Annotated in this window: 106 protein-coding genes, 1 tRNA gene and 1 pseudogene (2 of these 108 running past the window's edge); 53 read left to right on the top strand and 55 right to left on the bottom strand. The window is 58.8% G+C overall.

Translation table 11 applies throughout. From position 1 onward, the window contains the following. From P2081_RS07010 to P2081_RS06970, 9 genes are all read left to right on the top strand, one after another. Positions 1-1,155 carry the 3' portion of a COG4223 family protein gene (locus tag P2081_RS07010; RefSeq protein ID WP_278922160.1) on the top strand. 201 nt of this gene lie to the left of the window's left edge, so the window shows 1,155 of its 1,356 coding nt (coding positions 202-1,356); its start codon lies off the left edge, out of view; its stop codon occupies positions 1,153-1,155. A 10-nt stretch (positions 1,156-1,165) separates the two neighbouring features. Continuing rightward, complete coding sequence (locus P2081_RS07005) at positions 1,166-2,683, top strand: heme biosynthesis protein HemY (protein ID WP_278922159.1); 1,518 nt, start codon at positions 1,166-1,168, stop codon at positions 2,681-2,683. 128 nt (positions 2,684-2,811) lie between these two features. Continuing rightward, positions 2,812-4,440 (top strand): GMC family oxidoreductase, encoded by a 1,629-nt coding sequence (locus tag P2081_RS07000; RefSeq protein WP_278922158.1) that lies wholly within the window; start codon positions 2,812-2,814, stop codon positions 4,438-4,440. 13 nt (positions 4,441-4,453) lie between these two features. Then, positions 4,454-6,073: a long-chain-fatty-acid--CoA ligase gene (locus tag P2081_RS06995; RefSeq protein WP_278922157.1), complete on the top strand. Its 1,620-nt coding sequence runs from the start codon at positions 4,454-4,456 to the stop codon at positions 6,071-6,073. A gap of 162 nt (positions 6,074-6,235) precedes the next feature. Continuing rightward, positions 6,236-7,069 (top strand): flagellar motor protein MotB, encoded by an 834-nt coding sequence (locus P2081_RS06990; RefSeq protein ID WP_278922156.1) that lies wholly within the window; start codon positions 6,236-6,238, stop codon positions 7,067-7,069. Positions 7,070-7,198: 129 nt separating this feature from the next. Next, complete coding sequence (locus P2081_RS06985) at positions 7,199-8,500, top strand: flagellar hook protein FlgE (protein WP_278922155.1); 1,302 nt, start codon at positions 7,199-7,201, stop codon at positions 8,498-8,500. A gap of 44 nt (positions 8,501-8,544) precedes the next feature. Further along, positions 8,545-9,990 carry a flagellar hook-associated protein FlgK gene (flgK, locus tag P2081_RS06980; RefSeq protein ID WP_278922154.1) on the top strand — a complete coding sequence of 482 codons (1,446 nt, stop codon included), beginning with the start codon at positions 8,545-8,547 and terminating at the stop codon, positions 9,988-9,990. Between the two features lie 3 nt (positions 9,991-9,993). Continuing rightward, the gene (locus tag P2081_RS06975) at positions 9,994-10,998 is read left to right on the top strand and encodes a flagellin (RefSeq protein ID WP_278922153.1); all 1,005 of its coding nucleotides are present in this window, start codon (positions 9,994-9,996) and stop codon (positions 10,996-10,998) included. After that, positions 10,998-12,101, top strand: coding sequence for a flagellar basal body P-ring protein FlgI (locus P2081_RS06970; protein ID WP_278922152.1), 1,104 nt, complete (start codon positions 10,998-11,000; stop codon positions 12,099-12,101). Before P2081_RS06975 ends, P2081_RS06970 begins: the two co-directional genes overlap by 1 nt. Positions 12,102-12,244: 143 nt before the next feature. Here P2081_RS06970 and P2081_RS06965 read toward each other — a convergent pair whose 3' ends face one another. From P2081_RS06965 to fliF, 5 genes are all read right to left on the bottom strand, one after another. Continuing rightward, positions 12,245-13,456, bottom strand: coding sequence for a GTP-binding protein (locus P2081_RS06965; RefSeq protein WP_278922151.1), 1,212 nt, complete (start codon positions 13,454-13,456; stop codon positions 12,245-12,247). Between the two features lie 223 nt (positions 13,457-13,679). Further along, positions 13,680-14,426 (bottom strand): flagellar type III secretion system pore protein FliP, encoded by a 747-nt coding sequence (fliP, locus tag P2081_RS06960; RefSeq protein WP_278922150.1) that lies wholly within the window; start codon positions 14,424-14,426, stop codon positions 13,680-13,682. Further along, positions 14,423-14,719 (bottom strand): FliM/FliN family flagellar motor switch protein, encoded by a 297-nt coding sequence (locus P2081_RS06955; protein ID WP_278922149.1) that lies wholly within the window; start codon positions 14,717-14,719, stop codon positions 14,423-14,425. The genes fliP and P2081_RS06955 overlap by 4 nt, the downstream gene beginning before the upstream one ends. Next, positions 14,712-15,311: an ABC transporter ATP-binding protein gene (locus tag P2081_RS06950; RefSeq protein ID WP_278922148.1), complete on the bottom strand. Its 600-nt coding sequence runs from the start codon at positions 15,309-15,311 to the stop codon at positions 14,712-14,714. The genes P2081_RS06955 and P2081_RS06950 overlap by 8 nt, the downstream gene beginning before the upstream one ends. Continuing rightward, on the bottom strand, positions 15,311-16,966 hold the full coding sequence (gene fliF, locus P2081_RS06945) for a flagellar basal-body MS-ring/collar protein FliF (RefSeq protein WP_278922147.1): 1,656 nt from the start codon (positions 16,964-16,966) through the stop codon (positions 15,311-15,313). The genes P2081_RS06950 and fliF overlap by 1 nt, the downstream gene beginning before the upstream one ends. A 119-nt stretch (positions 16,967-17,085) precedes the next feature. Between fliF and P2081_RS06940 the strand changes: the two genes are divergently transcribed. The 9 genes from P2081_RS06940 to P2081_RS06900 all read left to right on the top strand — a co-directional run bounded on the left by P2081_RS06940 (position 17,086) and on the right by P2081_RS06900 (position 26,999). Then, positions 17,086-17,610 carry a flagellar basal body-associated FliL family protein gene (locus tag P2081_RS06940; RefSeq protein ID WP_278922146.1) on the top strand — a complete coding sequence of 175 codons (525 nt, stop codon included), beginning with the start codon at positions 17,086-17,088 and terminating at the stop codon, positions 17,608-17,610. A 10-nt stretch (positions 17,611-17,620) separates the two neighbouring features. Beyond that, the gene (locus P2081_RS06935) at positions 17,621-18,097 is read left to right on the top strand and encodes a hypothetical protein (protein ID WP_278922145.1); all 477 of its coding nucleotides are present in this window, start codon (positions 17,621-17,623) and stop codon (positions 18,095-18,097) included. Beyond that, positions 18,094-18,717, top strand: coding sequence for a MotE family protein (locus P2081_RS06930; protein ID WP_278922144.1), 624 nt, complete (start codon positions 18,094-18,096; stop codon positions 18,715-18,717). Before P2081_RS06935 ends, P2081_RS06930 begins: the two co-directional genes overlap by 4 nt. A gap of 76 nt (positions 18,718-18,793) precedes the next feature. Continuing rightward, on the top strand, positions 18,794-19,663 hold the full coding sequence (gene motA, locus P2081_RS06925) for a flagellar motor stator protein MotA (RefSeq protein WP_278922143.1): 870 nt from the start codon (positions 18,794-18,796) through the stop codon (positions 19,661-19,663). After that, positions 19,660-22,224 (top strand): hypothetical protein, encoded by a 2,565-nt coding sequence (locus P2081_RS06920; protein WP_278922142.1) that lies wholly within the window; start codon positions 19,660-19,662, stop codon positions 22,222-22,224. Before motA ends, P2081_RS06920 begins: the two co-directional genes overlap by 4 nt. Before the next feature lie 482 nt (positions 22,225-22,706). Continuing rightward, positions 22,707-24,740: a flagellar biosynthesis protein FlhA gene (gene flhA, locus P2081_RS06915; protein ID WP_417700338.1), complete on the top strand. Its 2,034-nt coding sequence runs from the start codon at positions 22,707-22,709 to the stop codon at positions 24,738-24,740. Continuing rightward, a complete protein-coding gene (locus P2081_RS06910) occupies positions 24,737-25,516 on the top strand; it encodes a flagellar biosynthetic protein FliR (protein WP_278922140.1) in 780 nt (259 codons plus the stop codon). The genes flhA and P2081_RS06910 overlap by 4 nt, the downstream gene beginning before the upstream one ends. Then, positions 25,513-26,595, top strand: coding sequence for a flagellar type III secretion system protein FlhB (gene flhB / locus P2081_RS06905; RefSeq protein WP_278922139.1), 1,083 nt, complete (start codon positions 25,513-25,515; stop codon positions 26,593-26,595). Before P2081_RS06910 ends, flhB begins: the two co-directional genes overlap by 4 nt. Then, positions 26,595-26,999: a hypothetical protein gene (locus P2081_RS06900; RefSeq protein ID WP_278922138.1), complete on the top strand. Its 405-nt coding sequence runs from the start codon at positions 26,595-26,597 to the stop codon at positions 26,997-26,999. Before flhB ends, P2081_RS06900 begins: the two co-directional genes overlap by 1 nt. Before the next feature lie 143 nt (positions 27,000-27,142). On the opposite strand, the gene P2081_RS06895 is transcribed toward P2081_RS06900, so the two are convergent. From P2081_RS06895 to P2081_RS06850, 10 genes are all read right to left on the bottom strand, one after another. Continuing rightward, positions 27,143-27,883, bottom strand: coding sequence for a ZIP family metal transporter (locus tag P2081_RS06895; protein WP_278922137.1), 741 nt, complete (start codon positions 27,881-27,883; stop codon positions 27,143-27,145). A gap of 330 nt (positions 27,884-28,213) precedes the next feature. Next, entirely contained in the window at positions 28,214-28,744 is a 531-nt protein-coding gene (locus P2081_RS06890) for a flagellar basal body-associated FliL family protein (protein ID WP_278922136.1), read from the bottom strand. A gap of 8 nt (positions 28,745-28,752) precedes the next feature. After that, positions 28,753-29,493 (bottom strand): flagellar basal body L-ring protein FlgH, encoded by a 741-nt coding sequence (gene flgH / locus P2081_RS06885; protein ID WP_278922135.1) that lies wholly within the window; start codon positions 29,491-29,493, stop codon positions 28,753-28,755. After that, positions 29,493-29,909: a flagellar basal body P-ring formation chaperone FlgA gene (gene flgA / locus P2081_RS06880; RefSeq protein WP_278922134.1), complete on the bottom strand. Its 417-nt coding sequence runs from the start codon at positions 29,907-29,909 to the stop codon at positions 29,493-29,495. Before flgA ends, flgH begins: the two co-directional genes overlap by 1 nt. Then, positions 29,909-30,694 (bottom strand): flagellar basal-body rod protein FlgG, encoded by a 786-nt coding sequence (gene flgG, locus P2081_RS06875; RefSeq protein WP_278922133.1) that lies wholly within the window; start codon positions 30,692-30,694, stop codon positions 29,909-29,911. Before flgG ends, flgA begins: the two co-directional genes overlap by 1 nt. A 10-nt stretch (positions 30,695-30,704) precedes the next feature. Beyond that, complete coding sequence (locus P2081_RS06870; protein ID WP_278922132.1) at positions 30,705-31,421, bottom strand: flagellar hook-basal body complex protein; 717 nt, start codon at positions 31,419-31,421, stop codon at positions 30,705-30,707. Positions 31,422-31,423: 2 nt separating this feature from the next. Beyond that, positions 31,424-31,693 carry a flagellar biosynthetic protein FliQ gene (locus P2081_RS06865; protein WP_278922131.1) on the bottom strand — a complete coding sequence of 90 codons (270 nt, stop codon included), beginning with the start codon at positions 31,691-31,693 and terminating at the stop codon, positions 31,424-31,426. A 4-nt stretch (positions 31,694-31,697) separates the two neighbouring features. Further along, positions 31,698-31,997 carry a flagellar hook-basal body complex protein FliE gene (gene fliE / locus P2081_RS06860; protein WP_278922130.1) on the bottom strand — a complete coding sequence of 100 codons (300 nt, stop codon included), beginning with the start codon at positions 31,995-31,997 and terminating at the stop codon, positions 31,698-31,700. A 21-nt stretch (positions 31,998-32,018) separates the two neighbouring features. Further along, entirely contained in the window at positions 32,019-32,411 is a 393-nt protein-coding gene (gene flgC, locus P2081_RS06855) for a flagellar basal body rod protein FlgC (RefSeq protein ID WP_232401474.1), read from the bottom strand. Between the two features lie 13 nt (positions 32,412-32,424). Next, a complete protein-coding gene (locus P2081_RS06850; RefSeq protein WP_278922129.1) occupies positions 32,425-32,814 on the bottom strand; it encodes a FlgB family protein in 390 nt (129 codons plus the stop codon). Between the two features lie 88 nt (positions 32,815-32,902). On the opposite strand from P2081_RS06850, the gene P2081_RS06845 reads away from it, so the two are divergent. Next, a complete protein-coding gene (locus tag P2081_RS06845) occupies positions 32,903-34,231 on the top strand; it encodes a FliI/YscN family ATPase (RefSeq protein ID WP_278922128.1) in 1,329 nt (442 codons plus the stop codon). Positions 34,232-34,395: 164 nt separating this feature from the next. Here the strand turns inward: P2081_RS06845 and P2081_RS06840 are convergent, their stop codons facing one another. From P2081_RS06840 to P2081_RS06815, 6 genes are all read right to left on the bottom strand, one after another. Next, positions 34,396-35,205: a DUF1217 domain-containing protein gene (locus tag P2081_RS06840; RefSeq protein WP_278922127.1), complete on the bottom strand. Its 810-nt coding sequence runs from the start codon at positions 35,203-35,205 to the stop codon at positions 34,396-34,398. Beyond that, complete coding sequence (gene flbT, locus P2081_RS06835; RefSeq protein ID WP_278922126.1) at positions 35,202-35,606, bottom strand: flagellar biosynthesis repressor FlbT; 405 nt, start codon at positions 35,604-35,606, stop codon at positions 35,202-35,204. The genes P2081_RS06840 and flbT overlap by 4 nt, the downstream gene beginning before the upstream one ends. 2 nt (positions 35,607-35,608) lie before the next feature. Beyond that, the gene (gene flaF, locus P2081_RS06830; RefSeq protein WP_278922125.1) at positions 35,609-35,980 is read right to left on the bottom strand and encodes a flagellar biosynthesis regulator FlaF; all 372 of its coding nucleotides are present in this window, start codon (positions 35,978-35,980) and stop codon (positions 35,609-35,611) included. An 82-nt stretch (positions 35,981-36,062) separates the two neighbouring features. Then, positions 36,063-36,908, bottom strand: a complete 846-nt coding sequence (locus P2081_RS06825) for a flagellin N-terminal helical domain-containing protein (protein WP_278922124.1) — start codon at positions 36,906-36,908, stop codon at positions 36,063-36,065. Between the two features lie 213 nt (positions 36,909-37,121). Next, entirely contained in the window at positions 37,122-37,481 is a 360-nt protein-coding gene (locus P2081_RS06820) for a flagellar biosynthesis protein FlgN (RefSeq protein WP_278922123.1), read from the bottom strand. Continuing rightward, the gene (locus tag P2081_RS06815) at positions 37,474-37,770 is read right to left on the bottom strand and encodes a rod-binding protein (RefSeq protein WP_278922122.1); all 297 of its coding nucleotides are present in this window, start codon (positions 37,768-37,770) and stop codon (positions 37,474-37,476) included. Before P2081_RS06815 ends, P2081_RS06820 begins: the two co-directional genes overlap by 8 nt. Positions 37,771-37,898: 128 nt before the next feature. Here P2081_RS06815 and fliK point away from each other — a divergent pair, with 128 nt between their 5' ends. From fliK to P2081_RS06800, 3 genes are all read left to right on the top strand, one after another. After that, positions 37,899-39,692 (top strand): flagellar hook-length control protein FliK, encoded by a 1,794-nt coding sequence (gene fliK / locus P2081_RS06810; protein WP_278922121.1) that lies wholly within the window; start codon positions 37,899-37,901, stop codon positions 39,690-39,692. A 3-nt stretch (positions 39,693-39,695) separates the two neighbouring features. Then, positions 39,696-40,385: a flagellar hook capping FlgD N-terminal domain-containing protein gene (locus P2081_RS06805; protein WP_278922120.1), complete on the top strand. Its 690-nt coding sequence runs from the start codon at positions 39,696-39,698 to the stop codon at positions 40,383-40,385. 149 nt (positions 40,386-40,534) lie between these two features. Further along, complete coding sequence (locus tag P2081_RS06800; RefSeq protein WP_278922119.1) at positions 40,535-41,329, top strand: phosphotransferase family protein; 795 nt, start codon at positions 40,535-40,537, stop codon at positions 41,327-41,329. Here the strand turns inward: P2081_RS06800 and P2081_RS06795 are convergent. The 5 genes from P2081_RS06795 to P2081_RS06775 form a co-directional block, all read right to left on the bottom strand. Further along, positions 41,302-42,621 (bottom strand): NAD(P)/FAD-dependent oxidoreductase, encoded by a 1,320-nt coding sequence (locus P2081_RS06795; protein WP_278922118.1) that lies wholly within the window; start codon positions 42,619-42,621, stop codon positions 41,302-41,304. The two genes, P2081_RS06800 and P2081_RS06795, sit on opposite strands and share 28 nt — an antisense overlap. Beyond that, positions 42,621-43,436: an ABC transporter permease gene (locus P2081_RS06790; RefSeq protein ID WP_278922117.1), complete on the bottom strand. Its 816-nt coding sequence runs from the start codon at positions 43,434-43,436 to the stop codon at positions 42,621-42,623. Before P2081_RS06790 ends, P2081_RS06795 begins: the two co-directional genes overlap by 1 nt. Next, positions 43,433-44,314 carry an ABC transporter permease subunit gene (locus P2081_RS06785; RefSeq protein ID WP_278922116.1) on the bottom strand — a complete coding sequence of 294 codons (882 nt, stop codon included), beginning with the start codon at positions 44,312-44,314 and terminating at the stop codon, positions 43,433-43,435. The genes P2081_RS06790 and P2081_RS06785 overlap by 4 nt, the downstream gene beginning before the upstream one ends. Next, positions 44,314-45,441: an ABC transporter ATP-binding protein gene (locus P2081_RS06780; RefSeq protein ID WP_278922115.1), complete on the bottom strand. Its 1,128-nt coding sequence runs from the start codon at positions 45,439-45,441 to the stop codon at positions 44,314-44,316. The genes P2081_RS06785 and P2081_RS06780 overlap by 1 nt, the downstream gene beginning before the upstream one ends. Before the next feature lie 122 nt (positions 45,442-45,563). Beyond that, positions 45,564-46,649 carry a polyamine ABC transporter substrate-binding protein gene (locus P2081_RS06775; RefSeq protein WP_278922114.1) on the bottom strand — a complete coding sequence of 362 codons (1,086 nt, stop codon included), beginning with the start codon at positions 46,647-46,649 and terminating at the stop codon, positions 45,564-45,566. Between the two features lie 139 nt (positions 46,650-46,788). Between P2081_RS06775 and P2081_RS06770 the strand changes: the two genes are divergently transcribed. The 6 genes and pseudogenes from P2081_RS06770 to P2081_RS06745 all read left to right on the top strand — a co-directional run. Next, the gene (locus P2081_RS06770) at positions 46,789-47,484 is read left to right on the top strand and encodes a GntR family transcriptional regulator (protein ID WP_417700187.1); all 696 of its coding nucleotides are present in this window, start codon (positions 46,789-46,791) and stop codon (positions 47,482-47,484) included. 65 nt (positions 47,485-47,549) lie between these two features. Further along, entirely contained in the window at positions 47,550-48,944 is a 1,395-nt protein-coding gene (locus P2081_RS06765) for an aspartate aminotransferase family protein (RefSeq protein WP_278922113.1), read from the top strand. A 366-nt stretch (positions 48,945-49,310) separates the two neighbouring features. Next, positions 49,311-50,411 (top strand): ABC transporter ATP-binding protein, encoded by a 1,101-nt coding sequence (locus P2081_RS06760; protein WP_278922112.1) that lies wholly within the window; start codon positions 49,311-49,313, stop codon positions 50,409-50,411. 75 nt (positions 50,412-50,486) lie between these two features. Beyond that, the gene (locus P2081_RS06755) at positions 50,487-51,593 is read left to right on the top strand and encodes an extracellular solute-binding protein (RefSeq protein ID WP_278922111.1); all 1,107 of its coding nucleotides are present in this window, start codon (positions 50,487-50,489) and stop codon (positions 51,591-51,593) included. An 89-nt stretch (positions 51,594-51,682) separates the two neighbouring features. Next, positions 51,683-52,954, top strand: a complete 1,272-nt coding sequence (locus tag P2081_RS06750) for an ABC transporter permease (RefSeq protein ID WP_278922110.1) — start codon at positions 51,683-51,685, stop codon at positions 52,952-52,954. A 15-nt stretch (positions 52,955-52,969) separates the two neighbouring features. Beyond that, a pseudogene (locus P2081_RS06745) lies at positions 52,970-53,815 on the top strand (ABC transporter permease); the annotation flags it as partial. A gap of 100 nt (positions 53,816-53,915) precedes the next feature. On the opposite strand, the gene rnr reads toward P2081_RS06745, so the two are convergent. From rnr to dapE, 4 genes are all read right to left on the bottom strand, one after another. Next, a complete protein-coding gene (gene rnr / locus P2081_RS06740; RefSeq protein WP_278922108.1) occupies positions 53,916-56,198 on the bottom strand; it encodes a ribonuclease R in 2,283 nt (760 codons plus the stop codon). Positions 56,199-56,263: 65 nt separating this feature from the next. Beyond that, positions 56,264-56,854 (bottom strand): TIGR04282 family arsenosugar biosynthesis glycosyltransferase, encoded by a 591-nt coding sequence (locus P2081_RS06735; protein WP_278922107.1) that lies wholly within the window; start codon positions 56,852-56,854, stop codon positions 56,264-56,266. Continuing rightward, complete coding sequence (locus P2081_RS06730) at positions 56,851-57,276, bottom strand: GNAT family N-acetyltransferase (RefSeq protein WP_278922106.1); 426 nt, start codon at positions 57,274-57,276, stop codon at positions 56,851-56,853. The genes P2081_RS06735 and P2081_RS06730 overlap by 4 nt, the downstream gene beginning before the upstream one ends. After that, positions 57,273-58,418: a succinyl-diaminopimelate desuccinylase gene (gene dapE, locus P2081_RS06725; RefSeq protein ID WP_278922105.1), complete on the bottom strand. Its 1,146-nt coding sequence runs from the start codon at positions 58,416-58,418 to the stop codon at positions 57,273-57,275. Before dapE ends, P2081_RS06730 begins: the two co-directional genes overlap by 4 nt. 261 nt (positions 58,419-58,679) lie before the next feature. Between dapE and P2081_RS06720 the strand changes: the two genes are divergently transcribed. Further along, positions 58,680-59,717 (top strand): transporter substrate-binding domain-containing protein, encoded by a 1,038-nt coding sequence (locus tag P2081_RS06720; RefSeq protein WP_278922104.1) that lies wholly within the window; start codon positions 58,680-58,682, stop codon positions 59,715-59,717. Between the two features lie 65 nt (positions 59,718-59,782). On the opposite strand, the gene P2081_RS06715 is transcribed toward P2081_RS06720, so the two are convergent. After that, on the bottom strand, positions 59,783-60,130 hold the full coding sequence (locus P2081_RS06715) for a DUF8846 family protein (protein ID WP_278922346.1): 348 nt from the start codon (positions 60,128-60,130) through the stop codon (positions 59,783-59,785). 211 nt (positions 60,131-60,341) lie between these two features. Here P2081_RS06715 and P2081_RS06710 point away from each other — a divergent pair, with 211 nt between their 5' ends. Next, a complete protein-coding gene (locus P2081_RS06710; protein WP_278922103.1) occupies positions 60,342-60,890 on the top strand; it encodes a HutD/Ves family protein in 549 nt (182 codons plus the stop codon). A 166-nt stretch (positions 60,891-61,056) separates the two neighbouring features. Here the strand turns inward: P2081_RS06710 and dapD are convergent, their stop codons facing one another. From dapD to P2081_RS06695, 3 genes are all read right to left on the bottom strand, one after another. Further along, the gene (gene dapD, locus P2081_RS06705; RefSeq protein ID WP_278922102.1) at positions 61,057-61,884 is read right to left on the bottom strand and encodes a 2,3,4,5-tetrahydropyridine-2,6-dicarboxylate N-succinyltransferase; all 828 of its coding nucleotides are present in this window, start codon (positions 61,882-61,884) and stop codon (positions 61,057-61,059) included. A 119-nt stretch (positions 61,885-62,003) separates the two neighbouring features. Next, positions 62,004-62,603, bottom strand: a complete 600-nt coding sequence (locus P2081_RS06700) for a GntR family transcriptional regulator (RefSeq protein ID WP_278922101.1) — start codon at positions 62,601-62,603, stop codon at positions 62,004-62,006. 38 nt (positions 62,604-62,641) lie between these two features. Continuing rightward, a complete protein-coding gene (locus P2081_RS06695; protein WP_278922100.1) occupies positions 62,642-63,574 on the bottom strand; it encodes a threonine/serine dehydratase in 933 nt (310 codons plus the stop codon). Positions 63,575-63,719: 145 nt separating this feature from the next. Here P2081_RS06695 and P2081_RS06690 point away from each other — a divergent pair, with 145 nt between their 5' ends. Beyond that, the gene (locus tag P2081_RS06690; protein ID WP_278922099.1) at positions 63,720-64,568 is read left to right on the top strand and encodes an LOG family protein; all 849 of its coding nucleotides are present in this window, start codon (positions 63,720-63,722) and stop codon (positions 64,566-64,568) included. A 78-nt stretch (positions 64,569-64,646) separates the two neighbouring features. On the opposite strand, the gene P2081_RS06685 is transcribed toward P2081_RS06690, so the two are convergent. The 3 genes from P2081_RS06685 to P2081_RS06675 all read right to left on the bottom strand — a co-directional run bounded on the left by P2081_RS06685 (position 64,647) and on the right by P2081_RS06675 (position 66,981). Then, complete coding sequence (locus P2081_RS06685; protein ID WP_278922098.1) at positions 64,647-64,850, bottom strand: hypothetical protein; 204 nt, start codon at positions 64,848-64,850, stop codon at positions 64,647-64,649. Between the two features lie 191 nt (positions 64,851-65,041). Then, complete coding sequence (gene rlmN / locus P2081_RS06680; RefSeq protein WP_278922097.1) at positions 65,042-66,229, bottom strand: dual-specificity RNA methyltransferase RlmN; 1,188 nt, start codon at positions 66,227-66,229, stop codon at positions 65,042-65,044. Between the two features lie 218 nt (positions 66,230-66,447). Next, positions 66,448-66,981, bottom strand: a complete 534-nt coding sequence (locus tag P2081_RS06675; RefSeq protein ID WP_278922096.1) for an invasion associated locus B family protein — start codon at positions 66,979-66,981, stop codon at positions 66,448-66,450. Positions 66,982-67,152: 171 nt separating this feature from the next. Here P2081_RS06675 and P2081_RS06670 point away from each other — a divergent pair, with 171 nt between their 5' ends. Then, a complete protein-coding gene (locus tag P2081_RS06670; RefSeq protein ID WP_278922095.1) occupies positions 67,153-68,151 on the top strand; it encodes an asparaginase in 999 nt (332 codons plus the stop codon). An 89-nt stretch (positions 68,152-68,240) separates the two neighbouring features. Here P2081_RS06670 and P2081_RS06665 read toward each other — a convergent pair whose 3' ends face one another. The 4 genes from P2081_RS06665 to P2081_RS06650 form a co-directional block, all read right to left on the bottom strand. After that, on the bottom strand, positions 68,241-68,555 hold the full coding sequence (locus tag P2081_RS06665) for a YciI family protein (RefSeq protein ID WP_278922094.1): 315 nt from the start codon (positions 68,553-68,555) through the stop codon (positions 68,241-68,243). Positions 68,556-68,769: 214 nt separating this feature from the next. Beyond that, a complete protein-coding gene (locus tag P2081_RS06660; RefSeq protein ID WP_278922093.1) occupies positions 68,770-69,528 on the bottom strand; it encodes a TSUP family transporter in 759 nt (252 codons plus the stop codon). 5 nt (positions 69,529-69,533) lie between these two features. After that, positions 69,534-70,409: a phosphoserine phosphatase SerB gene (gene serB, locus P2081_RS06655; protein WP_278922092.1), complete on the bottom strand. Its 876-nt coding sequence runs from the start codon at positions 70,407-70,409 to the stop codon at positions 69,534-69,536. Positions 70,410-70,501: 92 nt separating this feature from the next. Continuing rightward, the gene (locus P2081_RS06650) at positions 70,502-71,545 is read right to left on the bottom strand and encodes an AI-2E family transporter (protein ID WP_278922091.1); all 1,044 of its coding nucleotides are present in this window, start codon (positions 71,543-71,545) and stop codon (positions 70,502-70,504) included. Positions 71,546-71,800: 255 nt separating this feature from the next. On the opposite strand from P2081_RS06650, the gene P2081_RS06645 reads away from it, so the two are divergent. Then, entirely contained in the window at positions 71,801-72,946 is a 1,146-nt protein-coding gene (locus P2081_RS06645) for a phosphoserine transaminase (RefSeq protein WP_278922090.1), read from the top strand. Positions 72,947-73,102: 156 nt separating this feature from the next. After that, entirely contained in the window at positions 73,103-74,698 is a 1,596-nt protein-coding gene (gene serA, locus P2081_RS06640; RefSeq protein ID WP_278922089.1) for a phosphoglycerate dehydrogenase, read from the top strand. Between the two features lie 65 nt (positions 74,699-74,763). Here the strand turns inward: serA and P2081_RS06635 are convergent, their stop codons facing one another. Then, positions 74,764-76,512, bottom strand: a complete 1,749-nt coding sequence (locus P2081_RS06635; RefSeq protein WP_278922088.1) for a hypothetical protein — start codon at positions 76,510-76,512, stop codon at positions 74,764-74,766. A 156-nt stretch (positions 76,513-76,668) separates the two neighbouring features. Between P2081_RS06635 and P2081_RS06630 the strand changes: the two genes are divergently transcribed. Then, complete coding sequence (locus P2081_RS06630) at positions 76,669-77,400, top strand: metallophosphoesterase family protein (RefSeq protein ID WP_278922087.1); 732 nt, start codon at positions 76,669-76,671, stop codon at positions 77,398-77,400. A 312-nt stretch (positions 77,401-77,712) separates the two neighbouring features. Here the strand turns inward: P2081_RS06630 and tdh are convergent, their stop codons facing one another. The 3 genes from tdh to P2081_RS06615 all read right to left on the bottom strand — a co-directional run bounded on the left by tdh (position 77,713) and on the right by P2081_RS06615 (position 80,796). Then, entirely contained in the window at positions 77,713-78,738 is a 1,026-nt protein-coding gene (gene tdh, locus P2081_RS06625) for an L-threonine 3-dehydrogenase (RefSeq protein WP_278922345.1), read from the bottom strand. Between the two features lie 23 nt (positions 78,739-78,761). Then, entirely contained in the window at positions 78,762-79,949 is a 1,188-nt protein-coding gene (locus tag P2081_RS06620) for a glycine C-acetyltransferase (protein ID WP_278922086.1), read from the bottom strand. A 280-nt stretch (positions 79,950-80,229) separates the two neighbouring features. After that, the gene (locus tag P2081_RS06615) at positions 80,230-80,796 is read right to left on the bottom strand and encodes a helix-turn-helix domain-containing protein (RefSeq protein WP_278922085.1); all 567 of its coding nucleotides are present in this window, start codon (positions 80,794-80,796) and stop codon (positions 80,230-80,232) included. 124 nt (positions 80,797-80,920) lie between these two features. Between P2081_RS06615 and P2081_RS06610 the strand changes: the two genes are divergently transcribed. Next, positions 80,921-82,096, top strand: coding sequence for an acetyl-CoA C-acyltransferase family protein (locus P2081_RS06610; protein ID WP_278922084.1), 1,176 nt, complete (start codon positions 80,921-80,923; stop codon positions 82,094-82,096). 109 nt (positions 82,097-82,205) lie between these two features. Here the strand turns inward: P2081_RS06610 and ubiB are convergent, their stop codons facing one another. Further along, a complete protein-coding gene (ubiB, locus tag P2081_RS06605) occupies positions 82,206-83,735 on the bottom strand; it encodes a 2-polyprenylphenol 6-hydroxylase (RefSeq protein WP_278922083.1) in 1,530 nt (509 codons plus the stop codon). 3 nt (positions 83,736-83,738) lie between these two features. Further along, positions 83,739-84,491, bottom strand: a complete 753-nt coding sequence (gene ubiE, locus P2081_RS06600) for a bifunctional demethylmenaquinone methyltransferase/2-methoxy-6-polyprenyl-1,4-benzoquinol methylase UbiE (protein WP_278922082.1) — start codon at positions 84,489-84,491, stop codon at positions 83,739-83,741. 96 nt (positions 84,492-84,587) lie between these two features. Here ubiE and mutM point away from each other — a divergent pair, with 96 nt between their 5' ends. From mutM to gyrB, 8 genes are all read left to right on the top strand, one after another. Then, a complete protein-coding gene (mutM, locus tag P2081_RS06595; protein ID WP_278922081.1) occupies positions 84,588-85,439 on the top strand; it encodes a bifunctional DNA-formamidopyrimidine glycosylase/DNA-(apurinic or apyrimidinic site) lyase in 852 nt (283 codons plus the stop codon). A 63-nt stretch (positions 85,440-85,502) separates the two neighbouring features. After that, positions 85,503-86,279, top strand: coding sequence for an acryloyl-CoA hydratase (gene acuK / locus P2081_RS06590; protein WP_278922080.1), 777 nt, complete (start codon positions 85,503-85,505; stop codon positions 86,277-86,279). Between the two features lie 281 nt (positions 86,280-86,560). Then, on the top strand, positions 86,561-86,824 hold the full coding sequence (gene rpsT / locus P2081_RS06585; protein ID WP_232401537.1) for a 30S ribosomal protein S20: 264 nt from the start codon (positions 86,561-86,563) through the stop codon (positions 86,822-86,824). Between the two features lie 561 nt (positions 86,825-87,385). Continuing rightward, positions 87,386-88,837, top strand: coding sequence for a chromosomal replication initiator protein DnaA (dnaA, locus tag P2081_RS06580; protein WP_278922079.1), 1,452 nt, complete (start codon positions 87,386-87,388; stop codon positions 88,835-88,837). Between the two features lie 230 nt (positions 88,838-89,067). Next, positions 89,068-90,189, top strand: a complete 1,122-nt coding sequence (dnaN, locus tag P2081_RS06575; protein ID WP_278922078.1) for a DNA polymerase III subunit beta — start codon at positions 89,068-89,070, stop codon at positions 90,187-90,189. Positions 90,190-90,235: 46 nt separating this feature from the next. Further along, positions 90,236-91,333 carry a DNA replication/repair protein RecF gene (recF, locus tag P2081_RS06570; protein ID WP_278922077.1) on the top strand — a complete coding sequence of 366 codons (1,098 nt, stop codon included), beginning with the start codon at positions 90,236-90,238 and terminating at the stop codon, positions 91,331-91,333. Continuing rightward, entirely contained in the window at positions 91,330-91,950 is a 621-nt protein-coding gene (locus tag P2081_RS06565) for a LysE family translocator (RefSeq protein ID WP_278922076.1), read from the top strand. Before recF ends, P2081_RS06565 begins: the two co-directional genes overlap by 4 nt. Before the next feature lie 145 nt (positions 91,951-92,095). Next, positions 92,096-94,513 (top strand): DNA topoisomerase (ATP-hydrolyzing) subunit B, encoded by a 2,418-nt coding sequence (gene gyrB, locus P2081_RS06560; RefSeq protein WP_278922075.1) that lies wholly within the window; start codon positions 92,096-92,098, stop codon positions 94,511-94,513. A 510-nt stretch (positions 94,514-95,023) separates the two neighbouring features. On the opposite strand, the gene P2081_RS06555 is transcribed toward gyrB, so the two are convergent. Both P2081_RS06555 and P2081_RS06550 read right to left on the bottom strand, forming a co-directional pair. Further along, positions 95,024-95,110: transfer RNA gene (locus P2081_RS06555), tRNA-Leu, on the bottom strand. Positions 95,111-95,228: 118 nt separating this feature from the next. Then, the gene (locus P2081_RS06550) at positions 95,229-95,612 is read right to left on the bottom strand and encodes a globin (protein WP_278922074.1); all 384 of its coding nucleotides are present in this window, start codon (positions 95,610-95,612) and stop codon (positions 95,229-95,231) included. A gap of 286 nt (positions 95,613-95,898) precedes the next feature. On the opposite strand from P2081_RS06550, the gene P2081_RS06545 reads away from it, so the two are divergent. Continuing rightward, on the top strand, positions 95,899-96,888 hold the full coding sequence (locus P2081_RS06545) for a complex I NDUFA9 subunit family protein (protein ID WP_278922073.1): 990 nt from the start codon (positions 95,899-95,901) through the stop codon (positions 96,886-96,888). Between the two features lie 78 nt (positions 96,889-96,966). Here P2081_RS06545 and P2081_RS06540 read toward each other — a convergent pair whose 3' ends face one another. Then, positions 96,967-97,773: an undecaprenyl-diphosphate phosphatase gene (locus tag P2081_RS06540; RefSeq protein WP_278922072.1), complete on the bottom strand. Its 807-nt coding sequence runs from the start codon at positions 97,771-97,773 to the stop codon at positions 96,967-96,969. Positions 97,774-98,064: 291 nt separating this feature from the next. Here P2081_RS06540 and P2081_RS06535 point away from each other — a divergent pair, with 291 nt between their 5' ends. The 7 genes from P2081_RS06535 (at position 98,065) to P2081_RS06505 (ending at position 109,390) form a co-directional block, all read left to right on the top strand. Continuing rightward, on the top strand, positions 98,065-99,510 hold the full coding sequence (locus tag P2081_RS06535) for an NAD(P)-dependent oxidoreductase (protein ID WP_278922071.1): 1,446 nt from the start codon (positions 98,065-98,067) through the stop codon (positions 99,508-99,510). A gap of 32 nt (positions 99,511-99,542) precedes the next feature. Then, positions 99,543-99,980, top strand: coding sequence for a GFA family protein (locus P2081_RS06530; protein WP_278922070.1), 438 nt, complete (start codon positions 99,543-99,545; stop codon positions 99,978-99,980). Beyond that, on the top strand, positions 99,977-104,524 hold the full coding sequence (gene gltB / locus P2081_RS06525) for a glutamate synthase large subunit (protein ID WP_278922069.1): 4,548 nt from the start codon (positions 99,977-99,979) through the stop codon (positions 104,522-104,524). The genes P2081_RS06530 and gltB overlap by 4 nt, the downstream gene beginning before the upstream one ends. Positions 104,525-104,666: 142 nt before the next feature. Beyond that, entirely contained in the window at positions 104,667-105,410 is a 744-nt protein-coding gene (gene mtgA / locus P2081_RS06520; RefSeq protein WP_278922068.1) for a monofunctional biosynthetic peptidoglycan transglycosylase, read from the top strand. Positions 105,411-105,479: 69 nt separating this feature from the next. Continuing rightward, complete coding sequence (gene fzlA / locus P2081_RS06515) at positions 105,480-106,145, top strand: FtsZ-binding protein FzlA (RefSeq protein WP_278922067.1); 666 nt, start codon at positions 105,480-105,482, stop codon at positions 106,143-106,145. A gap of 81 nt (positions 106,146-106,226) precedes the next feature. Beyond that, a complete protein-coding gene (gene queG / locus P2081_RS06510; protein WP_278922066.1) occupies positions 106,227-107,279 on the top strand; it encodes a tRNA epoxyqueuosine(34) reductase QueG in 1,053 nt (350 codons plus the stop codon). A 68-nt stretch (positions 107,280-107,347) separates the two neighbouring features. Next, positions 107,348-109,390 carry a hydantoinase/oxoprolinase N-terminal domain-containing protein gene (locus tag P2081_RS06505; RefSeq protein WP_278922065.1) on the top strand — a complete coding sequence of 681 codons (2,043 nt, stop codon included), beginning with the start codon at positions 107,348-107,350 and terminating at the stop codon, positions 109,388-109,390. A gap of 81 nt (positions 109,391-109,471) precedes the next feature. Here P2081_RS06505 and msrA read toward each other — a convergent pair whose 3' ends face one another. Both msrA and msrB read right to left on the bottom strand, forming a co-directional pair. After that, positions 109,472-109,981 (bottom strand): peptide-methionine (S)-S-oxide reductase MsrA, encoded by a 510-nt coding sequence (msrA, locus tag P2081_RS06500; RefSeq protein ID WP_278922064.1) that lies wholly within the window; start codon positions 109,979-109,981, stop codon positions 109,472-109,474. Beyond that, positions 109,978-110,427: a peptide-methionine (R)-S-oxide reductase MsrB gene (msrB, locus tag P2081_RS06495; protein WP_278922063.1), complete on the bottom strand. Its 450-nt coding sequence runs from the start codon at positions 110,425-110,427 to the stop codon at positions 109,978-109,980. Before msrB ends, msrA begins: the two co-directional genes overlap by 4 nt. A gap of 308 nt (positions 110,428-110,735) precedes the next feature. Here msrB and P2081_RS06490 point away from each other — a divergent pair, with 308 nt between their 5' ends. Continuing rightward, positions 110,736-111,146 carry a GFA family protein gene (locus P2081_RS06490; RefSeq protein WP_278922062.1) on the top strand — a complete coding sequence of 137 codons (411 nt, stop codon included), beginning with the start codon at positions 110,736-110,738 and terminating at the stop codon, positions 111,144-111,146. A gap of 203 nt (positions 111,147-111,349) precedes the next feature. On the opposite strand, the gene P2081_RS06485 is transcribed toward P2081_RS06490, so the two are convergent. The 3 genes from P2081_RS06485 to P2081_RS06475 all read right to left on the bottom strand — a co-directional run. Next, the gene (locus P2081_RS06485; protein WP_278922061.1) at positions 111,350-112,264 is read right to left on the bottom strand and encodes a DMT family transporter; all 915 of its coding nucleotides are present in this window, start codon (positions 112,262-112,264) and stop codon (positions 111,350-111,352) included. A gap of 212 nt (positions 112,265-112,476) precedes the next feature. Further along, the gene (locus tag P2081_RS06480; protein WP_232401587.1) at positions 112,477-112,770 is read right to left on the bottom strand and encodes an HU family DNA-binding protein; all 294 of its coding nucleotides are present in this window, start codon (positions 112,768-112,770) and stop codon (positions 112,477-112,479) included. 142 nt (positions 112,771-112,912) lie between these two features. Continuing rightward, positions 112,913-113,748, bottom strand: partial view of an AMP nucleosidase gene (locus P2081_RS06475; protein ID WP_278922060.1) — the 3' portion only. Its footprint extends 649 nt past the window's final position; 836 of the gene's 1,485 nt are visible here — the last part of the coding sequence; its start codon lies off the right edge, out of view; it ends in the stop codon at positions 112,913-112,915.

Below are 113,748 nucleotides of genomic sequence, written 5' to 3'. Positions count from 1 at the left end.
ACCGAGACCGAGACCGAGACCGAGACCGAGACCGAGACCGAGACCGAGACCGAGACCGAGACCGAGACACCGGATGCGGTTGCATCTGCGGATGAGATACCCGTACCCGCGCCAGATCCGCAGCCAGCGCCTGCACAGATCATCGAAAAACGCGGAGGTTTTGGTGCCGCGCTGCTGGGCGGTGCGGTTGCCGCTGTTTTGGGGTTTGTTGTTGGCCAGGGCGGGCTTCTGAATGGGGTGCTGCCACCCAGCCTGCAGGGCGGCAGCGCCGCTGATGTAACGGCGATGCAGGCCGAACAGGCTAAGTTGCAAGACCAGATTGCCGCTCTTCAGGCAGAGCAAAGTGATCCAAACCAGCCCGATATCTCTGATGTGGCGCAGCGTCTGACGGAGGTTGAGGCCAGCCTTCGCACCGCCGAGGCCAAGATAGAGGCGGCGGGTTCCGGCGCGGTTTCCCAGGGTGATCTGGACGCGGCGCTTGCCAGCATGGCGGCCCGGATAGAGACTCTGGAGATGCGCCCGCTGTCTGATGCGGCCGCGCCCGAGGCGGTTGCCGCCTTTGAGGCCGAGCTGGGCAAATTGCAGGACAGTCTGGCGGCTCAGCGCTCTGAGGTCGAAGAGATGCTGGCTGAGGCCCGCATGAAGGAAGAAGCGGGGATAGAGGCCGCCCGAATAGCTGCGGCGCAGACCGCGCTGGCCCGGATAAGCGGCGCCTTGCAGGCCGGCACGGCCTATGGTGCGGCGGTGGCAGATCTGCAGGCGCAGCAGGTCGAGGTCCCGGCAGAGCTGCTGGCCAGTGCCGAAACGGGCGTGACGTCGCTTCAGGGATTGCAGGCCAGCTTTGCCCCGCTTGCCCGTGAGGCCCTGGCGCTGGCGCGGCAAGAAACCAAAGGCAACGGCGGCATGATGGCCTATATCAACCGCCACCTTGGCGCCCGTTCGGTCACCCCGCGTGATGGCGATGACGCGGATGCCATTCTGTCGCGCGCCGAAGCTGCGGTCCAGTCTGGCCAGATTGCGGCGGCACAAGAGGAGCTTGCAGCCCTGCCCGAAGCCGCCCAGGCCGCCTTTGATGATTGGCAGGCCGCGGCGCAAACCCGTCTGGCAGCCCTGGCTGCTGTAGATCAAATGGCCCAAAGCCTGAACGCCAAATAAGGAAGCCGACATGCTCTGGTCATTGTTGAAAATTCTCGTTTTTGTTGCCCTTGTCGCCTTGCTTGCCTTTGGCGCCGGGATCCTGATGGAAACCGCCGGCGGGGTGCAGATTACCGTCGCCGGGGTGGAATATACCCTTGGGGCGCTGCAATCTGTCATGGCGCTGGGTGTCTTGTTTGTCGGGGTCTGGCTGTTCCTGAAACTGCTGCGGCTGTTGATCGCGACGCTGAAGTTCCTCAACGGTGATGAAACGGCAATTTCGCGCTATTTCGACAAGAGCCGAGAAGAAAAGGGCTTTCAGGCGCTATCCGACGGTATGATGGCGCTGGCCTCTGGCGAGGGACGCCTGGCAATGACCAAGGCAGCAAAGGCCTCGCGCTATCTGCAGAAACCGGAACTCACCGATCTGCTAAGCGCCCAGGCGGCCGAGATGGCGGGCGAGACCAAGATCGCCGGCGAGGCCTACAAACGGTTGCTTGCCAATCAGTCCACCCGCTTTGTCGGGGTGCGTGGCATCATGAAACAAAAGCTGTCAGAAGGCGACAAGGACACCGCCCGGCAGCTGGCCGAAAAGGCGCTGGCGCTGCGTCCAAAACATGTCGAGGTGCAGGATATATTGCTGCAGTTGCAGGCACAGGCCGAAGACTGGGCCGGGGCACGCAAGACCCTGTCGACCAAGCTGAAAACCGGCACTCTGCCACGCGATGTCTTCAAGCGTCGCGATGCGGTGCTGGCGCTCTCGGCCTCGCGGGCGGTTGTGGATGAAACCGCCAGCCTGGAACAGCGCGAACAGGCGATCGAGGCAAACCGGCTCTCGCCGGATCTGGTGCCGGCCGCAGCCATGGCGGCGCGTGCCTATCTGGATCAGGGTAAAAAGCGCAATGCCATCAAGGTATTGAAAAAGGCCTGGGAGGCGCAGCCGCATCCCGACCTGGCCCATGTCTTTGCCCAGATCGAACCGGATGAAACTGCACAGCAGCGGGTGAAACGGTTTGAGCAGCTGGCGCGGATGAAACCACAGGATGATGAAACCCGGCTGGTAATGGCTGAATTGCATATCGTCGCCGAAGACTACCCCGAAGCCCGTCGGGTTCTGGGGGATCTGGTTGAACGCAGCCCCGATGCCCGTGCGCTGACCTTGATGGCAGCAATCGAAAAAGGCGAAGGCGCTGACAATGCGGTGACCCAGGCCTGGCTGGCACGGGCGCTGAATGCGCCACGTGGTCCGCAGTGGCTGTGCAGCAATTGCAACCACATCCATGCCGATTGGGCCCCTGTGTGCGAGCATTGCACCAGCTTTGATACCCTAAGCTGGCAGCGGCCGGAAACGCCGGAACTGGCCAGTGTCTCTGGGGCGCAGATGCTGCCGCTGATCACCGGCACTGCCGCCTCTGATGCGGTGGTGGTGCAGGATCTGGACCCGGTGGATGATATCGAAACACCTCGGGCAGAAGAAGATGCCGATCTTGCGGGCGATTCTGAACAGCTGCCTGCAGATGATGCAGAGACGCGGGCCGCCCTGCGCTAGGCTTCCCAAGCCAAGCCAAGCCAGGCCGTCTGGCGGTCTTCCCTCTGTGTGACGCGGTGTAAACCTGTACAGTTTCGGGCCTGCGGGCTTGTGTTGTGTAGACCAGCTAGCCAGAGGGAGGACAGGCCATGCAATTTGACTATGTCATCGTCGGAGGCGGATCCGCGGGATCGACCCTGGCGGCACGATTGAGCGAAGATACTGATATATCGGTTTGCCTGATCGAGGCCGGCGGCAAGGGCGATGGCCTTCTGGTGCGCGCTCCGGCAGCGGTGGTGGCGATGTTGCCGGGCAAGCCCAAAATCAACAACTGGGCCTTTGAAACCGTACCGCAACCGGGGCTGAACGGGCGCAGGGGCTATCAGCCGCGCGGCAAGGCCCTGGGCGGATCCAGCGCCATCAATGCCATGCTCTATGTGCGCGGCCACGCCAAGGACTATGACGAATGGGCCGATCTGGGCTGCCAGGGCTGGAACTGGAATGCGGTGCTGCCCTATTTCAAGCGCTCTGAAAACAATGCCCGTGGTGGCGATGCCATGCATGGCGAAGCGGGGCCGCTACAGGTCAGTGACCAGCGCTCTCCGCGGCCGATCACCCGCGCTTTTATTGCGGCGGGGCAGGCACGGCAAATCCGCGAGGTGGCGGATTTCAACACCGGCGACAATACCGGTATCGGCGAATATCAGGTCACCCAGTTTCACAGCGCGGATAAGGCGGGAGAGCGCTGCTCGGCGGCGGCGGCCTATCTGCACCCGGTGATGGATCGCAGCAATCTAACGGTGCTGACCAAGGCGCAGGCGACCAAGGTTCTGTTTGACGGCAAGCGCGCCACTGGCGTGGCCTACCGGCAGGGCGGGCAGGATAAACAGGTCACAGCGCGGCGCGAGGTTGTGCTGTGTGGTGGCGCGTTCAACTCGCCGCAGCTGTTGCAATTGTCGGGCGTGGGACGGCCAGAAGACATCGAACCGCATGGCATCAAACTGCTGCACGCGCTGCCCGGCGTCGGACAAAACCTGCAGGACCATCTTGATTTCACCCTGGCCTACAGATCCAAGGATCGCGACAATTTTGGCATCTCGCTTCCCGGTAGCCTGTCGCTGCTGAAACATATTGCCAACTGGCGCAAGACCGGGCGCGGGATGATTGCCACTCCCTTTGCCGAAGGCGCGGCCTTTCTGAAGACCAAAGCAGATCTGGAGCGGCCCGATATCCAGCTGCATTTTGTCATCTCAATTGTCGATGATCATGCGCGAAAACTTCATATGGGGCATGGCTTTAGCTGTCATGTCTGTGTGCTGCGGCCAAAATCACGCGGCGCGGTTGGGCTGACTTCGGGTGATCCGCTGGCACCGCCACGGATTGATCCGCAGTTCCTGTCGGATCCTGATGATCTGGCAACCCTGATCAAGGGGGTTCAGATGACCCGCGAGATCATGCAGACCCCGCCGCTGGCCGGTTACATCCACAAAGAGCTTTTTATCAAAGAAGAGCCGGATGACGCAGCGTTGGAGCAGCATATCCGGGCGCGCTCGGATACTATTTACCATCCGGTGGGGACCTGCAAAATGGGCCAGGACGACATGGCCGTGGTGGATCCGGAATTGAAGGTGCGCGGCATGGAGGGGCTGCGCGTGGTGGATGCTTCGGTCATGCCTCGGCTGATTGGCGGCAATACCAACGCGCCCACTATCATGATTGCGGAAAAGGCTGCGGATTTGATCCGTGGCAGCGCAGCACTGGCTGCAGGGAATATTTGAGGAGACAGGCGAGATGCTTGGCAAGATGATGCACAAACCGCTGACGATCAGTTCTTTGATTGAACATGCGGGCCGTTACCACAGCGATACCACGGTGACCTCGGTCGAGACCACGGGCGAGGTGGTGCATTCCAGCTGGAGAGAAGTGGAAAGCAATGCCCGCAAACTGGCGGCGGCGCTGGCGCGTCTGGGTGTGGCGCAGGGCGAACGTTGTGGCACCATTGCCTGGAACAACCGCCGCCATCTGGAAATCTATTTTGGCGTCTCCGGGGCAGGCATGATCTGCCACACGATCAACCCACGGCTCAAGCCAGAGCAGCTGATCTATATCATCAATCACGCGGATGATCAGGTCCTGTTCATTGATGCGACCTTTGTCGCGGCTGTTGGCCAGCTGAAAGAACATCTGACAACGCTGAAACATATCGTCCTGATGGGGCCGCGCGATGAAGCCGCTGCAAAGACCGTGCCGGGTATCCTGTTCTATGACGAACTGATTGCTGCTGAAGGGGATGATTACAGCTGGCCAGATCTGGATGAAAACATGCCGTCGAGCCTGTGCTATACATCTGGCACCACGGGCAATCCCAAGGGGGTGCAATATACCCACCGTACCACGGTGCTGCACTCGCTTGGGGGCAACCAACCCGATGGGCTGGCGATTTCCGCGCGCGATACCGTCATGGCGGTGGTGCCGATGTTCCACGTCAATGCCTGGGGCGTGCCCTATATCGCGGCAGCTGTTGGTGCCAAGCTGGTGCTGCCGGGGCAAAATCTGGATGGCGAAAGCCTGGTGCGGCTGATTGATGGCGAAAAGGTCACCCTGGCGCTGGGCGTGCCAACCATCTGGATGGGGCTTTTGCAGGCCTTGGAAAAAACCGGCAGCAAGGCCGAGAGCCTGACCCGGACCGTTGTTGGCGGATCAGCACTGCCAACCGTGATGATTCCGGCCTTCCGCGACAAATACGGGGTAGAGCTGATCCACGCCTGGGGCATGACCGAAACCAGCCCCTTGGGAACGCTGAATCACCTGCTGCAAAAACATCAGGATCTGTCCGAGACCGAAAAGGCCGCGATCCGCGAAGGTCAGGGCCGTCCGCCCTATGGGGTCGAACTGCGCCTTGTCGATGAGGCGGGCAACCTGCTGCCCACCGATGGGAAAACCCAGGGCGAGCTGCAGATTCGCGGCCATTGGATCGTCGACACCTACTTTGGCCAGGACAGCAGCGCCCTGACAATGGATGGCTGGTTTGACACCGGCGATGTCGCCACCATCGATTCGGATGGCTATATGATCATCCGCGACCGCTCTAAGGATATCATCAAATCCGGCGGCGAATGGATCTCGACCGTGGAACTGGAAGATATCGCCATGTCGCATCCCAAGGTGGTACAGGCCGCCGCAATTGCGGCCCAGCACCCCAAATGGGATGAACGTCCGGTGTTGGTGGCCATAAAGGCGGACGAGAGTCTGACCGAAGCCGAGCTGCTGGCCTATTACGAGGGTCGCGTCGCCAGCTGGCAAATCCCGGATCGGGTGGTCTTTGTCGGGGAGCTGCCGTTGGGCGGCACTGGCAAGGTGCTGAAAAACAAGCTGCGTGAAACCTATGGCACCCTGCTGCTTGACAGCTAAACGATCAGATTCGGTGCCTCTGCCTGTCAGGTAGGGGTGCCGGTCTCCTGGGGCTGCAACCTTCCATTGATAAAGCTTAACTGCCGGCAAGTTTAATTGTTAGGGACCAGTTAACGCTCCTGCTGCTATCCCAGTGATGGGTGAAAATTAGTGGTGGTGGATATGAGCGCAAAAGATGGAATGGCGCCTATTATCATCAAGAGGAAAAAAGTCAGCGGTGGCGGTGGCCACCATGGGGGCGCCTGGAAGGTGGCCTATGCCGACTTTGTGACAGCCATGATGGCGTTCTTCTTGTTGATGTGGCTATTGAACGCAACAACTGAAAAGCAACGCAAAGGGCTGGCGGATTACTTTTCGCCCTCTATCCCGCTAAGCCGAATTTCGGGTGGCGGCAATGGGGCCTTCCAGGGTGACAGTATGTTCACCGAAGACATCCAACCGCAGTCCGGCACAGGCGCGACAGACATCAATCCGATGGATGCGCAAAAGGCGCAGGGCGAAACCGGCGTCAATGATGCCGAAAAGGCCGAGGAAGACAGCAGGTTCCGCGCCATCGAAGAGCAGCTTCAGGGTCGCGGCGGCGAGAGCATGGTCTCGGTCGAGATGTCGCGCCACATTATCACGCAGGTCACCGATGAAGGCCTGATCATCGAGCTGTTTGAAACCGAAGACGTCCCACTTTTTGTTGGCGATGGGGCGGAACCGACGCCGCTGTTCAGGGATCTGGTGCGCATGGTCGCGCGGATCAGCGGCAGCGTGACCAATAATATCGCGATCAGTGGTCATGTGCAGTCGCATCCGGTTGTCCTGGCACAGAATCCGGTTTGGGAAATGTCCTATGCCCGCGCCAATGCCACCCGTGCGCTGCTTGATTCGGGGGGGCTGAAATCCAGCCGAATCCACCGCGTTACCGGCCATGCAGATCGTACGCTGGCGGTTAGAAATCCGATGTCGGTGCGCAATAACCGGGTGGAAATCATCCTTTTGCGCGACTGATACCCCAATAAACACTACCCTAGGGCGGCGGCGGATAAATTGCATTTTATCTGTTAGCCGCCCGTTAAGTGCTGATGCGCTAGCTGTTGCTGCAAGAACGATCGACTTATTGCAGCAGAAAGGCGCAACATGACCATTTCTTCCGCCCTGAACGCCGGTGTATCCGGCTTGAGCGCAAACGCGAGCTCCTTGGCCGCAATTTCGGACAATATCGCAAACTCTTCTACCAGTGGCTACAAACGGGTGCAGACCGATTTCCAATCCATGGTGATTGGTACCTCCGGTGGGCGCTATACTGCGGGTGGTGTTTCTTCCAGCAATATGCGTCTGATTGACCAGCGTGGCCCTCTGGTGGGGACCAATAACGCAACCGACCTGGCGGTCAGTGGTCGCGGCATGTTGCCAGTTGCCTCTTTGACAGAGGTGCAGGGCAACAACGGTTCGCCTACCATGATGATGACCACAACCGGGTCGTTCCGCACCAATGAGGAAGGCTACCTGACGACCAATTCAGGTCTGGTTCTTCTGGGTTGGCCGGCCAACCCCGATGGCACCGTCTCTGATGGACCGCGTGATACGGCCGAAGGCCTTGAGCCGGTGCAGTACAACATGAACCAACTGACAGGTGAGCCGACGACAGCCGTTGGCCTTGGCGTCAACCTGCCGGCAACCGACACCGAAGCTGGCAGCGCCGGGACCGTGCGGAACATGACGGTTGAATATTATGACAACCTTGGCAGCTCGCAGACCCTGGGGATTACCTATACCCCAACCGTGCCTGCCACGGGGTCGTCGAATGAATGGACCATGTCGATCACCGATAGTGCCTCTGGTGGTGCGGTGATCGGGGAATATACCGTGACTTTCAATGATAGCCGGACCGCAGGCGGTTCGCTTGCTTCGGTGACAGCGATCTCTGGCGGGGCCTATGACCCGGCCACGGGCAGCTTCGTGGTCAGCGTCGATGGCGGCCCGGTGGAAATCTCGGTTGGTATGATCGGTGAAAGCGAAGGTCTGACCCAGTTGTCCGATACTTTTGCCCCGGCGACAGTGACTAAGGACGGCTCTGAAGTGGGCACCATGGTTGGCGTCGAGGTCGATCCGCAGGGCTATGTACGCGCCAACTACGATTCCGGTGCCAGCCGCGTGATCTACAAGATTCCGCTGGTGGATGTGCCCAACCTGAACGGGCTGAAGTCGATGGACAACCAGACCTATCTGCCCTCGTCGGATAGCGGATCCTACTTCCTGTGGGATGCGGGGGATGGTCCAACCGGCGATATCGCATCCAATGCACGTGAAGAATCGGCAACCGATGTGGCCACCGAACTGACGGATATGATCAAGACGCAGCGGGCCTATTCGTCCAACGCCAAAGTGATCCAGACCGTCGATGAGATGCTTCAGGAAACCACCAACATCAAGCGGTAAACATCGCTGATATCTTGATCTCGACTTAGAAAGAGTGGCCGGAAATGTCTATCACAAGTGCGCTTAACTCCGCGATGACCGGGCTGACAGCCAATGCGCGGTTGTCCCAAGTGACCTCAGAGAACCTGGCAAATGCGCTGACGCCCGGCTACTCTTCTCAAAGACTGAACCTCTCCTCTGGGCAGTACGCACCAGGGGTGAGGATTGGCGATGTTCAGCGCAATATCGACCCCGCATTGCAATCCTCGACCCGCAAGGCCGAGGCTGAATTTGGCAGATCAGAGGTCTTTGCCAATTTTTATGCACGCATGTCAGACTATGTTGGCATCGTTGATGACGGCACCTCGATCGCCGCACAAATGTCGAATTTTGACGCCGCTCTGGTACAGGCAACGTCGCGACCAGATTCGGTGGAACGCCTGCATGACCTGTCGGTAAAGGCGGATCTGGTGATCCAGTCGATTACCACTGCCGCGCAGGGGTTGAACAAACAACGGGTTGCTGCCGAGACAGCCATTGATGTGCAGGTCGACAATCTCAACAATCAGTTGAAAGAGCTTGAAAAGCTGAACGCCCGCATTGTGGTCTCGCAGGCGGCGGGCGCGACAACCTCGGCCATGGAAGATCAGCGTGATCTGTTGATTGACAAGGTGAACCAGGCGATTCCCGTCAATGTGGTACAGCGGGGGCAGGGGCGGGTTGCGCTCTATTCTGTTGGCGGTGTTGCCCTGCTGGATGGCAAGGCAGCCGAGCTGAGCTTTGACGCCAAACGCAATATCGAACCGCATATGACCCAGGATAACGGGTTGCTGTCAGGGCTGGAAGTCAATGGCCGGGCGATGGATACCTCTGCCAGCGGAGAGCTGCGTGGCGGCACCTTGATTGCGCAGTTTGAAATTCGCGATACCGCCGCCGTTGAGGCCCAGAATGATCTGGACGCGGTGGCACGCGATTTGATCGAACGGTTTCAGGATCCGGCGCTGGATGCCACAATCGGCGTGACTGATGCGGGGATTTTCACGGATGGTGGTGGCGCCTTTGATGCCGCCGATACGGTTGGTATCTCGGCGCGGCTTGAATTGAATGATCTGGTGGCGATGGATGGCCAGGCAGAAACCTGGCGCTTCCGGGATGGCCTTTATGCGGCAACGCAGGGCGATCCGGGTGATGCCAGCCAGTTGATCGGATATTCTGATGCCCTGGCCGAAAACCGCACCATTTCTACCACCAAGCTGGGCAATATCTCGGCAGATATGAACACGCTTACCGCCTCTCTTATGTCGCGGTTTGCCCGTGATACCGACAGCGCCAACAACATCATGAGCTATGCCGCGACCAGCTATACCGAGATGGCCAAGGCCGAACTGGCCCTTGGGGTGGATTCGGATGCCGAACTGCAAAATATGATGCTTATCGAAAACGCCTATGCGGCGAACGCCAAGATGCTCTCGGCGATCGATGAGATGATGCAATCTCTTTTGAGGATCTAATTCATGATCTATAAATCTTATGGCGACCTGACCACACATAGCTTTCTGCGCAATCGTAACGCAGAGCTGAAGCTGGATCTTGCAACCCTGTCACGCGAGGTTTCGACGGGTAAGAAATCCAACCTGACCGCAGAGCTGGGTGGCGATTTTTCTTACTTGGCAGATATTGAAAACAACCTGAACCGGATCACCAGTCAGATGGTTGCGACGGGTGAAACCAAGCTGTTTGCGCTAAGCATCCAGGACAACCTGTCGCGGGTTCAGGAAAGCACTCAGAAAATGCGTGATGATGTCTTTTCGGTCTCGGCCACCATGACGGGTACCGATGCGGCCCGTTTTGCCCTGGAGGCAGAGCGGCAGTTGGACGTTGCGATCAGTTCCTTTAACGGCTGGGCTGGTGGGCGCAGCCTGTTTGCCGGGACAGCAACCGGGACCACGCCGCTCAACAGCAAAGATACATTGATGACGGAACTGGTGGGCGAAGTCGCCGGCCTGACCGATGCGGACGACATCATCCAGGCGGTGAAGGATTGGTTTGCTGATCCAGCCGGGTTTGACGCCGCCATGTACAATGGATCTACCACCTCTCTCTCTCCGGTAGAGGTGGGCGACGGAGAAAAGATCTCGCTTGACTTGCGCGCCGATGATCCTGATCTGAAAAGCGCCCTGCAGAGCTTTGCCATCATTGCCCTGTTGGATGAACCGGCGCTTGGCCTGTCTACCGGAACCCAAAAAGATCTGGCACGCAAAGGCGGGGCCGAGCTGTCCGACAGTACGGATCGCCTGATCAACGTGCAGGCTGATATTGGTTTCATGGAAGCGCAGCTAGAGCGGGTAAGTACCCGAAATCAAGCCAGCAAAACCGCGCTGAGCCTGGCCTTCAACGAGATCGTCCTGGTGGATCAATATGAGACCTCTGCCAAGTTGAAGTCGACAGAAACGCAGCTGGAAGTTCTTTATACTGTGACCGCGCGCAGTGCCCAGCTCAGCCTTGTGAAGCACATGTAATGATGAAATTCCTTCGCCTTTTGATCGCCTGCCTGCTGTTGCCGACCCTGGCCCAGGCCAATGCAATCCGCCTGAAGGACCTTGTCGAATTTGACGGGGTACGCGGCAATGACCTGGTGGGCTATGGCCTGGTGGTCGGTCTGAACGGCACTGGGGACGGGTTGCGGAATTCGCCCTTCACCGAGGAAATCATGACCAATATCCTGGAACGTCTTGGGGTCAATGTGACCGGCGAGCAGTTCCGGCCGAAGAATGTGGCGGCGGTCTTTGTCACCGCAACCCTGCCGCCGTTTGCGCGGGTGGGCGGTACCGTGGATGTTACGGTTTCCGCTATCGGCGATTCCAAGAGCCTGCTGGGCGGTACCCTGATCATGACGCCGCTGAATGCTGCGGACGGGCAGATCTATGCGGTGGCTCAGGGCAATATCCTGGCCGGCGGTGCCGTAGCCGAAGGTGATGGCGCGACCGTGACCCAGGGTGTGCCGACCTCGGGTGGTATTCCATCGGGTGCGCGGGTTGAACGCGAGATCGGCTTTGATCTGTCTTCGCTGTCCACCATGCGCCTGGCCCTGCGGGAACCCGACTTCACGACTGCCGAGCGGATCGAGAGGGTGGTGAACGATGAATTCGGGCGCGGCGTTGCCCTGATGCGCGATTCTGGCACGGTCGAAATTGACATCAAACGTACAAATGCGCGCTCTACTGCTCACGCGCTGGGTCGGCTGGAGAACCTGCTGGTGGAACCCCAGCGCAAGGCGCGCGTGGTGGTGGATCAACGCTCCGGTACCATTGTGATGGGTAGTGACGTGCGGATCTCGCGGGTGGCCGTGGCCCAGGGCAATCTGACCCTGCGGATCGAAGAAGCCCCCCTCGTGTCGCAGCCCAGCCCCTTCTCTGATGGCGAAACCGTTGTGGTACCGCGAACCAATGCTGCCATTGATGAAGAAGACGGCATCCAGCTGGCCGAGGTGCGCGAAACCACCTCGCTGTCGGAAGTGGTGGCTGGCCTCAATGCGCTGGGTGTCTCACCCCGTGACATGATTGATATCCTCAAGAGCCTGAAGGCAGCAGGTGCTCTACATGCCGAGTTTGTCGTGCGCTAAGCCTCTGTCGATTGCCTGTGTTACAGATCCCCCCAAACCGTTGCCGACGGTTTGGGGGGATTCGTTTCTGCGGGCTAAGGTGTCACTTTTCCCCGTTCAGGACAGACACGCGCGACCCAAACAACAAGACCGGATCGGTTGCGTCAGCGTTGTCCCCACTGCGGAAAGGGGTCTGCCATATCGGCCCAGGCGTCGGGCTGGTAATCATCCACATCAAGCAAGGCTTCATTCAGTCGCGCGCAGATGGTTTCACGTTCAAGTCCGGCACCAATGAAGACCAGCTCCTGACGCCGGTCGCCCCAGGGTTCTACCCAGTTGCGGGCAATTTCGGCCTGCGCCTGTGGATGATCGGGCAAGCGGTCCTGCGGTACCGAGGCCCACCACCGGCCTAACGGAGCCACTGAAGACAGCGCTCCGGCCAGGCTGAATTCGGCGGCCCAGTCGGGCCGGGTTGCGATCCAGAAATGCCCCTTGGCACGGATCACCCCCGGCAGCGTGCCATTCAATACGGTATGTAGTTTGTGCGGATCAAAAGGCGCGCGGGCGTGATAGGCGAAGGATTCGATACCGTATTCTTCATCTTCGGGGGTGTGGTTGGCAAAGCCATAAAGCTCTTTTGCCCACATCGGGTGTTCATGGGCGGTGTCAAAATTGAACAGGCCCGTGTCGAGGATGGTATCGGTTGCCACCTCGGAATGATCCGTTTCGATGATTTTGGCATCGCCATTCAGGGCCCGGATGATCTTGCGCGCGTTTTGGGTACGGGCCGCGCCTGCATCTGTCACCTTGTTGAGGATCACAACATCGGCAAATTCGATTTGTTCGGTCAGCAGGCTCACCAGACTGCGGTTGTCTTCTTCGCCAAGCGATTCTCCACGATCATTGAGAAAGTCATGGCTGGAAAAATCCTGTAAGAGATTCACCGCATCGACCACGGTGACCATGGTGTCGAGCCGTGCCACGTCAGACAGGCTCTGGCCTTGGTCGTCGCGAAAATCAAAGGTCGCCGCCACGGGAAGCGGTTCTGAAATTCCGGTCGATTCGATCAACAGATAGTCAAAGCGGCCTTCTTGCGACAGTTTGCGCACCTCTTTGAGCAGGTCATCACGCAGGGTGCAGCAGATACAGCCGTTGGACATTTCCACCAGCGTTTCCTCGGAACGCGAGAGTTCGGTGCCTTCTCGTATCAGGTCGGCGTCGATGTTTACCTCGGACATGTCGTTGACGATGACGGCGACACGCCGCCCGTCACGGTTGTTCAAGACACGGTTGAGCAATGTCGTTTTGCCAGCCCCAAGAAAGCCGGACAGAACGGTCACGGGGAGGCGGGTATCAGATAGGGCAGTGTCACGCATGGGGTGGTTCCTTGGCTTTTCTAGGCGGCGAACGATGACTGAGTTGGATATATAATGTTATATCATAACGTTCAGCAAGATAATTCTGCCTAATCCCAATCAGCCATGGGCCAAGACGGGCAGAAGGGCATGTGGACATACGACAACAGCCCCGGTGCAGAACCGGGGCTGTGAAAGCAGAATGCCACAGGCACCCTGCGGGATTTATGTCTTATTTTAGCGGCTAGGGATAATAGCTGCGCACCAAGGCGGTTGCGATCAAGCTCCAGCCGTCGGCGACGACAAAGAAGGCCAGCTTGAACGGTAGAGAGACCACCGCAGGCGGCACCATCATCATCCCCATCGACATCAGAACTGCGGCGACAACCAGGTCGATGACCAGGAAGGGCAGAAAGACCAAGAAGCCGATCTGAAAGGCGCGCGAGATCTCTGACAGCAGAAAGCTGGGCACCAATACCGAAAGCGGTGCCTCGGGGGTTGGGTCGATTTCTTCCAAGCCAGGGCGCAGATCGGCAATGGCGTAAAAGGTATCGGGATCAAGCCGATTGGCCATAAAGCCGCGAAAAGGCTCCAGGCTGCGCATCATGCCGGTTTCCACGTCGATCTGTTCTTCGATCAGCGGGCTGATGCCGGTTTGCCAGGCCTCGGTAAACACCGGTTCCATCACAAAATAGGTGAGAAACAGCGCCAGGCTGATCATCATCATGTTGGGTGGGGCCTGCTGCAGGCCAATGCCCTGACGCAGAATCGACAACACGGTGACGAGAAAGGGAAAACAGGTGATCATGATCAACAGGCCGGGGGCCAGGCTGAGCACGGTAATCAGCAGGATCAGCTGGATCGAGCGGGCCGATATCGACTGCCCGTCGCCCATCGACAGGTTCAGCTCCTGTGCCAGTGCCGCCTGCGGCAGCATCAGCGCTGCGCAGGCGATCAGGACAGTAAAGGCTATGGTGGCTGTGCGTGTCATCCCAGGCCGTTTTGCAAATCGGCAATCTCGGTCAGGCGCACGGCCAGTTGACCGGCTTGATCGCCTTCCATTTCTTCAAGCTGACCACGGGCGACCAGGCGGTCCCCAACATAGAGATCAACGGGATCATCAACGCGCTTGTCCAGCGCCAGAATTGCATTTTCGCCCAGGTTAACCAATTCACGCACCAAGGGACGGGCTTTGCCAACCGAGACAACCACCTCGACGGGAACCGACACAAAGGGGTTGGAGGCGTCGGTGGCTTTCTTCTTGAGATCGTCGGCGTCATCCATAATTTCTGTCCTCTTTAACGTGATAGGTGAAGGCGTCGATTGAATCCTTGATGGATTCAACCAGCCCTGAACTGTCTATTTCGCGTTCTGTACTACCAACCCGCAGATAGGCCTGACCCGGCGCGAGCTGTTCGTCTTCCTGAACCTGCACCGGTGTTGAAAAAGAATCGGGCAATAGGGCGCGCACTGCGGCGCCTTCGCCCGGTGAGGCAAAGATGCTCATCGGTTGGTCCGTGTGGAATTTTGCCATATCAACCATCTGATCGACGATATGGTGACCAAAGGTCGCCGCCATGGTGTCGGGCAGGACTGCGCTGGTCAGAACCTTGAACATCGGGTCCAGCGATTCGATTAGCTGCGATTGCGCCTCTTTGAAGGTGAAGTTCAGATCCTCTAGCGAGCTTGCCAAAGTGGCGGAAATCTTGGTGTTTTCCTTGTCTTTCGCGGTCACGGCGTCGTCCCAGCCGGCGCTATAGCCTTTTTCAAAAGACACCAACCGTTCCTCTTCGATTACCTCTTCCGAGACATCTTGAACGACTGGGGGAACGATGACTGCGGTACCAAAATCTTCTAGCAGGTGAGTAATGCCCATTATGCGCGCTCCTCATTTTCTTCAAGCCAGCCCCGAAGGATCTGGACAGTTTCTTCTTGGCGTTCGCCGATCATGTCGCGCAGGCGATCAACTGGGTTTTCGCCACCGCCGCCAAGCGCGGGCAGGCCACCCATATCGCCGATGCCGCCGAACTGGCCGTTGCCATCCTGAATTTCACCATCCAGGGCTATGTTGGACCCAAGATCCGGGTTCATCATGAAATCGCCCATGCCGGGTGCTGTGCCCATAGCTGGCAGATCCGGCAGCCCACCCATGTCGGGTGCATCCGGGGCGCCAAGAGCGGGCAAACCTTCGTTTTTGCCGGCCAGAATCGGGCGTACCACAAAGAGACCAAGCACCAGGGTAACAAGGGCAAGCGCCGCGATCTGGATGATTCCCATGGCATCGAAGTAGATATTGTCCATGAAGGAGGAGGTCGCTTCGGTGCCCTGCGGCTCTATGCTGGGCAGGTCCATGGATTTCAGGGTGATGACGTCACCGCGCGATTCGTCAAACCCGATAGCAGAGGAGATCAGCTCGCGCATGGCGCTCAGTTCTTCCTCGGGGCGGGGTTCAAAGATCGTTTCACCAGCTTCGTTGGTGCCGGTAGTGCCATTTATCAGCACAGCTACTGTCAGCCGTTTGATGGCACCAGGGCCGCGGATGATTTCTTTCTCGGTCTCCGAGATCTCGTAGTTCACCCGCTCGCGTGTGGCGGTGGTGTTGTTCTTGGAGCCCTGGCCAGAAGCCGCATCCCCATCGGGAATATTGGAGGCTACGGTGACTTCACCGGACTGGTTGCTTGAGACATCGGCGCGTTCTTCGACATCTGTGCTGATCGCGACGCGGCTAGCGGGATCCACCAGCTTTTCGCGGATCGATTCTGTGTCGGTGACGGTGTCGACGCTGACTTCGACCACGGCATTGCCATGTCCGACGCGGGCTTCAATCAGGCGCAGCACCCGTTCTCGAATCGACTGCGAGCGGTCATCCGTCCCAGCGCCGGCAGCTGCGGCGGCTTCGGGAGAACCGATGAGCGACCCATTGGCGTCGATCACGGCGACGTTATCTACCGCAAGACCGGTGACAGCAGAAGCAACCAGAAAGCGAATCGCATTGGCCTGGGCCGGTGTGATTGGCGATCCCAAAGGCACCACAGATACGGAGGCTGTTGGATCTACGGTGCGTTGAAAGGGATTGGCGCCTGTATTGGCAATATGAACGCGGGCCTGGCTAATGTGGGGGCTGGCAACGATGGTTCGGGCCAGCTCTCCTTCTTTGGCGCGCCAGTAGGCCGCGTCAAACATCTGCGATGTGGTGCCAAACCCGGTAAGCGAATCGAGCAGCTCATAGCCACGGCCGCCATTTGCGGGCAGACCTTCACTGGCGAGCGTCATGCGCAGTTCATCCCGGCGATCGGACGGCACATATATAGAGCCGCCGCGTACTTCATATGGTGTGCCAGTCTGTTCCAAAGACCGCACAACATCCCCTGCCGAGCCACTTTCCAGCCCAGCATAGAGCAATCTCATGGTGGGCTTGCTTGCCACATGGGACATAGCAAACACGCTTGCAATGACTGCTGCTGTGGCGCCTGCCACAATCAACCGCTTGCGCGTATCCAAACCAGTCCAGACATTCTTGATCTGCTGCAATGTAACCTCCGTCGCACCGGCATTCTGTCCGGCGTGACCCCTTTTTGACCGAGGGGCCTTAACATTCGGTTAGTCCCTCAGGGGTTATGAAGGCTTTGCACGACGTTTTAGGAAAAGCCATGACAGACGCTGTAGTGAATGCGGAAGAAGACGCAACAAAGCCCAAAAGCAAACTGCCCCTCATCATTGGGGTCGTCCTTGCAATTGCAGGTGGCGGTGGCGGTTTTTTTGCGGTCTCGTCAGGGCTTCTTCCTTTTGGTCGATCCGCGGAACACACTGAGGTTCCCGCGGCTGTAGCAGCGCCAGAAGGCGTAGATAGTGGTGAGTCGGCGGCAGATATTGCCCAGCTCGCCTTCATCGAGATGGAACCCATTGTGATTACGCTGCGCAAAGCAAGCGGCATTAAACACTTGCGGTTCAGCGCACAACTAGAGGTGGATAAGATCCACCAGGTCGAGGTCGAAAAAGTCCTCCCCCGTGTAGTCGATGTACTGAATAGCTATCTTCGCGCCTTGGAGCTTGAGGATCTGTCCGATCCGATGGCGCTGCCAAGACTGCGCGCACAGATGCTGCGGCGAATCAACATAGCCACCGGACAGGGGCGTGTGCGTGATTTGCTGATCATGGAATTCGTACTGAACTAGGAGTAACGGGATGGACCTTATTGCTGATATCCTGCTTGCAGCAGGGGCCCTTGGGGCTGGATTTTATTGTCTGGTGCTCTCGCGCCGACTCAAGCGGTTCAATGACCTGGAAAAAGGCGTCGGCGGTGCCGTTGCTGTTCTTTCCTCGCAAGTAGATGATTTGAATAAATCTTTCGCAACGGCCCGCAAGGTGACTGAGGGCTCTAGCCAGGCGCTGGATCAGTTGACCGGGCGCGCCGAACAGGTGGCGCAGCGGCTAGAGCTGATGATGGCCTCTATGCATGACATGCCCGAGGCGGCTGCCGCTGCCCCTCAGCGCACCCGCGAGATGGCTGTCGCAGAGGCGGAAGAGCGTGATGCCCTGGCCGTTGCCTATGAAACCAACCGGGCGGCTGAAGCTGCGCCAGAACCTGTGGCGGAAGAGACCGGCAAATCGGCAGGCGTGATGTTTGTGCGCCACAACCGTGACAAGAATCGGGTGGCATGATGAGCACAAAGAAAGCAAAGGCCAAGAAGCCGGGGCGCAGCCGCAGCAGTGCGCTGATGATGCTGTCCTTTCTGTTGATCGGCTCGGCGTTGGTTCGCCTGGGCATGGAAGCAGGCCCTGCGATCGCGCGGGAGGTTTCCAGCATGGATAAAGGTGGGGCCGAATCGCAGAATGATGGCGGTGCATTGCACCGCGACGGCATGCCGTCTTCGGCGGAATTGCAGGCGATGCTGGCAGCCTTTCAGGAACGCGAAGCCGTATTGGAAGCGCGAGAGGCAGAGATCGAAGATCGCCAGAAGGCCCTGGGAATCGCCGATGCCGCGATTGATCGCAAATTGGCAGCTCTGGAGCAGGCCGAGGAAGCGCTGCGCTCTACCCTGGCGCTGGCGGATGGCGCGACCGAGGCAGATGTCGGTCGACTGACCACCGTTTACGAACAGATGAAGCCCAAAGAATCGGCAGCCCTGTTTGAAGAGATGGATCCCAATTTCGCCGCCGGCTTCCTGGCCCGTATGCGACCCGAAGCAGCAGCTGGCATCATGGCCGGCCTGAGCCCGGAAGCTGCCTATACCATCAGTGTTGTGATGGCAGGCCGTCACAGCGGTGTTCCCAAGGAATAACTTGTCTCTAGCGCTCAGGCTTTCTTAATCAGACTCGCCTAGGCTTGGATAAAGCAATTAGATTTGGAGTGACCCTATGGTCGGAATTGTAGGTATCCTGATTATCTTTGTCATGGTGTTCGGCGGGTATCTGCTGGCGGGTGGCAAAATGGGGATTATTCTTAAATCGCTACCCTTTGAGTTGATGATGATTGGCGGTGCGGCAGTTGGGGCATTCCTGATCAGCAACGACATGAGCAGCGTCAAGCATACCCTAAAAGATCTGGGCAAGGTGTTCAAAGGGCCCAAATGGAAGTCGGATGACTACCGCGATCTGCTCTGCCTGTTGTTTTCGTTGATCCGTATTGCCCGTGCCAACCCGGTCGAGGTTGAACAGCACATCGAGGATCCGGAAAATTCATCCGTGTTCAACAAATACCCAAAAATCCTGGCCGATGGCGAGGCGGTGAACCTGATCTGCGATACCATGCGCTCCGCTTCGATGAACTACGACGATCCGCACCAGGTTGAAGAAGTGCTGGAAAAACGCATGGAGGCCAACCATCATCACGCGCTGCATTCCAGCCACGCATTGCAAACCATGGCAGATGGCCTGCCTGCTTTGGGGATTGTGGCTGCGGTTCTGGGCGTGATCAAGACGATGGCCGCGATCGACCAGCCGCCCGAGGTGCTGGGCAAGATGATTGGTGGCGCGCTTGTCGGGACATTCCTTGGGGTTTTTCTGGCCTACGGCCTGGTTGGTCCTTTTGCCGACAAGGTGAAAACCATCACCGAAGAGGACTCGCATTTTTACAAACTGATCCGCGAAGTTCTGGTTGCAAACCTGCATAACCACGCGGCTGCCATCTGTATCGAAGTTGGTCGCCAGAACACACCTTCGCATATCCGCCCCGGCTTCTCTGAACTGGAAGAGGCCCTTAGATCGGTGAAACAGGACGCAGCATGATTTGGCGCGCATTTGCGATAGCCGCCCTTGGCGTGGCGGCGGGCTCAGCCCAGGCACAGACCATTGTTACCCGTTCCGGGGAACATGATGGCTTCTCTCGTCTGGTCATGCGCCTGCCCGATGGTGCCACATGGTCCCTGGACCAGTCCGGGCGGTCGGCAAGCCTTAAACTGAATGCGCCTTCGGCCGTCTTTGATACGTCGCGGGTGTTTGATCTGATCCCGCGCAAGCGGCTGCAACAGATCAGCCAGAGCGGTGCGGGGCAACCGCTGAAGATGGCTTTGGGATGTGACTGTAAGATCCGATCGTACCTGCAAGGCAATGGGTATCTGGTTGTCGATATTGCTGACGGGGATGGCAATCCGGTGGGCAATCGGCAAGTGGCCAGAAACCTGGGCGCCGCCCCGGTGCCGTCGGTCTTTGGCACCCTCTCTCTTGGTGCGCCTGTGGATATGCCTTCACAACAGCCAATGAATTCTGCGCCAGCGACTTCGGGTTATCGTTTCAATCTGACACAGGGTGCGGTTGCCGATGCACGCATAGCCTTGAGCCAGAATTCAACCCTGCGCCCCGGTCTTGCCGGCGGTGCAACAGCGCAGCTGCGCGCGGCAGAAACAGAGACAGCACCAGCCAAAACCAGTGCAGAACTGGCCGCCGAATCTGCTCGTTTTGCCGAGCCTGCGCCGGTTGGATCGCGTGGGTCTGCGGTTCTGGCGGCTGGCCTGGATGCCGAACTGGGATTGAACCAGCCGCAGATTGCCGCACCAGAAGAACCTGCGCCAGAAGACAAGAACCGTGAATTGCCCGAGGTTAATCTATTGCTGAATATGGATGAAACCGCGCGGGCTGCCATCGTCAATGCATCCGAACACCGTCTGTTGCAACAGATTGGCCGGGCCGCGAACCAGGGCCTGCTGGATGTGGCTCAGGCCGCAACCGACGGCAACCGCCCGCTGGAAACGCTGGGCCGTTCAGATCGGCCGCTGAACCCGTTGGATAATGTTTCGGTGACCTCGGCGATTGACCGACAGACGGGGCTGTTTGCAACCCGTGATCCGGCGACGAAAGTGGATGACCATTGCATGCCAGATCGTCAGATCGCCGTGCATAGCTGGGGCAATGACAGTTCTTTTTCGGATCAGCTCGGCCCATTGCGGGGCGCCCTGGTGCGAGAGTTTGACGATATTAACCCGGCCAGCGTGCGGGCCTTGGCCAAGCTGTATCTCTATTTCGGCTTTGGGGCAGAGGCACGTTCTACGCTGGCAATGTTGCCACCCGAACGGGTCGATCCAGGGCATCAGGCTACACTTTTGGCGATGGCGGATCTGATGGACGGCCGGGATCTTGGTATCAACCATCCGTTTTCCGGCCAGCAGGGCTGCAACAGCGAAGCCGCGCTTTGGTCTGTTCTGGCGGATGGCAGCCTGCGCAAGACAGCCAATACCGATGCAATCCAGCAGGGGTTTGCCAGATTGCCGGTGCATCTGCGGGTGAACTTTGGCCCTCAGCTCAGCTCTTTGTTTGCCGAATCTGGAGAGCTTCACATTGCCGAGGCGATTCTTCGCTCGGTTGGTCGTACCGGTATGGACCATGTGCCCGAACTGAACCTGGCAGAGGCCGCGATTGCTGAGTTGGAAGGTGACACCGAGGTGGTCGCGGAAAAGCTGACCGACGAAGTGGCCGGACGGACCGAAAGCGCGCCAACGGCTTTGATCGACCTGATTACACTCAGCTATAAAGAGCGCAAGGCTTTGTCGCCGGATGTGCCAGAGTTGATCGCTTCCTACGAATTGGAAAGCCGGGAAACCGAACTGGGTGGGGCTTTGCGTCAGGCTGGCGTAATCGCGATGGCCTTGACCGGACAGTTCCCGCAGGCATTTGATGAACTGCAGAATGTGACCCACCGTGATGGGCCCGCCGCGCGGGTCGACGTGATCGAGCCATTGATGACGCTACTGACCGAACGGGCTGATGACGTGACCTTCCTGCAGTATGCCCTGGTCTTTGCCGGTCGGGCGACTGCCGCCGAAGCCGCGCCAGTGGCGGAAATCATGGCGCGCCGCCTGTTGGATCTCGGCTTTGCCGAGCAGGCGCAATCGCTGCTGCAAAAGCTGGCGCTTGAACCGGAAAACAAGGATCGCCGCTTGATGATGGCGGAAACCGCTTTGGCGCTGGGCAAACCACATAGCGCCCTGGTCGAGCTGATGGGGCTGGATGGCTCTGCTGCGAACCGGATGCGGGCCGAGGCCCTGTGGCGCAATGGTGAATATGCCCGCTCGGGTGAGTATATGCTGGCCGAAGAAGAAGTGAACGCTGCGGCGCGTGGGTTCTGGCATTCGGAAAATTCAGAAGGGCTTGAGACCCTGACCGCCGATGAGACTGCCCCCTTTGGTCAGGTCGCGACAGTAACGACCCAGATCTCCGAGACCAGCCAGGACCCGGAAGGCCTGTCGCCGCTGGCCCATGCCCGCGCGCTCGTCGATAGCAGTATCGGTACCCGCGATAATATTCTGGATCTGCTGAACCGGGTTGATGCTGCGAATAAACCGCCCGAGAGCTAGGCACTGGGAAAGCGAAGACCGTTAAAATCGTGAAAGGCCGTTCCGATGGGGCGGCCTTTCGTCATGGATGCTAACACTTTGTCAACGGTCTGAAACTAACTTGGATTTTAGAATAATCCCCGATTGGACAGGCAGAATGCCGTTAGCTTTACAAATCTCAGAACCGCTGAATGGCGGGGCAGGCGGGGCGTTTGCCCGCAGTGATGCCAGTTGTGATGCCTGCCGGGCGGTTCGCCGTCCGGCCTGGAACTGGCCCCAGACAGCAGCAGTAGCATGGCCTGTGAGATTGGGTTTTTCTGCTTTAAATCATTCAAAATCAGCATCTTCGTTACTCCCATCCGGCTTTGGTGGCGGGCTTTTGGCCCTGCACGGATCCGGTGATGAAATCAGCAATCTACCTGCTCCAGAACAAGAGAAACCTCGTGCCTAAGATAACTGCTCAACAGCTTTTTAGCCCGACCGTACTTTTGGCGCTGGCATTGATGGCGATCATCGTGATGATGATTCTGCCAATGCCGGCCTGGGTGCTGGACGTGGGTCTTGCCGCCTCTTTTGGGCTGGCAATCCTGATTTTCACCATCACCCTGTTTATCGAACGCCCGTTGGATTTCTCGTCTTTTCCGACGATCCTGCTGGCCTCTTTGATGCTGCGGCTGTCGCTGAACATTTCCTCGACCAAGCTGATCATTGGCCAGGGACATACCGGCACCGATGCGGCGGGCGACGTGATCCAGGGGTTCGCGCAGTTCGTCATGGGCGGCAGTGTGTTTCTGGGGTTGGTGACCTTTGGGGTTTTGCTGATCGTCAACTTCATGGTGATCAACAAGGGTGCGGCCCGGATGGCCGAAGTCGGGGCGCGGTTTGCCCTGGATGGGATGCCGGGCAAGCAGATGGCGATTGATGCTGATATGGCTGCTGGTGCCATTGACCATGCCACGGCCAAGGCGCGCCGGGAAAACGACCAGAAGGAAACCACTTTCTTTGGATCTCTGGATGGGGCCTCGAAATTTGTCAAAGGCGATGCGGTTGCAGGCCTGCTGATCACCCTATTGAACCTGGTCATGGGCTTGGTCATGGGGGTTCTGGTGCACGGAATGCCGGTCTCGGCCGCCTTTGAAACCTATGCAATTCTGACTGTTGGCGATGGTCTGGTATCGCAGATTCCATCTGTGATCATTTCGATTGCCGCCGCGCTGCTGCTGGCCCGTGGCGGTGCAACCGGCGCGACTGATATTGCGCTGGTGGATCAGTTCGGCAAACATCCGGCGGCGCTGGCCACGGTTTCTGTACTGATGATCATGTTTGCACTGGTGCCCGGCCTGCCTTTCCTGCCGTTTCTTATCGGTGGCGGGATTCTTGGCTTTGCGGCCTATCGTTTGCAGATGAAGGTTCAGGCCAGGGAAGAGGCCGAAATCGAAGAAGAAATGGAAGAAACCGCCAACCCAACACCAAGCAAGGCGCTGGGGGATATTCTGGATCTTGACGATCTGCACCTGGAGTTCGCCCCGGATCTGGTCAGCATGGTGCTTGATGCCGGCACCGGGCTGGATGCGCGCATTGCCAATATGCGGACCCATATCGCCACCAGCTTTGGTCTGATCCTGCCGGAAATCCGGCTGACCGATCAGGCCGATCTGGACCGTGGGACTTATGTGGTCAAGGTGCAGGGTGTGGAACAGGTGCGCGGGACGCTGCATCCCGATATGGTACTGGCGCTGATGCCCGACAACCACGATGCACTGCCCCCTGGAACCGATGTGACCGAACCCGTCTATGGTGCCCCCGCACGCTGGATCAAAGGGGTGCAACAGCAGGACGCGGTTCTTGCCGGGGCCACCGTGGTAACCCCGCCTGAAATTCTGGCGACCCACCTTCTGGAGGTGATCAAGCAGAACTTTGCCCGCCTGTTGACCTTCAAATCCCTGCGTCGTTTGCTGAATGAGATGAGCGAGCTGTCGGATCCCTTCCGGGCCGAAGCGAACCGCAAACTGCTAGAGGATCTGGTGCCTGACAAGGTGCCAATGGATACGCTGCATTCGGTGCTGCGCCTGCTGCTGGAAGAGCGGGTCTCAATCCGTAATATTCCGCTGATCCTGGAAGCCATCGCCGAAGCCCGCGTGCATGTGACCCAGCCAGAAGCCATCTGCGAACATGTGCGTCAGCGTCTGGGTTTCCAACTGGTGGCCGAAATGAAGCGCGCGGATGGAACCATCCCGCTGATTCAGCTGGCACCGGAATGGGAAGAAACATTCTCGACCTATCAGGTGGATGTCAGCGGCGGCAATCTCGATGTGGCGCTACCACCGGATATGTTCAACCGTCTCGCCGAAGGGCTGAGCGAACGTTTGACCACGGTGACAGATCAGGGTGTTTTTGCCGCTGTCGTGACCTCTACCCGGCGTCGCCGTTATCTGCGCACCATTCTGAAATCGCGTGGCATCACCAACCCGGTGCTCTCCTTCGAGGAAATCGGTCTTGAGGCCCGCCCGGCACTGGTGGGAATGGTCGCCGCATGACACCGCTGGACTTTCCTCCGGAATTACGGGCGTTTCTTGGGGCGAGTTTCTGGCATTTTGCCATTGTCTTTTTGCGCGTCGGAGCGATGACCTCTGTCTTGCCGGCCTTTGGCGAACAATATGTGCCAATGCGGGTCAAACTGGCGATTGCCGTTGCCTTTACCTTCGTCGTCGCGCCAGCGCTGGCGCGGTTCCCAGAACCGGAAACGCCCCTGCATTTTGCCAATCTGGTCGTGAGCGAAACAATTATTGGCCTAGGCATGGGCATTGCGGTCCGGCTGTTTGTGATGGGGCTGCAGATCGCTGGCACCATCGCAGCACAGAGCACCTCTTTGTCGCAGGTTCTGGGCAATATCGGTGCCGAGGCACTGCCCGCCATTGGGGGTGTCTTGCTGGTCTCGGGGCTTGCCCTGGCGGTGATGATGGGGCTGCATGTTCGGGTGGCCGAGTTCCTGATTTATTCCTATCAGATCTTTCCGGCAGGCGCCTATCCAGATCCGGCCGGTTTTTCGGAATGGGGCATCCACCGGATTGCCAAGGCCTTTTACATGGGCTTCACCCTTTCGGCGCCCTTCTTGATCACGGCGGTGATTTACAACCTGACACTAGGGGTGATCAACCGCGCCATGCCACAGTTGATGGTGGTCTTTATTGGCGCACCGGTGATCACCTTTGGCGGATTGTTCATTTTGATGGTGGCCAGCCCGATGATCCTTGATGTCTGGATCCGAGAGATGATGACCTTCTTCTCCGATCCCGGAGGTGGCCTGCCATGAGCGATGACGACGATTCAGAAAAGTCATTTGAGCCCACCGAAGAGAAACTGCGAAAGGCGCGGGAAAAAGGTGAAGTTGCCAAATCCACCGACCTATCGGTTGCGGCGGCCTATATGGGGCTGGTTGTTGCCTTTTATGCGTTTGGTTATGACATGGTCACCGGGCTTGGCACGGTGTTGATGTCGATAATTGACCAACCGGACCGGCTGGCAAAGCAACTGTTTTCGGGTAATGGCACCCCTCCGGTGGGCGGCATGATTGCTGCCATGGCCTGGCCGCTTATTCCGTTGTTTATGATTCCCTTTGTTCTGGTTCTCTTGTCGATCGTTGGTCAAAGAGCCATGGTTTTTGCCACCACCAAGCTCGAACCAAAAATGTCGCGGATCTCGGTGGTTTCCAACGCCAAGAACAAATTTGGCCGCGCTGGGCTGTTCGAGTTTGGCAAAAGCACGATCAAGCTGATGCTCTATTCGATCTGCTTGGGGGTCTATCTGAACTACCGAATGCCTGAAATGATCGCCTCGGCGGCAACCGGGCCTTTTTCGGTGATCAAGATGCTGGCCGAGCTGGGGATGGAATTCCTGGTGATCGCGCTGCTGATTTCGCTGATCATCGGCGTGGTTGATGCGATCTTCCAGCATGATGAACACCGCCGCAAGAACATGATGTCGCGCAAGGAAATCATGGACGAGCATAAAGACTCTGAAGGTGATCCGCATATGAAGAACAAGCGCCGCCAGAAAGCCCAGGAAATTGCTATGGGACAGATGATGGCCGCAGTGCCAGAGGCCAGCGTCGTCATCGTCAACCCGACCCACTATGCGGTGGCGCTGCAATGGGGCGGTGGTGCCGGGACTGCGCCGGTCTGCGTCGCCAAGGGCGTCGACGAGGTTGCCGCCACCATCCGGCGCATCGCCAATGAAAATGCCGTTCCAATCCACTCTGATCCGCCGACGGCACGGGCGCTCTATGCGACCATCGGCATCGGGGACGAGGTGGAAGAAGAATACTATGCACCAGTCGCCGCAGCGATCCGGTTCGCCGAAGAGATGCGCCAGCGGGCCAAAGGAGGAATCTAATGCAACAGAAGATGGCAATGCTGACCCAGATGGCCGCCGTGACCGAGGCGCAATATCTGAAGGAACACGCCAAGATCAAACCGATTCTCGACCATGAGGCACGCCTGCGTGGACAGATCAGCAAGCTCGACGCACAGGTGCAAGAGGCCCGCGAAGAGGCCAACAAGGACATGCCGATGAAAGCCCTGGGCGCAGATCTGTTGTGGCAGGGCTGGCACACCAATGCGCGGCGCAATCTCAACATGCAGTTGGCGCAGGTGACCGCCCGCAAGCTGATGGCAATGGATCGCCTGCGCAAAAGCTTTGGCCGCAAGACGGCGGTGGGGGATATGGTGAAGACCGAGAAAACCCGGATCAAGACCCTGCGTGCCAAGACGCTGGAAGAACAACTGCTGCAATTGTGAGGTTCAGCCCCTGATGCGCCCCGCAGGGGCCAAAAAAGGTAAGTCTGTGCCCCAGGCTACATTGTTCTTATCTTGGCAGAAATCTTGGCTAAACGGGTTTTGTGCCCGCCATTTTCATCACAAGGAAGCACTGCTTTTTCTGGTCACAGTGTTCGCAACAGAAGCTCGAATATCAGCATTCCGGCAATCGACATGGTCACAGCGCTGGCGATCATCGGGCTGGTTGCGTTCTCGAGAGCCTCTGGGATCAATTCGGACAGGGTCATCCAGATCATAGCGCCGGCAGCCAAGCCCAGCCCGACGGGTAGGAACGGCGTGAAGAACGTCACGAACATGAAGGCAGGTACCGCTAGAACCGGCTGAGGCAGGCTTGAGAAAACGCTCCAGCCCATTGCCTGCCAGATCTTGGTGCCCCTTGGAATCAAGACAAGCGCGATGGCAAGCCCTTCGGGAATGTTGTGTACGGCAATCGCTGCGGTAATAAATTCACCCAGATTGCCGTCACCGGCATAGGCAACACCAACGCCGACGCCCTCAGCCGCGGAATGCAATGTCATGATCCCGACAATCATCAGCATCTTGATGGCATCCGCCCCTTTGACTGCGCCAAAGCGGAAGTCGTCGTAGCGTTCAATGATGCTGTAGCTTAGCGCGATAAACATGAAACCGCCAAGCAGCCCCAGAATTGTGCGAATGGGGCTAAGCGCGCTTCCCTCCTTGAGCAGACTGAAGCTGGCCGCGAGCATCAACCCAGCAGCGATACCATTACAGATGGAGACGGCTTTAGGCGACATCTGGCGCCAGAATACAAACGGCAAAGGGCCAAGGCCAGTTGCCAGCGCCGTGACAAGTGCTGCAAGAAAAACAAGGATGACTGGGTCCATGATGGCCTCGATCTGGACAGAATTTCTAATGCAAAGGGGCTGCCGCATCAGTTAGTTTGGAATCATTCTAATATTATTTAGGTGAATTCCAGATCTCTGTGAAGCAAATTTCCACAGCCCCTGAAAACGGATTCCTAAGGGCTTGGCCGCCAAAGAAGGCGAAATAACCATTGTGGTGACCACTGCGAAGGTTCGCAAAACCGGCTACGCCGAAAGCCAGCCTGTGGCACCGCGCGTGTTCCTGGGCTCGATATGAAAACGCCGACGCCTGAAGGATACAGGCATCGGCGTTGCAGGTCTTGTCCGGGTCAGATCCGGGTGGCAGGTGCCTTAGACGTCCTGACGCGAAATTTCTACGATCAAAACGTCATAGACGCTTTTGCCCAGTTCCTTTTGTGCGGCTTCGCGCAGGGCGGTGCGCAGCGGGTTGAGCACATCAGAACGGGTAAAGGCCCCGCGAAAGCCGCCCATATTGGCGTGGTCAAACAGCACCTGCAGGAAGGCATCGCGCAGTTTGGGTTCCAGCATCCGAATTTTGTCGCTCATGCCAGGCTTTGCTTCCAGGCTAAGCGCAATCACCACCAGAGAGGAAAGATCGTCACGCTCGACCACGGGGATCACAAACTGGTTGTCGATCTTGACGTATTCGCGGTCCTTTTCAGGCGCAAGATGATCCGATCCAGTATCGTCCTCCGCGTGAGAGTCCGCAGCCTCGTCGGCATGATCAAGGTCGTCGCCCATGTTGTCGTCGGTGGCATGGGCCGTTGCGGGCTCTGGGGCGGGGGCCAGCATGATACCAGCCCCAATTCCAGCCCCGGTTCCAACCATCAGCAAGATAACAGGAAGTAATTTAGCGATCATGGGTCACCTCAGAATGGTAGGATCGCGTCCAGCACTTGCTGGCCGTATCGGGGTTGTTGCACATCGGTAATCTGTCCACGTCCACCATAAGAGATGCGCGCCGAGGCAATCTTGTCATAGGTGATTTCATTCTGGCGGCTGATGTCCTGTGGCCGGACGTAGCCGGACACAAGTAGCTCACGCAGTTCAAAATTCACCCGGACTTCCTGTTTGCCGCTGATGGCAAGTACACCATTTGGCAAGACATCGACCACGGTGGCGGCGACGCGCAGTTCCAGCTTTTCGCTGCGTTTGACGGATCCATTCCCCTTGGAGCTGCTTGACCCGGACAGATCAACCGCATCCGCCGAAGAGGCGCCATCGGGCAGGTGTTCGTCAAGCCGCTGTGGCAGGCCCAATAGCTGCGGCATGCCCAGGCTTTCGGCGCTGGAGCGCGAGCGGATGGTGCCGTTGGAGATTTCGGCCTCTTCGTCGATCTGGATCGCAACGGTAAGGATATCACCCTTGTTGATCGCCCGGCGATCCCCCAGCAGCGAATTCTGCGACCCGCTCCAGAGAGAGGAACCATCAACAGCGCGTTGGTTCTGGACCTCGTTGGGCAACCCCTGCCAGAGCATGGCAACATGTTCCGGGGATTCCGCAGCGGGGGACATGGTGGGTGGTTTGCCGATGTGATCCATGCGGGCGCAGGCCCCCATAAGGACCAGGCCGGCAAGTGCAATTTTGGTGGCAACTGTTTTCGTTTTCATTATCTTACCTCTACTGTCCCATCTGAGTTGACGCGCCCGGTCACGGTGCTGCGCGACGCCAGGTTCATGACTTTAATCCATTCGCCTTCGGCACCGCGCGCCAAGGCACGGCCTTCTGCCAGAATCGTTAGCGCGCCGCGGTGAAACGAGAGCATGACAAGATCGTTCCGGTCGACGATGGCGGCGGGGCCGATATCGCCGGGGCGCATGGGGCGCCCGGGATACAGCGGCACACGGGCTTCCATTCCCACCACTTCATTTGCATCGGACATAGCCCCTGCCACCTGGACCGGTTTAAAGGTCAGGTCGCTGGCACGAATGACTTCTTTGGCGCGGATGGTACGCAGGGGCACCAGAATATCCGCCCAGGCGGGCTGAACAGTCAGTGCAATGAGAAGGGCGAGAATGTGTTTCATTAGCGGATCTGTGTCGTTGCTGACATCATCTGGTCGACGGCAGAGATGACTTTGGAGTTCATTTCATAGCCGCGCTGGGCTTCGATCAGTTCGGTCACCTGGCGCACTGAATCAACAGAGCTGCCTTCCAGATAGCCCTGTCGCAGGGTGCCCAGGCCGTCTTCGCCGGCGGTGGATACATTTGGCGCGCCCGAGGCTTCGGTCTCTGCAAAGAGGTTGCTGCCGATCGCTTCCAGCCCCTTGGGGTTGGTAAAGCTGGCCAAGTTGAACTGACCCAGCAGCTGGCCCTCGGGTGTTTCGTCAAAATAGGCGTAGATTTCACCTTCGGCATTGATCGAAATGCTCAGCGCGTCATCCGGGATGGTCACGTCCGGGGCGACGGTATAGCCGTCCGAGGTGACGATCAGCCCCTCGGATGAGCGTTTCAAAGAACCATCCCGCGTATAGCCGCTTTGCCCAGATGGCAGAGTGACTTCGAGATAGCCTTTGCCTTCGATGGCGACATCCAGATCGCTATTGGTCTGTTCCAGCGCCCCCTGTTGCAGATGCACAGAGATGGCGGCAGGCCGCACACCGAGGCCGACCTGCACACCGGTTGGCAGGATCGTGCCATCAGATGCGTTGATCGTGCCGGCGCGGCTGACCTGCTGATAGTGTAGATCGGCAAATTCAGCCCGGCGCGGGTTGTAGGCTGTGGTGTTCATATTGGCGAGGTTGTTCGCAATGGTTTCAACACGCAGTTGCTGTGCGCTCATACCAGTTGCAGCGATTTTTAGGGCACGCATCGGTTGTCTCCTACGATTTGATCAGGTTTTTAATGGCGTTACGAATGCGCTGGTCTTCTGTTTCCAGGAAACTCTGGCCCATTTCATAGGCGCGCTGAATTTCAATCATGCGGGTCACCTGGGTGATCGCATTGACGTTGGAGCCTTCAAGATAGCCCTGCACCATCTTGGCGCCCTCCGCGTCGACGATTTCACCTTCGGCGCGGAACATCACACCGTCCTCACGCATCAGGATGGTGTCTTCGTCTGGCTGGAACAGACCAATCTGACCAACCGCATTGCCATCGGCGGTGATGGTGCCGTTGGCGCCCACCTGGATTGATCCTGCGGTGCCTGGCACAAAGACAGGCGCGCGGCCTGCATCCAGAACCCGGTGGCCATCCATGGTCACCAGATCGCCTTCGGCATTGGGTGAAAAAGCACCCGAGCGGGTCAGCCGTTCGCCCTGCGGGGTCTCGATCATGAAATAGGCATCGCCTTCGATGGCAAAATCAAAGGTGCCGCCCGTCTGGGTCAGCTGCCCCTGTTCCATCGAGGTGTTGAAAATATTGGCCCGCGCCATGGACAGCGATTCCTGCCCCTGAGAGGACTGTACAAATTCCGAAAAGATCAGTCCTTCGGAGCGGTAGCCCGTGGTCGCGGCGTTGGCGATGTTGTTTGCTACCACACGCATTTCACGCATGAGACCCGTCTGACGGGATAGGGTTGCATAGCCTGCGGATTCCATCACTAAACTCCTGCAATCAAAGGAATGACATGGCCATTGAAAAAGGCCACGAGCGTTTGGGTCATGAAGCCCATCGACATCCAGAATACGACGACAATGGCCGCCAGTTTGGGAACAAAGGTCAGGGTCATTTCCTGGACCGATGTCAGGGCCTGAAACAGGCCAATGGCAAGGCCAACAACCAGGGCCACCGCCAGGATCGGCAACGACATGGTCACCCCGGCCCAAAGCGCCTGTCGCAAAGTGTCGTAGAATTGGCCTTCGCTCATCATGGGCTTAGACCGGCATCCGAAGGATTTCTTGGTAGGCTTCGACAACCTTGTTGCGCACGGTGACGGCGGTTTCGACGGCCAGTTCGGTCTGTGCCAGGGCCTGTACCAGGGCATGTGGATCACCACTGCCTGTCATGGACTGCACGGCAGTCTGTTCGCCAACCTGCATGGTATTGTTAAAGCTGGCAAAGCTGTTGCGCAGTTGATCGGTGGCGCTGGTGCCATGGAATTCCGGGTCAACCTTGGTGGCGGGGCGGGCGGCGGCGTAGCCACCAGCGGCGGCAGTGATAGAGCGAATATCCATTCTGGATCTCCTCGAATGTGGTTAGCGTTTCAGCAGGTTCATCAGGGACGATGACATGCTGCGGGTTTGTTCAAACATTTTCAGGTTGGCGTCGTAGCTGCGCTGGGCTTCGCGGGCATCCGCGATTTCAATCATCAGATCCACGTTAGAGCCTTCATAGTGGCCGCTGGCATCCGATAGCGGATGCGAAGGATCATAGACGCTCTCCAGATCGCTGCGGTCCAGAGAGACGCGGCCGGTCTTGACGCGCTCGACGTCATTTTTGAGATCGCGCACGGCTTCAAAGGGAACGCTTTTGCGGCGATAGCCGGGGGTATCAGCGTTCGAGATATTTTCAGAGACGTGACGCAGCCGGGTGGCCTGTGCCTTCAGGCCGCTGGCGGTCACACTCAGGGAATTGGCGAATTCACTCATGGATCATGCTCCTCTAACCGCGACCCAGGCTGGATCGCAGTATGTTCATCGATGATTTGTAGATGGCGAGCGCACGGTCGTGCTGACGCTTGACCTCAACCCCGTTGAGGATTTCCTCTTCGATAGAAACCGTGTTGTCATTGGGGTCGGCACCATCTGACGACGTGGTTACAGCCCAATCCATATTGGAACCATTGATGCCATTCAGATGCGAGCCACGAGAGGCCACCATGTCACCAGGGCGCGGCCCGGCGGCATAGACCTCCTTAAAAGGTTTGATATCCTTGGCGTGATAGCCAGGGGTATCTGCATTGGCGATGTTCTGTGACACCAATGCCTGGCGCTTCCCTGCATGGGTGGCCATTGAGTATGCGATTTTAAAAACGTTCAGTTCAGTAAACACCGGGGCTTCTCCCTCGATCAATTTCAATCAAGGCTTAACCCTGATTCCTTTAGAAATTGTTTCAGGAACTAGATGGAGGCCTCAGGCCATGATCGCAGAGCTGAAAGCTTTGACTGAACAAATCGCCGGTCAGAAACTGGCAACCTCTATGGGGCGCGTCAGCGGTATCTCGGGTGGGGAAATTGAAATATCCGGCCTAGAGAGAGAGGCACGAATCGGTGATCGCCTGGTCCTTGTCCGTGGCCCAGGGGATGAGTTGCACGGCGAAGTCCTGAAGATTGATATAAACAAAATCAGCATGTTACCAGATCGTGCGCCAGATCGTGTGGCCATGGGCGACCGGGTGAGCCTACATCCGGCGCCGGAATTTGCACCGGGTGACAACTGGATTGGTCGGGTGATTGATCCCTTTGGTGTGCCGCTGGATGGCAAGCCGATGCTGCGCGGAGAGAAGGCCCGAGACCTGATGGCACCGCCGCCAAAAGCGGCGGGTCGGCGTCATATGGGGGCGCGTCTGGACACCGGGCTTGCGGTGTTCAATACGATTCTCCCCGTCGTTCAGGGCCAGCGTATCGGTCTTTTTGCGGGGTCGGGTGTTGGTAAATCGACATTGCTTGCAAAAATGGCGCAATTTATGGAGGCCGATGTCGTCGTCATGGCGCTGATTGGTGAACGTGGCCGCGAAGTGAATCACTTTGTTGAGGATGTTTTGGGCCCCGAAGGCATGAAGCGCGCGGTTGTGGTTGCCGCCACCTCGGATCAATCAGCGCTTGTGCGTCGTCGCAGCGCCTGGGCTGCCATGACCATCGCCGAACATTTCCGCGATCAGGGAAAGAATGTTCTGTTCATGGCCGATTCCGTGACCCGATTTGCCGAAGCCCACCGGGAGATCTCTGCCGCCTCGGGGGAGGCACCGGCGCTGCGGGGCTTCCCCCCATCGGTGACGCCACTTATCACGGGGCTGTGCGAACGTGCGGGGCCTGGGTCTGAGGGGCAGGGTGATATCACGGCGGTCTTTAGCGTCTTGGTTGCCGGCTCTGACATGGATGAACCAATCGCAGATATTCTGCGCGGGGTTCTGGATGGGCATATCGTGCTCAACCGTGAAATTGCTGAACGTGGCCGCTTTCCGGCCGTGGATGTGTCGCGCTCTGTCTCGCGGAGCCTGCCCGCGGCGGCCACCCCGGAAGAGAACGCTGCCATTCTGGAGGTGCGTAAGTTCCTTGGATCCTATGAGCAATCCGAAGTGATGATCCGCGCCGGTCTATATTCCGAAGGCAATGACGCGGTGCTGGATCAGGCCGTGAAGATCTGGCCCGAGCTGGACGCCTTCTTTGGCAAGGAAGACCCGCAGGGCGTAGAGAACAGCTTTAACCGGCTGCAATTGATGCTGCGCCGCGCCAGCAAGGGGCGCTAACAAAGGAAAACAGCGTTCCCCCCTGCGGGGCAGCGCTGGCCCGCGGCCCGGCAGCGGGTACAGACCTAGGCAATGCCAAAAGCAGAACATGAAAAGGCGCCGACCAGATAGTCTGGCGGCGCCTTTTTCAATGTGACGGTTCGTTTTGTCAGGTCGCCTGGATATCAGGCTTGCAAGAGTGAAAGAGCCGCCGAGCTTGACGAATAAGCGTTGCCAACGGCGGCAACCTCGGCGCGGGCCAGATAGGTGATCGCCAGCTTGTTCATGTCTTCTTCGCTGGACAAGGAGCTGAGATCATCGGTGCCCAGGAACCGCTGCGCCGCCTCTTGGTAGACGCGCACCTGCTGATCAACATCAATCAGGTTGATCGATTCCGGCAGGTTCAGGGTGACCTGCATCATCTTCGCCAGCTGCGGCTGGCCAATGATATTGTACCACTGGGCTTTGACGGACGGCCCGTCTTCTTCGGCGTCGTCGGGGAGGATGACCTCTTGCAACTCGCGCAGGGCATAAAGCGCGATCCGCATGGTTTCGTCCTGCTCTCCAACGGCAATCTCGAAGGATTGTGCCTCGTTGTCGGCCACGATGGCCGCCATGGCAACAGGGTCGGTATTGGTGCGGGTTTCCCCTCCACCAAAGCCAAAGGCCTTGGAGAAATCAACCCAGCGGCTGTCATCCAGCTTGGAGGCCAGGTTGCCATCGGCGGTTGTGCCCTCTTCCAGAACCTTTTGGATCATCGCCTTGTAATCAATCTGATCTTCCAGGCCAAAAGCCTTCAGGGCGACCCCCAGCAGGCGGCGATCCTTGACGAGATCCTCTGCCGAACTGATATTCCCGATGTTCTCGGTGAAATAGTCATTCTCGCGCTTCAGAACGGTGTCGTTCTTGAAGTTCTCGAATTGGTCATCATAGGTCGACTGCAAGAATGTCCAGCCAGTGATGCCAGTTGACAGAAGGATTGGCTCAAAGCTCATGAGGGGCGTATCGCCAGCAGGCGATCCTCTCTTGGCAACAGGCCACGCAGCGCCTTGAGGCAGCGATAGTGGTTGTTGCTCAGCAGGGCTTCGGTGGCCTCGGCCAGGCTGGCGCGGCTGTCCGAATCGTGGAAGACTTGGCTCAGCTCTTCGATGTGGCGCAGCATTGGCATACGGCCCTCTTCGGGGTCGGTATCACCGGTCAGCACCAGCTGTGCGGCATAACAGACCCGGCGCACAGGCGTTGTGGCCTCTTCCGGGTGAATTGCGTCACGCAGGCGCAGGATATTGGCGTCCGGGGTCACAATCGACAGACGGCTGCGGCGGTCCCCGTTTTCAATGACAGCGCCATTGACCAGAACGCGTTCTTTTGGGGCAAGTTTGAGAACTAGTCCACTCATTATTATGTTGCTCCGCTGCGAAGGCCACGCATGATGGCCGTGTTGATTTCTACCAGCGGCCGGATGTTCGCCTCGCGCGACATGACCTTGCTGGTGTGTTGTTTGGTGAATGCAGCAAGCGAGATGATGTGCTCTTTCAGTTCCATCGGCAGCCCATTGTCTTCGCTGGCGACGTCTGCGGCGAAAAGGATCCAAAGCCTGCGATTGGCGCTGACTGCGGCGATCATTTCCTTGAAGTCGTAAGGACGCGCCTTGGCAGCTGTAATCATTTGTCGTGTGATGCGGGCAACGGCATCGAATTCCAGATCTTTGACTGTTCGCGTAGGGGCTTTTGCCGCCGAATAGGCACTTGTCGCTTTCATAAGTGCATTCACGTGTTTTCCTAACGTTTTATTTCTTCAGATTCTCTGAGAAGAGGGAACCGGGGCGCGGTGAACGCGCCCCGGTTCAAGTCGTTTAGCGGAACAGCTGCTGCAGAGTTTCAGGCTGCTTGTTCGCAATGGTCAGCGACTGCACGGCCAGCTGCTGCTGAGTCTGAAGGGCCTTCAGACGGGCAGATGCTTCTTCCATGTTGGCGTCGGTCATTGCAGACACACCCAGTTTCATCGCATCGGTCAGTTTCGATACGAATTCACCCTGGTCCTTCAGACGCGAAGCGTCCGCACCCAGCTGAGCAGCGCCGGTGATGGCGGTGGACAGCATGGCTTCGATTTCACCCATTGCAGTTGCCGCAGTTGCGGCGTCTGTAATGGCTGTCATGCCGGCGATGTTGATGTTGGTCTGGAAGTCAACAGTGGCAACCGAGATCTCGACAGGTGTAGGTGTGCCGGAGGGACCAACGCGGTCCAGCGAGGCGAGAACGCCCAGAGATGTTGTGGTGTTGCCATCAACATCAGCGGCCAACAGGTTGGCGCCGTTGAACTGAGACGCGCTAATGATCGAAGTGATCTGTGCAGTCTTCTTTGCCATGTCGGCCTGAATGGTGGTGTGGTCAACGTTTTCGGATTGCGCCGAAACCGCCAGCTGTTTCATTTCCTTCAGAACGTCAACGATCTGTTCGGCGCCGGCAGAAGCAACGGCAACGGTGGCTTCACCAACGTCAAGGCTGTCCTGAATGGCTGTGAAACCAGAGATGTCAGATTCCATGGTCTTGGAAATCGCCCAAACAGCGGCGTTGTCTTTGGCGCTGCCGACCTTTTTACCAGTGGAGACTTCGGCCTGGGTACCTTCCAGATTGTCGTTCACCATCGACAGAGTCTGGAGTGCAACCATTGCGCCACTGTTTGTCAGAATGCTGGTCATAGTATAGTTCCTTTAGCGATCGAGACACTTTGGTCTCTAGTTTTTCCCAGCCCCGAAGGGCATTTTAGCGTCTTTCTGACAGTGCGTTCCGCCGATCGGCTTCCGCGCCACCCCAGTGATGAGATGCAAGATGACATTGCAGCGAAAGGTGCTAAGGGAGTGCTAATGTCCAAGGGGGCATTTCCTAGAATTTTACTCAACCGCGGCAGATCCTTAGCTACGCTTTTCCAACCGCTGACCCATTGCGGTGCCATAGCATGATTTGCGCCCGGCGCTGTCATACACATCAAGCCCTTTCTTGACCCGGCGCAGTTCAGACATACGGGCGGCCACGCTGCGGATGCCTTCCATTGCACTGTTTAGCAGCTCTTGATTGCGTGACACCTTTGTCTGCACTTTGCTGAGAGTGCTGCGCTCCAGGTTCTCAATCATGTTGAGTTGCGCGATGACCGCCTCTTTGCGGACCAGCATATCTTGGATCTGATCCAGCTCGCCGCGCACCAGGGCGCCGCGTTCTTGATCAAGGATGTTGTCCAGTTCTTCGATAAGGCTCTGTGGGGTAAGGTCAGTCATTAAAGGAATCCTTCATTGCGTGATAAAGTGATTCGGCGAGGCCGATGCCGCCGGATTCAGTGATTTGTTCCGCCTGCGCGCGCACGAGGAAGCTGGAGAACTGGTCTTCGCCAGCGCCGCCTCCGCCCAGGCCTTCGCGGCTTTTTCCAAGCCCGGCAGATTTCAACATTTCAGTTAGAAAAGAGGCTTCTAGCTTCTTGGCGGCGTCCCGAATCGCATCCTCTTGCGAGGGGCGTTGAAGCGCAGGTGAAGGGGGCGCCGCCTGATGAACTGTTGTCAGATTGGCCATTCCGCAGGTCTCTCCAGTTTAAATCCAGCTTTAGATGATTTTTCTGAGATTGCCCCAAGAGCGGTTAAAATTACCGTAACCGCTTTGCGCTAGTTAGGAGGGCATCGAGATAGAATGTCTGGAATCCTATGCTTACAAGTATACTCTTTGGTCAGGCGCGCCCCGGCGCTGCAGACCAGGCCGGCGCCAAGGCGACACAAAGCCCGACGCGACAGCAAAGCACGCGCAGCTTCTCTGATCATATGGATGATCGCGCCCGCCGCCGCGAAGCAAATTCCGTTTCCGACAAAGATCGCGCTGATCAACCTGAAAAACAGACTGAAAAAGCTGCAGACAGCAAGACTGTAGAGGCAGGGACGAAGCCCGCCGCACAAAAACCGGCAGTCGCAGGCCAGGCCGATGCAGGCCCGCAGGTCGATGACACAGCGGCGCTGTCCTTTGACGGCGAACTGACAGGGGCTGCCGACGACAGCGCAGAGTTCCCTGAAATATCGGCTGAGGCAGCAGAAGGTACCGACCTTCCCGCAGAAAACGCTGACTTTACCGCAGAGGATGCCGACCTTCCCGCAGAAGGCGCTGATCTTCTTGCGGAAGACGTGGTTAAACTTGGTCTGGTTGCACCGGGCGATACACAACAAAAGCCTGTGCGCTCCACATCAGGCGATTCGTCTGAGGCCGTCGCGCGTGTGCAAAACACCGCCGCTGCGCCAGCAGAAGACGGGGCAGAAATTGCACTGCAAGCTGCCGCAACCGCCAAGGTGGAGCCGCAGAGCGGCAAGCCACCAGCTACTGCCGTCGCCGGTCAGGTGCAGGGGGGCTCTCAGACGGTGGCTCAGCCGAGCGCGACAACAGCCGCAGCAGAGGTCACCGTTGCCGCCACTACTGATTCCCCCAAGGGCGGTGATGTTGATCTACCCGCATCCGAGCGCCAGGCCAGCGTAGGGGCACCTCAGACAGCACAGCGCGTGCAGGAGGGGGTAAACTGGCAGGTTCAGACCGGGGCAGGCGCGGCCAAATCTGCGGCACCCCTTGCCGTGGGTGCAGCCGGTAAGGAGGGCGTCGCTCAGCCTGTGCCTCTCCCCGCCGCAGATACAGATCCCGCAACACAGGCTGCTGCGGTGGATGCGAGCGGTAAATCCGCTGGCAGCAAATCACCGGGCCTTGCCGAAACCATGGCGGCTGTTGGGCAATCGCGCGCGGCGGCAGCCAGTGAACCGGGCCGTCGGGCGCAGGGCCGCGCACATGAATCGCGTGAGGCACAGGCCACCGTGTCGGGCAATGCCGTGTCGGGGGCCGCTGCGGCGGGCGTGAAATCCGCTGCGGCTGCGCAGATCAGCGCTGTTCAGCAGGCCTTTGCCGCCCAGGTTCTGGGCGCTGATGGCGGTGCAGCGGGTGGACGTGGTGCCGAGGCGCAGCTTTTGACGGGTGATCCCGCCGTTGATATGCCCGGCCTATCGCAGTTGCTGACCGAAGCGGTCCTTCAGCCGGGCACCGTTCATCGCCCAGAAACACCGCGCCTGATTGCAGCGCAACTGGCCCAAGCCATTGTGGCCAAGGGGGATCGCAACGTTGATGTTGCCCTGAACCCCGAAGAACTTGGCCGGGTCAAAATGCGGGTCAGCACCAGCGAAGCAGGGATTACAGTGGTGATTCAGACCGAACGCCCGGAAACCGGCGATCTGATGCGCCGCCATATCAACGAGCTGGCAGATGAATTCCGCAAGATGGGGTTCGAAAACATTTCTTTTGAATTCAACGGTGGTGGTGCGTCGGGGGGGCAGACCCAAGGCGACAGTGAAAGCCAGGCCGGTGTCGGCATATCCGGCACCGGACACAGCGATGATTTGACTGCGGCAGAGGTCGCAGAAACACAGGTACAACATCTCCGGCTTGGAAATGCCGGCGTGGACATGAGGGTTTAAGCGATGACAACTGAAGTATCTTCTGCCAGCGCGGGGGTCACACCCCGCCCGGCAAGCGCCGCCGCCAGAGGCGGTACCAACCTGACTTCTGATTTTGACACTTTCATCAAGCTGTTGACGGCCCAGGCAAAATACCAGGACCCGACAGAGCCAATGGACAATACCGAATATGCCTCGCAGCTGGCGGAATTCTCTATGGTTGAACAGCAGGTTCTGACCAATGACAACCTTGGTTTTGCGCTGGATCAGCTGGGTCTGGGCAATATGGCGGCCTTGACCGGCTGGGTCGGCATGGAAGTGCGTTCAGCCACGGCGGCGCATTTTGACGGCACCAATGCAGTCAATATTGCCCCCAACCCTGCGGCCTCGGCCGATGAGGTGACGATGATCGTACGCAATTCCGATGGCGATGAAGTCAATCGCATCGATCTTCCAGTTTCGGCGGATCCCTATGATTGGGACGGCACCGATTTTAGCGGCGATACCCTGCCCGCCGGTGCCTACAGCTTCGTCGTAGAAAGCAAGGTCGACGGTGAAGTGGTGCTTTCCGAGTTGGCCGAAGTTTATACTTCAGTGCGTGAAACCCGGATGCAGGGCAATGATGTTGTCTTGATCAATGACACTGGCGCTGCGATTCTGGCGACTTCTGTGACGGCGCTGCGTGATCCTGGTTCTGGCCAAGAAGAGGCTTGATCCAATCGGCGTTGCGCGGTCTAGAGAGAATGCGCTCTGGCTAAGGGGCGCAAGCACCGGAGAGCAACGCCCTGCAAGGCCTGACCACAGAATTTGACCAGCGATTCTTTCAATCGCTCAGGGGGCAGGGGGGGCACCTCCCTGCGCCCTTGCCGTTTCAGGGGGGGCGGTCCAATCGGGTGTGGCGCTGTGGCGATCAGGTTGTGAAACTCTACCTGCCGCAACAGGCGAATCCGCTCTTTGCCAATGATGCAAAACGCGAAGTGGCAGCGCTGACAGCGCTGGCAGGCACCGGCATGGCCCCCCGCCTGCGGCGCTGCGGCCGTTTTGAAGGCCAGGACTGGCTGATTTACGACCATATTACCGGCGCGCCATGGCAGCGGGATGCAGCGCATGTGGCGCAGCTTCTGGGTCGGTTGCACGATCAACCCGGCTTTTGCGCCTTGCCGCAGGGCCGCAATGGCAGCGCTGATTTAGAGGCCCAGGCCCTGGCGATTCTGGCGCATTGCGGTGATGTGGCAGTGGCGGCGCAGTTGATCGGGCAGCGCCCCATTGGTCAGGTGCCGCCGCTGCGGCAGCTGGGGGTGATCCATGGCGATCCGGTGCCAGGCAACCTGCTGGCGCACGATGGCACCCTGACGCTGATTGATTGGCAATGCCCGCAACAGGGCGACCCCAGCGAAGATCTGGCGCTGTTCCTGTCGCCGGCCATGCAGTTTATCTATCGCGGTGCGACGCTGTCCCAGGCAGAGGAAGACAGCTTTCTGAGCGCCTATCCCGATCCGGCAATTGTGGGGCGATATCTATCGTTAAAACCTTGGTTTCACTGGCGTATGGCGGCCTACTGTCTCTGGCGCAGCCACAGCGGAGAGCCGCGCGACAGGCAGGCGCTGCAGCTGGAGCTGACGGCGCTGGATCAGTCCAGCATCGCCAAGAGAGCATAGGCAGGCGGCATCACCACCCGGCGGGCCCGCCCAAAGGGAAAGCGGCCCATCTGCTGCATCAGTGCAGGATAGGGCAGACCGGGGCGCTTTCCCTGCGCCAGATCTGCCAGAATCCGGCCGGCATAGCTGCCCATGGCGACCCCGTTGCCGTGATAGCATAGCCCGGCAAATATCCCCGGCTGCTGCGGTACTGGCCCGACAAAGGGTACGAGATTGCGTGACAGGCAGACCATACCCGACCAGCTATGGGTGGTTTCAACGCCGTGCCAGGCCGGGAACAGCCGTTCAAAATCGCGGCGCAGTTTCTGCCGGATTCCGCGTTCGACTCTCGGTGATGACAGCAGACCGCCGCGCATGCCAAACAGGAAACGCCGATCTGGCATCAGACGGAAATAATGCAGCATGTTGCGGGTGTCATAGGCCATCTGGTCGCTGAACCAGCCCTGCGCCTGCAGATCTTGGTCTGTCATGGGCCGGGTCACCATTGCGGTGGACTGGGCTGGCATATACCGGGCTGACAGCCAGTCGGGCAGATCGTCTGAGGAATAGCCATTGGTGGCAATGATGACCTGATCGCTGCGCAAGCTGCCCCGTTTCGTGGTAACGATCTGCTGGCTGCCACTGGCCCTAATCTTCAGCGCCGGGCTGTGCTGAAACAGCTGCCCCCCGGCCTTGGTCGCGGCACGGGCCAGACCAAACAGATACTTGCGCGGGTTGAGGCCAAAACCGATCGGGGTGGTCAGCGCACCATGAAAGGTGCCGTTCAGCCCCTGTTGTGCCAGTTGCGCCTTGCTGAAAAGTTCTACCTTGCCACCGCTGCGGGTGATGTCGTCAGCCTGCTTTTGCAGCCTGGCCCAGGCGCGCGGGCTATGGGCCATCTGGGTTTCGCCCTTGGAATGGGTATCGGCTTTGATGCCGTGTTTCTCCAACACTCCGGCCACCAGGGCGACGGCCTCTTCTTCTGCCGCTTCATAGATCTGGGTTTCTTCCGTTCCATATCGGCGGCGCATGCTGGCACTGGAGAGTTTTGACCCGCCCACGCAGCAAAAGCCGCCATTGCGCCCCGAGGCCCCCCAACCGGGGGTCTCGGCCTCAAGCACGGCGACGCTGGCACCGGCCTCGGCCAGATGCAGCGCCGCAGACAGGCCGGTGAAACCACCGCCTATGACGGTGACATCAACCTGCGCGTCGCCGCTCTGCTCTGGCCAGCGTGGCGCGGCACAGGTTTCGTCCCACCAGCAATTGTTGCGGGGGCCGGGACCATAGGCATAGTCGGAATAAATGCGTCGCATCAGCTGCGCACCGCTGACTGTTCATCGCGTTGCTGGCGCACCATTTGCCGTTTGTTGGCCAGCGATGCGGTGATAACGCCGATGGTTACAATCGCAATCATGATGGTCGACAGGGCGTTGATTTCAGGCGAAACCCCCAGCCGCACTGCGGAATAGATCTTGATCGGCAGGGTGGTGGCCGCCGGCCCCGAGGTGAAGGAGGCAATCACAAGATCGTCCAGTGACAGGGTAAAGGCCAAGAGCCAGCCGGAGATCACTGCCGGGGCAATTATCGGGAGAGTGACAAGACGAAAGGCCTGCGCCGCAGAACAGCCCAGATCAAGCGCCGCCTCTTCCAACGACCGGTCAAAGGTCATCAGCCGTGAGGAGACCACGACCGAGACATAGCACATGGAAAAGGTGGTATGGGCCAGGATGATTGTCAGCACTCCGCGGTCAAGGCCAATGCCGATGAACAGCAACAAGAGCGACAGGCCAGTGATGACTTCGGGCATCACCAAGGGCGCGTAGATCATGCCTGAAAACAGCGTTCGCCCCATGAAACGTCCGCCGCGCACCAGTACATAGGCGGCCATGGTGCCCAGAACCGTGGCAATGGTGGAGGATGCTACCGCGACCTTGATGGTGACCCAGGCCGCGTCGAGAAAGGCCTCGTTTTGCATCAGCTCTCCATACCATCTGGTGGAAAACCCGGCCCAGACAGTGACCAGCTTGCCGTCATTAAAGCTGAAGATCACAAGAATCAGCATCGGCACATAAAGAAAGGCAAAGCCAAGCGTAAGGGATACGGTATTGAACCAGCTCATGCGTGTCATGTGTCGGCCTCCTCTTGCTTTTGCTGATTGCGCTGGAACAGCACGATGGGAATGATCAAGAGCAGCAAGAGCACCACCGCCACCGCAGAGGCCACGGGCCAATCCCGGTTGGAAAAGAACTCTTCCCAAAGGACCTTGCCAATCATCAGCGTGTCAGACCCGCCCAAGAGCGAGGGAATGACAAATTCACCAATGACCGGGATGAAAACAAGGAAGCAGCCGGCAATGATGCCGGTTTTCGACAGCGGAATGGTTATCAGCCAGAATGCAGTGAGACGCGAGCAGCCCAGATCCTCGGCGGCTTCGATCAGGGAATCGTCCAGCCGCTCCAACGCGGCATAGATCGGCAGAATCATAAAGGGGAGATAGGTGTAGACGATGCCGATATAGACGGCGGTATTGGTGTTGAGGATGGTCAGCGGCTCTGAAATCATCCCGGTCCAGAGTAAAAACTGGTTGAGGAACCCTTCGTTCGACAGAATCCCCATCCAGGCATAGACTCGGATCAGAAAGCTGGTCCAGAAGGGCAGAATCACCAGCATCATCAGGGTGGCGCGCCATTCCGCTGGGGCGCGGGCCATGGCATAGGCCATTGGATAACCCACCAGCAGCGTCATGAAGGTTGAGATCAGGGCAATTTTCAGCGAGCTGAGATAGGCCTTCCAGTAGAGATCATCCTCGGTCAGCCAGATGAAGTTTTCAAAATCCAGCTTTTCCAGAAAGGCGCCAATACCGGTGGCCCAGTCAAACTGTGGCGTGTAGGGCGGGATAGAGATCGCATAGTCCGACAGCGAGATTTTCAACACGATGGCAAAGGGCACCAGAAACAGGGCCAACAGCCAAAGATAGGGGGCGGCGATCAGGGCAAAGCGGCGCATCAGTTCGCCAACAGGACGCCAGCCGTGGCGGTCCAGGACAGCCAGACAGTGTCTTCCCAAGTAAAGGCCCGGCGCGAGATACGGCGGGTATTGGCGCTCTGCGCCTTGATCACAACGCCCGAGGGCAGTTCCACATGATAGGTCGAAATATTGCCCAGATAGGCAATGTCGAGGATCTTGCCCTGCACCACATTGTCGACGTCGGCGGGTTTCTCGGCGTTGATGGTCACTTTTTCGGGGCGGATGGCCAGATGGCAGCTCTGCCCGTCAGAAAAGGCGGTGGGGGAAATCACATTCAGCGGCGGCTGGCCATCTTTCCAGGCGACGGAATAACTGTCTGGCCCATTGGGAGTGACGGTGCCATCGATGATATTCACCTCGCCGATAAAGTCGGCGACATAGACTGAATTGGGGTTTTCGTAGATGCGATCCGGGGTCGAAACCTGGATGATCTTGCCATTGTCCATCACCGCAACGCGGCTGGCAACGGTCATCGCTTCTTCCTGGTCGTGGGTAACGATGACAAAGGTGGTGCCGGTCTTTTCCTGAATATCCATCAGTTCAAACTGGGTGTCCTGGCGCAGTTTTTTGTCCAGCGCGCCAAGCGGTTCGTCCAGCAGCAGCAATTTGGGGTGTTTGGCCAGTGATCGTGCCAGGGCCACCCGCTGGCGCTGACCGCCGGAAATCTGATGCGGCTTGCGGCGGGCAAATTTTTCCATCCGGGTGAGGCGCAGCATTTCGTCAACGCGGGCCTCGATATCAGGCTTGGGCATGCTTTCGCGCTTCAGGCCAAAGGCGATGTTGTCCCAAATCGAAAGATGCGGGAACAGCGCATAGGACTGAAACATCATATTGGTGGCGCGCTTGTTTGGCGGCACCGGCGCCATGTCTTGCCCTGCGAGAAAGATCGCCCCCTCGGTTGGGGTTTCAAATCCGGCGAGCATCCGCATCAGGGTGGTCTTGCCACAGCCCGAGGGGCCTAGCAGCGCAAAGAACTCTTTTTCATAAATGCCGATGGTCAGATCATCGATCGCCGTGAATGAACCAAAGCGTTTGGTAACATTCTGGAACTCGATCAGAGGTTTGGCCTCGGGATCGTTCCAGGGTTCGAATACAGGACTGGTCAAGCTGTTTCCCCCGCAGGTTCTGAATGCGCAGGGGCAAGTGGCGCGCCTGGCTGTCAGAAATGTGATGCAATTTGGCATGGGCAGGGCGCGCTGGGCGCCCCGCAGGATCAGTCACCCGAAGGTCAGGTGCCCGATTTGATTTTGGTCCAAAGGCGGGTCACGATACGCTGCACCTTGGGGGCATATGGCGTGGTTGTGAACAGGTTCGCCAGTGTTGCGTCATCTGGGTAGATCGCCGGATCGCCAATCACGTCTTCGACCAGGAATTCTTGTGATGCCTTGTTGCCGTTGGCGTAATAGACGTAGTTCGACGCAGCCGCCATGTTCTGTGGGTCCATGATGAAGTTCAGGAATACATGTGCTGAATCCGGGTTGGGCGCATCAACCGGGATGGCCATCTGGTCAAACCACATCTGCGCGCCCTCGACTGCGGCGTGATAAGCGATGGTGACGCCGTTCTCGGCCTCGGCGGCGCGGTCACGGGCCTGCAGGATGTCGCCAGACCAGCCAACTGCCACGCAGATGTCGCCGTTTGCCAAGGCGTTGATATACTCGGAAGAGTGGAATTTCTGGATATAGGGGCGAATTGCCATAAAGACGGATTCGGCCTTGGCGATCACGTCCGGGTCATGGCTATTGGGGTCTTCGCCGATGTATTTCAGCGCGGCGGGGATCATTTCGGCAGGCGCGTCCAGGAAATGTACACCACAGTCGCCCAGTTTTGCCATGTTGTCTGGGTTGAAAACCAGTTCAAGCGAGTTGATGGGAGCGTCCTCGCCCAAGAGCTCCTGAACCTTGCCGATATTCACACCGATGCCGGTGGTGCCCCACATGTAATTGATGGAATAGGCATTGTCCGGGTCGTATTGTTCGGTACGCTCTTCGACCACGTTCCACATGTTTTTGTGGTTGGGCAGTTTTGACATGTCCAGCTTCTGAAATGCGCCTGCTGTAACCTGGCGCTGCAGGAATGTGCCGCTGGGCACAACCACGTCATAGCCGGATCCACCGGCCAGCATTTTGGTCTCTAGCAATTCGTTGCTGTCGAATACGTCATAGATTAGTTCGATGCCGGTTTCGGTTTCGAATTTTTCCAGCAACGCTTCATCGATATAGTCAGACCAGTTGTAGACGCGCACCTGTTCAGCCATGGCGACAGATCCGAGCAAGGCAAAAGCTGCAGTGGTTGTCATCATTCTAAGTGTCATGATTTTCTCCCTGTGGGTACCGGTGTGAGCCCGGCTGACCTAGATTTGATCAAGTTTTGCTTCGTTCGGCAATACTGTTTATGTTTCCACCAGGCAAATCTTGGTGCAAACTGCCCAGAAATTAGAAGGAAAACCCCACGTGTCGGTGACCAATTCAGCCGTTGAAGCATCCCAGGCAAACCCCGTTGAGGGGGCCAAGCTGCCTGCCCATGAAATCGTCTATCAAAAGCTGCGGGAGCAGATCCTTTTTGGCGAATTGGCGCCGGGGCAGGCGGTCACAATTCAGGGGCTGACAGAGTCGCTGGGGGCGGGCATGACGCCCGTTCGAGAAGCGATCCGCCGCCTGACCTCGGATGGCGCGCTGGTGTTCCAGGGCAACCGGCGAGTGTCGGTTCCCATGTTGCGAACACAAGACATTGATGAGCTAGGTTTTGTAAGAAAAACAATAGAATGTGAGCTTGCTCGCCGCGCAGCACTGCGTATCAAACCGGTTCATATTGATCACCTGGAGGCCATTGATGTGGCGTTGGATCAGGCCATTTCCGCCGGCGATATCGCTGGCTACCTGGTGCAGAACTACAGCTTCCATGCCGCGCTTTACGCGCATGCCGATGCGCCGATCATGGCGGATCTTGCCGATCGTCTCTGGCTGCGCTTCGGCCCCTCACTGCGGGTGGTCTGCGGCCGCTTTGGCACCCAGAGCTTTCCCGACCGCCACAAGGACATCATTGATGCCATGCGTAAGGGCACGCCAGAAAAAGTGGCACAGGCGATGGAAAAAGACGTGGCACAGGGTATGGACCAGGTGAGTCAGGGCCTGGCAGAGGCAAAGTGATTCGATTGACAAAGTGAAATTTGATCATATTCTGAACTCAATCTCTTACAGATGGAGCGAGTCTGATGAACGTGATCACCAACCATATGCCCACTGCTGAATTGCAGGCGCTGGATGCAGCGCACCACATGCACCCCTTTACGGCCAATGGCGAGCTGGCCGAAAAGGGCAGCCGTATTATCACCCGCGCCACGGGCGTGACCCTGACCGACAGTGACGGCAACGAGATCCTTGATGCCATGGCCGGGCTGTGGTGTGTGAATATTGGCTATGGTCGTGATGAACTGGCGGATGTCGCCGCGCGTCAGATGCGTGAGCTGCCCTATTATAATACCTTCTTTCAAACCAGCCATGTGCCCGCCATCGCGCTGGCCGCCAAGATCGCAGAGCTGGCACCGGGTGATCTGAACCATGTGTTCTTTGCCGGGTCCGGATCAGAGGCGAATGATACCAATATTCGCATGGTGCGGCATTACTGGGCGCTGAAGGGCAAGCCGGAAAAATCCATCATTATCAGCCGCAAGAACGCCTATCACGGCTCCTCTGTTGGGAGTGGTTCCTTGGGCGGGATGAGCGCAATGCACGAGCAGGGCGGCCTGCCGATTCCCGATATTCACCATATCAATCAGCCACATTGGTGGGCTGAAGGCGGCGACACGCCCGAGGATGATTTTGGTCTGGCCTGTGCACAAGAGCTGGAAGCGGCGATTCTGGAGTTGGGCGAAGACCGTGTTGCCGCCTTTATCGCAGAGCCGGTGCAGGGGGCCGGGGGCGTCATCGTGCCGCCAGCCACCTACTGGCCTGAAATCCAGCGGATCTGCGACAAATACGAAATCCTGCTGATCGCGGATGAGGTCATCTGCGGCTTTGGCCGAACCGGCAATTGGTTTGGCTCGCAGACCGTGGGCATTCGCCCTGACATTATGACCATCGCCAAGGGGTTGTCCTCTGGCTATGCGCCGATTGGCGGCTCTATCGTGTCGGACGAGGTCGCCGCCGTGATTGGCAGCGGCGAATTCAACCACGGCTATACCTATTCAGGCCATCCCGTGGCTGCAGCGGTGGCGCTGGAAAACCTGCGCATACTGGAAGAGGAAGACGTTGTTGGCCATGTCCAGAACACAGCGGGCCCCTACCTGAAAGAGAAGTGGGAAGCGCTGGCGGATCACCCTCTGGTCGGAGAAGCCCGGATTGTTGGCATGATGGGGTCCATCGCGCTGACCCCCAACAAGGAAACCCGCGCTGCCTTTGCCGCTGATGGGGGAACGGTTGGCTATATCTGCCGCGAGCGCTGCTTTGCCAATAACCTCATCATGCGCCACGTCGGGGATCGGATGATCATTTCTCCGCCTCTGGTCATCACGACAGATGAAATCGATGTGCTTATAGAGCGGGCCCGCCGCTCTTTGGATGAATGCTATGCGATCCTGCAGGAAAAAGATTTGCTGCACAGCGCGTAAGGTATAGGTGAAACGCGGGTCCGGTCTCTTGGTCTTTGGGTGATTTGCCACTGATCAGGTTGGTCTAGTTTATTAACTTTGCCTGAAATTCCAGGCCCTGCATAGTATTTGTGCAGGGCCTTTTTGTCGTTTTGGGCTGGGCCGTATTTCGCACAAAAACGCCTGTGGGATAGGCCTGATACGCAAACTATGTCGCAAATTTTACACTAATTGCCGCAATGGGTTTAATTCCAGGGCAGTAAGAGCCTAAGCTAACGACAGTTTTGTAAATAAACGATACGGTTGCATACCCTGCCAAGGTTATGCTTACATCGCGACACAAGCGCAGAACCAATCTGCCGACTAATAAAAAACGGGGAGCCTGCTTTGGCTGATGCGTCTAATAATGACGCGTTCGTAGAGTTCGAACGCGTACAAAAGAGCTATGACGGTGAGAACCTTGTCGTAAAAGACTTGAACCTCTTTATGCCCAGGGGTGAGTTTCTTACCATGCTGGGCCCCTCGGGGTCGGGCAAAACAACTTGCCTCATGATGTTGGCTGGTTTTGAGACGGCAACCCATGGCGACATACGCCTTGGCGGCACCTCAATCAACAACATTCCGCCGCATAAACGCGGCATTGGCATGGTGTTTCAGAACTATGCGCTGTTCCCACACATGACCATCGCTGAAAACCTGGCGTTTCCACTGGAAGTCCGCAAAATCGGCAAGTCGGATCGTGAGGCCAAGGTCAAGCGTGCGCTGGACATGGTGGAAATGGGCGACTTCGGTGGCCGCCGCCCCTCGCAGCTTTCGGGTGGGCAACAGCAGCGGATCGCCCTGGCGCGTGCGCTGGTGTTTGAACCTGAACTGGTCTTGATGGATGAACCGCTTGGCGCCTTGGACAAGCAACTGCGGGAAAAGATGCAGTTTGAAATCACCCATCTGGCGCATCGTCTTGGGATCACTGTGGTCTATGTGACCCACGACCAGACCGAAGCCCTGACCATGTCGGACCGGGTGGCGGTGTTTGAAGATGGCCGCATTCAGCAGCTGGCGCCGCCAGACAAGCTCTATGAAGAGCCGCAGAATAGTTTCGTTGCGCAGTTCATCGGGGAAAACAACACCCTGGAAGGCACTGTCAAAGAAATCAGCAATGGCGTCGCGCTGGTGCAGCTGGACGGTGGAGAGCTGATCGACTGCAAGCCGATCAATGTCACCAAGCCAGGTGAACGCACCCGTGTGTCGATTCGCCCCGAGCGGGTTGAATACAACAAGGATCGCCTCGCCGAAGGCGTTCACACACTCAAAGCCGAAGTGCTTGAGTTCATTTACATGGGGGATATTTTCCGGACCCGCCTGCGGGTTGCTGGCAACGATGAGTTTATCATCAAGACCCGGAATGCCCCCGACCAAGTGCGTCTGAAACCGGGCCAGCAGATCGAAATTGGTTGGCTGCCCGAAGATTGCCGCGCTCTGGACGCCTAAGCGTCCAACCGCGCAAACCCCGGCATCAATGATCGGGGCTGTAAACCGACGAAAATCAACAAGGAGAGATCTCTTATGAAGATGACGAAACTGTCTGCACTGGCAATGACCACAGCGCTGATCGCGCCTGCGGCCTTTGCTGAAGACATGGCAAACGAATTGACCCTGGTATCCTGGGGCGGTGCCTATCAGGACAGCCAGAACAAAGCCTATGTCGAACCCTATCTGGCTGCAAACGAAGGCGTTAGCGCCGTTTGGGACGAAAGCTCGGCTGAAGCGGTTGCCAAGCTGCGCGCCATGAATGAAGCCGGCAATGTGACCTGGGATCTGGTCGACGTTGTGGCCTCGGATGCGATGCGTCTGTGTGACGAAGGTCTCGCCGCAGAGCTGGACCACGACGCAGATCTGGCCGCCGCCCCCGATGGCACCCCTGCCACGGAAGACTTTGGCGACCTGCTGGTTTCCGAATGCTTTGTGCCACAGATCGTTTACTCGACCACCTTTGGCTACCGCACCGATCTGGTTGGCGCCGAAGCTCCAACCTCTGTCTGCGACATCTTTGACCTGGCCAAATTCCCAGGCAAGCGTTCGTTGCAAAAGCGCCCAATCGATAACATGGAATGGGCTCTGTACTGCGATGGCGTTGCCAAGGAAGATCTCTATGACGTTCTGGGCACCGACGAAGGTGTGACACGGGCGCTGAACAAGCTCGACACCATCAAAGACAGCGTTGTCTGGTGGTCTGCTGGCGCGGAAACACCTCAGCTGCTGGCCGATGGCGAAGTCGTGATGGGTTCGACCTTCAACGGTCGTCTGTTCTCGGCGATTGCCGAGCAGAACCAGCCAATTGGTATGCTCTGGGACATGCAGTCCTTTGACCTTGACGGCTGGATCGTTCCTGCCGGTCTGCCTGCGGACCGCAAGGCCCGCGCGATGGACTTCCTGAGGTTCGCCACCGACACCCAGCGTCTGGCTGATCAGGCTGCTTACATTTCTTACGGTCCCGCACGTGCCTCCTCGGCACCGCTGGTTGGTAAGCACGCAGTGCTGGGCATCGAAATGGCGCCTCACATGCCAACAGATCCTGCCAACTCTGGCAATGTGCACACCTATGACTACGAATGGTGGGCAGACAACCGTGATGATCTGGATGCAAAATTCCAGGCCTGGTTGCTCCAGTAATCTGACCTCGTTGTGAGAACGGGAAAGGGCCCGGCATTGTCTGGGCCCTTTCTCCACCAATCAAAAAAGACCCGACGGGGATCCCCACCATGAGTGATACCACCCAAAATGGCCCTGTGCTGGCCGCTGATGGCACGCCGCTAAAGCGTAGCCTCGCGAAGGCACTGCGGCTGCAGAAGCTCAGGGCTTTGATGCTGATTGCACCGCTGCTCTTGTTTATTCTTGTGACCTTCATCCTGCCTGTGGGCGACATGCTGTTCCGCTCCGTGGACAATCGCATCGTTCAAGAGGTTCTGCCCAAAACCGTTGACGCATTGGAAAGTTGGGACCCGGACTCAAGCGAACTGCCAGATGAAGCCGTATTTGCGGCCCTGGCCGTGGATATGAAGGCGGCGGCCGAACTCAAGGTTCATACCCGTGTGGCCAAGCGTCTGAACTACGAAAACCCTGGTATGTCCTCGGTGTTTCGTAAATCTGGCCGCAAGATCGGAAAGTGGGATGTCGAAAACGACGGCCCCTATAAGGAACGCCTGATCGAACTGGACGATGGCTGGGCTGATCTTGAATTATGGCGCACCATCAAGACCTATTCCGGCACGCGGACGGCGGGGTATTTCCTCAACGCGGTCGATCTGAAGCTGGGCGCCGACGGGGTCGAAGTTCGCCCCGAGACAGAGCGCATTTATAATACCATGCTGATCCGCACCATGCGGATGTCGCTGATCATTACCTTCAGCTGCATCATGCTGGGCTATCCAGTGGCCTGGTTGCTGGCAAACCTGCCAACACGCAAAGCCAATCTCTTGATGATCCTGGTCTTGCTGCCCTTCTGGACATCCTTGCTGGTTCGAACGTCATCTTGGAAAATCCTTCTGCAACAACAGGGGGTTATCAATGATGTCCTCGTTTGGATTGGTCTTGTGGCTGATGACAACCGGCTTGTGCTGATCAACAATGAGCTGGGTACCATCATTGCGATGACCCATATCCTGCTGCCCTTTATGATCCTGCCGATGTATTCTGTGATGCAGACGATCCAGCCCACCTATCTGCGGGCGGCAAAATCGCTGGGTGCGACCAACTGGACGGCCTTTTGGCGGGTGTATTTCCCGCAGTCGGTGCCGGGCATTGGTGCTGGGTCGATCCTGGTCTTCATTCTGGCGGTTGGCTACTACATCACCCCGGCCCTGGTTGGCGGGACCAAAGGGACCTTTATTTCTAACCTGATTGCCTATCACATCTCGACATCGGGTAACTGGGGTCTGGGCGCTGCGCTTGGTTCGATCCTGCTTGCAGTGGTGCTGCTGCTGTACTGGGTCTATGACAAGATTGTCGGCATCGACAACGTGAAGCTGGGGTAACCGACAATGAGTGCACTTCCTCCATATGCGACGACGGGCCAGCGGGTTTGGTACTACTCTTTCCGGGTGATCTGTGGGTTGATCTTTTTCTTCCTGATCGCGCCGATTGTGGTGATCATCCCTCTGAGCTTCAATGCGCAGGACTTCTTTACTTTCACCCCGGAAATGCTGCGGCTGGATCCAGAAGGGTTTTCGCTGAAACACTACCGGGATTTCTTCAACAATGATTCCTGGCAAAGTGCGATGTGGAATTCGCTGAAGATTGCCCCAATGGCGACGCTGCTCTCGGTCAGCTTTGGCACATTGGCGGCAATCGGGCTAAGCCAGCAGCATGTACCGTTCCGGCGCGCGATCATGGCGATCCTGATTTCGCCAATGATTGTGCCGCTGATTATTTCGGCTGCGGGCATGTATTTCTTCTACAGCCGGATTGGTCTGCAGGGCACCTACCTTGGGGTGGTGCTGGCCCATGCGGCACTGGGGATTCCCTTTGTGATCATCACTGTTACGGCAACGCTGGTTGGGTTTGACCGCTCGCTGACCCGTGCGGCGGCCAATATGGGCGCGGATCCGGTGACCACCTTCTTCCGCATTCAGATGCCCCTGATCCTGCCTGGCGTGATCTCGGGCGGCCTGTTTGCCTTCATCACCTCGTTTGATGAAGTCGTGGTGGTCCTGTTCGTTGGCTCGGCTGGTCAGAAGACCCTGCCCTGGCAGATGTTTATCGGGCTGCGGGAACAGATCTCACCCACCATTCTGGCGGTTGCGACAATCCTGGTGGCGATTTCGATCATGCTGCTGACAACGGTTGAATTACTGCGCCGCCGTTCGGAACGTCTGCGCGGGATGAGCCCTGGTTAAAGTTCTGAAATAAAACATAAAAATTAAGGCCCCGCAGATATTTCTGCGGGGCCTTTCGCGTTTTATTGGCTTTTTTGGAGCGCAGAAACTGCGCGTTGCCTCAGCTCTTGCGCTTGCGTTCGGTTTTACGTTTGACCTTGGCGGCCTTGTGTTTTGAGCGATTGCTTTTGCGTTTAACGGTACGCCCGGCAGGGCTACGCCTGCCGCCGCCACCACTACGAACATTGCCCTTTGGCAGCTCGTCTCCTTCGATGGAAAGCAGCTCCAGCTCTAGGCCGCCGGTGACGGGCGCCGCCTGGGTCAGGCGTACGGTGACCCGCTGGCCGATGGAAAGGGTCAGGCCGGTATCAACCCCCATCAGGGTATTGCCCTCGGCATCAAAGTGAAAGAACTCGCGCCCGATTGTGCGCACGGGCACCAGACCGTCGGCACCGGTTTCATCCATTTTCACGAAGGCGCCAAATCGGGCGATGCCGCTGATCCGACCAGTGAATTCATTGCCAACCCGTTCCGACAGATAGGCCGCGAGATAGCGGTCGGTGGTGTCACGTTCGGCAATCATTGATCTGCGTTCGGTCTCCGAAATATGGGTGGCGGTTTCTGCCAGGCCTTCAATCTCGGCTGGCGACAACCCATCGTCGCCCCAGCCATGGGCCGAGATCAGCGAGCGATGCACGATAAGATCGGCATAACGCCGGATCGGCGAGGTGAAATGCGCATAGTTGCGGAGCGCGAGGCCGAAATGACCAAAGTTTTCAGGCGCATAATAGGCCTGCTGCATGGATCGCAGGGTCGAGATATTGATCAGCTCTGCGTCGTCGGTTCCCGCTGCGCCATTCAGCAGCGCGTTCAGGTGGCGGGTCTGGAGCACCTGTCCCTTGGCCAGCGGAAAGCCCGCCGCCATGGCGGTTTCGCGCAGCGATTCCAGTTTTTCCGGCGCCGGCTCTTCGTGCACCCGGAACAAGAGCGGTGAGCGCTTCTTGATCAGGGTTTCGGCGGCGGCGACATTGGCGAGGATCATGAATTCCTCGATCAGGCGATGCGCGTCCAGCCGATCGCGAAAGGCGACTGATGTCACCTGGCCACTGTCGCTGAGGATGATTTTGCGTTCCGGCAGGTCCAGATCCAGCGGTTCGCGCTGCCTGCGGGCTGCCTTCAGCGCCTCATAGGCGGCATAGAGCGGTTTGATCACCGGCTCCAGGAACCGCTCGGTCCGTTCGGTCACTTGCCCGTCAATTGCATCCTGGACCTCGGTGTAGTGCAGCGAAGCAGCGGATTGCATCATCCCGCGCACAAAGCGATGAGAGATCTTGTTGCCCTCGGCGTCGATCTGCATACGCACGGCAAGACAGGGGCGTGGGACGCCCTCATGCAGGGAGCACAGATCGCCTGACAGCCGGTCCGGTAGCATTGGCACAACCCGGTCGGGGAAATAGGAAGAGTTGCCGCGCTTGCGCGCTTCGCGGTCCAGCGCGCTGCCGGGGGTGACATAGGCGGCGACATCGGCGATCGCCACCCAGATGACATGGCCGCCCGGATTCTTCGGATCCGTGTCGGCTTCGGCATAGCAGGCGTCATCGTGGTCGCGGGCATCTGCCGGGTCGATGGTAATCAGCGGCATCTGGCGCAGATCTTCGCGCCCTTTCAGGCCCATGGGCTTGGCGGCATCCGCTTCGGCCACGACCTTGTCGGGGAAATCATCGGGAATGCCGTGCTGATGAATGGCGATCAGCGACACCGCCTTCGGGGCCGAAGGGTCGCCCAGCCGGTTGAGAATCCGGGCGCGCGGCAGACCCATGCGGCCCTTGGGGCCAGCCTGTTCTGCCTCTACCAGTTCCCCATCCTGGGCGCCTAACATGGCATCCGCCATCACCGCCCATTCGTTGGCCGAGGCCTTTTCGATGGGCACAATGCGGCCGCCTTCGGTGCCTTTGCGGAAGATGCCAATCACCCGCTTGGGATTGACGCCAATGCGGCGAATAAGCCGGGCCTCATAGTGGTGATCACCGCCCTCAACCTTGGTAAGCCGGGCCAGAATGCGATCACCCTGGCCCAGGGCGGGCCCGGCCGGGGTGGTGACAACCAGAACGATGGGTTCGACGCCTTCGCCGTGCCATTCCAGTGGCTGCGCATAAAGATCGCCATTATCATCCGGCGCCTTGATCAGCAGCACGGTGACTGGGGGCAATTGCTCTGGATCGCGATAGGTCTTGTTGCGCTTTTGCAGATGACCTTCGGCCTCCAGCTCTTTCAGCAGGCGCTTTAGGTCGATTCGGTCGGCGCCCTTGATGCCAAAAGCCTTGGCAATGTCGCGTTTCGATGTCTGGGTCGGGTGGGCGCTGATCCAATCGAGGATCTCTGCCTTGGAGGGGATACGGGTCATATCCTTCGCCTAGCATGGCTGGCCCGGCAGGTCATGATAAAAGCGCGCCCGGCAGTGCAACCCTGCTATACGCAGTGCAGGTCGGCGCCGGTGTCCACATCGCGCAGCTGGTCGATCAGGGCGATGCGCTGACCGGGCAGGCTGCGGATACTGTCGGCAAGGGCCTGCGGACTGGACCAGCGCACCCCTGAAAGCAGGCCGGGCGGCAGGCGGCTTGGATGTTTGGCACCGATCAGCCAATACCCGCCATCCATCGCCGGGCCAAAGACCACATCATGGGCCCCAAGCGCGGCAAAGGCGCGGCCGACATGGGCGGGGCTGATACCGGGAATATCCGCGCCAATCAGGCAGACCGGGCCGGGGCTGATGCGGGGGTGGCCAAAGTGGCGCAGCAGTCGCGCCATGCGCTGGCCCAGATCACCAGGCCCCTGGGGGTGGCGGGCAATATCGGCGGGCCAGACCCGCGCGGCAACAGCCAGATCGGGGGCAACCGCAAGGATGATCTGCCAGCGTGGATCACGTAGGCGGCGGATCAGCCGGGCACTTTGATGACGAAACCACCAGGTTGCGGCGATCTGGCCAATGTCACGCCCCAGCCGGGTTTTCACCCGGCCAGCGCGTGGCTCTTTGATCATAATGATCAGGGTTGGTTTCACGCCAGCTCCATCACCATGTCGCGGTGGTCAATGCCAGCGTCGTCATAGACCGGGCCTGTGGCGCTAAAGCCCAGCTTTTCATAAAACCCCAGCGCCTGGATTTGCGCGCCCAGCTTGACCGTCGCAATGCCGGGGGTGTCGCGGGCAATGGCAAGGGCAGCACGGATCAGGTCTGCGCCAAGCCCGGTGCCCCGAAGATCTGGTAGCACACAAACGCGCCCGATCTTGGCCAAGTCACCATCAAACACAATGCGGGCCGTGCCAATGGGCGCGTGGTTCTGCCATGCCAGAAGATGGGTGGCGCTGGCATCATGTGCATCCAGTTCCTCGCTTTCAGGGACACCCTGTTCTTGCACAAAGACCTTATGGCGCAGCGCATAGCAGGCAGTAAAATCCTGGGTAATTTCGATCACAGCTGTCATGTGAAATAGTCTTTCAGGATGCGGGTATAGATGGATTTCAACTGCTTGATCTGCGCCACAGGCACGTTTTCGTCTACCTGGTGCATGGTCTTGCCGACCAGACCAAATTCAACCACCGGGCAATGGTTCTTGACAAAGCGCGCATCCGAGGTGCCGCCCGTGGTTGACAGTTCGGGGGTGACGCCGGTTTCGGCCTGCACAGCCGCCGAGACCAGATCCGACAGCGCACCGGGCGGGGTGATGAAGCTCTCGCCGGAAATCTGCGTCTTGAGGTCAATCTCAACGCCAAACTCTGCCGCGACGCTGTCTGCCTCTTGTTGCAGCCAGGCCGTGAGACTGGCACCAGAATGGCTGTCGTTGAAGCGGATGTTGACGGTTGAACGGGCCTGCGCCGGGATCATATTGGTCGCCGGGTTGCCGGTGTCGATGGTCACCACCGCCAGGGTCGAGGCATCAAAATGCGCGGTGCCCTGATCCAGCGGATGGCTTGCCAGACGATCCATGAGCCGCGCCATGGCGTTCAGCGGATTGTTGGCGCGATGCGGATAGGCGGAATGGCCTTGTTTGCCCGTCACGGTGAACCAGGTGGTCATGGACCCACGCCGCCCGATCTTGATCATCTCGCCCATGATATTGGGGCAGGTGGGTTCGCCCACCAGACAGACATCCATCTTTTCGCCTGTGGTCTGCATATGGTCCAGCAGCGCAGTGGTGCCGTCAATGGCATCGCCTTCCTCGTCGCCGGTGATGGTTAGGATCACGGCACCATCAGGCGGAGTCTGGGTGACAAAATCAATGGCAGCGGCGGCAAAGGCGGCAACGCCCGATTTCATATCGGTTGCTCCCCGGCCATACATCACCCCATCTCTTACCTCGGCGCCAAAGGGGGGCATGGTCCAGGCGGTTTCATCGCCCAGCGGCACCACATCGGTGTGGCCATTGAAGCCAAAGCTGCGGACATGGCCCTTGTCGCCCCAGCGGGCGAACAGGTTGGAAATGCCGCCACGATCCACGCGGGTGCAGGCAAAACCGGCCTCGCAGAGCAGGGCTTCCAGCAGGTGCAGCGCGCCGCCTTCTTCTGGGGTGACCGAGGGGCAGCGGATCAGATCTGCGGTCAGGCGAACCGGGTCGATGGCGGACATTGGGGGATGCTCCTGTAGGGCGTCAAGGCCTGACGCATGAGATGAGGTTGGCCTGATTTACCGTGCTTTGAAAGACCTTGCAAATCCGGCGCCAACATCGGGCAAATTCTGAAAAATCCCATGTAAACAGTCGGCATATTGGGCGCAACGTCCAGACTTGGCCAAAGGGTTCAAGCTTGCCTGGTCAGGGCGAACCCCCTAAGACGGATTCAGGAATGTTGTATTTGGCTCTTAGGTATAGATTTGCGCTCCTTTCATTGTATGCTCCCTTTTATTCTCTTGTTGTGGGGAACTGCGCTGGCAGCGCAGGTGATAGAGGTCAACACAGTGACCCGCCCCCCCTTTTCAATGATTGAAAAGGGAGAAGAGACCGGGTTTTCCATCGACTTGCTACATGCAATTGCTGACAGGTTGAACTGGCAGGTGGTGATCCATCGCCAGGGCACCTTTGCCGAGATGCTTGACGGGGTGGCCGACGGAGAGGTGGATCTGGCGGCGGCAAATATTTCGATCACAGCTGCCCGCGAGGCAGTGATGGATTTCAGTCAGCCGGTTTTTGAAAGTGGGCTGCAAATTCTGGTGCAGGCAGATGACGCGCGCGCGCCTTCATTGATGTACGCGCTATTGTCCTGGGATCTGGTGATCGCCATTGGTCTGGCCTTTTTGCTGCTGCTGGTGGGGGGCATGTTCATGTGGGCGCTGGAACGCCGGGCCCAGCCCTATTTTGATCGCCCGCTGAAAGAGGCCTGGTTTCCCTCTTTCTGGTGGGCGCTGAACCTGGTGGTCAACGGCGGCTTTGAAGAGCGGGTGCCCCGCACGCCGATCGGACGAATGTTTGGGGTTCTTCTGGTGGTTTCCTCGCTGTTTGTCGTGTCGATCTTTGTGGCCAAGATCACGGCGGTGATGACGGTAGAAGCGATCAGCGGATCGATTACATCGGTCAATGATCTCTATGGCAAACGGACAGGCACCATAGAGGGATCTACCGCTGCGAGCTTTCTGCAGCGTCGCGACATCGATTATCAAGGCTACAGCAGCCTGGGCGCGATGCTGGCGGCCTTTGAGGAGGGCGATATCCGGGTTGTGGTCTTTGATGCGCCAGTGCTGAATTATTATGTCCAGCATGGTGGCAGTGCCTATGGACGCACAATTGGCCAGGCCTTCCTGCGCGAATATTACGGCTTTGTCTTCCCGCAGGGGTCTGCCCTGACGGAACCGGTTAACCGGACACTCCTGGAGATGCAGGAAGACGGCAGCTATGAGGCAATCTATCGTAGCTGGTTCGGCCAGCTGGACTAGGACCTGCTGGACCAGTAGCAGCCGCAGCGCCCGCGCGGTTCGGCGATCGGCGTCATTTTAAATGATTAGTGCAGCGTTGGTTCCTGGCCGTCAAAGAACGGTGTCATCTGGGCGACGATCACGGAGTTTTCTTCCAGCGCCCGCTGCATCAGCGCGTGCTCTTCCTCGCCGATCTCATGGCCTTCTTCCTCACGCTCGGCCAGGGTGCCATAGCCCGTCACATCCAGCGGCGCGGTATCTGCCTGCTTCAGGATGGCGACGGTTTCGCGCACGGCTTCGGCCTCGTCCACGCCAGAGGCATAGATCATCAAGGCTGCCCCGGTGGCGCCTTCGGGCAGGCCGTCGCCTTCTTTGCGTCCAATCTGAACCAAAAGCGTGTAGACCTGTTGGCGGGATATCTTCTTCTTTTCCATGCGCTCGCCATAGCCCTGCTGGTGGCGTGCGGTCAATCGAATTCCAACCTGTTGATCGCGGGGCGGATCGCCCCAATCGCCCCAATCGCCCCAACCGCGCGATTGCTGCGGTATCGCCCAACATGAGCCGGGAAATGATCTGCAGTGGCTTGCCTGCCGTTTGAAAAAGCCGCAAAACCGGTCAGGCAAAGATCTGACGGGGGATGACAATATGCGGTTTTCGGTGGCGGATATCCCGGTGCAGGCTTGGAAGAACGGGGGCGGCTCTACCCGAGAGCTGGTCTGCCACCGGGCCGGAGACACCGCAGAGGGGGCAATGCTCTGGCGGGTGAGCCTGGCAACCATCGAACAGGACGGCGTCTTTTCGCGCTTTCCCGGGATGGCGCGGATCCACTGCATTGTGGCTGGGGCCGGGTTGCGCCTGACTGGCGCGGATCTTCAGCTAGAGGCCAAGCCATTGCAGCCGCTGCATTTTGATGGCGGGCTTGATCTGATGGCAGGGCTGAATGACGGGGGCTGCACCGCTTTCAACCTGATCTATGATCCTAGAAAAATCAGCGCCGAGATACAGATCTTGTCGCAGGGTACGCATCCCCTGCCCGCTGATGCGGTGGTGCTTTTTGTACTGTCGGGACAGGCTGATGGCACCGTCTTCCAGCGCCTCTCTACTGGCGAGGGATATCATGGCGCGCTTGGTCCCGAGGTAACGCTGTCTGACGGCGGGCAGGCCGTATTGCTGCGCCTGCGCGACATTCCCTAGTCTTGGAGCCGTTCATCCTGCATCACGGGCTTGACGGATGAGCGGCCAGAAAAGAGCGGCTTTTGCAAAAATGCGCGCCGTTTCGGGCTGAAACGGCGCGCATTCTGGATGGTGCAAGGCGTTTGACGCGGCTGGGGCTGCCCCCGCCTGGGATCAATGCCTGGGATCAGTCGCGCAGCAGCTCGTTGATCCCGGTTTTGGAGCGCGTCTGGGCATCGACTCGTTTCACGATGACCGCGCAGTACAGGTTGACGTTGTTCTTGGAGGGCATCGAGCCGGAAACAACCACCGAATAGGGCGGCACTTCGCCATACATGACTTCGCCGGTTTCGCGGTCGATGATCTTGGTCGATTTGCCGATATAGACACCCATTCCCAGAACCGAGCCTTCGCGCACGATGCAGCCTTCAACCACCTCCGAACGCGCCCCGATAAAGCAGTTGTCTTCAATGATGGTTGGGCCGGCCTGCATGGGTTCCAGTACGCCGCCAATTCCCACGCCACCAGACAGGTGCACGTTCTTGCCAATCTGTGCGCAGGACCCAACGGTGGCCCAGGTATCTACCATGGTGCCTTCATCAACATAGGCACCAAGGTTGACGAAAGAGGGCATCAGCACAACGCCGGGCGCGATATAGGCGCTTTTGCGAACGATGCAGTTTGGTACGGCGCGGAAACCGGCTGATTTCCAATCTGCCGCGTCCCAACCCATAAATTTGCTGTCAACCTTGTCCCACCAGCTGGACCCCTGCGGGCCACCGGACTGCATTTCCATGTCCTTGATACGGAACCCCAGAAGAACAGCCTTTTTGGCCCATTGATTGACATGCCAGTCGCCGCTGTCCTGCTTTTCAGCAACCCGCAGGGCACCGGAATCCAGCGCGTGCAGGGTTGCTTCGATGGCGTCGCGTTGTTCGCCGGTGGTGGCGGGGGTGATGCTATCACGGGCCTCCCAGGCGGCCTCGATCGCGGTTTCCAGCTGAGCGTTGGACATAAGGGGGTACTCCGGCGTGATTGACGTGCAAAAAGGATTCGCAGCTTTCTAACGGCAATTGGCGCGCAGGTCATGCCCGATTGCGCCGAAACTGGGCGGCAAAGCGGTGGCTGCGGGCTTTAGCGCACTCGGCGCAGGTGGCGGCGCAGAATTTCACAGGCGGCGCTGGCGTCCTGATTGCCAATTGCGCGCAACAGCGCGGCATGGTCCTGATCAATCCGCGGTCGCCACTGATGTTGCCAATTGGCAAAGAGATGCCGCGCCGAGGCGATGTGCAGATCATCAATCGAGGCCAGCAGTCGCGGCATCTGGCAGGGTGCCAGCAGCACCCGGTGAAAGGCGCGGTTGCAGCGCTCCCAGCTGGCCATGTCTTCGGCCGCATCGCAGGCCTGGCGGGCGGCCTCGGCCTCGGCCATATCGGTTTTGGAGAACCGGGCAATCCCATGGGTCAGCGCCAGAACCTCAAGCGCGACGCGCATTTCGATCACCTCGCGGATTTCACCGGGGTTAAGGGCGCTGACACGGGTGCCGCGCCTGGGTTCGGATATGGCCAGCCCATGTGCTTCCAGTCGCAGCAGGGCCTCGCGTACCGGCACATGGCTGGTGTCAAAGGCCCGCGCGATATGGTCCTGACGCAGCTTTTCCCCGGCGGGCAGGGCGCCGGTAACGATCTGCTCGCTCAGGGCGTGATAGATGCTATCTGCGATTGTTGCATTCATGACTGGTCGATAGGCTGCGTCTGGCGCTGGTGCAAGGCTTAGCCCAGCGGATCGGGGGCGATATTTCCACCGCAGAGCAACACGGCCACTTTTTCGCCCGGCGCGGGCTGATACGCGCCGCAGGTCAGCGCCGCAAGCGCGGTGGCACCAGCCGGTTCGACCAACAGGCGGCGTTCGCGCCACAGGGCGGATTGCGCGGCAGTGATTGCCTCGTCGCTGACGGTGAGCGAGGTCAACTTGTCGGCCTGGTGTTGTTGCTGCGCCAGCTCAAAGCAGATGGCGCCGATCCGCCGCGCCCCCAGCGCATTGGCTGCCACGCCCGAGACCTCTACATCCACGGGTGTGCCCGCAGCGAGGGCGGCATGCAGCGCGCAAGAGGTTGCGGGTTCGACCGCGACGATTTTCTTGGCCCCCTGAAACCAGGCCAGGGCACCGCCCACCAGCCCGCCACCGCCCACGGCGATGATCACTGTATCGGCCGCAAGCCCCTGTTCCTGCCATTCGGCAAAGCAGCTGCCCTGTCCCGCCACGGTTGCCGGTGCGTCATAGGCATGGACCTGCATGGCGCCGGTTTCCTGCTCATAGGCCTGGGCCAGTTCTAGCGCGTTGGCATAGGCACCGGGCACCACCTGCAAATCGGCACCGCTGTTGCGGATCAGGGCGATCTTGGCGGGGCCAGCCATCTCGGGCACATAGATTCGCGCCCGATGGCCCAGTCTGTTCGCCGCATAGGCCACCGCCGCGCCGTGGTTGCCGCCTGATGCCGCCACCAGACCCGCCGCGGGAATGTCTTGGCTGAGCAGGGTATTAAAGGCACCGCGCGCCTTGAAGCTGCCGGTATGCTGCATCTGTTCCAGCTTTATCTCGATCGGGATATCCAGCCCAAAGCCCTGGCACTGCAATACCGGGGTTACCTGGGTGTGCCCCGTAATCCGTGCCGTTGCCGCCTTGATCTCAGTGGTCCAATCCATATGCGCGCTCTCCCGTTTTGCAGCGTACTGACCTTAGCGATTGGCGGGGGCGGTACAAGACCTGCTGATGTTCCTGCTGGCACCTCTGACCCAATGGGGGATAAGCTGGCGCTATAATTGTTCAAACAGGATTGCCCGAGACGCCATGAATGATGATCGCCACAGCCGTTTTACCGATGCAAATGCCGACAAGAGCCGTGCCGAACACGTGCCACAGACGCCGCAATCTGCGTCGCCTGCATATCGGCTGGCCTTTGCGGATGGGGATTTCCTGTGCCGCGAAGAGCTGCGCCCGGTCCGGTTGCAGCTAGAGCTGCTGAAGCCGCAGCTGATGCTGGACGAACGGGGCATCGAGACCACAATCGTGATGTTTGGCGGCGCGCGTATCCCCAGCCCGGCGAATAAGGGCGGTGCCCGCACCCAGACGCTGGCAGATCTGTCGCATTTCTACGATGAGGCGCGTGAATTTGCCCGCATGATGACAGAGGTTTCGCTGCAAAGCGGCGGCCGCAAGAACGTGATTGCCACCGGCGGGGGGCCGGGGGTGATGGAGGCTGGTAATCGCGGTGCCATTGATGCGGGGGGCGCATCCATCGGGCTATCCATCGTGCTGCCGCATGAACAGGCGCCCAATGGCTATGTCACCCCCGAGCTGAGCTTCAACTTTCACTATTTCGCCATTCGCAAGATGCATTTTCTGATGCGCGCGGCGGCGATTACGGTGTTCCCCGGCGGCTTTGGCACCCTGGATGAACTGTTCGAGAGCCTGACCCTGATCCAGACTGGCCGGATGGAGCGGGTGCCCTTTATCCTGTTTGGACGCGCCTTCTGGGAAAAAATCATCAACTGGGAGGCGCTGGCTGATGCCGGCACCATTTCCGAACAGGATCTGCAACTGTTCAAATTTGTCGAGACCGCCGAAGAGGCGGCGGAGATCATCCAAAATTGGTCGCCAGAGCCGGCGCGCGATAGCCTGCCTGGCCGCGAACGCTGATTGCGGGCGCCTGTTCCCGTAGATCTGCGATTGCCTGTGTCAGAGGCCCCAATAGGGGCCAGACAGTTTTGCGCGGGTTCAGGCGATGTCGGGGGGCAGCACACCAATTTCGGTGCCTTTGGGCAGGCGGGTCAGGATCTGGTCGCCTGCCACACGTTTGATGGCATAGCCATAGCCGCGCAGGCGGAACTGCCATTCACGTGGGCTCAGCGCTTTTTCGCGTTCTTCGCGGATCAGTTCCAGCAGGTTTTTGTCCAGCGGGGATGGGGGTGCTTGGGTCATGCTCAGTCCTCATAGACTTGTTTAATTGTTTCTGAGGTTGAGATTGTTGGCGCGCTGTGGCCGGATTATATCCAGTTTGAGGAGATTTTGTGGCGGCGTCGCGCTGATGCGCCAAAGACACGCACAGCAAAACGCCGCAAAGCGTTGGCTTGGCGGCGTTTCGGTAGATCAGGGATTTGCAGCGGCGCAGATCAGGATTTCATTCCCGCCTCTGCCTCGATCTGCTTGCGGCTTTTGCGGGCGCGTTCGGTGGCTGATTTCAACTGGCCGCAGGCCGCCATGATGTCTTCGCCACGCGGTTTGCGGATTGGCGAGGCATAGCCGGCATCATGGATGATATCGGCAAAGGCGTGGATTCGATTGCCCGAGGACCGTTTGTAGGGCGCGCCGGGCCATTCGTTGAAGGGGATCAGGTTGATCTTGGCCGGGATGCCTTCGATCAGTTTGACCAGACGATGGGCATCTTCCTTGCTGTCGTTCACATGATCCAGCATCACATATTCAAAGGTGATGCGTTCGGAATTGGCCAGGCGCGGATAGGCGCGCAGGGATTCCAGCAGGGCCTCGATGTTCCAGCGTTTGTTGATCGGCACCAGTTTATCGCGGACCTCATCGGTGGTGGCATGGAAAGACACCGCCAGCAGGCAGCCGATTTCTTCGGCTGTACGGGCGATTTCCGGCACCACGCCGGATGTCGACAGGGTGATGCGGCGACGGCTAAGCTGGATACCTTCGGGATCCATGGCGATTTTCATCGCGTCGCGCACATTTTCGAAATTATACAAGGGCTCGCCCATGCCCATCAGCACGATGTTTGACAGCAGGCGTGCCTCATCGGTGTTGCGGGTGCCGGGTACGGGCCATTCGTCCAGATCGTCGCGCGCCATCATTACCTGGCCGATGATTTCAGCTGCGGTCAGGTTGCGGACCAGTTTCTGGGTGCCGGTATGGCAGAAGGAACAGGTCAGGGTGCAGCCGACCTGGCTGGAAATGCACAGCGTGCCGCGGCTGTCTTCCGGGATATAGACCACCTCGACCTCGTGACCGCCGGCGATGCGCACCAGATATTTGCGGGTGCCGTCCTCGGAAACCTGTTTGCTGATCACCTCGGGGATGCTGATCTCAAAATGCTGTTGCAGATCGGCGCGCAGGGATTTCGACAGGTTTGTCATCTCGGCAAAGTCGCGTTTGCCCCATTGGTAAATCCACTGCCAGATCTGGCCGACGCGCATTTTCGCCTGCTTTTCCGGGGTGCCGATGTCGATCAGTGCCTGGCGCATCTGGTCACGGGTCATGCCCACCAGATTGGCCTTGCCGCCCTCGGGCAGCTTGCGGGGCAGGGTCAGAACGTCTTGGGTGATCGGCGCGTTGGCAGTCATGGCAGCTCGACTCTAGGTTTGGAGGGTGAATGCGGGTCTATATAGGAGATCGGCAAAAGATCAAAAGATTCCTTCGCAGACCGGCTATGCAGAGGCCCAATTGATATTGGTCCGTTTTGTACGGACCACCATAGTAGGGCGGGGTGCAAATGCAAAACCCCGGCCAGTGGCCAGGGTGCAGGGCAGGTCCGCTTGGCAAGACCGCTGGGAATGGGTGATCAGCTGCCGCAGCGTTTTTCTGCATCCTCGACTGCAGCGGTAAAGCCCAGCAGGGAAAAGGCGTCTTTGGTCTGGGTGCCACGCGCAGAACGTGCAGTCAGCACCGCGTCGGCGCCGCGCTTCATTGCGGTGATGATCTTGGCATCATCCGCTGCGGTTGCAGGCCAGGCCCATTCGCCTTCGGTAAAGAGTTCAAATTCGCTGTCGCCGATGGTCATGTTGACGGTCGAGCCGGGCGCGAAGGGATAGCCGCCGGTGAAGGTTACCTGACCCTTGCCGTTATTGTCGGGCCGATAGAACACAAAGAGCTGGATTGCGCTGCGGCGCACGGCAACAACGCGGCCATCGCGGGTGTTGACGCTTTCCTTGGGGGCTGAAACGCCCCAACATTCTTTGGGGCTGTCGCCCTGAAAGACGCTCCAGTCCACATTGGCGCCGACGCGATTGTCGGTTGTGGTCTGCTGCGCGGTTGCAGATGTGGCCATAGCGGCCAGACACAGGCCCGCGACTATACGGGCGAGTTTCGATGCCATTTGTCCCGACTCCAAGACTGTCTCTACCTCAATTACGATGAGAGCAAGCGGCGTTTAAACCGCCGTCTGTACCAGATGCTCTCGCTTGCCATACACAAGCACACTAACGTAACAAGCGCTACGGGCGAAAGTGCGTTTGGCAGGAATTCGCCAAGAAAAGAGGCTGAAACAATGACGAAACCAGTTCCAATGGCTGAAATTTGGCGTGGGTCTCTGTTGGAGAGCCTGCATCTAGGGCATGCGGTGATCTGTGATGACAGTGGCCAGATTGTGCGCAGCTGGGGCGACCCGGAAGCGGTGATCTATCCGCGCAGCTCTTCCAAGATGATCCAGGCACTGCCCTTGATTACCTCGGGTGCGGCGGCAAAATACGGGTTGAGCACAGAGCAGCTGGCGCTGGCCTGTGCCTCGCATAACGGGGCGCATATTCATACCGACCGGGTGAACAGCTGGCTGTCGCAGTTGGGGCTGGGTGACGATGACTTCCGCTGTGGCCCCCAGGAGCCCGCCGACCGACCCGCCCGCGACGAACTGATCAAGAATGACGCCAGCCCCTGCCAGGTGCATAACAACTGTTCCGGCAAGCACGCTGGCTTTTTGACCTTGAACCAACACCTGGGTGCCGGGCCAGACTATGTCGAGGTCGATCACCCGGTGCAGCAGGCCTGCCTGACGGCATTTGAAGAGGTGACGGGCATGTCCAGCCCCGGTTACGGCATTGATGGCTGTTCGGCGCCGAATTTTGCCACCACGGTGCATGGGCTGGCGCGGGCGATGTCCTGGTTTGCCTCGGCTGCGGATCGCTCTGATCGTGCCTCGGATGCGGCGGCGCAGCTGGTTTCGGCGATGGTGACACATCCGGATCTGGTGGCGGGTGAAACCCGCGCCTGCACCAATCTGATGCGCGCCATGGGGGGCAAAGTGGCGGTGAAAACCGGGGCCGAGGCGGTGTTTATTGCCATCATTCCAGAACAGAAGCTGGGCGTTGCGGTCAAAATCGTTGATGGCGCCACCCGTGCCAGCGAATGCGCCATCGCCGCGATTCTGGTGGGGCTGGGCGTACTAGAGGCTGATCACCCCGAGACCCGCAAATACCTTGATGCGCCGCTGCTGAACCGACGTGGCATCGACTGTGGATCTTTGCGGCCCAGCGCCGAGCTGCGGTTCTAAGCGCCTCTAGAATTTGCTTACATGCAAAGGCCTGCTCTGAAGATCTGGGGCAGGCCTTTGCATTGTGTACCTGTGGTCCCAGGCTGAGGCTACATTTCGATCAGTGGCGCAACCTCAACCGAGCCGGTGCCATCGGCCACCAGGGGGCAGCCCCTGGCCATGGCGCAGGCGGCGGCCTGGTCGGCGGCTTCAACCACGGAATAGCCCGAGATCGGATTGGCTCCGCCGTCTTCTGTCGTGCCAGTGCTGGCGACGGTATGTGACTTGCCGACCGGGTTTCCCGGAACCACCAGGGCCGCGCCAAGGTCGTCCATCCATGCGCGCCAGGCTGCCATCGCCGCAGCACCTGCTTCGGCGGTTTCGGGAGTATTGCCGCCGTGATAGGCGAATATGAACTGTGGCATTTTCTGTCCTCCTTGGGGGCTGGTGTATCGTGGGTGCTTTGGACCTGTGCTTGGCACGGTTGCCGCAGGCAATTGGTCAGCGCGGGGCGATCCATCGCTGCTGCCGATCACCCGGCAGTGTGTCGCCATAGTTAGTGATAATGGCGATTTTGGGAAGGGCAGCCCGGCCATGGAGGGATTTTGTGCTGAATCCCCTTCCGCTGGGTGTGCGAGGTCAGAGCATGTCCCAGATCAGCTTCGCGGCCAGCGACAGCGAGGTTAGTACCAGAAGCGGTTTGATCATGGCAGCCCCTTTGGACTGCGCCAGGGTGGCCCCAGCCTGGGCGCCTGCGATCTGCGCCAGCCCCATGCACAGCCCGGTGATCCACCAGGGCGTCGCCACAACCGCAAAGGCACAAAGAGCCCCGGCGTTGGAGGCGAGGTTGAGCAATTTGGTATGGGCGGTGGCCTTGAGCACGCCGTAGCCTGCCAGCGACACAAAGGCGAGCATATAGAAACTGCCCGCCCCTGGCCCCAACAGTCCATCATAGGCACCACAGAGCGGCACCATGGTGGCGGCAAAGAGACCCGCGCCCATGCGCCGGGCGCGGTCCAGATCGCCCAGCCCTTTTTTGCAGGCAAAGAACAGCGCGATCCCGATCAGCAGCACCGGCAGGATCATTCGAATCCACCCGGTGGGCAGAATGGTGATCAGCAGCGCGCCGGCAATCGAGGCGGCAAAGGCAATAAGGGCAGAGCCCGCCTGGTCTCGCAGGTTCACATGGCCGCCCTTGGCGTAGGCTCGTGCCGCAGTGGCTGCGCCAAAGAGACCCTGAATTTTGTTGGTGGCCAGTGCCGTGACCGGGTTCGCCCCAGCCAAGAGCAGCACTGGCACGGTGATCAAACCGCCGCCACCTGCCACCGCGTCAATAAACCCGGCGGCAAACCCTGCCGCCATGAGAAGCAGCAGGGTCTCGATCCCGACCTCAAGCATATGTGCTATCCTTTGAAATCGTCGCGGGCATAGCCCTGCAGATACAAGAGCGCCGTCAGGTCGCCGTGGTTGACGCGGATCTGGCACTGCGCCGCCACCGAAGGTTTGGCATGCAGCGCAACGCCGGACCCGGCCCGCGTCAACATGCCCAGATCATTGGCACCATCGCCTACCGCAATCACCTCTGCTTCGGTGATGGAGAGCTTTTTGGTAATCTGCTCCAGGGCTTCCACCTTGGCCTGGCGTCCCAGGATCGGGCGACCTGCCTCCCCTGTAAGCTTGCCTTCGGCCACAAGCAGCGTATTGGCGCGGTTTTCATCAAAGCCCAGCTCTGTCGCGATGCGGGTGGTAAAGGCAGTGAACCCGCCAGAGACCAGCGCCGCATAGGCGCCATTGGCTTTCATCGTGGCAAGCAGCTGCCGACCGCCCGGCATCAGGCTGATGCGGTTGTCCAGAACCTGCGTAATCACCGTTTCAGGCAGCCCCTTGAGCAGGGCAACCCGTTCAGTCAGGGCTCCGTCAAAATCCAGCTCACCGTTCATGGCGCGGGCGGTGATTTCCTTGACGCGGGTGCCGACGCCTGCCTCTTCGGCCAGTTCGTCGATGCATTCCTGTTCGATCATGGTTGAATCCATATCGGCCAGCAGCATCTTTTTACGGCGGTTGGCGGCGGGCTGAAGGATCAGATCAATCCCAAGCGCCTGGAGGTCCTCCCAGACGTGCCACTGGTTGTCGGGCACTGTGTCCAGTGCAAATTCCGCCGCGATATCGGGTGCCAGCCACTGGGCGCTACCGCCGCCCCAGGCATTGCGCAGTGAGTCCAGCAAGGTGGCATCAAGACAGGGCGTGGCAGGATTGCAAAGCAGCGTGACGATATACATGAGAGAGTTCCATCTGGGCCTTCGGTTGCGGTGTCATAGCGTCCAGAACCCGGATGAGCCAGTCCCGAAGCGGTTTGGCTGTAAACCTGCGCTCAGAGGTCGCCCTTTTCTGACATCATCACGGCGATCCAGCGGGCGTTGGGGATCTCGGCCAGGATGATCATGACCATCGCCGTAAGGGGAACCGCCAGGATCGCGCCGGTCATGCCCCAAAGGGCGCTCCAGATGGCCAGTGCCAGCAGCACGGTAAAGGGGCTGAGATTGACAGAACGCCCCAGGAATTTGGGCTCGACATAATAGGCAACAATCAGCTGCGGGATCATCAGCAGCACCAGCACCACACCTGCATGGCTGAAAGAGGTGAACTGGATCAGGCTCATGGTGACGGGAAAAACCACCGCAATGACCGACCCGATATAGGGAATGTAGTTGAGCAACCCGATGAGGATGGCCCAAAAGGCCGGATGGGCGATGCCCAGCAGTTTCAAGATCGCATAGGAGACCAGCGCCAGGATCAGGTTGACCAGTGTCTTGGCTGCCAGATAGCTGCCGATCTTGTCGTTGATCTTGCGGGTGAGCGCCATGGTGTGCTCTGCCTGCATGTTATTGCCCAGGGCGCGGCGCGTCTTGTCCGGCAGGGCGTCAAGTTCGGCCAGTAGAAACACTGCATAGAGCGTGGCAGCGACAATCACCGAACCGCCATTGCTGATGGTCGCCAGCGCGGTGGGCATCAGCGTTGTCGCATCGACCATATCAAGCAGATATTCCCCCAGACTGCCCCAGTTCTGTTCTTGTTTGATGCCCAATGCGGTAAGGAACTTGCTCTGCAGCGCATCAAAATTCTCTGCATAGAGCGGCAAGGCAGTCGAAAGCGTGGTGGCGCTGGCGGTGATAAATGAGGCTAGAACCAAAAAACTCAGGGTGAAAATCACCAGGGCCAGTAAGCGGCGGAACCGTCTCGGCAGGCGGCCAATCAGGGGCACGGGCATCAGCGCATCGGCGGCGGTGGTCAGGATATAGACCGCAATGATGGCAACCAGCACGGGCAGCAGGATGGCCTGCCCCGCCACCAAGAGCCAGCCCAGCATCAGGATGAGAGCAAGAGAATAGGTGACCTGTGCCAATCTGCTTGTCATTTTCCGCCTCGAATCGTTCGTGCCAGGATGGGGATTTCAGAGTCCTGAAAAGGCCAGGCCTTGCGGCATCTGGACCGCAAAGCTGATGAGACTTTGGTAAGGAAGTTTCCGAAAGGCGTCAAAGCCTGTCGCAAAAAATGCCTAAAGCGGCGTCTCCTGGCGATATATAGGTTGCACTGACCCGTTTTGCCCCCTAGCTCTAGCGGCGGGACACCCTTCCCCAACGAAGGGCAGATATCTGTAAGGATAGCATTTATGGCTACTCAGCAACCGGCGACGCGGCCGGGTAATCCGCGTTTTTCTTCCGGCCCCTGTGCCAAACCCCCTACATTTGAACTGTCCAAACTGGCCGACGCCCCCCTGGGTCGCAGCCACCGCGCTAGCGTTGGCAAGGCCAAGCTGAAGTCGGCCATCGAAGGCACCCGCGAAATCCTGGGCATCCCCGCTGACTATCGTATCGGCATCGTTCCCGCGTCTGACACTGGCGCGGTTGAAATGGCCCTGTGGTCGCTATTGGGCGAACGCAAGGTTGAGATGCTGGCCTGGGAAAGCTTTGGCGCTGGCTGGGTCACCGATGTGGTGAAGCAGCTGAAGATCGACGCCGAAGTGAAAACCGCCGACTACGGTCAGATCGTTGATCTGGCCTCTGTCGATTGCACCAACGATGTGGTCTTTACCTGGAATGGCACCACCGCTGGCGTGCGGGTTCCCAACGCCGACTGGATTGCCGATGACCGCGCCGGTCTGACCATCTGCGACGCAACCAGCGCCGCCTTTGCGATGGATCTGCCCTGGGACAAACTGGATGTGACCACCTTCTCCTGGCAGAAGGTTCTGGGCGGTGAAGCGGCCCATGGGGTGATTGTTCTGTCGCCCCGCGCTGTGGAACGGCTGGAAAGCTACACCCCGGCCTGGCCCCTGCCAAAAATCTTTCGCATGACCAAAGGCGGCAAGCTGATCGAGGGTATCTTTACCGGTGCCACCATCAACACGCCGTCGATGCTGGCGGTCGAGGATTACCTCTTTGCGCTGGACTGGGCCCGTTCGGTGGGTGGCCTGACAGGCATGATCGCCCGCGCTGATGCCAATGCGCAGGCCGTGTTTGATTTCTGCGACGCCAACCCCTGGATTGCCAATCTGGCCGAAGACGCGGCGACGCGCTCCAACACCTCGGTCTGTCTGAAGTTCACCGATGACCGCATTCAGGATGGCGCTGCCTTTGCCAAGGCCGTGGCCAAACGTCTGGAAGCGGAGAACATCGCGCTGGACATCGGCGCCTATCGTGATGCGCCTGCCGGTCTGCGGATCTGGTGTGGTGGCACGGTGGAAACCGCCGACATCCAGGCCATGCTGCCTTGGCTTGCCTGGGCCTTTGAGGCCGAGATCGCCGCACAAGGCTAAAGTGTTTTTGCCCGGCCGATAGGCCGGGCAGCGCCCAACCGCCCCGTTTTGCCGAAGGCAAACCTTTGGTTTGACGGGCGGGCGCTTTGCCCCCTCCCTCTGTCGGTCGCTGCCCTAGCGCAGGTCCGGCCCCCGATATTCAAAGGACCTCCAAAAATGGCTCCCAAGGTACTTATCTCCGACAAACTCTCCGAAGCGGCTGTTCAGATCTTTCGGGATCGCGGCATCGACGTGGATTTTCAGCCCGATCTGGGCAAAGACAAGGACAAGCTGGCCGAAGTGATCGGTCAGTATGATGGTCTTGCCATCCGTTCGGCCACCAAGGTGACGGAAAAGATCCTCGCCAATGCGCCCAACCTCAAGGTCATCGGCCGCGCAGGCATCGGCACCGACAACATCGACAAGGAAGCCGCGTCGAAAAAAGGTGTGATCGTGATGAACACGCCTTTTGGCAACATGATCACTACCGCCGAACATGCCATCGCCATGATGTTTGCCGTGGCGCGCCAGATCCCCGAGGCCTCTGCCTCGACCCATGCCGGCAAATGGGAAAAGTCCAAATTCATGGGCACCGAGCTGACCAATAAAACCCTGGGCGTTATTGGCGCCGGCAATATCGGTGGCATCGTTTGTGACCGCGCCCGTGGGCTGAAGATGAAGGTCGTTGCCTATGACCCCTTCCTGGGTCAGGAAAAAGCCGACAAGATGGGCGTTGAAAAGGTAGAGCTGGACGACCTGCTGGAACGCGCCGATTTCATCACCCTGCACGTGCCCTTTACCGATGCCACCGCCAATATCCTGAGCCGTGAAAACCTGTCCAAGACCAAGAAAGGCGTGCGCATCATCAACTGTGCCCGTGGTGGTCTGGTGGACGAAGAGGCCCTGGCCGAGGCGCTGAAATCTGGCCATGTTGCCGGTGCCGCCTTTGATGTGTTCTCTGAAGAGCCCGCCAAGGAAAATGCCCTGTTCAAACTGCCCAACGTGGTCTGCACGCCGCATCTGGGGGCCGCCACCTCTGAAGCGCAGGAAAACGTCGCCCTGCAGGTGGCTGAACAGATGTCGAACTATCTGCTGACCGGTGCGGTGGAAAATGCGCTGAACATGCCCAGCGTAACGGCCGAAGAGGCCAAGGTCATGGGCCCCTGGATCAAACTGGCTGAACATCTTGGCTCTTTTGTGGGGCAGATGACGGATGAGCCCATCAAGGCTATCAACATTCTCTATGATGGTGTTGCTGCGGATATGAACCTGGAGGCGCTGAATTGTGCGGTGGTTGCGGGCATCATGAAAAAGGTGAACCCGGATGTGAACATGGTCTCGGCCCCTGTTGTGGCCAAGGAACGTGGCATTCAGATCTCGACCACCAACCAGGACAAAACCGGAGCCTTTGATGGCTACATCAAGGTGACAGCAGTAACCGATAAGCGCGAGCGCTCGGTTGCGGGTACAGTGTTCTCGGATGGCAAGCCACGTTTCATCCAGATCAAGGGTATCAATATCGACGCCGAGGTGGGCGCACATATGCTCTACACCACCAACAACGACGTGCCCGGCATCATCGGCACCCTGGGTCAGACCATGGGTGAGCATGGCGTCAACATTGCCAACTTTACCCTGGGCCGTGCCGAAGCCGGTGGTGAGGCCATTGCGCTGCTTTACGTGGACGACGTCGTCCCCGCCGAAGCCCGCGCCAAACTGGCCGAAAGCGATCTGTTCAACCAGATCAAACCGCTGACCTTTGATGTCGCCTGATCAAGGCTAACGCGAAAAAAGAAAGCCGCCGGAAGGACCCCCCGGCGGCTTTTTCATGTCTGTTGTTATTCCCGCCGAATAACCCCAGCAATCGCCGCCGCGCCCAGGGCGGTGACGATCCAGCCAAACACGGTGAAAAGCCAGCGCATCCACCACAGGGTCCAACCCCAAGGCCCCCGCGTGGTTGAGGGCGCCCAGGCGGCCTCTTGCCCGATGTTGACGATGGGAACTACTACGTCAAATCCATAGGCGAGCGGATAGAATGTCTCATAATCCCGCCCCTTGCCGTGTTTGTCAGACCACTTACGGGCCGGATTTGAAACCGTTTCATCCTCTGCCAGAGTTTGCCACTCTGTGGTGGATAAAATGACATCGGAATTCGGCGCAAAATCCCCGCGCTGCCAGGCCATGTGTGACAGGCCAGCAGCGAGCAGTACCAAGACAACCAAAGCCCAAAGGCTATTGAAAGGCTTGTAGCCATAGCCAACCAGTTTGTTCAGCCCATAACTTTTGGCCTTTAACCACCAAATGCGTAGCTTGTCCTTGGCATTGAACCACTGCAAATCCAGCCGCAATCCCGCCCGCGCCAGTTCCAACTGCGCGTCCGATGGCCGATTGGGGTGATCCTTGGCGGCATCAAGGCAAATGCGCTGGAAACGATCAACTAGCTGTTTACGTTGATCACTCGCTTCGCTCTCAACATAGATATCCCTGTTTTTCTGGTTCGAGGATTTCAAGAATCGTCTTAGTGCCCAGCGTTCTGCACGCCGTTTTTCTATCTCATGCCATTCACTGCGCCGGTGCCGAACTTCGCCTTCCACCAGTACTGCGCGCGCGTCACGGTCATGCCCCATGTCGCGCAGCACCTTGGCCAGTTGCGTGTAGGGTTGCGGCGAGAATTCACCATTGCCCGTATCGCCCTTACCCAGCCATTCTAGCCGTTTTGCTGTATCGCCGGGATTGGTGATATGGGTATAGGTCAGGCCAACAAGGGATAGGTCGTTGACCCTCTCCCAGCTTTCAGGGTCATCGACTAAGCTGTCAAAATGCGCGCCAGTCAGGTCGAGCCCACCGGAAATTTCCGTGACATCACTCCAGAAAAAATACGCAGCCTGTGTGTCTTGTAGCCGAAGGGCTGCACCCTTTTCGGTATGAAACCGTCCTCCCACACAGGCAAGCTGTCCAGTGATTTTTGCGCCGGCAAAGTCCACGCGGCCCTTGGCCAAGAATCCTTCGATGAGAAAGACATTGCCCGTGACCTGCGCACCTTGTGCGTTGAGGGCGTCGCCCTCGGTCACCTCTATCTGCCCTCCCGTGCAGTTGAGCTGCCCGCCGATTTTTGCGCTGTTGAAGGCAACGCGGCCTTTGGCCGAGAATCCCTCGCGTAGAAAGACATTGCCAACAATCACAGCACCCTGGGCGGTTAATCCCTGTTGCAGGGCGCTGCCTTGCAGGCTCAGCGTGTTGAAGTGGCAGTACTGCGCATAGATATTTTGTTCAAAATAGCAGTGGTCTAAATTAGTGGTGCCTTTTGCGCGGGCATAATCAAGGTCCAGCACCTCCGGCACATAGGCCCCCGCCAGCTGCACGCCCAGATCATGCACCACGCAGCCGTCACCGCCGCCGGTGATCAGGTAGCGCAGCAGGTCGGCGTGGATCGTACGGGCATCGCTGGGGGCTGTGGGCCGAGTGCCGTCACTTAACACGCAGCCCGTGCCAGTCAGGCAGCCATCAATCAACTTCTCCTCAGCCGAGGTCAGCTCTCCAGCCGCGCGCGCCGCCTCAATATCCGCCCATGTCCGAATGTTGCGCATGAAATCCCCTTAACCAATGGTTGCAAGCCTAGGATCTGCATCGCGGCGAGGCAAGCGCGCCTCTGTGGGGACTCCTATGGCTTTGCCTGACCTCTGCCCTTGTGATGTGCGGCGGCTTGGGTCATCAATTGCGCAACTGAGCCAAGGAGATGCCCCATGACCCAACCGATCTACGCAATTGGTGATATCCACGGCCAACGCGATATGCTGGAGACCGCCCTGGCGCGGATCGTGGCAGACGGCGGGCCGGACGCACGGGTGGTGTTTCTGGGGGATTATGTTGATCGCGGGCCAGATTCGCATGGCGTGATTGATATTCTGGCGCAGGGCATGGCCGCTGGACGCAACTGGGTCTGCCTGCTGGGCAATCATGACCGGATGTTTTCAATGTTCCTCGAGGACTACCCGCGCACTGATGACCGTTTGTTGGTCGGCTACGACTGGCTGCATGCGCGCATCGGCGGGGAAGAGACGCTAGGGTCTTATGGGGTTGAGGTCGGCGAACGCCGCCGGATCCATGAGGTGCATGCCGAGGCGCGGCAGGCTGTTCCGGATCACCACCGCGCCTTTCTGGCGGCACTGCCAGATTACCACCAAGAGGGTGAACTATTGTGCGTTCATGCCGGCATTCGCCCCGGCGTGGCGCTGCAAGAACAGATCCAGAATGACAAGATCTGGATCCGGCAGGAATTTCTGGAATATCAGGGGGCGCACCCCTGGCTTGTAGTGCATGGCCACACCCAGGTGGCCGCCCCCGAACATCACGGCAATCGGGTTAATCTGGATTCAGGTGCCGGATTTGGTCGTCAGCTGACAGCGGCGGTTTTTGAAGGCCGCAAGTCCTGGGTGCTGGAGGAGGCGGGGCGCAGGCCGTTGCTGGCAGAGTAACGAGGCAAAGCCCCGGAATGTGCTGCATGTGAACTTTTTGATAACGAAAACCCGGTTAGGTTGAACCAGTGATCGGCGACCTGGTGGCAGCCTGAACGGTTAAGAAGTTACAGAGGTCCTGTGCTGCCGTGGTAACAAGTGGCGATATGGCTGCAAGGCTTTGATTTATTGTACGGTCGCTGATCACTACTGATTGTGTTGCCCCTGTCGCGTTCGCGTCTTTGCATGTAGTTGGCGCGCTTTGGTTGATCTTGCATGTATTCGTTGCGCAAAACCGGTGCTCGCTTTTGCGCAACATGCTCTCGTTTCGGTTTAGCACCAGTCCAGCACCACCTTGCCGCTGTTGCCTGATTTCATCGCGGCAAACCCCTTGGCAAAGTCTTCAACCCCAAACCGATGGGTGATGACCGCGCTGACATCCAGCCCGTTTTGCAACATGGCAATCATCTTGTACCAGGTTTCAAAAATTTCACGGCCATAGACCCCTTTCAGGGTGATCGCCTTAAAGACAATCCGGCTCCAGTCGACGGGGGATTTGCCCGGCGGAATCCCCAAGAGCGCGATACGGCCCCCCATCACCAGGGCTTCGATCATCTGATCCAGCGCGGCCTGGTTGCCAGACATTTCCAGCCCGACGTCAAAACCCTGGCGCATGCCAAGTTCGGCAATTACATCGTTCAGGTCTTCCGTCGCGACATTCACGGGCCGCACATTTGCGACCTTGGCAGCCAGCGCCAGTCGACCGGGGTTTACATCGGTGATGGCCACATGGCGGGCACCAGCGTGGCGCGCCACGGCTGCCGCCATGATACCGATCGGGCCTGCGCCGGTGATCAATACGTCCTCGCCCACCAGATCAAAGCTGAGCGCGGTATGCACTGCATTGCCAAGCGGGTCGAGAATGGCACCGATGTCATCCGGGATGTCATCCGGCAGCGGCACCACGTTAAAGGCCGGCAGGGCCAGATACTGGGCAAAGGCTCCCTGTTCGTTGACGCCGATGCCACGGGTTTCGGGGTCCAGATGGAACTTGCCGGCCCGGCTCTGGCGGGAGTGTTTGCCAATCAGATGCCCCTCGCCGCTGCAGCGCTGGCCAATCTCCAGATCGGTGACATTGCGGCCAAGTTCGACGATTTCGCCGGCAAATTCATGGCCGGTGATCAGTGGTACGGGCACGGTTTTCTGCGCCCAGGCATCCCAGTTCCAGATATGGACATCGGTGCCGCAGATACCGGTTTTGTTCACCTTGATCAGCACCTCATCGGGGCCGATTTCCGGCACCGGTGCCTGCACCTTCCACAGGCCTTCTTCGGGCCGGGATTTTTCTAGCGCGATCATGGTGTTCGGCTTGGCCCAAACTGTCATGAGATCACCCCTAATGCGCGACCTACCTTGCCAAAGGCAGCGAGGGCACGCTCCAGTTCCGGGCGTGTTAGGGCGGCACTCATCTGTGTACGGATGCGGGCCTGCCCGCGTGGCACCACCGGAAAGAAAAAGCCCGAGACAAAGACGCCTTCATCAAACAGGCGCGCGGCCATGTCCTGCGCCAGTTGCGCCTCGCCCAACATCACCGGCACAATGGGGTGTTCGCCCGGCAGCAGATCAAACCCCAGATCGGTCAGACCTGCGCGCCAGAACTTTGTGTTTTCAAATAGCTGTGTGCGCAGATCTGCGCCTTCCTCGACAAGGCGAATGGCCTCGATCCCGGCAGCAACGATAGAGGGCGGCAGCGAATTGGAGAACAAATAGGGCCGCGCCCGCTGCCGCAGCAGGTCGATCACTGGCTGCGGCCCGGCGATATAACCGCCAATGGCCCCCCCAAGTGCTTTGCCCAATGTCCCGGTGAGGATATCCACATCCACCCCCGCATGATCCGGCGTGCCAGCGCCATTTGGCCCCATGAACCCGGTGGCGTGGCAGTCATCCACCATCACCACGGCGTCATATTTATCCGCCAGGGCGCGGATTTCCGGCAGCTTGGCCAGATAGCCATCCATCGAGAATACCCCGTCGGTTGCAATCATGATATGACGCGCGCCATCTGCGCGGGCCTGTTTCAGCCAGGCCTCCAGGTCGTTCATGTCGCTGTTGAGGTAGCGATAGCGTTTCGCCTTGCACAGGCGCACCCCGTCGATGATCGACGCATGGTTTAGACTGTCAGAGATAATTGCATCTTCTGGCCCCAAGAGCGGTTCGAACAAGCCACCGTTGGCATCAAAGCAGGCGGCAAACAGAATGGCGTCATCCTTGTTCAGGAATTTTGCCAGGCGTTGCTCCAGCTCACGGTGGATATCCTGGGTGCCGCAGATAAAGCGGACCGAGGCCATGCCAAAGCCCTTGTCATCCATCACCCCACGCGCGGCGGCAATCAGATCGGGGTGATCGGCCAGCCCCAGGTAGTTGTTGGCACAGAGGTTGATCACCTGACGGTCACCCACCGTGATTTCGCCCCCCTGTGGGGAGGTGATCATTCGTTCCCGCTTGTACAGGCCGTCGGCCTCAATCTGGGCCAGCGTTTCAGAGATATCGTTCAGAAATGCAGTGCTCATAGCGGGAAACTCCTTATCCATGGAATTGCATCTACCATAACGGATTTGATTCCCAAATAGAAGATTTCACTATCTCGGAAAAAAATCCGTGAAGATGGATTTTTCATGGAGAGAACCGCCCCCACCATGGCGCGGGCGCATTGCAATACAGGGCCTGACAGTCCGCACCAAGGTGGAGTTGCTGCGCTATATTGCAAAGGATCTGGCGGGTGGGTTTCAAATCACCCGGCCGCCGATGTCTCACGGGACGATTAGAAAACCGTCCTGTCAGGATTTGAAATCAGGCATCTTTCACAATCAGAAATACCCGCGCGGGCCCATCAGGGGCGGTGATTGCATGGGGCACATCGCCTGCGTAACGGGCGGTATCGCCTGCGTGCAAATGGTCTGACGCGCTGCCAGAGGTCACTGTGATTTCACCTTCCAGCACGGTCAGCTGTTCTAGTGCGCCACGGGTGTGTGGGGCACTGTTGAGGGCGCCACCCTTGTCAAAGCGGATGTCATAGACCTCATGCCCGCCGGCCTCTTCCGGGGGGGACAGGATGCGAATGCGGCAGCCTTCCCCGATGTTTTCGATCTTCGGAACATCGACAGCGCGCAGCACCTCGATCCGGTCTTGCATGTCGCCGGCTTCCAATAGGCCGGCAAAATCCACCTGCAGGGCGCGGGTCAGATTCCACAGTGTGGCAATGGTTGGGCTGCTTTCGCCACGTTCGATCTGGCTGACCATCGAGCGGCTGACGCCGGAGAGATTGGCCACCGCCTCAAGCGAAAGCCCCTTGGCGCGGCGGGCCTCTTTCAGGCGGGCAGGCAGCAGGGTCAGGATATCGTCTGTATGTTCCGTCATAACAGATGTCCTGCGGGGTCTGCGCTCTTTTGTCAATGACGGGACGTTCACAGATCAAGGGGGCAGACAGGGCGATGCTGCGGCTGCATAATGGGCGCAACAGACCTTTGAGGAGAAAAAAACCATGACTGATATTGTCATCCTGGATGGTGCCCGCACCGCAATTGGCACCTTTGGCGGGGCGCTGGCCAATACGGCCCCTATTGATCTGGCTGCGGCTGTATCCAAAACAGCGATGCAGCGCTCTGGCGTCGACCCCGCGCAGATTGGCCATGTGGTCTTTGGTCATGTGATCAATACCGAACCACGCGATATGTATCTGAGTCGCGTTGCCGCGATGCAGGCCGGCGTGCCCCATGGCACCCCGGCGATGAATGTGAATCGTCTGTGTGGATCGGGCGCGCAGGCGCTGGTTTCCGGCATTCAATCGCTGATGCTGAAGGATGCGGAATTCGCCTTGGCCGGGGGGGCGGAAAACATGTCGCGCAGCCCCTTTATCATGCAGCAGCAGCGCTGGGGCGCCAAGATGGGTGATGTCAAATCGCTTGATATGATGCTGGGCGCGCTGAACTGTCCCTTTGGCACCGGCCACATGGGGGTGACGGCAGAAAACGTTGCAGATGAGCATGACATCACCCGCGAACAGATGGATGAATTTGCCCTCGCCAGCCAGACCCGCGCGGCGGCCGCAATCGCTGCGGGCCATTTCAACAGCCAGATCACGCCGATCGAGGTCAAGGTCAAGCGCGACATGGTGCCCTTTGAGGTGGACGAGCACCCCAAGGCAACCTCGCTTGAGGCGCTGGCGGGGCTACGGGCGGTGTTCCAAAAAGACGGACGCGTCACGGCCGGCAATGCCAGCGGCATCAACGATGGCGCCGCGGCGCTGGTGTTGGCACGGGCTGAGGCGGCCGAAAAGGCCGGTCTGAAACCCAAGGCACGGATTCTGGGCTATGCCCATGCCGGGGTGCGCCCAGAGGTTATGGGCATTGGCCCGGTTCCGGCGGTGCAGAATCTGCTGGCCAAGACCGGCCTGAAGGCGGGCGATTTCGATGTTGTCGAGAGCAACGAGGCCTTTGCCTCGCAGGCGCTGGCGGTGAACAAGGAGCTGGGGCTGGATCCGGCAAAGGTGAACCCCAATGGCGGCGCCATTGCGTTGGGCCATCCTGTTGGCGCCACTGGCGCAATCATCACCTTGAAAGCGCTATATGAACTGGAGCGCACTGGTGGGTCGAAGGCTTTGATCACCATGTGTATTGGTGGCGGTCAGGGGATTGCCCTGGCGATCGAGCGTCTTTGAAAATGAGAGGTGGTAGGGGGGCCTTGCCCCTCTGGCCCTTTGGGCCATTCACCCCAAGGTATTTTGGGTAAGATGAAGGGGGCGCGGCGATTGCGGCGCCCTTTCTTGTTCAGCTTATTAGCTGGTTGACGAGGAGGGTGAGCAGGATCCCAGCGGTCGCGCCAACTGCGGCAGGAGTGTGCCAGGTGCGGTTCTTTTTATCGCCGCCGGGTTCCTGGGATTGGGCAATGAGGGCCTGTTCCATCAGGGCAGGCAGGCGGGGGCCAAACCGGGCCATGACCCTGGCGGTTTTCATCAGGTCAGAGGCCATGGCGCGCGGGCCGATGCTCTTTTTGATGTAGTCTTCGACCACCGGTTGCGCGACTTCCCAGATGTTGATCTTGGGGTCGAGAGAGCGGGCGACGCCTTCTACCACCACCATGGTGCGCTGGAGCAGGATGAGTTCAGTGCGTGTTTCCATGCCAAAGCGTTCGGTGACCTCGAACAGGTAATTCAGCAGGCTGCCCATGGAGATATGGCTGGCGTCCATGCCAAAGATGGGTTCCCCGACCGCGCGGATGGCGCGGGCGAATTCATCCACATCGCGGTTTGCCGGGACATAGCCTGCTTCGAAATGGACCTCGGCGACGCGTTGGTAATCGCGTTTGATAAAGCCAAAGAGGATCTCGGCGTAGACCCGGCGGGTGTATTCGTCGATATGCCCCATGATGCCAAAATCATAGGCGATGATATTGCCGTTGGCGGCGACCTTGAGGTTGCCCTGATGCATATCAGCATGGAAGAAGCCATCACGCAGCGCGTGTTGCAGGAACAGGGTGAGCACCCGTTTGGCCAGGGCCTGGCGATCATGGTCGGCTGCATCCAGGGCGGCATTGTCGCCAAGTGCGGTGCCATCGGCCCAGTCCAGCGTCATCACCCGGCGCGCCGAGGCTTCCCAGCGGATGCGCGGCAATTGAAAGCCTTCGTCCTCGGCGGTATTGGCGGCAAATTCCGAGGCGGCGGCGCTTTCGAGGCGTAGGTCTAGCTCTCCCTGTACGACGCCGGCAAAATGTTCGATCACATCCATCGGGCGCAGGCGGCGTGCGCCGGGGGCAAAGAGATCGACGATGCGGGCGGCAAAGTAAAAGGCGTCGACATCCCTGTTGAAGGCACGTTCGATGCCGGGGCGCAACACCTTGACCGCGACATTTTCGCCGGTCTCTGTCAGGCGGGCGCGATGGACCTGGGCGATCGAAGCTGCGGCGATGGGTTCGCTGAATTCCGAGAAGATCTCGGCCAGGGGGCGGCCCAGTGCGCTCTCTACCTCGGCCATGGCGGCAGCGCGGGAAAAGGGGGGCAGTTGATCCTGCAGCACGCGCAGCTGTTGTGCCAGATCGTCGCCAACCACGTCGGGGCGGGTCGAGAGCACCTGGCCGAATTTGATATAGGCGGGCCCCAGCGCGGTGAGCGCACGGGTGGCGGGCGGCATTGAGGGATCGCCCTTGTAGCCGAGCCATTTGAAGGGCCAGCCCAGGGTGCGCGCCAGGATGCGCAGCGGTTTGGGGGCCTCAAAGGCGTCAAGTACCAGATTCATTGCACCGGTGCGCTCGAAGGTGGCACCGGTGCGGATCAGGCGGATAATGTTGTGTGGGCCGCGCATTCTCTAGATTTTCCAGCCGGAGTGCAGCGCGGCAATGCCCAGCGACAGGTTGCGGTATTTTGCGTTGGCAAAGCCTGCGGTTTTCACCATCTCCAGAAAGGTATCCTGATCGGGGAAGTTGCGAATTGATTCCACCAGATACTGGTAGCTGTCGTAGTCACCAGCGATCAGCTTGCCCATGCGGGGGATGACGTTGAAACTGTAAAGATCATAGAGCTTTTGCATGCCATCATTGGGCAGCTGGCTGAATTCCAGCACCATCAGGCGACCGCCGGGCTTCAGTACACGAAAGGCTTCGTTCAGGGCCTCTTGCGGGCGGGTGACGTTCCGGATGCCAAAGGAGATGGTGTAGACGTCAAATGTATTATCCTTGAAGGGCAGCGCCATGGCGTCGCCGGTGACCCAGTCAAGGCTGTCGGCCATTTGTTCGGCTTCGGCGCGTTTGCGCCCCTCGATCAGCATTGGTGCGGTGAGGTCCAGAACGGTAGAATGGCCATGACCTGCGCGTTTCAGGAAACGAAAGGAGATATCACCAGTGCCACCCGCCACATCAAGCAGACGCTGACCTGGGCGCGGCGCCAGCCAATCCATCATGGCGTCTTTCCAGATGCGGTGGATTCCCATGCTCATCACGTCATTCATGATGTCGTATTTTGAGGCCACGGAATTGAACACACCCTGCACCCGGCCTGCTTTTTCATGCTCTGGGACGGTTTCAAAGCCAAAATGGGTGGTGCTGTCTGATCTATCGCTCATGTGGCTTGCCGTTTTATTAGGATCGCCCCAGTTATAGGGCCTTGAAGGGCAGGCACAATGCGGCCCTTATGTCATACAGGTTTAGGGAGCGATGTAATGCCTGAATTGCCCGAGGTCGAGACCGTGATGCGGGGTTTGCTGCCTTCTATGCAGGATGCAGTGATTGCGCAGGCACATGTGAACCGCCCGGATCTGCGCTGGCCCTTCCCCGAGCGCATGGCAGAGCGGCTAACGGGCGCGCGGGTCGTGGCCCTGCGGCGGCGGTCAAAATATATCCTGGCAGAGCTGGATCGTGGCGAAACCCTGCTGGTGCATCTGGGCATGTCGGGGCGGATGACGGTTTCGGGCGATCCCCTGGGCCAGTTTGCGCATGATCATCCACAGGCGGAAAAACATGATCATGTGATCTTTGACATGGAGAACGGTGCCCGGATTACGTTTAATGATCCGCGCCGATTTGGTGCCATGGATCTGATCGACACGGGCGGGTTGGCTGAACATAAGCTTTTGAAGGTGCTGGGGCCGGAACCTCTGGGCAATGATTTCCACGAAGATTACCTGATTGCGGCCTTCGCGGCGAAGAACACACCGGTGAAATCGGCGCTGCTGGATCAGGGAATCATCGCGGGCCTGGGCAATATTTATGTGTGTGAGGCTCTTTTTCGTGCACAGATTTCGCCCATACAAAAGGCAGCCCAGATCGCACCAGAGCGGGTTGCCGGCCTGGTTCCGATCATCCGGCAGGTGCTGGAAGATGCGATCAAAGCCGGGGGATCTTCCCTAAAGGATTTCCGCCAAGCCAGTGGAGAACTTGGATATTTTCAACATAGCTTTGATGTCTATGGTCGCGAAGCAGCCCCCTGTCGTAGGGTGGGATGTGGGGGGGAGATTGAGAGAATCACCCAATCCGGGCGATCCACCTTCTATTGTGGCAAGTGTCAAAGATAGCTTGAACGCGATATCTCTCGTGGTAATGACTCGTTTCTGAACGGAACAACGAAAGCATCAATTATGGCCTATGAGACGATCAACGTCGATGTGCAGGACCACGTTTGCCTTATCAAACTGCATCGCCCCGAGGCGTTGAACGCGCTCAATGCTGCGCTTGTGAGTGAGCTTTGCGCTGCGCTGGAAGAAGCAGATGACAGCGACAAGGTGCGCTGCATCGTCCTGACCGGTTCGGAAAAGGCCTTTGCGGCCGGCGCGGACATCAAAGAGATGGCAGAGCTGAACTTTGCTCAGGTGTATTCCAGCAATCTTTTTGCCCAGGTGAATGATCGCATTGGCGCCATTCGCAAGCCGATCATCGCAGCTGTGGCGGGATATGCCCTGGGCGGCGGTTGTGAGCTGGCGATGTTGTGCGATTTCATCATCGCGTCGGAAACTGCCAAGTTTGGTCAGCCCGAAATCAACCTGGGCGTTGTGGCCGGTATTGGCGGCACGCAGCGTCTGACCCGGTTTGTTGGTAAATCGAAATCCATGGATATGAACCTGACGGGCCGTTTCATGGGGGCCGAAGAAGCCGAGCGTGCCGGTCTGGTGTCGCGGGTGGTGCCGCCGAAAAAGCTTATTGAAGAGGCCATGGGCGCGGCGCAGAAGATCGCTGAAAAATCCCAGATGACTGCCAAGGCCGTCAAGGAAACCGTGAACCGCAGCTATGAGCTTTCGCTGAGCGAAGGTATGCTGTTCGAACGCCGGGTGTTTCATTCGATGTTTGCAACAGAAGACCAGAAAGAAGGCATGGCCGCGTTCCTGGAAAAGCGCGAAGCCCAGTTCCGCGACAAGTAACTTTTGCAATAGATCATCAGCTAGGGGGGGGCAGCCATTGGGTTGGCCCCCCTTTGTTTTTGGTGCCTAGACAGTGCCTCATTACTGGATTGCCTGCGGGCGTGGCCCTGTAAAGACCGGGTTTTGGTAATTGACTTGCATCTTGCACCACATGTCTTTAAGGACCGCTCCCATACATGCGCGTGCAGCCCGCTTGGCTAGAATCACTCCGATGATCCGATCCGGGTTTGGCTGGCTTGCGCCGACATTGAAATACGAACCCAAAGAGAAGGTCATCAGACATGGCAAATACACCTCAGGCTAAAAAGCGCGCGCGTCAGAACGAAAAGCGTTTTGCAGTCAACAAGGCCCGCCGTTCGCGCATCCGCACTTTCCTGCGTAAAGTTGAAGAAGCCATCGAAGCTGGCAACAAAGACGAAGCCGCTGCTGCTCTGCGTCTTGCCGCTCCTGAACTGATGCGCGGCGTCACCAAAGGCGTCTATCACAAGAACACCGCATCGCGCAAAGTGTCGCGTCTGACCGCACGGGTCAAAGCGCTGGCATGATTCCCTGACGGGAATTTCGCGCAAGCAAGAATTTGAAAAAAATGAAGGCGTCGCATTTTTGCGGCGTCTTTTTTATTTGTCCTTATCTGTCTAAGCACTGCTGCAACCGCGAGAGATTCTTTCTTGGCAAAGCATGAGTCAACCGCAGAGTTTCGTTGCCGCTCCCCCTCGCAAATTGCTACCACATGTACAGCGATTCACTCGCTGGGGGACAGGCTGCTCGCGGTGACCTTGACGGGCATCAGGGTTACAAACGGCATGGGGTTCACCGATGGCCAATAGGGTTTTCGGGGGATCACGATGCCGCTGTATTTGAGTTTTAGTCAGCTGCCTTGTCTCATTTGTGTGCAGAACGGTTTTCACTTCTGAAGCGCGCCAAGGTTTGGCGATCTTTGTTGGATAATCGATTGCCCCGTAAGGGAATGCGGTCAGGGTGCCTGACCGTAAACGCAGTTTGTGTGTGTATATGTGGGTGAGACGTGGCTCCGGTTCGGAGCGTGACAAAATATTAGGCGAAGATGAAGCGGACGGCTGCTTGTTCGGGGATGCATGAGGCGCAGGATGACGGAAGAAAAATGGGGACAGCTCAGGACACGTCTATTAAAGACGGTTGGGCAGAACAACTTTACCACCTGGATTGAACCGCTGGAGTTCAATTCGGTCGATGATGGCGTCGCGGTGTTTCACGTACCGACCAATTTCATGGGCAACTATGTCAGCCAGAATTTTGCAGACCTGATCTTGCATGAATTCAGCCTTTCGGGTGTGTCGGTGCAGCGTCTGGCCTTTCGGGTCGCCGCCAATTCGCCTGCGCGTCCGGTGCGCCAGGTTGAACAGCCCAGCGAACCCTTCGCTGAAATGCAGGCAGGCGGCAGCCAGCCCCAGCAGAATCAGGATGAAGCCCCGGCACGATCGGTCACTTCAGGCGCGTCGCTGTCGAGCAAGGCCACAGCAGCGGCCCCGATGGAGACCCTGCAGGCCGCACCGTTGGATCCGCGCTTTACCTTTGACAACTTTGTTGTCGGCAAGCCAAACGAGCTGGCCCATGCCGCCGCGCGCCGCGTGGCCGAGGGCGGTCCGGTGACCTTTAATCCGCTGGTGCTTTATGGCGGCGTTGGCCTGGGTAAAACCCACCTGATGCATGCGATCGCCTGGGAAATATCGGCCCAGAACCCCGGTTTGAACGTGCTGTATCTGTCGGCGGAACAGTTCATGTATCGTTTTGTGCAGGCCCTGCGCGAGCGCAAGATGATGGATTTCAAACATCTGTTCCGCTCGGTTGATGTTTTGATGGTGGATGATGTGCAATTCATCGCCGGAAAGGATTCCACCCAGGAAGAGTTTTTCCATACATTCAACGCTTTGGTGGACCAGAATAAGCAGATCATCATCTCTGCCGACCGGGCACCGGGTGAAATCAAGGATCTGGAAGATCGGGTGAAATCGCGCCTGCAATGTGGCCTGGTGGTGGATCTGCATCCCACCGACTATGAACTGCGTCTGGGCATTCTGCAGACCAAGGTTCAGCTGCAGCAAAAGACCTATCCCGACCTGCAGATCGCCGATGGCGTGCTGGAGTTCCTGGCGCATCGGATTTCTACCAATGTGCGGGTGCTCGAGGGCGCATTGACCCGGCTGTTTGCCTTTGCCTCCCTGGTCGGACGCGAGATCGACATGGATCTGACCCAGGACTGTCTGGCCGATGTTCTGCGCGCCTCAGAGCGCAAGATCACGGTTGAGGAAATTCAGCGCAAGGTTTCGGAATATTACAATATTCGGATGTCTGATATCATTGGTCCCAAGCGCCTGCGCTCCTATGCGCGGCCGCGTCAGGTGGCGATGTATCTGTGCAAGAAACTGACCAGCCGCAGCCTGCCGGAAATTGGTCGCCGCTTTGGTGGTCGTGATCATACCACGGTGATGCACGGGGTGCGCCGCATCGAAGAGTTGAAGTCCACCGATGGTCAGATCGCGGAAGACGTGGAAATGCTGCGCCGGTCGCTCGAATCCTAAAGCCTGTGGGTGCAAACCTGCAAAAATACACGGCTCCGGTTTTCCGGGGCCGTTTTTATTGCAGCACTTGGGGCGGCACTTGGGCTTGCCCCCTTGACGCTGTTGATTTTCCCTTGGAAAACTTCATAAAAGCCTTGTGCATGAGGGGTAAACCGCTACTTTGCCTATCCCGGACATTGCATTGACATGCCTGGGCGACAGCGCAGCGGCGCGACGAAAAGGAAAGCGACATGAAGATCAGCATTGAACGTGGCACACTCCTGAAGGCCGTTGCACAGGCCCAGTCGGTGGTTGAGCGGCGCAATACCATTCCGATCCTGGCCAATGTTCTGATCGAAGCCGAGGGCGATGTTGCGCAGTTCCGCGCCACCGACCTTGATATCGAGGTGGTCGACAAGGCACCGGCGCAGGTCGAACGGGCAGGTGCCACCACCGTGGCCGCCACCACCCTGCATGAAATCGTGCGCAAGCTGCCCGATGGTGCCCTGGTGACGCTGACGGCGGATGCGGCAACTGGCCGACTGACCGTCGAAGCCGGGCGTTCCAACTTTTCGCTGGCAACCCTGCCGCGCGAAGATTTCCCTGTGATGGCCAGTTCGGAATATCATTCGAACTTTACCGCCAATGCGGCCATGCTGCGCCGTCTCTTTGATAAATCGAAATTTGCTATCTCGACCGAGGAAACCCGCTATTACCTCAATGGGGTCTATATGCATGTTTCGGATGCTGCTGAGGGTGGCAAGGTCTTGCGCTGTGTCGCCACCGATGGCCACCGTCTGGCGCGAATTGATGCTGCCCTGCCGATGGGCGCCGAGGACATGCCCGGCGTGATCGTGCCGCGTAAAACCGTCGGGGAGCTGCGCAAGCTGCTGGATGACGATGACATGGATATCGCCGTCTCGGTGTCAGAAACCAAGGTGCGCTTTGCCACGCCCAACCTGACCCTGACCTCCAAGGTCATTGATGGCACTTTCCCCGATTACACCCGCGTGATTCCAGTCGGCAATACCCGCCGCCTGGAGGTGGACGCGGCTGAATTTGCCCGCGCTGTGGATCGGGTTGCCACCGTGTCCTCTGAGCGGTCGCGCGCCGTGAAACTGCAGCTGGACGAAGACCGGCTTGTGCTTTCTGTCAATGCGCCTGATAGCGGTGCCGCCGAGGAAGAGCTGGCGGTGGCCTATAATGACGAACGTCTGGAAATTGGCTTTAACGCCAAATACCTGCTGGAAATCGCCAATCAGGTTGATCGCGAAAATGCGGTCTTCATGTTCAACTCTTCCGGGGATCCGACCCTGATGCGCGAAGGCAGCGACGAAAGCGCCGTCTATGTTGTTATGCCGATGCGCGTATAATCGGTAGTGTACAGCTGCGCCCGTGTAGCAAAAGGCGCGCCCAGTCATGTTGGCCTTAACTGAACTGACTCTATCTCATTTTCGCTCGCATCTGCGGGCGGATTTGCATCTGGATGGCCGCCCCGTGGCCATCCATGGCAACAATGGTGCGGGCAAGACCAATATTCTGGAGGCAGTTTCGCTGTTTTCACCGGGGCGCGGATTGCGCCGGGCCAGTGCAGCCGAGATGGTGCGCCGCCCCGATGCCCCTGGCTGGAAGCTCAAGGCGGTACTACAGGCGCCCGAACAGGCCTATGAGGTTGAAACATGGTCAGAGGCGGGCGCGGCGCGGCAGGTGCGGATCGACAACAAGGCCTCTAATCAAATTGCGCTGGGGCAGATTTGCCGGGTCGTCTGGCTGGTGCCGGTGATGGATCGGCTCTGGGTTGAGGCTGCCGAAGGCCGCCGCCGTTTCCTGGATCGGATCGCGCTGAGCTTTGATCCCGACCACGCCGAGGCAACACTTGCCTATGAAAAAGCCATGCGCGAACGCAATAAATTGCTGAAGGAACAGATCCGCGATGCGGCCTGGTACCGGGTGCTTGAGGCGCAGATGGCCGCTGCCGGGCATCGCATTCATCAGGCGCGCTGTCAGTCCCTGACGCGGCTTGCCGCAGCGCAGACCAATACCGAGACGCAGTTTCCCACCGCCGATCTGCAACTGATCCAATCCGAGGGCGAGATGCCCGAGAGCGAGGCGGATCTGGCGGCTGCCCTTGCCGATGGGCGGCTGCGCGACATGGCCGTGGGGCGCACGTTGGTTGGCCCGCATCGCAGCGATCTGATCGGCACCTATGCCCGCAAGGGGATTGCTGCCAAGGACTGTTCGACCGGAGAACAAAAGGCGCTTTTGGTTTCGCTGATCCTGGCCAATGCCCGGGCGCTGTCGGCTGCAGAGGGGGCGCCGCCCATCCTGTTGCTGGATGAGGTTGCCGCCCATCTGGATGCGGCGCGCCGGGCGGCCCTTTATGATGAGATTTGCGCCCTGGGCACTCAGGCCTGGATGACGGGCACCGGGCCCGAGCTCTTTGCCGAGCTGGGCGGGCGCGCCCAGCGGATTGCGGTGACAGAGACCGCAGGCGGTTCGGGGCTGTTGCAGTCGTGAGCTTGTCGATCTGGGATCTGCTGCTCTATGCCGGGGCGCTGTTTGTGTTGTTTCTGACGCCGGGGCCGGTCTGGCTGGCAGTGATGGCCCGGTCGGTGTCTGGCGGGTTTCATGCCGCCTGGCCGTTGGCGCTTGGGGTGGCCTGCGGCGATGTCTTCTGGTCGTTGGTAGCGATCGGCGGCATGTCTTGGCTGGCGGCAAGCCTTGCAGAGGTGATGCTTGTATTGCGCTGGGGGGCCTGTGTGATGTTCGTCGTGATGGGTGTACTGGTGTTGCGCCACGCGAACCGCAAGCTGAGCGAAAACCGCGCCCTGACCCGCCCCGGTCTCTGGGCTGGCTTTGTTGCTGGGCTGGCGGTGATCCTTGGCAACCCCAAGGCAGTATTGTTCTACATGGGGCTATTGCCGGGATTCTTTGACCTTGGTGCGACCACCCTGCTGGATGTCGCTGTGATTGCCTGCCTGTCCTTTGCAGTGCCCTTGCTGGGAAACCTGAGCATGGCGGCGATGGTGCATCGTCTGCGGGTGGTGCTTGCTTCTGACCGGGCGCTGCGGCGAATGAATAGGGTGTCGGGCGGCCTGTTGATCGCCGTGGGGCTGCTGTTGCCCTTCACCTGATCACAACCCAGCCCGGACGCGGCTGACAGGCGCGGCGCGCTGTTGTTCTACGCCCCTGCTCACGATCAATAAAAACCGGGCTCTGTGGGTGACAATAGGGGCGCGGTTGGGTATAAAATCCCAAAGATAAAACAGGAAATCGCGAATGTCTGATATCGAACAGAACCCGGCCGACTATGGCGCAGATTCCATCAAGGTTCTCAAAGGGTTAGAGGCGGTTCGCAAGCGTCCTGGGATGTATATCGGGGACACGGATGATGGCTCTGGTTTGCACCATATGGTCTATGAGGTGGTGGACAACGGTATTGATGAGGCCTTGGCCGGTCATGCTGATGCGGTAACCGTCAAAATTCACGCTGATTCCAGTGTCTCGGTCAGCGATAATGGTCGCGGGATTCCGGTTGGCATCCACGAAGAAGAGGGCGTCTCGGCGGCCGAGGTCATCATGACCCAGCTGCATGCGGGCGGCAAATTCGACAGCAACTCTTATAAGGTCTCCGGCGGTCTGCACGGGGTTGGCGTTTCGGTTGTGAACGCGCTGAGCGATTGGCTGGAGCTGCGGATCTGGCGGGAAGGCAAGGAACATGTCGCGCGGTTTGAACGCGGCGATACCGCTGAACACCTGAAGGTGGTGGGTGACTGCGGCGATCGCACCGGCACCGAGGTCCGCTTCATGGCCTCGACCGATACATTTTCCAATCTGGATTACGTCTTTGAAACGCTGGAAAAGCGACTGCGGGAACTGGCCTTTCTGAATTCGGGCGTCAAGATCATCCTGATTGATGAGCGCCCGGCAGAACGGCTTGAGACCGAGCTTTGCTATGAAGGTGGCGTCAAGGAATTCGTGAAGTACCTTGATCGGTCGAAAACCCCGGTGATGGATACGCCAGTCTATATCATCGGTGAAAAAGACGACATCGTTGTCGAAGTGGCGATGTGGTGGAATGACAGCTACCACGAAGCGGTGCTGCCCTTTACCAACAACATCCCCCAGCGCGACGGTGGCACCCATTTGGCGGGCTTTCGTGGCGCGCTGACTCGCACCATCAACAACTATGCCCAGTCCAGCGGTATCGCCAAGAAAGAAAAGGTCACTTTTACCGGCGATGATGCCCGCGAAGGTCTGACCTGTGTCCTGTCGGTAAAGGTACCGGATCCCAAATTCTCTAGCCAGACCAAGGATAAGCTGGTTTCGTCCGAAGTGCGCCCGGTGGTGGAAAGCCTGGTGAACGAAAAGCTGGCGGAATGGTTTGAGGAAAACCCCGCCGAGGCCAAGCAGATCGTCGGCAAGGTGGTGGAGGCTGCCCTTGCCCGCGAGGCTGCGCGCAAGGCGCGTGAACTGACGCGGCGCAAAAACCCGATGGATCTGAATTTCCTGAGCTCAAAACTCAAGGATTGTTCGGACAAAGACCCTGTAAACACTGAAATATTCCTGGTGGAGGGTGACTCTGCCGGCGGCTCTGCCCAGACGGGCCGTGACCGGAAAACCCAGGCTATCTTGCCGCTGAAGGGTAAGATCCTGAATGTCGAGCGGGCGCGCTTTGACCGGATGCTGGGCAGCCAGGAAATCGGTAATATGGTGATGGCGCTGGGTACCGGCATTGGCCGCGATGAATTTGACATCAGTAAACTGCGCTACCACAAGATCGTCATCATGACCGATGCGGATGTCGACGGTGCCCATATCCGCACCCTGCTGCTGACCTTCTTTTACCGGCAAATGCCCGAGCTGATCGAAGGCGGGTATCTCTATATCGCCCAGCCGCCGCTGTACAAAGTGGCGCGCGGCAAATCGGAAGTCTATCTGAAAGACCAAGCCGAAATGGACGATTACCTGATCCAGCAGGGGGTCGACGGTGCCACCCTGAAGCTGGGCACTGGTGAAGAGCTTGTCGGGCAGGATCTGGTCCGCGTCGTCGATGAGGCGCGCCAGTTGAAGCGGGTGCTTGATGCCTTCCCAACCCATTACCCACGGCACATTCTGGAACAGGCCGCTGTTTCCGGGGCCTTTGTTCCTGGTGCGGTTGATTCAGATCTGCAAGGGGTGGCCGACAAGGTCGCGGCCCGGCTTGATCTGATTGCGCTGGAATATGAAAAAGGCTGGCATGGTCGGATCACCCAGGATCATGGGATTCGTCTGGCCCGCATCCTGCGTGGCGTCGAGGAAGTACGCACCCTGGACGGGCCAATGCTGCGCTCGGGCGAGGCCCGCAAAACCGGCAGTTTCACCAAGAGCCTGCAAGAGGTCTACAACACCTCGGCACAGCTGGCCCGCCGCGACCGGACGCAGGCCATTCACGGCCCGCTTGAGCTGCTGAAGGCGATCATGGAAGAGGGCGAAAAGGGCCTGTCTCTGCAGCGCTACAAAGGATTGGGAGAGATGAACCCTGACCAACTGTGGGAAACCACGCTGGACCCTGACGCGCGTACCCTGTTGCAGGTGCGTGTCGATGATTTGGTCGGGGCGGATGATCTCTTTACCAAACTGATGGGCGATGTGGTGGAACCCCGCAGAGAGTTCATCCAGAAAAACGCGCTGAGCGTCGAGAATCTGGATTTCTAATCGCCTGTAGATGAACCCGTATTTTTCGCGGCGCGCATATTTTTCGCGCCGCGGGAAGTCCAGCGCCCATCATTGGTTCGTGCCTTGCAGATTTGCCATCGGCGCATGGGTGCCAATCGTAAGCATGCGGCCACCGCGTTTGCGCATCGTCAGGCCCTATTTGCGGTAGATCGGCAGCGTGTCTTTCAGGTTACTTTCCAGCCTTCCCGGTTCAGCGGGATATGCAGATACCGGTAGGGGCAAAAGAGAAATCGATTGCCAGGGGGAAAGTTGACGAACAATTCGATGAAATCTTGAGATCTGACGTGCCGGATCGAACTGCGTTCGCAATTTCCATGCGCGTTCTCTCAAACCCTTAGGGTATATGGAAAAAGGGGGATTGGGCGTCCAATAGGGCAGTGTTCGGTTGGGTTTCTCACCCTCTTGCACTTAGTCCGTCGGAAGGGGGGTAAACCTAAAACAACCTTTCCGTTCAAGGTGTACAGTGCCTGTCCGGATCGGATTGTAAGGTGGTGCCCAGGAGAGGACTCGAACCTCCACATCGTTGCCAATACTAGCACCTGAAGCTAGCGCGTCTACCAATTCCGCCACCTGGGCAGGTGTCGTGAAGGGGCGTATAGGCCCCTGCGAGAGGGGCGTCAAATAGATTTTTCAGTTTTTGCAAAACTATTTTTTGTCGGGTCAGGCGGCGCGGCCTGTGTGTTGTGATGGGGGGTTAAGCTTCAGCCGTATAGTTCATTCTTTTGGCCACAAAACGCAGGAATTTGTCCCAGGCCTGCTGGCTCTCTGTGTTCCATTCCGGGCCAAGTGTTCTGGAAAGCGCAGTGATGAAGCTCTCGATGAAACTCTCGAAATGGGCATCAGAGATCAGCATGCCGCGATGCTTGTCGCCGAGCTTGCGGAGGATCGCATCTAGCCGGGTGTTGCTGTCCAGGGCCTCGGCCAGATGGGTTAGGGTGCCCATCATCTTTGCCTCGAGCCGCGCGGTATCAGTTGGGAAAAGTGGCCTGACCTGCGGCGAGAGGTCAAAGAAGATGCGGTAAAATTCCGTGATAAAGCTCTCCAGGTTCATCCGGTCGCTTTCAAGGCTATTGCGCACTTGGGATCTTCCAGGAATGGCTACCATTTTCATGCCTCTCTACTAAACGCGTGTCGGCCTCGTTAAATATGATTATTTATTGCATATTTATAATGCATTAGCTGACATCTACTTAGCTAAAATTGGTAGTGCCGAACGGAACGTGAAGCAACTGAAAGCTTGGCAGCCTGCGTAGCGGGCAAATGCAGAATCTGCGGCCATTGTGCCGCGGCCGGTATGTTTTGCGCCTTGTTTGAAAGGCGAAGGAGCGGTAGATCGGGGGCATAGCTATTTCAGGAGCCAAGAGATGTCCAAACTGGTCACGATTTATGGCGGGTCTGGTTTTGTCGGCCGCTACATCGCACGGCGCATGGCAAAAGAGGGCTGGCGGGTGCGGGTTGCGGTTCGCAGACCCAACGAGGCCATGCATGTAAAGCCCTATGGTGTGCCAGGTCAGGTCGAGCCAGTTCTGTGCAATATCCGCGATGCGGGCTCGGTTGCGGCGGCGATGCAGGGCGCGGATGCGGTGGTGAACTGCGTTGGCGTGCTGAACGCGCATGGCAAGAATACGTTTTCCGCAGTCCAGGCCGAAGGCGCGGCGCGGGTGGCACAGATCGCCCAAAGCCAGGGCATTGGCCAGTTGGTGCATATTTCGGCGCTTGGTGCAGACCCCCAGGGGGCCAGCGAATATGCCCGGACCAAGGCAGAGGGCGAAGCGGCCGTTCTTGCGGCTTTCCCGGATGCGGTGATTCTGCGTCCTTCTGTTATTTTTGGCGCTGAAGATCAGTTCTTCAATCGGTTTGCCGGCATGGCCAGCCTGTCGCCAGTGCTGCCGATTGCCAAGGGCAAGACATTGTTCCAGCCGGTCTATGTCGATGATGTGGCCCGTGCTGCGGTCAAGGGTGTTCTGGGCGAAGCCAAGCCCGGCATCTATGAATTGGGCGGCCCCGAGGTGAAGAGCTTTGCGGACCTGATGAAGCAGATGTGCGATGTCATCCTGCGCCGCCGCTTGGTGCTGTCGTTGCCGGGCTTTGCGGCTTGGCCCATCGCCTTTGGGTTTGACATGCTGCAGACCATCAGTCTGCAACTGATCGAAAACAAGGTGCTGACCCGCGACCAGCTGAAAAACCTGGGCCGGGACAATGTGGTTTCTGACGGCGCGCTTGGCTTTGGGGATCTTGGCATCACCCCGGAAATGCTCGGCCCGATTCTGCCAAGCTATTTGTGGAAATTCCGCCCCTCTGGCCAGTATGACGAGATGACCGCCTCGGCGCGCAATCTCAAGGGCGATGCCTGAGGTCTGGCCTGTTCGGCGATAGATCAGGATGGGGCGCGGAGAGATCCAGCGCCCCTTTCTTTTTGTGCGGTGCGGAGGTCAGGCGCCGTAGGCATAGCACAGCAAGGCAAGGCCCAGAAGTACCCGATAGATCACATAGGGCGTAAAGCTGACCGAGCGCAGCAGCCGCATCATCAGGCTCAGCGCTGCGAGGGCAGAGAACAGCGCCAGCAGGGCGGCAAGGGCTGCGTCGCGGAGCAGAGCCGTATTTGCCTCTAGCGCGACCTCGGTTCCAAGCAGCAGCCCCGAGGCGATGATGGTCGGGATAGACATCAGCATGGCGATCCGGGCGCCATCTTCGCGGTTATATCCCAATTGCCGTGCCCCGGTGATTGTGATGCCAGACCGTGAGGTGCCCGGGATCAGGGCGATCATCTGCCAGAGCCCCATGATCAGCGCATCGCGCAGCCCCCAGTCACTGGCCTGTTTTTGGGTGTCGCCTTTTTGATCCGCCACATAGAGGACGATGCCAAAGATCAGCATGGTCCAGCCAATCACCGCTGGTGTGCGCAGTGCATCACTAAGATGGGTGAAATGCAGAAAGGCCCCAAACAGCACCGTGGGGATGGTGGCGACGATCAGCCCCAGCGCCAGCCGCGCTCCGGGGGTGTCTGCCCGGCCCCGCACCAGTCGGACAAGCCCGATCAGCCCGATGCGGACATCCTGCCAGAAGTAGATCACGACCGCCGCAAGGGTGCCAACATGCACCGCCACATCGATCACCTGCCCCTGATCGGCGTATCCGGTCAGGCCCGGCAGGAGAATCAGATGCCCAGAGGAGGAAACAGGCAGAAATTCAGTTATTCCCTGGATCAGCGCGACAAGAATAAGTTGCAGTAGTGGCATAATGGGGTCCTGAAAAGAGATGTCACGGAACTTTGGCGCGGTATTTTCCCTGGTGGCTGGCCCAGTGTCTGGTGGGATGTCAGGGGGTGAAAACAATGCGTCTTGTATAAATCCTGCAGCTAGATAGGGAAGGGCGGTTTTAGGTCCGATGTGGCCCCAAAATTCCTGTACAATTCTGCAGAAATCAGTATCACGGGCTGAAGCTGCTCAATTTGGGTCAGCAGTGTTTACCTAATCTCGCAGCGCTCCAGACCGGACCTGTCGCAGCCAGCCAAACTAGGGAGTTCGCCCATGGCCAAGCAACCGATGCTCAAATTCGTGAAGATCGCACGCGATATGCCGCAAAAGCGCGCCGCTGATACCCGGCGGGAAGACTTTGACGAAATCTATGCGGAATACGCTGCGACCAAGGCTGAAGAGCAGGCCAGCCGCTGCAGCCAATGTGGCGTGCCCTATTGCCAGTCCCACTGCCCGCTGCACAACAACATCCCCGACTGGCTGCATCTGACGGCGACTGGCCGCCTGCAAGAGGCCTATCAGACCTCCCAGGCCACCAATACTTTCCCCGAAATCTGCGGCCGCATCTGCCCGCAGGATCGCCTGTGTGAAGGCAACTGCGTGATTGAACAGTCGGGCCATGGCACCGTCACCATTGGGGCTGTCGAAAAATACATCACCGATACCGCCTGGGATAAGGGCTGGGTCAAACCGATTGTCCCGGCACAGGAACGCGGCGAAAGCGTTGGTATCATCGGCGCGGGCCCTGGCGGGCTGGCGGCGGCGGATATGCTGCGCCGTGCGGGCATTCAGGTCACGGTCTATGATCGCTATGACCGGGCGGGGGGATTGCTCACCTATGGTATTCCCGGTTTCAAGCTGGAAAAAGACGTGGTGATGCGTCGCAACCAGCTTTTGGCTGATGGTGGCGTCACCTTTGTGATGAATTGCAATATTGGCGAAGACATCAGTTTTGATGAGATCCGCGCCAAGCATGACGCGGTGATCATCGCTACCGGCGTCTATAAATCGCGCGATCTGGAAATGCCCGGCTCTGGTGCAACTGGTATCGTCAAGGCGATCGATTTCCTTACAGCTGCCAACCGCGCGTCGAACTTTGGCGACACGGTGGAAGATTTTGAAAACGGCACCCTGAATGCGGCCGGCAAGAAGGTTGTGGTGATTGGCGGTGGCGATACCGCGATGGATTGCCTGCGCACCTCGATCCGGCAGGGGGCGACCTCGGTCAAATGTCTGTACCGCCGCGACCGCGCCAATATGCCCGGCTCGCAGCGTGAAACCCAGAACGCCGAAGAGGAAGGCGTGCAGTTTGAATGGCTGACCGCGCCCAAAGGCTTTGCGGATGCAGGCGGCAAGGTTTCCGGCGTCATGGTGCAAAAAATGCGCCTGGGCCAGCCCGATGCAACCGGACGTCAGGCCCCCGAGGTGATCGAGGGTGCCGATTATGTGGAAGAGGCCGATCTGGTGATCAAGGCGCTGGGCTTTGAGCCGGAAGCGCTGCCAACCCTGTGGGATCAGCCCGATCTGCCGGTGACCCGCTGGGGCACCATCAAGGCGGCGTTCCGTACCGGCGCGACCGATCTGGATGGCGTCTATGCCATTGGCGACATCGTGCGCGGTGCCTCGCTGGTGGTCTGGGCTATCAAGGATGGCCGCGACTGCGCCGATGCGCTGGTTGAGCGTTTTAACAGTGCTGCTGCTTCGGTCGCAGCCGAGTAGCCACAAAAGCCACCGCAAGGGAGCCAGGGTAAATGAGCGAGTTGCAAGGCCAATGCATGTGCGGTGCGGTTACCGTGTCAATGACGCCAGCGCAAAACACGTTGCGGGCCTGTCATTGCGACATGTGCCGTCGCTGGACCAGCTCGACGTTGATGACCATCCCGGCGGCCTCGGGCTATGCAGCGCTGGGGCCGGTAACGACCTACAGGTCGTCCGACTGGGCGGAACGCGCCTTTTGCAGCACCTGCGGCTCGGCGCTTTGGTATCGCATTACCGCGCCCGGTGACATGCACGGCCAGGTCCAAATGGCTGCTGGCCTCTTTGAAAATACCGGCGGGAACACTCTCGACCTGGAATTCTATATCGACAAGAAACCCGAAGGCTACGCCTTTACTGGAACGCAACGGCAGATGACCGAAGCGGATGTAATGACAGCGTTTCGCCCCGCGGCAGAAGGAGACGACCAATGACCAATCGTGATGCAGTCAACTATGACGCGGACTGGGTGCGCGCCGAAGAAGCCAAACGTAAGTGGATGGCGGAAAACGGTCTTTATACCGAAGCAGAAGAGCATTCCTCTTGTGGGGTTGGGCTTGTGGTGGCGGTGGATGGCAAGGCCAGCCGCAGCGTCGTTGAGGCCGGTATTGATGCGCTCAAGGCGATTTGGCACCGGGGGGCGGTTGATGCCGATGGCAAGACCGGTGACGGGGCTGGCATCCATGTGCAGATCCCGGTGCCTTTCTTTTATGATCAGATCAAACGCACCGGCCATGTGCCACGCGAAGATCAGCTGATGGCCGTGGGCCAGGTCTTTCTGCCGCGCACCGATTTCGGTGCCCAGGAAACCTGCCGGACCATCGTTGAAACCGAAGTTTTGCGTATGGGCTATTACATCTATGGCTGGCGCCATGTGCCGGTGGATGTGACCTGCCTTGGCGGCAAGGCCAACGCAACCCGCCCCGAAATCGAACAGATCCTGATCTCCAACTCCAAGGGCGTGGACGAGGAAACCTTCGAACGCGAGCTTTATGTGATCCGCCGCCGTATTGAGAAGGCCGCTGCCGCCGCCGGGATTGGCGAGCTGTATCTTGCCTCGCTGTCCTGCCGCTCGATCATCTACAAGGGCATGATGCTGGCGGAACAGGTTGCTGTCTTCTACCCCGATCTGATGGATGAACGGTTTGAAAGCGCCTTTGCGATCTATCACCAGCGCTATTCCACCAATACCTTTCCGCAGTGGTGGCTGGCCCAGCCCTTCCGTATGTTGGCGCATAACGGTGAAATCAACACGCTGCGCGGCAATATGAACTGGCTGAAAAGCCACGAAATCCGCATGGCCAGCACCACCTTTGGCGATTACGCCGAAGATATCAAACCGATCATCGCCGGCGGATCATCCGACTCGGCTGCGCTGGATTCGGTGTTTGAGGTTCTGGTGCGTGCAGGCCGGTCGGCGCCAATGGCCAAGACCATGCTGGTACCGGAAAGCTGGTCAAAGCAGGCGGTAGAGCTGCCCCAGGCCTGGCGCGACATGTATTCCTACTGCAACTCTGTGATGGAACCCTGGGATGGTCCTGCCGCCCTGGCGATGACCGATGGCCGCTGGGTCTGTGCGGGCCTTGACCGCAACGGCCTGCGCCCCATGCGCTATGTGGTGACAGGCGATGGGCTGGTGATTGCCGGATCCGAGGCCGGCATGGTCCCGATCGACGAAGCCACTGTGGTGGAAAAGGGCGCGCTTGGCCCCGGTCAGATGCTGGCAGTCGATATGAAAAAGGGCAAGTTGTACAACGACACCCAGATCAAGGACAAACTCTCTGCGGCGCTGCCCTTTGGCGATTGGGTGAGCAAGATCAACGATGTGGATCAAACCCTTGCCACCGTCACCGAAGCGCCGCTCTTTACCGGAGAAGAGCTGCGTCGCCGTCAGGTGGCAGCGGGCTATACCATCGAAGAGCTGGAGCAGATCCTGTCGCCGATGGCCGAAGATGGCAAGGAAACCCTGGCATCCATGGGCGATGACACGCCCTCGGCTGTGCTGTCGAAACAGTACCGCCCGCTGTCGCATTTCTTCCGCCAGAACTTTAGCCAGGTGACCAACCCGCCGATCGATTCACTACGTGAATTCCGGGTGATGTCGCTGAAGACCCGCTTCAGCAACCTCAAGAACGTTCTGGATGAAGACAGCAGCCAGACCGAAATCGTCGTGTTGGAAAGCCCCTTTGTCGGCAATGCCCAATGGGACAAGCTGGTCAGTGAATTCACCGCCCCACTGGCGGAAATCGACTGTTCCTTTGATCCGGCCGAGGGCTCGCTTAGCCAGGCGCTCGAACGTATCCGTGCCGAGGCCGAAGATGCGGTGCGTTCAGGTGCCGGGCATCTGGTGCTGAGCGATCAATATTCTGATGCCAACCGCGTTGCCATGCCGATGATCCTGGCGACATCGGCGGTGCATTCGCACCTGACGCGCAAGGGCCTGCGGACCTTCTGCTCGATCAATGTGCGTGCCGCCGAATGTGTTGACCCGCATTATTTTGCTGTGCTGATCGGCTGCGGTGCCACCGTGGTCAACGCCTACCTGGCCGAAGATTCGCTGGCTGACCGCATTGAACGCGGCCTGCTGGATGGCACCCTGACGGAAAATGTGGCGCGCTACCGCGATGCCATCGACCAGGGCCTTCTCAAGATTATGGCGAAGATGGGGATCTCGGTGATCTCGTCCTACCGTGGCGGGCTCAACTTCGAAGCGGTGGGCCTGTCGCGCGCCATGTGCGCCGAGTTTTTCCCCGGCATGACCAGCCGTATCTCCGGCATCGGCGTCAGCGGCATTCAGGTCAAGGCGGAAGAAATCCACGCCCGTGGGTGGAAGAGCGCTGAAAATATCCTGCCAATCGGGGGTTTTTACAAAGCGCGCAAATCCGGCGAAACTCACGCTTGGGAAGCCACCTCGATGCATATGTTGCAGATGGCCTGTAACCGCGCCTCATTCGAGATGTGGAAACAGTATTCCGCCAAGATGCAGACCAACCCGCCGATCCACCTGCGCGATCTGCTCGACATCAAGCCGCTTGGCAAATCGGTGCCGATCGAGGAAGTGGAAAGCATCACCTCGATCCGCAAACGTTTTGTCACGCCGGGCATGAGCCTGGGCGCCCTGAGCCCGGAGGCGCATAAGACGCTGAACGTGGCGATGAACCGGATCGGGGCCAAGTCTGACTCTGGCGAGGGCGGCGAGGATCCGGCGCATTTTGTGCCGGAACCCAATGGCGACAACCCCAGTGCCAAGATCAAGCAGGTGGCTTCGGGGCGCTTTGGTGTTACCGCCGAATACCTGAACCAGTGCGAAGAGCTGGAGATCAAGGTGGCCCAGGGGGCCAAGCCCGGCGAGGGTGGCCAGCTGCCCGGTATGAAGGTCACCGACCTGATTGCCCGTCTGCGCCATTCAACCAAGGGCGTGACGCTGATTTCACCACCGCCGCACCATGATATCTACTCGATCGAGGATCTGGCACAGCTGATCTATGATCTGAAGCAGATCAATCCGCGCTGCAAAGTGACGGTGAAACTGGTGGCCTCCTCCGGGGTTGGCACCATTGCCGCTGGCGTGGCCAAGGCCAAGGCCGATGTCATTCTGATCTCGGGCCATAATGGCGGCACCGGGGCCTCGCCTGCGACCTCGATTAAATATGCCGGTCTGCCCTGGGAAATGGGCCTCACCGAGGCGCATCAGGTGTTGGCGATGAACAACCTGCGGGAACGCGTCACCCTGCGCACAGATGGGGGCCTGCGCACCGGGCGTGATATCGTCATGGCGGCGATGCTCGGGGCCGAGGAATACGGCATCGGCACCGCAGCGCTGATCGCCATGGGCTGCATCATGGTGCGCCAGTGTCAGTCCAATACCTGCCCGGTTGGCGTCTGTACCCAGGACGAAGCCCTGCGGGAAAAGTTCACCGGCACGGCGGATAAAGTGGTCAATCTGATCACCTTCTATGCGCAGGAAGTGCGGGAAATCCTGGCCTCTATTGGTGCGCGCAGTCTGGACGAGGTGATCGGCCGTGCCGATCTGCTGGCACAGGTGTCGCGTGGCTCGGCACATCTGGATGATCTGGATCTGAATCCGCTGCTGATCACCGTCGATGGTTCTGCCAATATCGTTTACAACCGCGACAAGGATCGCAACCCGGTGCCAGATACCCTGGACAGCGAAATTGTCCGCGACGCGGCGCGTTTCCTACAGGATGGTGAAAAGATGCAGCTGTCTTATGCGGTGCAAAACACCCACCGATCTGTGGGCACCCGCACCTCGAGCCACATCGTGCGCAACTTCGGCATGCGCAATGCGTTCCAGCCGGATCACCTGACGGTGAAATTGCAAGGCTCTGCCGGGCAATCTCTGGGGGCCTTTGCAGCGCCGGGGCTGAAGCTGGAAGTTTCGGGCGATGCCAATGACTATGTTGGCAAGGGTCTGTCGGGCGGTACCATTGTGGTGCGTCCTCCGATGGCTTCGCCTCTGGTTGCCAGCGAAAACACCATTGTCGGCAATACCGTGCTTTACGGTGCCACCGATGGCTACCTGTTTGCGGCAGGTCGCGCAGGCGAACGCTTTGCCGTAAGGAACTCGGGCGCCAAGGTGGTGATCGAAGGCTGTGGGGCATGTGGCTGCGAATACATGACGGGCGGCGTTGCAGTCATTCTTGGCAGCATCGGAGCCAACTTTGGCGCAGGCATGACCGGCGGTATGGCCTATCTCTATGATCCTGATGGCCAGGCGGAAACCATGATGAACATGGAAGGCCTGGTTGTCTGTCCGGTTTCGGTGGCCCATTGGGAAGCCGAGATGAAGGGCCTGATTGAACGCCACCTGGCAGAAACCGGCAGTCGCAAGGCGGCAGAGATTCTGCAGAACTGGGATCTGGAGAAGGGGAACTTCCTGCAGGTTTGCCCAACCGAAATGCTGGACAAACTGGCCTATCCCTTGAGCACGGAGCAGGCGGCGGTTCCCGCCGAATAGGCCCGCGCCGATAGCTCCGATATAAATGCCCCGTAGGTTCACCGCCTGCGGGGCATTTTTTTCCCGGAGAATCCGGCGGATGCCCGCACAGCAGGCGGCTTTTGCAGTTGGTTCTGACGGCGCTGCTATTCTATAGAGAGACATGGCAAAGGCAGCAAAAAAAACCAAAAAGCAGGCAAAACCCGCAGGCAGCTGGATTCGGACGCAGCTGGCGGTGCCGCTGCGCTGGCTGCGGCGGTGGATTTTGCGGGCCGTGCTGGGCTTTGCTGCCCTGGCCACGCTGTTGGTGCTGTTGTTTTCCGTGGTGAACCCGCCCACCACCCATACGATCTGGAGCGAAAAGCGCCGCCTGGGGCAGGTTGATCAGGAATGGGTGCCGCTTGACCATATGGCACCGGTGCTGGTGCGCTCTGTCGTGGCGGCCGAGGATGCACGGTTCTGCCAGCATTGGGGGATCGATGTGCAGGCCATCCGCGCCGCCCTGGCCGAGGGCGGCCAGCGGGGGGGCTCTACCCTGTCGCAGCAGGTGGTGAAAAACGTCTTTCTGTGGCAGGGGCGCAGCTGGCCGCGCAAGGCGCTGGAAACCCTGCTCACGCCCCTGGTTGAAGTCTTTTGGAGCAAAAAGCGTATTCTCGAAGTCTATCTCAACGTGGCCGAGATGGACAAAGGCATTTTTGGTGCCGAGGCCGCCGCGCGGCATTATTTTGGCGTCGGCCCGGATCAGTTGAGTGCCCGCCAGGCGGCGCTTATTGCGGCCGTCTTGCCCAATCCAAAGCAACGGTCTGCTGCACGACCAAGCAAGTTTGTGGTGCGCCGAGCGGCCAGTATCCGCGATGGGGCAGCCACCATCCGCGCAGATGGGCGGGCCGGCTGTTTCGAGGATTGAAGTTTTGTGACACACAGGGCATTGCTGGAAATCATTCCTGCAGCTCGACCCGGAGTTTCAAAAGTCCCCATGGCCCGTCTCTATCATGTCCCGCTTTCGCCTTTTTGTCGGAAAATTCGCCTGTCGCTGGCGGAAAAAAAGATTGAAGTCGAGCTGGTCGAAGAACGCTATTGGGAGGCGGACCCGGATTTTCTGCGCCGCAATCCGGCGGGCAAGGTGCCGGTCATCCGGTTGGATGGCAAGATGATGTCTGAGAGCGCCGCCATCTGCGAGTATCTGGAAGAGACCCGGCCGACGCCGCCGCTGATGCCATCTGATCCCGATGGCCGCTATGAGGTGCGCCGTATTGTCAGCTGGTTTGACGACAAGTTCCATAGCGAGGTAACATCAAAGCTGCTGTATGAGCGGGTCAACAAGAAGGTCACCGGTGAAGGCTATCCGGACAGCAAGAACGTCAAGGCGGGGGCCAAGGCGATCAAGTATCATCTTGATTACATGACCTGGCTGCTGGATCATCGGCGCTGGCTGGCCGGTGATCAGATGAGCCTGGCTGATTTTGCCGCCGCCGCGCATCTGTCTTCGCTTGATTATATTTCGGATGTCGATTGGAACCGCTCGGCCGTGGTGAAAGACTGGTATGCCAAGATCAAATCGCGCCCGGCGTTTCGGTCAATCCTGGCGGATCAGATTGCCGGTTTTCGCCCGCCCGCCCATTATGCCGATCTCGACTTTTGAGCGGTTCGTGCAGTGGGGGGGCTGTCTGCCCCCTCTTGCCTTTTGCAAAGGCAATTCACCCCTGAGGATATTGTTGGCCAAATGAAGAACGGGTCCGAACTGAAGGAGCGGTTGGTTGCACAGGCCCTTTCAGAGGGGTTTGTGGCCTGCAAGATCTGTCGACCCGGTGATGTGCCGCAGGTGCCGGCCCGGCTGCAGCGCTTTCTTGACAAGGGCTATCACGGGCAGATGGGCTGGATGGCAGAGCGAAGCCATTGGCGCGGCGATCCAGCCGCGCTGTGGCCGGAGGCGCGATCAGTGATCATGCTGGCCGAGAGCTATACCCCGGAGGAAGACCCGATGGCGGTGGTGGGCTGCGCCGATCGTGGTGCGGTTTCGGTCTATGCCCGCAACAAGGATTATCACGATCTGGTAAAGAAGCGTCTGAAGCGTTTGGCGCGCTGGTTGATTGATGCGGCAAAGCAGCAGGGTGAGGCGGCGCAGGTGAAGGTCTTTGTTGACACCGCACCGGTGCCGGAGAAGCCGCTGGGGCAGGCGGCCGGGCTGGGTTGGCAGGGTAAACATACCAATCTGGTGAGTCGGGATTGGGGGAATTGGGCCTTTTTAGGCTCTGTTTTTACCACGCTTGAGCTGCAGGTGGATGCGCCGGAACCGGATCGCTGTGGATCTTGCTCTGCCTGTTTGACCGCCTGTCCGACCGAGGCCTTTACAGCGCCTTACCAGATGGACGCGCGGCGCTGCATTTCCTATCTGACGATTGAGCACAAGGGCCCGATTGAGCCAGAGTTGCGCCGCAAGCTGGGCAATCGGATCTACGGCTGTGATGACTGTCTGTCTGCCTGTCCTTGGAATAAGTTTGCCGTCGCGGCCAGCGATCTGCGCTATGCAGCCCGTGCCGAATTGCAGGCGCCAAGACTGGCAGAGCTGGCGGTGCTGGATGATGCGGCGTTTCGCGCGTATTTCTCCGGCTCGCCAATCAAGCGGGTAGGGCGGGATCGGTTTGTGCGCAATGTGCTCTATGCGATTGGCAATTCCAACCAGCCCGATTTGCGCGCCGTGGCAGCTGGCCTGGTCGATGATCCGGACCCCACGGTGGCAGATGCGGCACGATGGGCTGTTCAACGTCTGACATGACGCAAACAGGATGGACCCGGCGCAAATAGGCGTTACACCCGGCATGCGAACAGAATGGAGAGGGTGGCATGGCGCTATTGCTTGGGGTCGATACCGGCGGGACCTATACGGATGCGGTTTTGATCCGCGATGAGGTGGAGGTGATCGCCAGCGCCAAGGCTCTGACGACGCGCGGGGATCTGGCCATCGGCATAGGCTCTGCCGTAGGGGAGGTATTGCTGCAATCTGGATGTGACGCAGCCGAGATCAGCATGGCGGCCCTGTCGACCACCCTGGCCACCAATGCGCTGGTCGAAGGGCAGGGCGGTCAGATTGCGCTCGTTTACATTGGATTTGAAGCGACCGATCTGGATCGCCACGGGCTGAAAGAGGCGTTGAAAGGCGATCCGGCACTGGTTGTGGCAGGGGGGCACAATCACGCGGGGGGAGAGGTGACTGCGTTGGATTATCTGTCTCTAAAGCGCTTTTTAGAGACAGAGGCGGCAGAGGTTTCGGGCTTTGCCGTGGCTTCGGTCTTTGCCACGCGCAATCCAGCGCATGAGCTGGCCGCTGCCAGTCTTATTGCTGAGGTAACCGGCAAGCCGGTGACCTGTTCGCATCAGCTGTCAGCCCGGTTGAATGGACCCAAGCGGGCCCTGACGGCTGTGCTAAATGCGCGGCTTATTGGGATGATTGACCGGTTGATTGGCCGGGCGCAAGACAGGCTGGTCGAGCTGGGTATTACTGGGCCGATGATGGTTGTGCGCGGTGATGGTGCGTTGATGTCGGCGCAACAGGCCCGGGCACGTCCGATTGAAACCATCCTGAGCGGTCCGGCGGCTTCGCTTGTGGGGGCGCGCTGGTTGACGGGGGTGGATCATGCCCTGGTCAGCGATATTGGCGGCACCACCACCGATGTGGCGTTGATCCGCGATGGGAAACCGGCGATTGATCCTGCCGGCGCGCGGGTCGGCGAATTTCGCACCATGGTCGAGGCGGTGGCGATGCGCACCACAGGCCTGGGCGGTGACAGCCAGGTGCATGCGTGTGCCAGCGGCCTGCAGGGCGGGGTGGTTCTTGGCCCACGCCGGGTGTTGCCCATCTCTTTGATGGCGGTTGAGGCCGCAGAGGTCGTGCATGGTGCCTTGGACAGGCAGCTAAACGCGCCGGTCGTGGGGGAATATGACGGTCGGTTTCTGCGCGCGGTTCCTGGCCTGCCTGCTGTCGGGATTGGCCCGCGAGAGCGTGCCCTGTTGGAGCGCATCGGCACAGAGGTACATCCCTTGGGCGCCATCCTTCGGAACCGGATTGATCAGGGGGCGTTGGGCCGCCTGCTGGATCGGGGGCTGGTGCAGGTTGCCGGTATCACGCCCTCGGATGCGAGCCACCTGTTGGGTCGGGTACAGGTCTGGGACGCCTTGGCGGCCGAAAAGGCGCTGACGCTGTTTGCCCGTCGCCGGATTGGTAGCGGAGAGCCCCTGGCCCCGGATGCCCAGGCCCTGGCGCAGATGATTGTGGACCAGTTGACAGAACAAACCTCATTGGCCTTGTTAGAGACCGCATTCTTTGAGGATGGCGCCGATTTTGGCTTGCCAGTTGAAGGGGCGGCGAAGGATCAGGGGGCAGATCGGGCCCGTGATCTGGCGCGTCATGTCCTGACCCGGCGTGGGCTGGCGGCGCATCGGGGCATTCTGGCGCTGGATACTGCGATCAATGTGGATGTTGTCGGGCTTGGGGCCTCGGCGCCCAGTTATTATCCGGCGGTTGGTGAGCGGCTGAAGTGCCGTATGCTGCTGCCGCAACACGCCGGTGTCGCCAATGCGATTGGTGCGGTTGTCGGGCGTGTCACCATGCGGCGCAGTGGCAGTGTTACCTGCCCGGCCGAGGGGAAGTTTCGGGTCCATTTGGACAGTGGCCCGCAGGATTTTTCCAGCTCTGACGTGGCGCTGCAGGTGCTGGAACAGGCCTTGCAGGGGCAGGCGCGCGGTGACGCCGAACTGGCCGGTGCGCAGGATATTCACATTGATATCAGCCGCGACATTCGCACCGCCACAGTCGAGGCGCGCGATGTGTTTGTCGAAGCGATGGTGACGGTCGAGGCCAGTGGGCGTCCCAGGGTCGCCAAGGGCTAAGGGGCTGAACAATAGCCAGAGATGAGAAGCCCCGCACTGAAATAGCGCGAGGCCCTGGCCTTTGTGTGGCTCTAATCTTGGCTATTCAGCCGCGTCTTTGCGTTTTGGCAGCACCCAGTCGGGGCGGGCAAAGTGGCAGGTATAGCCATCTGGTCGGCGCTCCAGATAGTCTTGATGCTCTGGCTCTGCCTCCCAGAAATCGCCAGCAGGCTCGACTTCGGTCACGACTTTGCCAGGCCAGAGGCCGCAGGCTTCGACATCTGCGATGGTGTCGAGCGCGGTCGCCTTTTGGGCATCGTCGACATAGTAGATCGCCGAACGGTAGCTCATCCCCAGATCATTGCCTTGGCGGTTTTCAGTTGTGGGATCGTGGATCTGAAAGAAGAACTCCAGCAGATCCCGATAGGATGTCTGGCTGGGATCAAAGACTATTTCGATCCCTTCCGCATGGGTGCCGTGGTTCTGATAGGTGGCATGGGCCACATCGCCGCCGGTATAGCCGACGCGGGTTTTCAGCACGCCTTTGCGCTTGCGGATCAGATCCTGCATGCCCCAAAAACATCCCCCTGCCAGAACAGCGCGTTCGTTCATGATCTTTCCTCCACCTGGTTGATGTAGTCTGCATAGCCTTCGTCTGCCATGTCGGCCAGCGGGATAAAGCGCAGCGAGGCAGAGTTGATGCAGTAGCGCAGCCCGCCATGTTCTGCTGGCCCGTCAGGAAAGACATGGCCCAGGTGGCTGTCGCCATGGGTTGATCGGACTTCGGTGCGGATCATGCCAAGGGCGCGATCCTCCAGTTCGCTGACATGGGCGGGTTCGATCGGTTTGGTAAAGCTGGGCCAGCCGCAGCCAGAATCGTATTTGTCGCCAGATGCAAACAGCGGCTCCCCCGATACGATGTCGACATAGATGCCAACCTCTTTATTGGAGAGCAGCTTGCCGGTGCCGGGGCGTTCGGTACCGGCGCGTTGGGTGACGTAGAATTCTTCCTCAGAGAGGGCGGCAATGGCCGCGGGGTCTTTGCTGTATTTGGTCATGAAATCCTCCGTCCTGTGCGGTGTTCCAGAATGGTTTTAGCCTCTGGCGGCGTGGGTGGCTACGGGGTGAAAGATGGGGCGCGGTTGGAAAATTGCAATTTTTGTTCACAGGCGCGTGTCTCCCGACAGATCGTTTTGGTCGGCAGGTGATCAATTGCTCCAAACGCTGGAAATACCGAACTATCGCCCAGATGCCCCAAAGGTTCGGCCGGAGCCCAAATTGACCGTGATCCTACACGCGGATACAACGGACCAATCAAATCGTAGTCGACCGGCGGCAGGCCGCTTGCATGTGGAGAGCAGTGTGAATGGACGACAATCTGGCCACCGGACAGTGCCTATGTGGCGCTGTGAAGTTCTCGATATCGGGAGCGTTCGAGAGCTTCTTCCTTTGCCACTGTAGCCGCTGCCGCAAGGACAGCGGTTCAGCACATTCGGCAAACCTGTTTTCGTCGACGGCAAAGATCACCTGGGTGTCAGGCGAAGGAAATATCAAGACATTCCAAATTCCTGGGTCACGACACGTGAAGAGCTTCTGCACCGAATGCGGTTCCGCGCTGCCGGTTTCTCAAGCATCTGCTGGTATTCTTGTCGTGCCAGCAGGGTCACTTGATAGCCAGATCGATATACGACCCAAGGCGCATATCTGCTTTTCCAGCCGCGCGAACTGGGACAACGACTTGGCCTCCATTGAAAAAATCGGCGGGCTTCCCGGCTGAACGGTCGATCGCGTGACGCATCTTCAACACCCCCAGACAACAGTGAAGTGATAGCCCGCTTTTGGGTCGTTGCGGGCTGGGTGGCGAAGGATTGGCCTGGGGGGAATGCGATTGGTGTTGGGGTATTATTTCGGACGAAGGCGCCATCTGGTTTCAGAAAACCAAGCCTAATTGGGCCAAAGTGGCGCGCGTTTCATATTGCGTTATCTGGGCTGCGGGCGGGCGGTCTGTGGGGCGGCGGCTGCGGCGCTGACGCTGGGTTGGCGCGAAAGTTGCACCGCCAGGATACCTAGGGTCACCACCCCGACCCCCAGCACATCCAGCAGGCCAAGGCGTTCCCCCAGAAGCAGGCTGGCGATGGCGACGCCAAAGACGGGGTTGAGGAAATGAAAGGTGGCGGCGCGAATGGCACCGATACGATTCAGCAGCAGTACCCAGATAAAAGTTGCCATCAAGCCGGGCACCAGGGTGGTATATGCGAAGGCCAGTCCCAGCCGTAGGGTGGGCGTGACAAAGATCTCTTCGCTGAGGGGGGCCGCAACAAACAGGATGGCCGATCCAATCAGCATCTGCAGCCCCACCACCATCATGAAGTTGCCACCCGATGTGGCGCCACGCAGCGCCAGGGTTGCCACTGTCAGCGCCGCGACCCCGGCAAAGCAGAGCACAAGGCCAAAGAGGTCAACCCCGGCATTGATCCGGGTGCCCATGATCAGCGCCACACCGGCCACACCTGCCATCAGGCCCAGCAGGCCCAGCGGCTTGATCCGATCGCCAAAGATCACCCAGGATGCCAGCGCAACACAGAGCGGCATGGTGGAGGCAATGATGGCAGCCAGCGAGGCTTCGATCCATTGCATGGCAACAAAGTTTAGCCCCAGATACAGCGCGTTCTGGCACAGGCCAAAGATCACCGTGGCGCGCCATTGGCTGCGGCTCAGCCGCCAGGTTTGGCCCAGGGCGCGGGCGATGGCGACGCCGATCAGGCCAGAAATCAGAAAGCGCACCGCAAGCGAAAACAGCGGCGAGGCGTCCATCACAATGATCCGCGCCGAGGTAAAGGCAGAGGACCACATAAGGGCAAAGGTCAGCCCCATTGCGATTGCGCGAATATCCATGACCCTGGCCTTTCCCTGGTGGCAGATCGCCTGCCCGCCCTGCTACCGATCTTTAGCAAGGCGGGCAGGGACAGCAAATGGAATTCTCTGGGGTGTTCCGCTTTTGCACGCAAGCCGTCGGAGTGCCCCCGGCAGCAAAGGGCGCTGCCACAAAAAAAGGGCCGCCAAAGGCGACCCTGATTTTCTTGGCTAGATCCCCAAAAGGGCTGGGATCAGGCTTCGCCGTTGACGCTGTCTTTCAGAGCCTTGGCAATGGTCATTTTCACAACCTTGTCGGCTTCCTTCATGAACTTTTCGCCGGTGGCGGGGTTGCGCACTTCGCGCTCGGGGCGCTCGCGGCAATAAATTTTTCCGACACCAGGCAGGGTCACGGCACCGCCGTTGGAAACTTCGCGTGTGATCAAGGCACAGACGGCTTCAAGAGCAGCGCCTGCGGTCTTTTTATCTTCGCCCATTTCCTCAGCCAGAGTGGCAACAAGCTGGGTTTTTGTCATCGGTTTGGACACTCTCAGATCTCCTTAAAACTGCCCGAACTGTGGGGCCTCATCGGGCAACATTATCGTTATGTTGTGTCGGAACACAACGCGTAGTGTGACAAAAGACCATAGAAACCAGAGGTTTTTTGCCGAAAATTGGAAAAACGGTCGATTAGAGGAAGGCGGTTTCATCAAAAGAGCGCAATTTGCGGCTGTGAAGCCGTTCCAGCGGCATGGATCTCAGTTGCTCCATAGCCCTTATGCCGATCTGCAAATGACGCGCAACCTGTGTCTGATAAAAGTCAGAGGCCATGCCCGGCAGCTTCAGTTCGCCATGCAGCGGTTTGTCGGACACACAGAGCAGGGTGCCGTAGGGGACGCGAAACCGATAGCCATTGGCGGCAATGGTGGCGCTTTCCATATCCAGGGCGATGGCGCGGGACTGGCTAAGCCGCTGCACCGGGCCGGACTGGTCGCGCAGTTCCCAGTTGCGGTTGTCGATGGTGGCGACTGTGCCGGTCCGCATGATCCGCTTCAGATCATAGCCTTCAAATTCGGTGACCTCAGCCACCGCCTGTTCCAGGGCGATCTGGATTTCCGCCAGGGCGGGAATAGGCGTCCAGACCGGAAGGTCATCATCCAGCACGTGATCTTCGCGCAGATAGGCATGGGCCAGGACAAAATCCCCGAGCGCTTGGGTGTTGCGCAGGCCCGCACAGTGGCCAACCATCATCCAGGCATGCGGGCGCAGCACTGCAATATGATCGGTGGCGGTTTTGGCATTTGATGGTCCAACGCCGATGTTGACCAGGGTGATGCCTTTGCCGTCGGCGCGCTTCAGATGATAGGTGGGCATCTGCGGCAGCTTGGCGATGGCCGGAATATCCGCCTTGGAGTCGGATATCTCATGGTTTCCAGTGCTGACAAAACTGGTGTAACCCGATTCCGGATCCGCCAGCTGTGCACGGGCGTAGGCTTCAAACTCGGCAACGTAGAACTGATAGTTGG

The sequence above is a fragment of the Pseudophaeobacter profundi genome (assembly GCF_029697505.1).
Taxonomy (GTDB): Bacteria; Pseudomonadota; Alphaproteobacteria; order Rhodobacterales; family Rhodobacteraceae; genus Pseudophaeobacter; species Pseudophaeobacter profundi.
The sequence above is the reverse complement of the archived record's forward strand: the minus strand, read 5'-3'. Positions and strand labels throughout refer to the sequence as shown.

Excerpts from the sequence above, each read along its gene's own strand:
- P2081_RS06645 (WP_278922090.1), top strand. The coding sequence starts at position 71,801 with ATGGCTACTCAGCAACCGGCGACGCGGCCGGGTAATCCGCGTTTTTCT.
- P2081_RS06975 (WP_278922153.1), top strand. The coding sequence starts at position 9,994 with ATGATCTATAAATCTTATGGCGACCTGACCACACATAGCTTTCTGCGC.
- P2081_RS06910 (WP_278922140.1), top strand. The coding sequence starts at position 24,737 with ATGACACCGCTGGACTTTCCTCCGGAATTACGGGCGTTTCTTGGGGCG.
- P2081_RS06710 (WP_278922103.1), top strand. The coding sequence starts at position 60,342 with ATGCGGTTTTCGGTGGCGGATATCCCGGTGCAGGCTTGGAAGAACGGG.
- P2081_RS06900 (WP_278922138.1), top strand. The coding sequence starts at position 26,595 with ATGCAACAGAAGATGGCAATGCTGACCCAGATGGCCGCCGTGACCGAG.
- P2081_RS06485 (WP_278922061.1), bottom strand. The coding sequence starts at position 112,264 with ATGGATATTCGCGCAATCGCAATGGGGCTGACCTTTGCCCTTATGTGG.
- dapE (WP_278922105.1), bottom strand. The coding sequence starts at position 58,418 with ATGTCCGCCATCGACCCGGTTCGCCTGACCGCAGATCTGATCCGCTGC.
- P2081_RS06815 (WP_278922122.1), bottom strand. The coding sequence starts at position 37,770 with ATGGCCAATCTGACAACAGTTCATCAGGCGGCGCCCCCTTCACCTGCG.
- rlmN (WP_278922097.1), bottom strand. The coding sequence starts at position 66,229 with ATGACTGCCAACGCGCCGATCACCCAAGACGTTCTGACCCTGCCCCGC.
- P2081_RS06610 (WP_278922084.1), top strand. The coding sequence starts at position 80,921 with ATGACTGATATTGTCATCCTGGATGGTGCCCGCACCGCAATTGGCACC.
- P2081_RS07000 (WP_278922158.1), top strand. The coding sequence starts at position 2,812 with ATGCAATTTGACTATGTCATCGTCGGAGGCGGATCCGCGGGATCGACC.
- flgG (WP_278922133.1), bottom strand. The coding sequence starts at position 30,694 with ATGCGTGCCCTAAAAATCGCTGCAACTGGTATGAGCGCACAGCAACTG.
- P2081_RS06790 (WP_278922117.1), bottom strand. The coding sequence starts at position 43,436 with ATGACACGCATGAGCTGGTTCAATACCGTATCCCTTACGCTTGGCTTT.
- P2081_RS06715 (WP_278922346.1), bottom strand. The coding sequence starts at position 60,130 with ATGGAAAAGAAGAAGATATCCCGCCAACAGGTCTACACGCTTTTGGTT.
- flhA (WP_417700338.1), top strand. The coding sequence starts at position 22,707 with ATGGCGATCATCGTGATGATGATTCTGCCAATGCCGGCCTGGGTGCTG.
- P2081_RS06995 (WP_278922157.1), top strand. The coding sequence starts at position 4,454 with ATGCTTGGCAAGATGATGCACAAACCGCTGACGATCAGTTCTTTGATT.
- fliK (WP_278922121.1), top strand. The coding sequence starts at position 37,899 with ATGCTTACAAGTATACTCTTTGGTCAGGCGCGCCCCGGCGCTGCAGAC.
- serB (WP_278922092.1), bottom strand. The coding sequence starts at position 70,409 with ATGTATATCGTCACGCTGCTTTGCAATCCTGCCACGCCCTGTCTTGAT.
- ubiB (WP_278922083.1), bottom strand. The coding sequence starts at position 83,735 with ATGCGCGGCCCACACAACATTATCCGCCTGATCCGCACCGGTGCCACC.
- P2081_RS06785 (WP_278922116.1), bottom strand. The coding sequence starts at position 44,314 with ATGCGCCGCTTTGCCCTGATCGCCGCCCCCTATCTTTGGCTGTTGGCC.
- fliE (WP_278922130.1), bottom strand. The coding sequence starts at position 31,997 with ATGGATATTCGCTCTATCACTGCCGCCGCTGGTGGCTACGCCGCCGCC.
- P2081_RS06795 (WP_278922118.1), bottom strand. The coding sequence starts at position 42,621 with ATGCGACGCATTTATTCCGACTATGCCTATGGTCCCGGCCCCCGCAAC.
- P2081_RS06805 (WP_278922120.1), top strand. The coding sequence starts at position 39,696 with ATGACAACTGAAGTATCTTCTGCCAGCGCGGGGGTCACACCCCGCCCG.
- P2081_RS06825 (WP_278922124.1), bottom strand. The coding sequence starts at position 36,908 with ATGACCAGCATTCTGACAAACAGTGGCGCAATGGTTGCACTCCAGACT.
- P2081_RS06990 (WP_278922156.1), top strand. The coding sequence starts at position 6,236 with ATGAGCGCAAAAGATGGAATGGCGCCTATTATCATCAAGAGGAAAAAA.
- P2081_RS06970 (WP_278922152.1), top strand. The coding sequence starts at position 10,998 with ATGATGAAATTCCTTCGCCTTTTGATCGCCTGCCTGCTGTTGCCGACC.
- flbT (WP_278922126.1), bottom strand. The coding sequence starts at position 35,606 with ATGAGTGGACTAGTTCTCAAACTTGCCCCAAAAGAACGCGTTCTGGTC.
- P2081_RS06935 (WP_278922145.1), top strand. The coding sequence starts at position 17,621 with ATGGACCTTATTGCTGATATCCTGCTTGCAGCAGGGGCCCTTGGGGCT.
- P2081_RS06660 (WP_278922093.1), bottom strand. The coding sequence starts at position 69,528 with ATGCTTGAGGTCGGGATCGAGACCCTGCTGCTTCTCATGGCGGCAGGG.
- P2081_RS06775 (WP_278922114.1), bottom strand. The coding sequence starts at position 46,649 with ATGACACTTAGAATGATGACAACCACTGCAGCTTTTGCCTTGCTCGGA.
- P2081_RS06615 (WP_278922085.1), bottom strand. The coding sequence starts at position 80,796 with ATGACGGAACATACAGACGATATCCTGACCCTGCTGCCTGCCCGCCTG.
- tdh (WP_278922345.1), bottom strand. The coding sequence starts at position 78,738 with ATGATCGCGCTAGAAAAATCCCGGCCCGAAGAAGGCCTGTGGAAGGTG.
- P2081_RS06895 (WP_278922137.1), bottom strand. The coding sequence starts at position 27,883 with ATGGACCCAGTCATCCTTGTTTTTCTTGCAGCACTTGTCACGGCGCTG.
- P2081_RS06840 (WP_278922127.1), bottom strand. The coding sequence starts at position 35,205 with ATGAGCTTTGAGCCAATCCTTCTGTCAACTGGCATCACTGGCTGGACA.
- P2081_RS06620 (WP_278922086.1), bottom strand. The coding sequence starts at position 79,949 with ATGAGCACTGCATTTCTGAACGATATCTCTGAAACGCTGGCCCAGATT.
- fliP (WP_278922150.1), bottom strand. The coding sequence starts at position 14,426 with ATGACACGCACAGCCACCATAGCCTTTACTGTCCTGATCGCCTGCGCA.
- mutM (WP_278922081.1), top strand. The coding sequence starts at position 84,588 with ATGCCTGAATTGCCCGAGGTCGAGACCGTGATGCGGGGTTTGCTGCCT.
- queG (WP_278922066.1), top strand. The coding sequence starts at position 106,227 with ATGAAGAACGGGTCCGAACTGAAGGAGCGGTTGGTTGCACAGGCCCTT.
- dnaA (WP_278922079.1), top strand. The coding sequence starts at position 87,386 with ATGACGGAAGAAAAATGGGGACAGCTCAGGACACGTCTATTAAAGACG.
- motA (WP_278922143.1), top strand. The coding sequence starts at position 18,794 with ATGGTCGGAATTGTAGGTATCCTGATTATCTTTGTCATGGTGTTCGGC.
- P2081_RS06965 (WP_278922151.1), bottom strand. The coding sequence starts at position 13,456 with ATGCGTGACACTGCCCTATCTGATACCCGCCTCCCCGTGACCGTTCTG.
- flgC (WP_232401474.1), bottom strand. The coding sequence starts at position 32,411 with ATGAGTGAATTCGCCAATTCCCTGAGTGTGACCGCCAGCGGCCTGAAG.
- rpsT (WP_232401537.1), top strand. The coding sequence starts at position 86,561 with ATGGCAAATACACCTCAGGCTAAAAAGCGCGCGCGTCAGAACGAAAAG.
- P2081_RS06750 (WP_278922110.1), top strand. The coding sequence starts at position 51,683 with ATGAGTGATACCACCCAAAATGGCCCTGTGCTGGCCGCTGATGGCACG.
- P2081_RS06675 (WP_278922096.1), bottom strand. The coding sequence starts at position 66,981 with ATGGCATCGAAACTCGCCCGTATAGTCGCGGGCCTGTGTCTGGCCGCT.
- mtgA (WP_278922068.1), top strand. The coding sequence starts at position 104,667 with ATGGCAAAGGCAGCAAAAAAAACCAAAAAGCAGGCAAAACCCGCAGGC.
- flgH (WP_278922135.1), bottom strand. The coding sequence starts at position 29,493 with ATGAAAACGAAAACAGTTGCCACCAAAATTGCACTTGCCGGCCTGGTC.
- P2081_RS06685 (WP_278922098.1), bottom strand. The coding sequence starts at position 64,850 with ATGACCCAAGCACCCCCATCCCCGCTGGACAAAAACCTGCTGGAACTG.
- P2081_RS06665 (WP_278922094.1), bottom strand. The coding sequence starts at position 68,555 with ATGCCACAGTTCATATTCGCCTATCACGGCGGCAATACTCCCGAAACC.
- flgK (WP_278922154.1), top strand. The coding sequence starts at position 8,545 with ATGTCTATCACAAGTGCGCTTAACTCCGCGATGACCGGGCTGACAGCC.
- P2081_RS06670 (WP_278922095.1), top strand. The coding sequence starts at position 67,153 with ATGACGAAACCAGTTCCAATGGCTGAAATTTGGCGTGGGTCTCTGTTG.
- fzlA (WP_278922067.1), top strand. The coding sequence starts at position 105,480 with ATGGCCCGTCTCTATCATGTCCCGCTTTCGCCTTTTTGTCGGAAAATT.
- P2081_RS06505 (WP_278922065.1), top strand. The coding sequence starts at position 107,348 with ATGGCGCTATTGCTTGGGGTCGATACCGGCGGGACCTATACGGATGCG.
- P2081_RS06865 (WP_278922131.1), bottom strand. The coding sequence starts at position 31,693 with ATGATGAGCGAAGGCCAATTCTACGACACTTTGCGACAGGCGCTTTGG.
- P2081_RS06535 (WP_278922071.1), top strand. The coding sequence starts at position 98,065 with ATGGCCAAGCAACCGATGCTCAAATTCGTGAAGATCGCACGCGATATG.
- dapD (WP_278922102.1), bottom strand. The coding sequence starts at position 61,884 with ATGTCCAACGCTCAGCTGGAAACCGCGATCGAGGCCGCCTGGGAGGCC.
- P2081_RS06695 (WP_278922100.1), bottom strand. The coding sequence starts at position 63,574 with ATGGATTGGACCACTGAGATCAAGGCGGCAACGGCACGGATTACGGGG.
- P2081_RS06845 (WP_278922128.1), top strand. The coding sequence starts at position 32,903 with ATGATCGCAGAGCTGAAAGCTTTGACTGAACAAATCGCCGGTCAGAAA.
- acuK (WP_278922080.1), top strand. The coding sequence starts at position 85,503 with ATGGCCTATGAGACGATCAACGTCGATGTGCAGGACCACGTTTGCCTT.
- dnaN (WP_278922078.1), top strand. The coding sequence starts at position 89,068 with ATGAAGATCAGCATTGAACGTGGCACACTCCTGAAGGCCGTTGCACAG.
- P2081_RS06650 (WP_278922091.1), bottom strand. The coding sequence starts at position 71,545 with ATGACAAGCAGATTGGCACAGGTCACCTATTCTCTTGCTCTCATCCTG.
- P2081_RS06490 (WP_278922062.1), top strand. The coding sequence starts at position 110,736 with ATGGACGACAATCTGGCCACCGGACAGTGCCTATGTGGCGCTGTGAAG.
- gltB (WP_278922069.1), top strand. The coding sequence starts at position 99,977 with ATGACCAATCGTGATGCAGTCAACTATGACGCGGACTGGGTGCGCGCC.
- P2081_RS06730 (WP_278922106.1), bottom strand. The coding sequence starts at position 57,276 with ATGACAGCTGTGATCGAAATTACCCAGGATTTTACTGCCTGCTATGCG.
- recF (WP_278922077.1), top strand. The coding sequence starts at position 90,236 with ATGTTGGCCTTAACTGAACTGACTCTATCTCATTTTCGCTCGCATCTG.
- P2081_RS06540 (WP_278922072.1), bottom strand. The coding sequence starts at position 97,773 with ATGCCACTACTGCAACTTATTCTTGTCGCGCTGATCCAGGGAATAACT.
- P2081_RS06890 (WP_278922136.1), bottom strand. The coding sequence starts at position 28,744 with ATGATCGCTAAATTACTTCCTGTTATCTTGCTGATGGTTGGAACCGGG.
- P2081_RS06700 (WP_278922101.1), bottom strand. The coding sequence starts at position 62,603 with ATGAATGCAACAATCGCAGATAGCATCTATCACGCCCTGAGCGAGCAG.
- gyrB (WP_278922075.1), top strand. The coding sequence starts at position 92,096 with ATGTCTGATATCGAACAGAACCCGGCCGACTATGGCGCAGATTCCATC.
- P2081_RS06720 (WP_278922104.1), top strand. The coding sequence starts at position 58,680 with ATGCTCCCTTTTATTCTCTTGTTGTGGGGAACTGCGCTGGCAGCGCAG.
- P2081_RS06635 (WP_278922088.1), bottom strand. The coding sequence starts at position 76,512 with ATGCGCAACATTCGGACATGGGCGGATATTGAGGCGGCGCGCGCGGCT.
- P2081_RS06920 (WP_278922142.1), top strand. The coding sequence starts at position 19,660 with ATGATTTGGCGCGCATTTGCGATAGCCGCCCTTGGCGTGGCGGCGGGC.
- P2081_RS06530 (WP_278922070.1), top strand. The coding sequence starts at position 99,543 with ATGAGCGAGTTGCAAGGCCAATGCATGTGCGGTGCGGTTACCGTGTCA.
- P2081_RS06955 (WP_278922149.1), bottom strand. The coding sequence starts at position 14,719 with ATGGATGACGCCGACGATCTCAAGAAGAAAGCCACCGACGCCTCCAAC.
- P2081_RS06930 (WP_278922144.1), top strand. The coding sequence starts at position 18,094 with ATGATGAGCACAAAGAAAGCAAAGGCCAAGAAGCCGGGGCGCAGCCGC.
- P2081_RS07005 (WP_278922159.1), top strand. The coding sequence starts at position 1,166 with ATGCTCTGGTCATTGTTGAAAATTCTCGTTTTTGTTGCCCTTGTCGCC.
- serA (WP_278922089.1), top strand. The coding sequence starts at position 73,103 with ATGGCTCCCAAGGTACTTATCTCCGACAAACTCTCCGAAGCGGCTGTT.
- P2081_RS06690 (WP_278922099.1), top strand. The coding sequence starts at position 63,720 with ATGAATGATGATCGCCACAGCCGTTTTACCGATGCAAATGCCGACAAG.
- P2081_RS06950 (WP_278922148.1), bottom strand. The coding sequence starts at position 15,311 with ATGGGCATTACTCACCTGCTAGAAGATTTTGGTACCGCAGTCATCGTT.
- P2081_RS06940 (WP_278922146.1), top strand. The coding sequence starts at position 17,086 with ATGACAGACGCTGTAGTGAATGCGGAAGAAGACGCAACAAAGCCCAAA.
- P2081_RS06630 (WP_278922087.1), top strand. The coding sequence starts at position 76,669 with ATGACCCAACCGATCTACGCAATTGGTGATATCCACGGCCAACGCGAT.
- P2081_RS06985 (WP_278922155.1), top strand. The coding sequence starts at position 7,199 with ATGACCATTTCTTCCGCCCTGAACGCCGGTGTATCCGGCTTGAGCGCA.
- P2081_RS06755 (WP_278922111.1), top strand. The coding sequence starts at position 50,487 with ATGAAGATGACGAAACTGTCTGCACTGGCAATGACCACAGCGCTGATC.
- P2081_RS06765 (WP_278922113.1), top strand. The coding sequence starts at position 47,550 with ATGAACGTGATCACCAACCATATGCCCACTGCTGAATTGCAGGCGCTG.
- flgA (WP_278922134.1), bottom strand. The coding sequence starts at position 29,909 with ATGAAACACATTCTCGCCCTTCTCATTGCACTGACTGTTCAGCCCGCC.
- msrA (WP_278922064.1), bottom strand. The coding sequence starts at position 109,981 with ATGAACGAACGCGCTGTTCTGGCAGGGGGATGTTTTTGGGGCATGCAG.
- rnr (WP_278922108.1), bottom strand. The coding sequence starts at position 56,198 with ATGACCCGTATCCCCTCCAAGGCAGAGATCCTCGATTGGATCAGCGCC.
- P2081_RS06545 (WP_278922073.1), top strand. The coding sequence starts at position 95,899 with ATGTCCAAACTGGTCACGATTTATGGCGGGTCTGGTTTTGTCGGCCGC.
- flhB (WP_278922139.1), top strand. The coding sequence starts at position 25,513 with ATGAGCGATGACGACGATTCAGAAAAGTCATTTGAGCCCACCGAAGAG.
- P2081_RS06870 (WP_278922132.1), bottom strand. The coding sequence starts at position 31,421 with ATGGAATCCGCAGGCTATGCAACCCTATCCCGTCAGACGGGTCTCATG.
- P2081_RS06820 (WP_278922123.1), bottom strand. The coding sequence starts at position 37,481 with ATGACTGACCTTACCCCACAGAGCCTTATCGAAGAACTGGACAACATC.
- ubiE (WP_278922082.1), bottom strand. The coding sequence starts at position 84,491 with ATGAGCGATAGATCAGACAGCACCACCCATTTTGGCTTTGAAACCGTC.
- msrB (WP_278922063.1), bottom strand. The coding sequence starts at position 110,427 with ATGACCAAATACAGCAAAGACCCCGCGGCCATTGCCGCCCTCTCTGAG.